120 protein-coding genes (1 of these 120 running past the window's edge) are annotated in these 114128 nt (G+C 40.5%); 65 read left to right on the top strand and 55 right to left on the bottom strand.

Features of this window, described 5'->3' with window-relative positions; translation table 11 throughout:
• The 9 genes from gyrA to Q0Q74_RS03690 form a co-directional block, all read right to left on the bottom strand.
• Window positions 1–1827, bottom strand: partial view of a DNA topoisomerase (ATP-hydrolyzing) subunit A gene (gene gyrA / locus Q0Q74_RS03730; protein WP_294428656.1) — the 5' portion only. It extends 687 nt beyond the left edge of the window; only the first 1827 of its 2514 coding nucleotides appear in the window; the start codon lies at window positions 1825–1827; its stop codon lies beyond the left edge, outside the window.
• Between the two features lie 12 nt (window positions 1828–1839).
• A complete protein-coding gene (locus tag Q0Q74_RS03725) occupies window positions 1840–2811 on the bottom strand; it encodes a COG2958 family protein (protein WP_294428654.1) in 972 nt (323 codons plus the stop codon).
• A 6-nt stretch (window positions 2812–2817) separates the two neighbouring features.
• A complete protein-coding gene (locus Q0Q74_RS03720; RefSeq protein ID WP_294428653.1) occupies window positions 2818–3036 on the bottom strand; it encodes a hypothetical protein in 219 nt (72 codons plus the stop codon).
• Window positions 3037–3510 (bottom strand): DUF3990 domain-containing protein, encoded by a 474-nt coding sequence (locus tag Q0Q74_RS03715; RefSeq protein ID WP_294428650.1) that lies wholly within the window; start codon window positions 3508–3510, stop codon window positions 3037–3039.
• A gap of 5 nt (window positions 3511–3515) precedes the next feature.
• Window positions 3516–3734: a DUF3791 domain-containing protein gene (locus tag Q0Q74_RS03710; RefSeq protein WP_294428649.1), complete on the bottom strand. Its 219-nt coding sequence runs from the start codon at window positions 3732–3734 to the stop codon at window positions 3516–3518.
• A gap of 14 nt (window positions 3735–3748) precedes the next feature.
• Entirely contained in the window at window positions 3749–5716 is a 1968-nt protein-coding gene (gene gyrB, locus Q0Q74_RS03705; RefSeq protein WP_294428647.1) for a DNA topoisomerase (ATP-hydrolyzing) subunit B, read from the bottom strand.
• A gap of 238 nt (window positions 5717–5954) precedes the next feature.
• Window positions 5955–6197 carry a DUF2442 domain-containing protein gene (locus Q0Q74_RS03700; protein ID WP_294428645.1) on the bottom strand — a complete coding sequence of 81 codons (243 nt, stop codon included), beginning with the start codon at window positions 6195–6197 and terminating at the stop codon, window positions 5955–5957.
• Between the two features lie 8 nt (window positions 6198–6205).
• Window positions 6206–6577, bottom strand: coding sequence for a hypothetical protein (locus Q0Q74_RS03695; RefSeq protein WP_294428644.1), 372 nt, complete (start codon window positions 6575–6577; stop codon window positions 6206–6208).
• A gap of 22 nt (window positions 6578–6599) precedes the next feature.
• Window positions 6600–6962 (bottom strand): hypothetical protein, encoded by a 363-nt coding sequence (locus Q0Q74_RS03690; RefSeq protein WP_294428642.1) that lies wholly within the window; start codon window positions 6960–6962, stop codon window positions 6600–6602.
• A gap of 139 nt (window positions 6963–7101) precedes the next feature.
• Here Q0Q74_RS03690 and Q0Q74_RS03685 point away from each other — a divergent pair, with 139 nt between their 5' ends.
• Window positions 7102–7422: a helix-turn-helix domain-containing protein gene (locus Q0Q74_RS03685; protein WP_294428640.1), complete on the top strand. Its 321-nt coding sequence runs from the start codon at window positions 7102–7104 to the stop codon at window positions 7420–7422.
• A gap of 169 nt (window positions 7423–7591) precedes the next feature.
• Here the strand turns inward: Q0Q74_RS03685 and Q0Q74_RS03680 are convergent, their stop codons facing one another.
• On the bottom strand, window positions 7592–7726 hold the full coding sequence (locus Q0Q74_RS03680; protein ID WP_294428639.1) for a hypothetical protein: 135 nt from the start codon (window positions 7724–7726) through the stop codon (window positions 7592–7594).
• 152 nt (window positions 7727–7878) lie between these two features.
• On the opposite strand from Q0Q74_RS03680, the gene dnaA reads away from it, so the two are divergent.
• From dnaA to Q0Q74_RS03585, 19 genes are all read left to right on the top strand, one after another.
• Window positions 7879–9354 carry a chromosomal replication initiator protein DnaA gene (gene dnaA / locus Q0Q74_RS03675; protein WP_294428638.1) on the top strand — a complete coding sequence of 492 codons (1476 nt, stop codon included), beginning with the start codon at window positions 7879–7881 and terminating at the stop codon, window positions 9352–9354.
• A gap of 246 nt (window positions 9355–9600) precedes the next feature.
• Window positions 9601–10713, top strand: coding sequence for a DNA polymerase III subunit beta (gene dnaN, locus Q0Q74_RS03670; RefSeq protein WP_294428635.1), 1113 nt, complete (start codon window positions 9601–9603; stop codon window positions 10711–10713).
• Between the two features lie 89 nt (window positions 10714–10802).
• Window positions 10803–11048 carry a DUF2281 domain-containing protein gene (locus Q0Q74_RS03665; RefSeq protein ID WP_294428633.1) on the top strand — a complete coding sequence of 82 codons (246 nt, stop codon included), beginning with the start codon at window positions 10803–10805 and terminating at the stop codon, window positions 11046–11048.
• Entirely contained in the window at window positions 11041–11460 is a 420-nt protein-coding gene (locus tag Q0Q74_RS03660; RefSeq protein WP_294428631.1) for a PIN domain-containing protein, read from the top strand. Before Q0Q74_RS03665 ends, Q0Q74_RS03660 begins: the two co-directional genes overlap by 8 nt.
• A 58-nt stretch (window positions 11461–11518) precedes the next feature.
• Window positions 11519–12613, top strand: a complete 1095-nt coding sequence (locus Q0Q74_RS03655; protein ID WP_294428629.1) for a DNA replication/repair protein RecF — start codon at window positions 11519–11521, stop codon at window positions 12611–12613.
• A gap of 57 nt (window positions 12614–12670) precedes the next feature.
• The gene (locus Q0Q74_RS03650) at window positions 12671–13315 is read left to right on the top strand and encodes a YoaK family protein (RefSeq protein ID WP_294428627.1); all 645 of its coding nucleotides are present in this window, start codon (window positions 12671–12673) and stop codon (window positions 13313–13315) included.
• A gap of 1 nt (window position 13316) precedes the next feature.
• Entirely contained in the window at window positions 13317–14240 is a 924-nt protein-coding gene (locus Q0Q74_RS03645) for a hypothetical protein (protein WP_294428626.1), read from the top strand.
• A gap of 3 nt (window positions 14241–14243) precedes the next feature.
• A complete protein-coding gene (locus Q0Q74_RS03640; RefSeq protein WP_294428625.1) occupies window positions 14244–14921 on the top strand; it encodes a dihydrofolate reductase family protein in 678 nt (225 codons plus the stop codon).
• Window positions 14918–15421, top strand: coding sequence for a GNAT family N-acetyltransferase (locus Q0Q74_RS03635; RefSeq protein ID WP_294428624.1), 504 nt, complete (start codon window positions 14918–14920; stop codon window positions 15419–15421). Before Q0Q74_RS03640 ends, Q0Q74_RS03635 begins: the two co-directional genes overlap by 4 nt.
• A gap of 68 nt (window positions 15422–15489) precedes the next feature.
• Window positions 15490–15990 (top strand): flavodoxin, encoded by a 501-nt coding sequence (locus Q0Q74_RS03630; RefSeq protein ID WP_294428623.1) that lies wholly within the window; start codon window positions 15490–15492, stop codon window positions 15988–15990.
• Window positions 15987–16631: a CatB-related O-acetyltransferase gene (locus Q0Q74_RS03625; RefSeq protein WP_294428621.1), complete on the top strand. Its 645-nt coding sequence runs from the start codon at window positions 15987–15989 to the stop codon at window positions 16629–16631. Before Q0Q74_RS03630 ends, Q0Q74_RS03625 begins: the two co-directional genes overlap by 4 nt.
• Window positions 16632–16670: 39 nt before the next feature.
• Window positions 16671–17141, top strand: a complete 471-nt coding sequence (locus tag Q0Q74_RS03620; protein ID WP_294428597.1) for a GNAT family N-acetyltransferase — start codon at window positions 16671–16673, stop codon at window positions 17139–17141.
• A gap of 245 nt (window positions 17142–17386) precedes the next feature.
• Window positions 17387–17524: a hypothetical protein gene (locus Q0Q74_RS03615; protein WP_294428595.1), complete on the top strand. Its 138-nt coding sequence runs from the start codon at window positions 17387–17389 to the stop codon at window positions 17522–17524.
• A 514-nt stretch (window positions 17525–18038) separates the two neighbouring features.
• Window positions 18039–18566: a hypothetical protein gene (locus tag Q0Q74_RS03610; protein ID WP_294428593.1), complete on the top strand. Its 528-nt coding sequence runs from the start codon at window positions 18039–18041 to the stop codon at window positions 18564–18566.
• An 11-nt stretch (window positions 18567–18577) separates the two neighbouring features.
• Window positions 18578–18727: a hypothetical protein gene (locus tag Q0Q74_RS03605; protein ID WP_294428592.1), complete on the top strand. Its 150-nt coding sequence runs from the start codon at window positions 18578–18580 to the stop codon at window positions 18725–18727.
• Between the two features lie 252 nt (window positions 18728–18979).
• Entirely contained in the window at window positions 18980–19876 is an 897-nt protein-coding gene (locus Q0Q74_RS03600; RefSeq protein ID WP_294428589.1) for a GNAT family N-acetyltransferase, read from the top strand.
• Window positions 19867–20148, top strand: coding sequence for a hypothetical protein (locus Q0Q74_RS03595; protein WP_294428586.1), 282 nt, complete (start codon window positions 19867–19869; stop codon window positions 20146–20148). Before Q0Q74_RS03600 ends, Q0Q74_RS03595 begins: the two co-directional genes overlap by 10 nt.
• 16 nt (window positions 20149–20164) lie before the next feature.
• Window positions 20165–20521 carry an arsenate reductase family protein gene (locus Q0Q74_RS03590; protein WP_294428585.1) on the top strand — a complete coding sequence of 119 codons (357 nt, stop codon included), beginning with the start codon at window positions 20165–20167 and terminating at the stop codon, window positions 20519–20521.
• A gap of 2 nt (window positions 20522–20523) precedes the next feature.
• The gene (locus tag Q0Q74_RS03585; RefSeq protein ID WP_294428583.1) at window positions 20524–20883 is read left to right on the top strand and encodes an ArsC family transcriptional regulator; all 360 of its coding nucleotides are present in this window, start codon (window positions 20524–20526) and stop codon (window positions 20881–20883) included.
• A 15-nt stretch (window positions 20884–20898) separates the two neighbouring features.
• Here Q0Q74_RS03585 and Q0Q74_RS03580 read toward each other — a convergent pair whose 3' ends face one another.
• On the bottom strand, window positions 20899–21423 hold the full coding sequence (locus Q0Q74_RS03580; protein ID WP_294428581.1) for a DNA-deoxyinosine glycosylase: 525 nt from the start codon (window positions 21421–21423) through the stop codon (window positions 20899–20901).
• A gap of 183 nt (window positions 21424–21606) precedes the next feature.
• Here Q0Q74_RS03580 and Q0Q74_RS03575 point away from each other — a divergent pair, with 183 nt between their 5' ends.
• From Q0Q74_RS03575 to Q0Q74_RS03565, 3 genes are all read left to right on the top strand, one after another.
• Window positions 21607–21846 carry a hypothetical protein gene (locus Q0Q74_RS03575; protein WP_294428579.1) on the top strand — a complete coding sequence of 80 codons (240 nt, stop codon included), beginning with the start codon at window positions 21607–21609 and terminating at the stop codon, window positions 21844–21846.
• Window positions 21843–22271 carry a PIN domain-containing protein gene (locus tag Q0Q74_RS03570; RefSeq protein ID WP_294428578.1) on the top strand — a complete coding sequence of 143 codons (429 nt, stop codon included), beginning with the start codon at window positions 21843–21845 and terminating at the stop codon, window positions 22269–22271. Before Q0Q74_RS03575 ends, Q0Q74_RS03570 begins: the two co-directional genes overlap by 4 nt.
• Before the next feature lie 451 nt (window positions 22272–22722).
• Window positions 22723–25323 carry a DEAD/DEAH box helicase family protein gene (locus tag Q0Q74_RS03565; protein ID WP_294428576.1) on the top strand — a complete coding sequence of 867 codons (2601 nt, stop codon included), beginning with the start codon at window positions 22723–22725 and terminating at the stop codon, window positions 25321–25323.
• Here the strand turns inward: Q0Q74_RS03565 and Q0Q74_RS03560 are convergent.
• The gene (locus Q0Q74_RS03560; protein ID WP_294428575.1) at window positions 25300–25614 is read right to left on the bottom strand and encodes a helix-turn-helix transcriptional regulator; all 315 of its coding nucleotides are present in this window, start codon (window positions 25612–25614) and stop codon (window positions 25300–25302) included. The genes Q0Q74_RS03565 and Q0Q74_RS03560 overlap by 24 nt on opposite strands.
• Window positions 25615–25716: 102 nt before the next feature.
• Here Q0Q74_RS03560 and Q0Q74_RS03555 point away from each other — a divergent pair, with 102 nt between their 5' ends.
• Complete coding sequence (locus tag Q0Q74_RS03555) at window positions 25717–25911, top strand: hypothetical protein (protein ID WP_294428573.1); 195 nt, start codon at window positions 25717–25719, stop codon at window positions 25909–25911.
• Window positions 25912–25926: 15 nt separating this feature from the next.
• A complete protein-coding gene (locus tag Q0Q74_RS03550; protein ID WP_294428571.1) occupies window positions 25927–27054 on the top strand; it encodes a radical SAM protein in 1128 nt (375 codons plus the stop codon).
• A gap of 121 nt (window positions 27055–27175) precedes the next feature.
• On the opposite strand, the gene Q0Q74_RS03545 is transcribed toward Q0Q74_RS03550, so the two are convergent.
• A complete protein-coding gene (locus Q0Q74_RS03545) occupies window positions 27176–27727 on the bottom strand; it encodes a DUF6155 family protein (RefSeq protein WP_294428569.1) in 552 nt (183 codons plus the stop codon).
• Window positions 27728–27799: 72 nt separating this feature from the next.
• On the opposite strand from Q0Q74_RS03545, the gene Q0Q74_RS03540 reads away from it, so the two are divergent.
• A complete protein-coding gene (locus Q0Q74_RS03540) occupies window positions 27800–28408 on the top strand; it encodes an RQC-minor-1 family DNA-binding protein (protein ID WP_294428567.1) in 609 nt (202 codons plus the stop codon).
• A gap of 267 nt (window positions 28409–28675) precedes the next feature.
• Here the strand turns inward: Q0Q74_RS03540 and Q0Q74_RS03535 are convergent, their stop codons facing one another.
• Window positions 28676–29083, bottom strand: coding sequence for a helix-turn-helix transcriptional regulator (locus Q0Q74_RS03535; protein WP_294428565.1), 408 nt, complete (start codon window positions 29081–29083; stop codon window positions 28676–28678).
• Window positions 29084–29218: 135 nt separating this feature from the next.
• Here Q0Q74_RS03535 and Q0Q74_RS03530 point away from each other — a divergent pair, with 135 nt between their 5' ends.
• From Q0Q74_RS03530 to Q0Q74_RS03520, 3 genes are all read left to right on the top strand, one after another.
• The gene (locus Q0Q74_RS03530; RefSeq protein ID WP_294428564.1) at window positions 29219–29917 is read left to right on the top strand and encodes an ORF6N domain-containing protein; all 699 of its coding nucleotides are present in this window, start codon (window positions 29219–29221) and stop codon (window positions 29915–29917) included.
• A 75-nt stretch (window positions 29918–29992) separates the two neighbouring features.
• Window positions 29993–30451 (top strand): hypothetical protein, encoded by a 459-nt coding sequence (locus Q0Q74_RS03525; protein WP_294428562.1) that lies wholly within the window; start codon window positions 29993–29995, stop codon window positions 30449–30451.
• Between the two features lie 40 nt (window positions 30452–30491).
• Window positions 30492–31418, top strand: a complete 927-nt coding sequence (locus tag Q0Q74_RS03520) for a ribonuclease III domain-containing protein (RefSeq protein ID WP_294428560.1) — start codon at window positions 30492–30494, stop codon at window positions 31416–31418.
• Between the two features lie 27 nt (window positions 31419–31445).
• Here Q0Q74_RS03520 and Q0Q74_RS03515 read toward each other — a convergent pair whose 3' ends face one another.
• Window positions 31446–31769 carry a helix-turn-helix domain-containing protein gene (locus tag Q0Q74_RS03515; RefSeq protein ID WP_294428558.1) on the bottom strand — a complete coding sequence of 108 codons (324 nt, stop codon included), beginning with the start codon at window positions 31767–31769 and terminating at the stop codon, window positions 31446–31448.
• 180 nt (window positions 31770–31949) lie between these two features.
• Here Q0Q74_RS03515 and Q0Q74_RS03510 point away from each other — a divergent pair, with 180 nt between their 5' ends.
• The 8 genes from Q0Q74_RS03510 to jag all read left to right on the top strand — a co-directional run bounded on the left by Q0Q74_RS03510 (window position 31950) and on the right by jag (window position 37496).
• Window positions 31950–32840, top strand: a complete 891-nt coding sequence (locus Q0Q74_RS03510; protein ID WP_294428556.1) for a hypothetical protein — start codon at window positions 31950–31952, stop codon at window positions 32838–32840.
• A gap of 213 nt (window positions 32841–33053) precedes the next feature.
• Entirely contained in the window at window positions 33054–33428 is a 375-nt protein-coding gene (locus Q0Q74_RS03505; protein WP_294428554.1) for a CoA-binding protein, read from the top strand.
• A gap of 5 nt (window positions 33429–33433) precedes the next feature.
• Window positions 33434–33994, top strand: a complete 561-nt coding sequence (locus Q0Q74_RS03500; RefSeq protein ID WP_294428552.1) for a DciA family protein — start codon at window positions 33434–33436, stop codon at window positions 33992–33994.
• A 185-nt stretch (window positions 33995–34179) separates the two neighbouring features.
• Window positions 34180–34335, top strand: coding sequence for a 50S ribosomal protein L34 (gene rpmH / locus Q0Q74_RS03495; protein ID WP_294428550.1), 156 nt, complete (start codon window positions 34180–34182; stop codon window positions 34333–34335).
• A 4-nt stretch (window positions 34336–34339) separates the two neighbouring features.
• Window positions 34340–34693 carry a ribonuclease P protein component gene (gene rnpA, locus Q0Q74_RS03490; RefSeq protein ID WP_294428548.1) on the top strand — a complete coding sequence of 118 codons (354 nt, stop codon included), beginning with the start codon at window positions 34340–34342 and terminating at the stop codon, window positions 34691–34693.
• A complete protein-coding gene (gene yidD / locus Q0Q74_RS03485) occupies window positions 34690–34911 on the top strand; it encodes a membrane protein insertion efficiency factor YidD (RefSeq protein ID WP_294428546.1) in 222 nt (73 codons plus the stop codon). The genes rnpA and yidD overlap by 4 nt, the downstream gene beginning before the upstream one ends.
• 16 nt (window positions 34912–34927) lie before the next feature.
• Entirely contained in the window at window positions 34928–36784 is a 1857-nt protein-coding gene (gene yidC, locus Q0Q74_RS03480) for a membrane protein insertase YidC (RefSeq protein ID WP_294428545.1), read from the top strand.
• 4 nt (window positions 36785–36788) lie between these two features.
• Entirely contained in the window at window positions 36789–37496 is a 708-nt protein-coding gene (gene jag, locus Q0Q74_RS03475) for an RNA-binding cell elongation regulator Jag/EloR (RefSeq protein ID WP_294428543.1), read from the top strand.
• A gap of 40 nt (window positions 37497–37536) precedes the next feature.
• Here jag and Q0Q74_RS03470 read toward each other — a convergent pair whose 3' ends face one another.
• Window positions 37537–37998 (bottom strand): bacteriohemerythrin, encoded by a 462-nt coding sequence (locus Q0Q74_RS03470; RefSeq protein ID WP_294428541.1) that lies wholly within the window; start codon window positions 37996–37998, stop codon window positions 37537–37539.
• Window positions 37999–38154: 156 nt separating this feature from the next.
• Here Q0Q74_RS03470 and Q0Q74_RS03465 point away from each other — a divergent pair, with 156 nt between their 5' ends.
• From Q0Q74_RS03465 to metK, 3 genes are all read left to right on the top strand, one after another.
• Window positions 38155–38466 carry a metalloregulator ArsR/SmtB family transcription factor gene (locus Q0Q74_RS03465; RefSeq protein WP_294428538.1) on the top strand — a complete coding sequence of 104 codons (312 nt, stop codon included), beginning with the start codon at window positions 38155–38157 and terminating at the stop codon, window positions 38464–38466.
• Between the two features lie 60 nt (window positions 38467–38526).
• A complete protein-coding gene (locus Q0Q74_RS03460; protein WP_294428534.1) occupies window positions 38527–39453 on the top strand; it encodes an aldose 1-epimerase family protein in 927 nt (308 codons plus the stop codon).
• Window positions 39454–39647: 194 nt separating this feature from the next.
• A complete protein-coding gene (metK, locus tag Q0Q74_RS03455) occupies window positions 39648–40829 on the top strand; it encodes a methionine adenosyltransferase (RefSeq protein ID WP_294428532.1) in 1182 nt (393 codons plus the stop codon).
• Window positions 40830–40885: 56 nt separating this feature from the next.
• Here the strand turns inward: metK and Q0Q74_RS03450 are convergent, their stop codons facing one another.
• The gene (locus tag Q0Q74_RS03450; protein ID WP_294428530.1) at window positions 40886–41338 is read right to left on the bottom strand and encodes a nucleoside deaminase; all 453 of its coding nucleotides are present in this window, start codon (window positions 41336–41338) and stop codon (window positions 40886–40888) included.
• 97 nt (window positions 41339–41435) lie between these two features.
• On the opposite strand from Q0Q74_RS03450, the gene nth reads away from it, so the two are divergent.
• From nth to Q0Q74_RS03435, 3 genes are all read left to right on the top strand, one after another.
• Entirely contained in the window at window positions 41436–42080 is a 645-nt protein-coding gene (gene nth / locus Q0Q74_RS03445; protein ID WP_294428526.1) for an endonuclease III, read from the top strand.
• Between the two features lie 26 nt (window positions 42081–42106).
• Window positions 42107–43018, top strand: coding sequence for a mechanosensitive ion channel family protein (locus Q0Q74_RS03440; RefSeq protein ID WP_294428524.1), 912 nt, complete (start codon window positions 42107–42109; stop codon window positions 43016–43018).
• An 80-nt stretch (window positions 43019–43098) separates the two neighbouring features.
• Window positions 43099–44472 (top strand): MATE family efflux transporter, encoded by a 1374-nt coding sequence (locus Q0Q74_RS03435; protein WP_294428522.1) that lies wholly within the window; start codon window positions 43099–43101, stop codon window positions 44470–44472.
• A gap of 10 nt (window positions 44473–44482) precedes the next feature.
• On the opposite strand, the gene Q0Q74_RS03430 is transcribed toward Q0Q74_RS03435, so the two are convergent.
• The 7 genes from Q0Q74_RS03430 to Q0Q74_RS03400 all read right to left on the bottom strand — a co-directional run bounded on the left by Q0Q74_RS03430 (window position 44483) and on the right by Q0Q74_RS03400 (window position 56124).
• Window positions 44483–45079: a TetR/AcrR family transcriptional regulator gene (locus Q0Q74_RS03430; RefSeq protein WP_294428520.1), complete on the bottom strand. Its 597-nt coding sequence runs from the start codon at window positions 45077–45079 to the stop codon at window positions 44483–44485.
• On the bottom strand, window positions 45079–46314 hold the full coding sequence (locus Q0Q74_RS03425; RefSeq protein ID WP_294428518.1) for a class I SAM-dependent RNA methyltransferase: 1236 nt from the start codon (window positions 46312–46314) through the stop codon (window positions 45079–45081). The genes Q0Q74_RS03430 and Q0Q74_RS03425 overlap by 1 nt, the downstream gene beginning before the upstream one ends.
• 115 nt (window positions 46315–46429) lie before the next feature.
• Complete coding sequence (locus Q0Q74_RS03420; RefSeq protein WP_294428517.1) at window positions 46430–48544, bottom strand: methyl-accepting chemotaxis protein; 2115 nt, start codon at window positions 48542–48544, stop codon at window positions 46430–46432.
• Window positions 48545–48698: 154 nt separating this feature from the next.
• Window positions 48699–49331, bottom strand: a complete 633-nt coding sequence (locus tag Q0Q74_RS03415; protein ID WP_294428515.1) for an adenylate kinase — start codon at window positions 49329–49331, stop codon at window positions 48699–48701.
• An 86-nt stretch (window positions 49332–49417) separates the two neighbouring features.
• The gene (locus tag Q0Q74_RS03410) at window positions 49418–51877 is read right to left on the bottom strand and encodes an AAA family ATPase (RefSeq protein WP_294428513.1); all 2460 of its coding nucleotides are present in this window, start codon (window positions 51875–51877) and stop codon (window positions 49418–49420) included.
• An 8-nt stretch (window positions 51878–51885) separates the two neighbouring features.
• Window positions 51886–53073: an urea ABC transporter substrate-binding protein gene (urtA, locus tag Q0Q74_RS03405; protein ID WP_294428512.1), complete on the bottom strand. Its 1188-nt coding sequence runs from the start codon at window positions 53071–53073 to the stop codon at window positions 51886–51888.
• Between the two features lie 9 nt (window positions 53074–53082).
• Entirely contained in the window at window positions 53083–56124 is a 3042-nt protein-coding gene (locus tag Q0Q74_RS03400; protein ID WP_294428509.1) for an adenylate/guanylate cyclase domain-containing protein, read from the bottom strand.
• 205 nt (window positions 56125–56329) lie between these two features.
• On the opposite strand from Q0Q74_RS03400, the gene Q0Q74_RS03395 reads away from it, so the two are divergent.
• The 3 genes from Q0Q74_RS03395 (at window position 56330) to Q0Q74_RS03385 (ending at window position 60824) form a co-directional block, all read left to right on the top strand.
• On the top strand, window positions 56330–58936 hold the full coding sequence (locus tag Q0Q74_RS03395; protein WP_294428507.1) for an Ig-like domain-containing protein: 2607 nt from the start codon (window positions 56330–56332) through the stop codon (window positions 58934–58936).
• A gap of 111 nt (window positions 58937–59047) precedes the next feature.
• Window positions 59048–60169: a C40 family peptidase gene (locus tag Q0Q74_RS03390; protein WP_294428505.1), complete on the top strand. Its 1122-nt coding sequence runs from the start codon at window positions 59048–59050 to the stop codon at window positions 60167–60169.
• Window positions 60170–60176: 7 nt separating this feature from the next.
• Window positions 60177–60824 (top strand): hypothetical protein, encoded by a 648-nt coding sequence (locus Q0Q74_RS03385; protein WP_294428503.1) that lies wholly within the window; start codon window positions 60177–60179, stop codon window positions 60822–60824.
• Between the two features lie 24 nt (window positions 60825–60848).
• Here Q0Q74_RS03385 and Q0Q74_RS03380 read toward each other — a convergent pair whose 3' ends face one another.
• Window positions 60849–63185, bottom strand: a complete 2337-nt coding sequence (locus Q0Q74_RS03380; protein WP_294428502.1) for an adenylate/guanylate cyclase domain-containing protein — start codon at window positions 63183–63185, stop codon at window positions 60849–60851.
• Window positions 63186–63314: 129 nt separating this feature from the next.
• Between Q0Q74_RS03380 and Q0Q74_RS03375 the strand changes: the two genes are divergently transcribed.
• Window positions 63315–64202 carry an RluA family pseudouridine synthase gene (locus Q0Q74_RS03375; protein ID WP_294428499.1) on the top strand — a complete coding sequence of 296 codons (888 nt, stop codon included), beginning with the start codon at window positions 63315–63317 and terminating at the stop codon, window positions 64200–64202.
• Between the two features lies 1 nt (window position 64203).
• On the opposite strand, the gene Q0Q74_RS03370 is transcribed toward Q0Q74_RS03375, so the two are convergent.
• From Q0Q74_RS03370 to Q0Q74_RS03350, 5 genes are read right to left on the bottom strand one after another with little or no spacing between them, the layout of a single operon-like run.
• Complete coding sequence (locus Q0Q74_RS03370) at window positions 64204–65685, bottom strand: NAD(P)H-hydrate dehydratase (RefSeq protein ID WP_294428497.1); 1482 nt, start codon at window positions 65683–65685, stop codon at window positions 64204–64206.
• Window position 65686: 1 nt separating this feature from the next.
• Entirely contained in the window at window positions 65687–66832 is a 1146-nt protein-coding gene (locus Q0Q74_RS03365) for an LPP20 family lipoprotein (protein WP_294428496.1), read from the bottom strand.
• Window positions 66820–68388 (bottom strand): hypothetical protein, encoded by a 1569-nt coding sequence (locus tag Q0Q74_RS03360; protein ID WP_294428494.1) that lies wholly within the window; start codon window positions 68386–68388, stop codon window positions 66820–66822. The genes Q0Q74_RS03365 and Q0Q74_RS03360 overlap by 13 nt, the downstream gene beginning before the upstream one ends.
• Window positions 68389–68394: 6 nt before the next feature.
• On the bottom strand, window positions 68395–68997 hold the full coding sequence (locus tag Q0Q74_RS03355; RefSeq protein ID WP_294428493.1) for a penicillin-binding protein activator LpoB: 603 nt from the start codon (window positions 68995–68997) through the stop codon (window positions 68395–68397).
• A 36-nt stretch (window positions 68998–69033) separates the two neighbouring features.
• Complete coding sequence (locus Q0Q74_RS03350; RefSeq protein WP_294428491.1) at window positions 69034–69657, bottom strand: hypothetical protein; 624 nt, start codon at window positions 69655–69657, stop codon at window positions 69034–69036.
• Between the two features lie 100 nt (window positions 69658–69757).
• Here Q0Q74_RS03350 and Q0Q74_RS03345 point away from each other — a divergent pair, with 100 nt between their 5' ends.
• A complete protein-coding gene (locus Q0Q74_RS03345) occupies window positions 69758–70936 on the top strand; it encodes an NADP-dependent malic enzyme (RefSeq protein WP_294428490.1) in 1179 nt (392 codons plus the stop codon).
• 12 nt (window positions 70937–70948) lie between these two features.
• Window positions 70949–71857 (top strand): arginase, encoded by a 909-nt coding sequence (rocF, locus tag Q0Q74_RS03340; RefSeq protein WP_294428489.1) that lies wholly within the window; start codon window positions 70949–70951, stop codon window positions 71855–71857.
• Window positions 71858–71960: 103 nt separating this feature from the next.
• Here rocF and Q0Q74_RS03335 read toward each other — a convergent pair whose 3' ends face one another.
• Genes Q0Q74_RS03335 through Q0Q74_RS03325 form a run of 3 tightly spaced genes read right to left on the bottom strand, consistent with a single transcriptional unit; the run spans window position 71961 to window position 76029 of the window.
• Complete coding sequence (locus Q0Q74_RS03335) at window positions 71961–74171, bottom strand: radical SAM protein (RefSeq protein ID WP_294428488.1); 2211 nt, start codon at window positions 74169–74171, stop codon at window positions 71961–71963.
• 14 nt (window positions 74172–74185) lie between these two features.
• Window positions 74186–75190, bottom strand: a complete 1005-nt coding sequence (locus tag Q0Q74_RS03330; RefSeq protein WP_294428487.1) for an ABC transporter ATP-binding protein — start codon at window positions 75188–75190, stop codon at window positions 74186–74188.
• On the bottom strand, window positions 75187–76029 hold the full coding sequence (locus tag Q0Q74_RS03325) for a patatin family protein (RefSeq protein WP_294428486.1): 843 nt from the start codon (window positions 76027–76029) through the stop codon (window positions 75187–75189). Before Q0Q74_RS03325 ends, Q0Q74_RS03330 begins: the two co-directional genes overlap by 4 nt.
• A gap of 106 nt (window positions 76030–76135) precedes the next feature.
• On the opposite strand from Q0Q74_RS03325, the gene Q0Q74_RS03320 reads away from it, so the two are divergent.
• Window positions 76136–76351, top strand: a complete 216-nt coding sequence (locus tag Q0Q74_RS03320; protein ID WP_294428484.1) for a hypothetical protein — start codon at window positions 76136–76138, stop codon at window positions 76349–76351.
• A 2-nt stretch (window positions 76352–76353) separates the two neighbouring features.
• A complete protein-coding gene (locus tag Q0Q74_RS03315; protein ID WP_294428482.1) occupies window positions 76354–76617 on the top strand; it encodes a Txe/YoeB family addiction module toxin in 264 nt (87 codons plus the stop codon).
• 37 nt (window positions 76618–76654) lie between these two features.
• On the opposite strand, the gene Q0Q74_RS03310 is transcribed toward Q0Q74_RS03315, so the two are convergent.
• Window positions 76655–78373: an iron ABC transporter permease gene (locus tag Q0Q74_RS03310; protein WP_294428481.1), complete on the bottom strand. Its 1719-nt coding sequence runs from the start codon at window positions 78371–78373 to the stop codon at window positions 76655–76657.
• A gap of 13 nt (window positions 78374–78386) precedes the next feature.
• Window positions 78387–79412 (bottom strand): ABC transporter substrate-binding protein, encoded by a 1026-nt coding sequence (locus tag Q0Q74_RS03305; RefSeq protein WP_294428480.1) that lies wholly within the window; start codon window positions 79410–79412, stop codon window positions 78387–78389.
• A 125-nt stretch (window positions 79413–79537) separates the two neighbouring features.
• Between Q0Q74_RS03305 and Q0Q74_RS03300 the strand changes: the two genes are divergently transcribed.
• The 7 genes from Q0Q74_RS03300 to Q0Q74_RS14185 all read left to right on the top strand — a co-directional run bounded on the left by Q0Q74_RS03300 (window position 79538) and on the right by Q0Q74_RS14185 (window position 91428).
• Window positions 79538–80977: an NAD-binding protein gene (locus Q0Q74_RS03300; RefSeq protein ID WP_294428478.1), complete on the top strand. Its 1440-nt coding sequence runs from the start codon at window positions 79538–79540 to the stop codon at window positions 80975–80977.
• Window positions 80978–81026: 49 nt separating this feature from the next.
• Window positions 81027–82475, top strand: a complete 1449-nt coding sequence (locus Q0Q74_RS03295; protein ID WP_294428477.1) for a TrkH family potassium uptake protein — start codon at window positions 81027–81029, stop codon at window positions 82473–82475.
• Window positions 82476–82584: 109 nt separating this feature from the next.
• A complete protein-coding gene (locus Q0Q74_RS03290; protein WP_294428697.1) occupies window positions 82585–84300 on the top strand; it encodes a GGDEF domain-containing protein in 1716 nt (571 codons plus the stop codon).
• Window positions 84301–84336: 36 nt separating this feature from the next.
• A complete protein-coding gene (gene purD / locus Q0Q74_RS03285) occupies window positions 84337–85674 on the top strand; it encodes a phosphoribosylamine--glycine ligase (RefSeq protein ID WP_294428476.1) in 1338 nt (445 codons plus the stop codon).
• A gap of 37 nt (window positions 85675–85711) precedes the next feature.
• The gene (locus Q0Q74_RS03280; protein WP_294428475.1) at window positions 85712–87247 is read left to right on the top strand and encodes a DUF1538 domain-containing protein; all 1536 of its coding nucleotides are present in this window, start codon (window positions 85712–85714) and stop codon (window positions 87245–87247) included.
• The gene (locus tag Q0Q74_RS03275) at window positions 87244–87915 is read left to right on the top strand and encodes a P-II family nitrogen regulator (protein WP_294428474.1); all 672 of its coding nucleotides are present in this window, start codon (window positions 87244–87246) and stop codon (window positions 87913–87915) included. The genes Q0Q74_RS03280 and Q0Q74_RS03275 overlap by 4 nt, the downstream gene beginning before the upstream one ends.
• A 114-nt stretch (window positions 87916–88029) precedes the next feature.
• The gene (locus Q0Q74_RS14185; RefSeq protein WP_367268323.1) at window positions 88030–91428 is read left to right on the top strand and encodes a DNA translocase FtsK; all 3399 of its coding nucleotides are present in this window, start codon (window positions 88030–88032) and stop codon (window positions 91426–91428) included.
• Between the two features lie 71 nt (window positions 91429–91499).
• Here Q0Q74_RS14185 and Q0Q74_RS03265 read toward each other — a convergent pair whose 3' ends face one another.
• The 4 genes from Q0Q74_RS03265 to Q0Q74_RS03250 all read right to left on the bottom strand — a co-directional run bounded on the left by Q0Q74_RS03265 (window position 91500) and on the right by Q0Q74_RS03250 (window position 94827).
• Entirely contained in the window at window positions 91500–91808 is a 309-nt protein-coding gene (locus Q0Q74_RS03265) for an isoamylase early set domain-containing protein (protein ID WP_294428472.1), read from the bottom strand.
• Between the two features lie 91 nt (window positions 91809–91899).
• Window positions 91900–92724: an outer membrane lipoprotein-sorting protein gene (locus Q0Q74_RS03260; RefSeq protein WP_294428470.1), complete on the bottom strand. Its 825-nt coding sequence runs from the start codon at window positions 92722–92724 to the stop codon at window positions 91900–91902.
• Window positions 92725–92798: 74 nt separating this feature from the next.
• A complete protein-coding gene (locus Q0Q74_RS03255; protein ID WP_294428468.1) occupies window positions 92799–93815 on the bottom strand; it encodes a tRNA-dihydrouridine synthase family protein in 1017 nt (338 codons plus the stop codon).
• Window positions 93816–94005: 190 nt separating this feature from the next.
• On the bottom strand, window positions 94006–94827 hold the full coding sequence (locus Q0Q74_RS03250) for an Mrp/NBP35 family ATP-binding protein (protein ID WP_294428467.1): 822 nt from the start codon (window positions 94825–94827) through the stop codon (window positions 94006–94008).
• Window positions 94828–94907: 80 nt separating this feature from the next.
• Between Q0Q74_RS03250 and Q0Q74_RS03245 the strand changes: the two genes are divergently transcribed.
• Complete coding sequence (locus Q0Q74_RS03245) at window positions 94908–95954, top strand: Gfo/Idh/MocA family oxidoreductase (protein ID WP_294428465.1); 1047 nt, start codon at window positions 94908–94910, stop codon at window positions 95952–95954.
• Here the strand turns inward: Q0Q74_RS03245 and Q0Q74_RS03240 are convergent.
• The 5 genes from Q0Q74_RS03240 to Q0Q74_RS03220 all read right to left on the bottom strand — a co-directional run bounded on the left by Q0Q74_RS03240 (window position 95951) and on the right by Q0Q74_RS03220 (window position 98557).
• Window positions 95951–96256 (bottom strand): hypothetical protein, encoded by a 306-nt coding sequence (locus Q0Q74_RS03240; protein WP_294428464.1) that lies wholly within the window; start codon window positions 96254–96256, stop codon window positions 95951–95953. The genes Q0Q74_RS03245 and Q0Q74_RS03240 overlap by 4 nt on opposite strands.
• A gap of 146 nt (window positions 96257–96402) precedes the next feature.
• Window positions 96403–96792 carry a C-GCAxxG-C-C family protein gene (locus tag Q0Q74_RS03235; protein ID WP_294428463.1) on the bottom strand — a complete coding sequence of 130 codons (390 nt, stop codon included), beginning with the start codon at window positions 96790–96792 and terminating at the stop codon, window positions 96403–96405.
• A gap of 284 nt (window positions 96793–97076) precedes the next feature.
• The gene (locus Q0Q74_RS03230) at window positions 97077–97667 is read right to left on the bottom strand and encodes a 4Fe-4S binding protein (protein ID WP_294428461.1); all 591 of its coding nucleotides are present in this window, start codon (window positions 97665–97667) and stop codon (window positions 97077–97079) included.
• Window positions 97664–97870 (bottom strand): 4Fe-4S binding protein, encoded by a 207-nt coding sequence (locus Q0Q74_RS03225; protein WP_294428458.1) that lies wholly within the window; start codon window positions 97868–97870, stop codon window positions 97664–97666. Before Q0Q74_RS03225 ends, Q0Q74_RS03230 begins: the two co-directional genes overlap by 4 nt.
• Before the next feature lie 54 nt (window positions 97871–97924).
• A complete protein-coding gene (locus Q0Q74_RS03220; protein WP_294428456.1) occupies window positions 97925–98557 on the bottom strand; it encodes a Crp/Fnr family transcriptional regulator in 633 nt (210 codons plus the stop codon).
• Window positions 98558–98601: 44 nt separating this feature from the next.
• Between Q0Q74_RS03220 and Q0Q74_RS03215 the strand changes: the two genes are divergently transcribed.
• Both Q0Q74_RS03215 and Q0Q74_RS03210 read left to right on the top strand, forming a co-directional pair.
• A complete protein-coding gene (locus Q0Q74_RS03215) occupies window positions 98602–99183 on the top strand; it encodes a flavodoxin family protein (protein WP_294428454.1) in 582 nt (193 codons plus the stop codon).
• A 43-nt stretch (window positions 99184–99226) separates the two neighbouring features.
• Window positions 99227–101695: an ATP-dependent helicase C-terminal domain-containing protein gene (locus Q0Q74_RS03210; RefSeq protein WP_294428453.1), complete on the top strand. Its 2469-nt coding sequence runs from the start codon at window positions 99227–99229 to the stop codon at window positions 101693–101695.
• Between the two features lie 41 nt (window positions 101696–101736).
• Here the strand turns inward: Q0Q74_RS03210 and Q0Q74_RS03205 are convergent, their stop codons facing one another.
• Window positions 101737–103707 (bottom strand): ABC-F family ATP-binding cassette domain-containing protein, encoded by a 1971-nt coding sequence (locus Q0Q74_RS03205; protein WP_294428451.1) that lies wholly within the window; start codon window positions 103705–103707, stop codon window positions 101737–101739.
• 146 nt (window positions 103708–103853) lie between these two features.
• Here Q0Q74_RS03205 and Q0Q74_RS03200 point away from each other — a divergent pair, with 146 nt between their 5' ends.
• On the top strand, window positions 103854–104756 hold the full coding sequence (locus Q0Q74_RS03200; protein ID WP_294428449.1) for a hypothetical protein: 903 nt from the start codon (window positions 103854–103856) through the stop codon (window positions 104754–104756).
• Between the two features lie 88 nt (window positions 104757–104844).
• Here Q0Q74_RS03200 and Q0Q74_RS03195 read toward each other — a convergent pair whose 3' ends face one another.
• From Q0Q74_RS03195 to Q0Q74_RS03165, 7 genes are all read right to left on the bottom strand, one after another.
• Window positions 104845–105909, bottom strand: a complete 1065-nt coding sequence (locus tag Q0Q74_RS03195; protein WP_294428448.1) for a metal ABC transporter substrate-binding protein — start codon at window positions 105907–105909, stop codon at window positions 104845–104847.
• 137 nt (window positions 105910–106046) lie between these two features.
• Window positions 106047–106352, bottom strand: coding sequence for a hypothetical protein (locus Q0Q74_RS03190; protein WP_294428446.1), 306 nt, complete (start codon window positions 106350–106352; stop codon window positions 106047–106049).
• A 98-nt stretch (window positions 106353–106450) separates the two neighbouring features.
• The gene (locus Q0Q74_RS03185) at window positions 106451–107470 is read right to left on the bottom strand and encodes an alpha-hydroxy-acid oxidizing protein (RefSeq protein ID WP_294428445.1); all 1020 of its coding nucleotides are present in this window, start codon (window positions 107468–107470) and stop codon (window positions 106451–106453) included.
• 103 nt (window positions 107471–107573) lie between these two features.
• Window positions 107574–107936 (bottom strand): cupin domain-containing protein, encoded by a 363-nt coding sequence (locus Q0Q74_RS03180; protein WP_294428443.1) that lies wholly within the window; start codon window positions 107934–107936, stop codon window positions 107574–107576.
• 342 nt (window positions 107937–108278) lie between these two features.
• Window positions 108279–108584: a hypothetical protein gene (locus Q0Q74_RS03175; RefSeq protein WP_294428441.1), complete on the bottom strand. Its 306-nt coding sequence runs from the start codon at window positions 108582–108584 to the stop codon at window positions 108279–108281.
• 10 nt (window positions 108585–108594) lie between these two features.
• Entirely contained in the window at window positions 108595–108942 is a 348-nt protein-coding gene (locus Q0Q74_RS03170) for a hypothetical protein (protein ID WP_294428439.1), read from the bottom strand.
• 23 nt (window positions 108943–108965) lie between these two features.
• The gene (locus Q0Q74_RS03165; RefSeq protein WP_294428438.1) at window positions 108966–109142 is read right to left on the bottom strand and encodes a hypothetical protein; all 177 of its coding nucleotides are present in this window, start codon (window positions 109140–109142) and stop codon (window positions 108966–108968) included.
• 130 nt (window positions 109143–109272) lie between these two features.
• On the opposite strand from Q0Q74_RS03165, the gene Q0Q74_RS03160 reads away from it, so the two are divergent.
• The gene (locus tag Q0Q74_RS03160; protein WP_294428436.1) at window positions 109273–109557 is read left to right on the top strand and encodes a helix-turn-helix domain-containing protein; all 285 of its coding nucleotides are present in this window, start codon (window positions 109273–109275) and stop codon (window positions 109555–109557) included.
• A 132-nt stretch (window positions 109558–109689) separates the two neighbouring features.
• On the opposite strand, the gene Q0Q74_RS03155 is transcribed toward Q0Q74_RS03160, so the two are convergent.
• The 3 genes from Q0Q74_RS03155 to Q0Q74_RS03145 are packed head-to-tail and all read right to left on the bottom strand — an operon-like array spanning window position 109690 to window position 112611.
• A complete protein-coding gene (locus tag Q0Q74_RS03155; RefSeq protein ID WP_294428434.1) occupies window positions 109690–111141 on the bottom strand; it encodes an NAD(P)(+) transhydrogenase (Re/Si-specific) subunit beta in 1452 nt (483 codons plus the stop codon).
• Window positions 111142–111154: 13 nt separating this feature from the next.
• On the bottom strand, window positions 111155–111448 hold the full coding sequence (locus Q0Q74_RS03150) for an NAD(P) transhydrogenase subunit alpha (RefSeq protein ID WP_002706748.1): 294 nt from the start codon (window positions 111446–111448) through the stop codon (window positions 111155–111157).
• A gap of 29 nt (window positions 111449–111477) precedes the next feature.
• Entirely contained in the window at window positions 111478–112611 is a 1134-nt protein-coding gene (locus tag Q0Q74_RS03145; RefSeq protein ID WP_294428425.1) for an NAD(P) transhydrogenase subunit alpha, read from the bottom strand.
• 231 nt (window positions 112612–112842) lie between these two features.
• Here Q0Q74_RS03145 and Q0Q74_RS03140 point away from each other — a divergent pair, with 231 nt between their 5' ends.
• Window positions 112843–113052: a helix-turn-helix transcriptional regulator gene (locus Q0Q74_RS03140; protein WP_294428423.1), complete on the top strand. Its 210-nt coding sequence runs from the start codon at window positions 112843–112845 to the stop codon at window positions 113050–113052.
• 144 nt (window positions 113053–113196) lie between these two features.
• The coding region (locus tag Q0Q74_RS03135) for a glucuronate isomerase (RefSeq protein ID WP_294428421.1) at window positions 113197–114128 on the top strand (932 nt) is incomplete at its 3' end.

Here is a 114128-nt window from a genome sequence, read left to right as displayed (position 1 = left end):
ACCACGACTGCTTCTGCCTGACTCAGGAATCTCGTGAACTTTAATCCAGTAAGCCTTTCCTTCATTTGTCATGAAAGTAATGTAAGATTTTGTCGTAGCAATGAAAATCTGATTAATGTAATCGTCTTCGATAAGGTTTGCACTGAGACTTCCTTTTCCGCCTTTTGCCTGAGCTTTATAAAGTGTAAGAGGAACTCGCTTAATGTAACCCATCTTAGAAATCATTACGACGACTTCTTCTTCTTTAATCATGTCCTCTGTGTTGATTTCTTCGACTTCATCAGCAACGATGTCAGTTCGTCTGTCATCGCCGTATTTATCAGCAAGCGCATTTGTCTCGTCTTTGATAAGAGCAAGAATCTTCTCATGGTGAGCAAGCAAATCTTCCAAGTGATCAATCAATGCCTGAAGTTCGCGGATTTCTTTCTGCAAATCTTCAATCTGCAAATGAGTAAGGCGTTTGAGCTGCATATCGACGATTGCCTGTGCCTGCTCATCATCAAAATTAAATCTTTCTTCCAAACGGAGCTTAGCCTGCTCTGTGGTGTCGCTTCCGCGGATAATCTTGATTACTTCGTCGATGTTGTTGATTGCAGTAATCAAAGCCTGCAAAATGTGCATTCGGTGCTTAGCAACTTTGAGATCATAAATCGTGCGGCGTGTGATAACTTCATCACGATGATTTACGAAATACTGAATGAGCTGCTTCAAGTTGAGAATCTGCGGCTTCAAGTAAACGTCCGGCAGAGTAAGCATTCCAGGCTCGTCATAGCGCACGCCCGAATCTTTATTGACTGGAACAAGAGCAAGATTGATTACACCGAAATTTGACTGAAGCTCTGTCTTTGAGAAAAGCTGATTCAAAACGATTTTTGTAATCGCGTTCTTTTTAAGCTCGACGACAAGACGCATACCAACGCGGTCTGAAGTCTCGTCGTTTGCATCAGCAATTCCCTCGATGATTTTGTCATCTTTGAGCTGGTTTATTTTCTTGATGATGTTGGTTGTGTTTACGCCGTACGGAACTTCGGTAAAGACGATTTTTTCGTGTCCGCGCTTATCAGTTTCAATAGTGAATTTTGAGCGGATTGTGATTTTACCACGGCCTGTTCTATAAGCCTTTTTGATTCCTTCACGACCATAAATGATGCCGCCAGTCGGAAAATCCGGACCTTTGATGTGCTTCATCAACTCATCAATTGAAATCTCAGGATTGTCGATGTAAGCCGCAATTGCAGAAGCAACTTCACGAAGGTTGTGGGTCGGCATGTTAGTCGCCATACCGACGGCAATACCTGTCGTACCGTTACAAAGAAGGAACGGAAAGTTTGCCGGAAGAACAGCCGGTTCTTTTGTGGTGTCGTCAAAGTTTGCCACCATGTCGACCGTGTTCTTTGAAATGTCAGAAACCATCTCTTCGGTGATTTTTGACATCTTTGCCTCAGTGTATCGGTAAGCCGCAGGAGGATCTCCCGCAATCGTACCAAAGTTACCCTGCGGAGTTACAGTTGTATATCGCTGAGAAAAATCCTGACCCAAGCGTACAAGGGCATCATAAACAGAAGCGTCTCCGTGCGGATGATAGTGACCCAAAACTTCACCGACAATGGTAGCGCATTTTTTAGTCTTCCCGCCCGAAGCCAGGTGCAAAGTGTCCATCGCATACATGATTCGCCGGTGAACAGGTTTGAGACCATCGCGGACATCAGGCAAAGCTCGCTGAACAATTACCGACATAGAATAGTCGATGTAAGCCTGCTTGACCTCATCCTCAATCGGAATCTTTATGACCGTTCCACCTTCCGGTGTTTTTTCTTCTTCTAACATTTATATTTCCTTTTATATAATTTTTTTCTCTTTTAGATAGTTATCATATTTCTCATCTGAAATAACTTTATCATAATTGCTTTTTACTTTTCCAAGCGCAATATCTTCCGTTAAATCAGAAATGAACCTTTTAAAATCAGGTGAATCTTCAGCAAGTCGATTGAGTGTATCCCAATCTATATTTTCATTATATCTTGCCTGACAAACTATTTCCGAATCATTTATATCTTGTGCATTTAATTTTATTATCCCTATTCCAAAAGCATTTGAAAGTCTTTGAAGTTCATTTCGAAAATCAGAATCATTATTTATCTTCAAGCAAACCAAATAACCTTCATTTGCCCAACTAGAATTTGAAACCGCTTGAAAAAAACATTGTCTTAAATTTGCATAATCCAAATGCTTTTTCATTTCAAAAGAAAAAAGCTTTATTGAATTCACATTCATAGATTTTTGAAGTTTTGTTGTTTCTGGTGAATAATCTCCAAAAGGAAAATAAACTCCAACCAAATCAGGATGCAACCATTCATTAGCACCTTTTACTTTTCGAACAGAATTTTCTTGATAGATAGTTTTTGCAAAACAGTGAAAATGAGAATTTTCTTTAACATATTTTACAAGAAGAGGATGTAAATCTCGCTCATTGAAGTTACTTTCTTTATAGTTTTTTTCTTCTGTGTATTCCTTCTTTTCTATTTTCTCAATTTCAGATTCAATTTCTTTTTTATTTAAACTTAAACTCCTAAGTAAAAATCTAGAAGGTCTTTTTGAAACCTGAATAAATCTGCTATTTTCTCCATTTTCTTTTACATCAACATATAATCGTGCGCCAACAGTTGCAGAAGGAGTTTTTCCTAAAGAACCAAGTTTTTTGTCAAATCCAAGTTCAATGGCTTTTTCCCAAATCTCATCAGGAGACAGAGGGGTTTTTACTATTGTAAAAACATCAATAATCAAATCAAAAAAAGTATATTGATTTTGCATATCTTACTACTCCCTCTCAAATTCATCCGCGATGAATTCCGCACTTTCCGCCCACATTTCTGACTGCGTATTTTTCAAAGCCCGGAAGGTTCTTGATTTATAGAAATCCTTCAACTGCTCGTCAAAAGGTTTTTTCAGTTTTTCTGACAAAATACGGACAACCTGTTCAATCTTCATGAGAATATCTAATGTTATATCTTGATTGTTCCAAATATAATGTGGCATTTAGATCTCTCTGTCCTCTTTCCATTTTAGACAAGACAAAGCTTTTTCGGTATGAAAAGAAATCTGGTCATTCACTTTAAAAAATGAAAGCTGCTGTATTGCCTGTTCTGTTGTATAAATTCCTGAAATATACAAGGCTATTGTACGCATTGTATTGTCATTTGCTACAGGACCTTTCACAATATCATAATCGTGAAAGGCTCCTCCCTTTGTACGATTTTTCTTTACGAATTCAAGCCAAGCGGAATTCATTTGATTGAATTCTAAAACTTTTAAATCTTTTGTTGGATTGAAATCAAAAATCTTTACAAATCTCCCGTCTCCGCCAAAACGAATAAACTGGTTTTTTGCCCATTTTTCGGCTTGCTCGTAAATTGTAGTTGTATAAAATCCTTTGCCGAAATCACGCTTGTCTTTTGAATGAGAAAAATCTATTTTTGAGAAAGCTGCATTAGTTCCATGATACAAAAACATTTTTCTTATTCTCCTTCATAGCGTTTCATTACATCCTCAACAAAATCAATGGTTTCTTCCAAAGGTTGAGTATGCAGGGCATCATATTGGTCTCGAATCAAGTTTTGAATATTGTGCCGTGAAAATTTATCAAATGCCTCAGATTCAGAAATATGGTGATTTTCTGCATAACCTTGAATTGCGGTCACAACGAGAAGATTTTTATCCATTTCTGTCTGACTCATTTTTCTCTCCAGACCTAAATATCCAGATTTGCGTAACTTGAATTGCTTTCAATGAATTCACGGCGCGGCTCTACTTCTTCACCCATACAAACGGTGAAGATTTTGTCAGCGGCTTCAGCATCAGGAATCGTAACGACGCGCATTTTTCTGTGAGCAGGATCCATTGTCGTTTCCCAAAGCTGTTTTCCGTCCATTTCACCAAGACCTTTGTAACGCTGAACATCAACCTTTTTGCGGGTCTCTTCATCATATTCTGCAAGGGCGGCATCGCGTTCAGCATCAGAATAACAATAAACAGGCTCTTTCTTTCCGTACTGGACTTTAAAGAGCGGAGGCATCGCAAGATAAACATAGCCATGCTCAATCAACTGTGGCATATATCGGAAGAAGAATGTGAGCAAAAGCGTGCGGATATGGCTTCCGTCGACATCGGCATCGGCCATGATGATGATTTTATGGTAGCGGAGCTTTTCGATATTGAAATCTTTTCCAAAACCAGTTCCGAGAGTCTTGATAACAGGGTCAAGTTTGTCGTTACCCATGACCTTTTCTGCGCTGACCTTTTCGACATTGAGCATTTTTCCCCACAAAGGAAGAATTGCCTGAGTCTTTGAATCACGGCCCTTCTTTGCAGAACCACCAGCCGAATCACCCTCGACTATGTAGACTTCGCAAATTTCTGGATTATCTTTGATTGAACAGTCAGAAAGTTTTTCTGGCTTCTGGAAACCGGCACCAACGGTCTTTTTGCGGGTGGCTTCCTTTGCCTTTCGGGCGGCGACTCGCGCGGCTGCCTCACCCACGGCCTTTTCAAGCACTTTTTCAAGCACGGTCGGATTCAACTCAAAGAAAATTGTAAGTTTTTCCTTTACGAGAGAATCAACGATTGTTCGGACTTCTGTGTTTCCAAGTTTATCTTTTGTCTGACCAACGAATTCAGGCTCAGGAACTTTCATTGAAAGAACGGCCGCCAATCCCGCGCGAACATCTTCACCAGTAAGCTTTTCTTTTTTGTCCTCGCCCGGTTCAAATTTGCCGTCACGGTCAGGCATCTTTTTTTTCATTTTTTCGTTGCCGTCAAGAGCCTTGTTCAAGACCCAGAGCAAAGCAGTTCTGAATCCGTCAAGATGAGTACCACCATCGCGGGTGTTGATGTCGTTTACATAAGTATGAATATCTTCTGAATAAGAATCGTTGTACTGGAAAGCAAGCTCAGTGATTACGTTGTCCTTTTCGCCAGTGATGTAAATAGGTTCCTCAGGATAATAGAACTTGCTTTTTTTGTTGGCGTTTATTTCCTTTACATAATGAACGATACCGCCCTCATATTTGAGAACATCTTCTTTTGGAGTCTCAAGTCGCTCGTCCCGGAAAGTAATCACAATTCCGCTGTTCAGGAAGGCAAGCTCTTTGAGTCGCTGCAAAAGAACGTCAAAATCATAAGTAGTAGTCTCAGTGAAAATGGTTTTGTCGGCCTTCCATCGGATTGTAGTTCCGTGAGCCTGAGTGTCGCCGATGACTTCAACTTTTGTAACAGGAATTCCGCGCTCGTACTTCTGACGATAGATGTGACCGTCACGGCAGACAGTAGCTTCAAGCCAGTCAGAAAGAGCATTTACGCAGGAAACACCTACACCATGCAAACCGCCTGAAACTTTATAAGCATTTTTATCGAATTTACCGCCCGCATGAAGACGGGTCAAAACAAGTTCCAGGGCAGAAATTTTCTCTGTAGGATGAATATCAACAGGAATTCCTCGTCCGTTATCTTCAACACGAACAATATCGTCCTTTTCAAGCGCAACCCCGATATTATCACAATAGCCTGCCATAGCTTCATCGATACAGTTGTCTACAGTCTCATAAACAAGATGATGCAAGCCTTTCGGACCAGTTGAACCAATATACATACCAGGTCGTTTGCGAACAGCCTCAAGACCCTTCAAAACCTGAATACTACCCGCCGAATAATTAGCAGCCATTTTTATTTCCTTGTAAATTAAAGATTTATGATTTTAGATAAAAGACATGAAAAGACTTTTAGAGAAGAATATTATAGTAGAATTTTTAAAAAGAAACAAGGATAAGGAAAAATTAGGAATCAGGGATGAGCAATTAGAAATTGGGGGCTACCTGCCTGTCGGCAGGTCGGGTGTTCCGCCCTTCGCTCACGCTCATAGCCTACGGCTACTTCGGGGCTCCATACCCTAGCCCAGTAGTTTAAACAATTGATTTGCTTGCAAAATACAATTCGTCTGGGGCTATGTCTTGCCCATCAGCCCATTCTATTGTATTTGAAACAATTTTTGCCGTGTTGAATTTTGATATGTCCTTAAGTTGCCCGAACCAATCGCCTTTTATCAAAGGTTTTGCATCGTAAATTCGTTTTTCTCCAGTTTTGAATGTAACGAGAAGTTGATAATCTTCGATAGGCTTAACAGTAACTGGAATCGGATAAAGCATTTATCACCTCAACGGAGTAATTTATAGCAATACTCATTTCCAGTTGTAGTAATTTTTGTAAATAAAACATTTTCCTTAACATAAAATTCCATAATCTCTTCATATCCTGATAAATCGGTAATATCTGTATAACCTTGAAATCCATCTACTGTTTCAAAATTCTCAAAACTAAGAACTACCTTATTTTTATTTACAAGGAATTTTCCAGAAAGAGATTTTATTTGTTTCGGATTCTTATATTTTATTTTAAATTCATCATAATCATTAAATACAAGAATTCTCTCTTCATTTTCCCATTGTCCAATTATTTTATAAGACCGAGAACATGAAATACTAACCAAGAATAATAAAATAAAAAGTAAGAAAAAATTTTTATTCATATTATTCAGTAAAGACTGTGTTTTATTTATCAAGAGTTAAATTATAATACTGAAAAGGTTTTGGTCCATAAACCCATAAAAGAGACGGCCACCATAAAAGTAATCCACAGACAAGATTTACACCCTTTATTTCTTTTTTCAAATCAGTATGTAAATCTCTATAACCTTCTTTTTTTAGAAGTATATCTGGATTTTCCCATACCGCATTACTTAACCTAACTTGTGTTGGAATTGTTCCATAGGTTCTGCCATCAATATAAAGAGTAGCACCATCTGCACTCTCATCGGAAGTGAAATAAACACTTGTTTCAGTAACACAACTACTTAAAAAAACAAGAATAATAAAACATGCAATTATATCTGCAAATATTTTTTTTGATTTCATAAAAAACTCCTAACTTTCTAAATTTAAGTTTTGTCATTTGAAAATCGATTTCAATTAACTCTACTTAATTTCTAATTCAATTATATATCATTACTTAATTTTTACAAGTAGAAATATATCTTTTGTCATAATTTAAATTATGAACTTTTGGAAAAGAGTTGATAGCGAACTTAAATTTTTAGGAAAAACACGAAAAGAACTTGCAGTTGCAGTTGGATTTGACGCAGCTAATATAAGTTTTGGAATAAAAAGAAATAGTATTCCATATGCCGATACTGCCCTCAAAGTCGCCCGTTTTCTTGGGATTTCTCTCGACTATCTTCTCGACATGAACGAGGAGCCGAATCAAAACGCATCGAACCAGCAGATTTCAGAAATTGAGAACAAATTGCGGCGTTTTTCGCAGAATGACTTAAACGCAATTCTTACGGTGGTAAATGCGATTAACGAAAAATATTAAAAACATATACGGAATTGACAAAATCAAAAAATCTGCTATATTTAAATTATCGTTTACGACAGAGATAGCCACTGCGGCGTTTCCTTTTGGATTCTGTGACAGAGGAGTGCTGCCCTCTAACGATGTTTATTGCTCCTGCTTGCTTGCAGGAGTTATTTTTTTATAACGCTTACTTTTTAATCTGAATTCTGGTTGTTTGTAAGTTGAAGCAAAGAGAACAATTTTTCCAAAGTTCATCAGCTTTTTGTTCCGCTTCTTTAAGCCATTCTATAATATTTTGTCGTGAATTTTCCTTTTCGGTCATTTCATACCTCTCACATATTTATTTGCAAAAAAAGTGCATTTTCGGCAATGTAAAGAGATAATTTTTTGTTAGATTTGAGAAGTATTAGTCTTTCGAATTTTTAAGATTCATTATAGTGGAAAATTTTCTCTATTCATTCTAAAATATCCGTTATGTCAGAACAGAATTACAAAGAAGTTTTTGAAGAAGCAATGAACCAGATCCGCGATGAGTACAAATCTGTGGGCAAAGAAAATGATTTTACACTTTTTTTCAAATTAGATTATATTGAAGACACTATTTCTGAAATAAAAGTCTCTGTTCCTTCAAAGTTTTTATGGGACAGAATGTATCAGAAAGGCAATATTGAAAAAGTCCAGTCCAAAATATGTGAACTCATGGGTCAGAAAATAAAGCTTTCTCCTGTTTTCACTTCAAAACCGGCTGAACCAGTTTCAATAAATTCTTCTATTATTCAAAGCAACTCTGCTATCTCTGCCAATCAAAAAGATTCTATTTCTAATGAAAATTATGATTCCCAGTCAAAGAATTTTGAATACACTGAAAATAATAGCTTTCAATCGAATCCAATTAATCGTCAGCATCCTGTAGAAAGTCATCCTCAGCTGCTTGAAGAATTTACTTTTGATAATTTCGTTCCGGGCGATAACAGTCAGTATGCTTTTTCTGTTTGTGAAGCTGCTGCAAAATCTCCTGGAAACAGAAACTACAATCCTATTCTTCTCTATGGTCCGTCTGGAGTTGGAAAATCACATCTAATGGTTGCAATCGGAAATTATATTTATTCTCAAAATCCAAAACTCAAAATTGCTTACATTACTACTGAATCTTTGATGAATGAATTTACTGCCTCTTTAAGAGAGAGAACAACCGACAAATTCACAAAAAAATACCGCAAGCTTGATGTTCTTCTTCTTGATGATATTCAGTTCCTTGAAAAATCAGAGAAACTTCAGGACGAACTTTTCTATACTTTTGACGAAATCTACAATAGAAAAGGTCAGATTGTATTCACAAGTGACCGTCCGCTTAAAGAAATCAACGGAATTGTAGAAAGGCTTAAAACTCGTTTCGGACGCGGACAAAATATTGATTTGAAAGTTCCGAATTATGAGACTCGTCTTGCCATTATCGATAAAAAACTCGAATTCCAGGGTAAAGATATTCCACAGGATGTAAAGGAACTCATTGCTCAAACTTTCCAGTCAAATGTTCGTGAACTTGAAGGTGCACTTTCCAAGATGATTGGCTATGCAGAGCTTATGCACAAGGATTTGACCATTGAAATTGCTAAGGAGCAGCTTTCGGATTCAATTAATTCTGCAGAAAACGGTATCGTTACAATAGAAATCATCCAGAAAGTTGTTTCTAACTATTATAATGTTTCTGTAGATGATTTAAAAAGTGATACCCGCAAAAAAACAGTAGCTGTTCCGCGTCATATTGCAATTTTCCTAGCAAGAAATTTAACTGAATATTCTTTAATGGAAATTGGTGATGAATTTGGCGGGCGTGATCATACTACCGTGATGAATTCTATCAGCAAAATAGAAAATCAGCTTAAAATTGATTCTATGATTGGTGATACTATCAAAGTCCTTAAAAAACAAATAAAGGAATATAAATAATATTGGAAATAATGTGCATAATATGATAAAATCTTGTCGATAAGTTGTGGAAAACTTGCAAAATTGTGGAATTGTGGAAAACTTGTGGATTTATTTCAGCAAGTTTTCAGATTACTAATTTCATTTATAACAAGAAAATAAATCACTTATCAACAAATTCACAGCCCTTATTATTACTATTACTAAATTCTTTAAAATTTAAAATTTAGTAAAGATGTTAAAAAAAGTTTACAGAAGGAGATATAGATGAAATTTACTTTCGATAGAAACGCAATGATTAATGAAATTTCCATTGCGCAAGAAATCATTTCCACAAAAAATGCTTTGTCAGTTCTTTCAAATGTGCTTTTAATTGCAGAAGGAAATTCTCTTACAATAAAAGCAACTGATATTAAAGTAAATTTCCAAACAAAAATTCCTGTTGATATTGAAGAAGAAGGTTCAACCACAGTTCTTTGTGATAAGTTCATGGGAATTTTGTCTGCCCTTCCAGAAGGAGAAATCGAATTCTTCTTGCAGGATAGAGACAATCTTATTTCTGCAGTAATTCGCCATACAACAAAAAAGATTAAATTTCAGCTTAACTGCACTTCTCAGGACAAGTTCCCTGAAATTGCCGTTGCAGAAAAAGTATCGTTCTTTGATGTTCCAGCAAAAGAACTAAAATCAATGATTACTCAAACAAGTTTTGCTGTCAGCGATGATGAAACCCGTTACTTTATGAATGGCGTTTATTTTGAGAAAAAAGAAGAAAAACTTGTTCTTGTTGCAACTGACGGTCGACGCCTTGCTTATGCAGAAAAATCAGTTCTTGCCGGCGTTCCTGATTTCCCTGCAGCAATTGTTCATCCAAAGATTCTTAATATCGTTGCAAAACATTCTGCTGATGAAGGAAATATTTCTGTCGCAATCGTTGACAAAATGATTTTCTTCAATTTTGCAAATTATGAATTCTCTGCTACTTTGATTGACGGTCAGTATCCAAATTATAACCGTGTAATTCCAGAAAATCAGGCACACTCATTTAAGGTTCTTAAAACTGAATTTGTGGATGCTTTAAAACGAATCTCAATCATGCTTGATAAAACTGGCAGAATTATTTTTAACTTGACTCCAGGTGTTCTTGTTGTTACTTCAAAATCTACAGATTTGGGTGACGCAAAAGAAGAAATTCCGTGTCAGTATGATGGCGAAGAAATTTCTATTTCGATGAATTATAAACACATTGATGCGCCTCTCAAAGTTATGAACAGCGAGTATATCACTTTTGAGTTCACAGAGGTGATGAGAGCCGTAACACTCAGACCGGAACCTGCTGCTGATTACTTCCATATTTTGATGCCGATGAGTGCGGAATAAGCAAGAAAGTCCCTGCCTGATGGTGGGGATTTTTTTTATGACAATTCAATTTTTTTATGCTACACTATAAGTAAAGTAGGAGGTGTTTTATGCCACAAGCTGTAGCAGAAGTTTATAATGCATTGAGTTTAACTGCACAACAAGAAGTGTATGATTTTATGATGTATCTCGTACAAAAACAGCAGAAAACTCTGGAAAATAAGAAAAAAGAGTCTCGTAAGCAAAAAAGACTAGAAGCACTTTCTCAAATTTCTGGTAGTATGAAAGATATTTGGACTGATGTTGATGTTCTTGAATATCAAAGAAAAATGAGAGAGGAAAGAAGTATTGGCTAAGAAAGTTTTTATCGACACAAATCCACTTATTTATCTTGTTGGTAATCAAGAACCATATCATAGCAAAGTTTTAAAATTTCTTTCTGTCTGTATTGATGAAGATGCAGAATTTTATACATCTACTATTACCGATGCGGAAGTTCTTATAAAACCTTTTTTAGAAAATAATATTGAACAGGTTGAAAAATATAAAACTTGTTTGAAACAGCTGGATTTTTTGAAGTGTTTTATAAGTGAACAGGTTGCAGAAAAGGCGGCTCATATTCGTGCAAAATATCCAGACATAAAACTTGCGGATGCTTTGCAGTTAGCTTCAAGCATTGATTGTAACTGTGATGTTTTTTTTACGAATGATAAACAATTAAAACAAGTTTCAGAAGCAAAAGTCCTATATTTAGGAGATTTAGACTAAAGATCTAATCTTTCCTCTTTTCGTTTTCAACTTTCCATTTTTATGCTACACTAGCCCTATGCCTGTCCTTTCTGTTTCTTATGTGAATTACCGAAATCTCGAAAACAAGACTATAGACCTTCTTTCAAAGGAGGTCTATTTTGTTGGTGAAAACGGTCAGGGAAAGAGTAATCTTCTTGAATCAATTTATTTCTCTGCTTACGGAAATTCTTTTAGAACACGCGCTGATGCTGAAATCGTAAAGGAAGGCGAAAAATCATTCAGCGTGAAGACCTTGTATCGCGAAGAAAACGGAAATACGGCGAATCTTTTTTTTACTTACGAGAATCAGAAAAAGCGCATTGAAAAAAACGGAAAGACTATAAAAGACCGCAAGGAACTGATTAATACTATGCCCTGCGTGCTTTTCTGTCATGATGATTTGGACTATGCGACCGGCGAGCCTGAAAAAAAACGCTTTTTTATAGACCAGTGCCTTTCTATGTACGATGTTCTTTACATAGATTTGAACCGCCGTTACAAAAAAATCCTTAAAAGCCGGAATATTTCGCTCAAAGAAAAAAAATATGAAATGCTCGACATTTTTGATCAGCAGCTTGCCCAAGATGGAATCGGGATTCAGAAAAAACGCAGCGATACGATTTTTAAGTTCAATCAGATTTTTGGGAAGCTTTACGAGCAGATTACAGGAATTGACGGTGTTTCGATAAAATATGTTCCGAGCTGGAGAACAGAAGAAAATCAGCGGATTACGATTGAATTTGCACTTTCTGTTTTGCAGCAGAAACGGGAAATGGACAAAGTAATTCAAACTACGATGAGCGGTCCTCACCGAGACAGGATTGTATTTGTTCGTGGCGGAAAGAATTTCGTGCCGAATGCCTCAACCGGCCAAAGACGCCTTCTTGCAATTTTGCTTAGAATAGCGCAGGCGATTTATTACACTCAAGTTACTGAAAAAAAACCTGTTCTTCTCATGGATGATGTTATGCTTGAGCTTGATCCTGATAAAAGACAGTCGGTTACCACTCTTCTTCCAGATTATGACCAGCTTTTCTGTACATTTTTGCCTGGCGAACCATATGAGCGTTACAAGAAGAGCACCACGAAGATTTATGCGATTAACGGCGGAAAGTGGGAACTAAAAAGCTAGAAGGAAGAATCTTCAAAACTAGTTAAATTCCAAATAATTTTATGTTACACTCTCCGCATGAATCTAAATCGTGAGGCTCAAATACATTATACGGTCGCGTTTATAGGTGGATTTTTGGGGATTTTTCCGATTGTGAACGCTGCTCATTTTTTTGGTTCAGCACAGACTGTGAATTTGATTGATATAATTATTGGTTTTCTTAAATGCGAAGGATATTCTGTTCTATTCCATGCGATTGGAGTTTTTTTGTATGCCTTTGCAATTTTTCTTGTGACTTTTATTCCCAAACATACGAAGGCGAATGTAAAAATTCTTGCAATGATTGTTGATATTACTGCAGCTGTTGTGATGTGGCTTTTTCCGATTCCAAAAAAACTTCCTCTTACGGTTTATCTTTATCCCACTTTTTTTGCAATGTCCTTTCAATGGTGTGCTTTTAAAGGAGCTTATGGTTTTACAAGTTCTACGATTTTTTCTTCAAATAATTTTAGGCAATTTATTTCTTCGCTTACGGAAATTTTTTTCAACGGGGATAAGTCTTTTTCGCTTAAAGCAAAATTCTTCGGAATCACGCTCCTTTCGTTCCATTTTGGAGTTACATTAAGCTGGATTCTTTGGCATTTTTTGGGTAATGCAGGATTTTTGTTCGTGATTATTCCGTGTGCGGGCGTTACCCTGGCATTAGTCAATTTTGGAGAATAAAATGAAATCAACTCTGTTTGGTCGATTATCTATGTTCCTTGTCGTTCTTGTCATGGTCTTTCTGGCGGAATTCACTGGTGAAAAGGAAATCATTTTTCCTGAGGTTGCGGCACTTTCAGTAGGGTGTTTTCTTACGCCATTTCTTGTTTGGAAAACTTCTTATTTTAGGATGATTCTGGTCATTTCACTTTGTGCATTGCTCGGTGTTCTTATCGTGATTTTTGTGCCGTTGTCGTTATGGTGGCAGTTCGTGATTGCATTCGTGATTGGGCAGATTGTTCTTTATTTTTCACGCACGAGTTTTGCACCGTTGATTTCTGCGATTGCCCTTCCAGTTTTGATTCAGACGCGGAGTTTTGTTTATGTAATTGCTGCAATCGGACTCACTGTTTTAGTTTGTTCTTTGAGTCTTTTGCTCGAAAAAATGCACTTGAAAGAAGAAAATCATTATGAGCCTGTGATTTCTAATATTCGTTATGTCCTTTCGGTCAATGCGTTCCGAGTCATTTCTGTGGCTTTGATTTCATTTTTCTGCATTCGATTTGATTGGCGGTTTTGTGTGGCTCCACCTCTTTTGGTTGCGTTCACCGAGCTTACGAACAAGAATAGCGGGGCTGCAAAAAGGCCTTTTTCGGTGGTGACTTTGGTTTCGCTTTGTGCGCTTTGTGGTGCTGTGTGCAGGATTTCGTTTTCATCGATTCCGTATTTTCCTCTTACGATGGTGGCTTTTGTGGCTTGTATATGCGTTCAGATTTTCGTTAAAATTTTTGCACTCCCCTTTCCGCCTGCCGCTGCTATGAGTGTTCTCGCTCTTTTGATTCCAGAAAGTGCGGTTATGTTTTACCCTGTGCAAGTTGCGGCTGGAATTTTTGTGCTTACGATTTTTGCTCTTGGTTGGCGAAAGATTATGAACTTTGAGGGATAAAAAATGAAAAGACCGGTTACAACTTTATTCATGCTGATGAGCGTTGATGGAAAAATCAGCACGGGTGCGACTGACAATCTTGATGTGGACAAGGATTTTCCGAAAATCGACGGTGTTAAAGAGGGCTTGAACCAATACTACGAAATTGAGCAAACGACGGATTTGTGGAGTTTCAATACAGGCAGAGTGCAGGAGAAAATGGGCGTAAATGAAAAGCCGTTGCCTTCAAAAACTCCTGTATCTTTTGTTCTTTTGGATAATACGCATTTGAACGAAAACGGTGTGAAGTATTTTTGTGCCAAATCAAAAGAATTCGTGCTTCTGACATCGAATAAAAATCACTGTGCATTTAATGTAAAAGAAGAGAATCTTCATATTTTTTACAAAGAAAATTTTTCTTTAGAAGAAGCGTTGGAGTATTTGTATTCGCTTGGCTGCGAGCGGCTTACTGTGCAGTCGGGCGGTACGGTCAATTCTTTGTTTTTGAGGAAAAAACTCTTTGATTTTGTAGATATTATCGTTGCTCCTGTTTTAATCGGCGGAAAAGACACGGTGACGCTGATTGACGGAAAATCTTTGACGAGTGAGACAGAACTTTCTGGTCTTGGCGTGCTGAAATTGATTGACTGCAAGGTGCTGAAAGATTCGTATTTAAGACTTAGATATGAGGTTGTAAAATGAACTTTAGACTTGCAACGGAAGCGGATTTGAGCGAGATTTGTTCTCTTGTGAAAGCGGCGATTTCAGAAATGGAGCGGAACGAGATTTTTCAGTGGGATGAGATTTATCCGACAGCTGATGATTTTTTGAACGACATAAAATCAAACTCGCTTTTTGCAGGTGAAGTTTGTGAAGGTGGGAAAAAGCGGATTGCCGTGATTTATGCAGTGAACAAAGAAAGTGATGATGAGTACAAAAAAGCTGTCTGGAGCGTTGATGGTGATTATCGCGTAATTCATCGTCTTTGCGTTCATCCTGATTTTCAAAATCGGGGAATTGCAAAAGAAACTCTGATTCATATAGAGAAAAATCTTGCTAAAATCGGGGTTCGGAGCATCCGACTTGATGTGTTCAGCAAAAATCCGTTCTCGTTAAAACTGTATGAGCATGCGGGTTATTTCAAAACAGGCGAAGCAAACTGGCGAAAGGGTCTGTTTTATCTGATGGAAAAAGGAATTTAAAAGGCGCTGATTGATTTTGGTGAAATATTTTCAAAATAGAGATTATAATAATTTTATGGGAGATAAAAATGGCAGACACAATAATCATTTATTATTCGCTTGAAGGAAATGTTGATTTTTTAGCAAAGGAACTTTCTAAGGAACTTTCTAAGGAACTTGGTGCGGATTTGTGCCGTTTGGAGACCGTGAAGGAATATCCCAAAAAAGGACTCGCGAAGTTTTTCCACGGCGGAAAGGATGTCGTTTATGGCATTAAGCCGGAGCTTAAAACAGCCCTTCCTGATTTGTCAAAATATTCCAGTGTGATTCTGGGCACTCCTGTTTGGGCGGCTAAACCTGTTCCACCGATGAATACATTTTTTGATTCGGCAGATTTTTCTGGAAAGAATGTGAGTATTTTTGCTTCAAGTGGTGGAGGAAACTCAAAAAAATGTCTTTCAATCATGCGTGAAACTGTAACCGAAAAAGGCGGAAATCTAGTTGCGGAAGAAGATTTTTGTAATCCATTGAAAAAGCAGGAAGAATCTTTAACAAAGTTAAAGGCATTCGCAGAAAGAATAAAAAAATGAAAAACGATAAGCAGCCAGATCCGATGACAATTCATCCGATTGCAAATTACGACAAAGAAATCTATGTGAAGCCGACGATTAAAAATCCGCAGATTATCGTGGGCGATTTTACTTACATTGCGGACAGCGATTTTGAAAGCCATGTTACGCATTTGTACGAGTGGAACGGCGACAAGCTCATAATCGGCAAATTCTGCCAGATTGCAGCGGGCGTGGAATTCGTGATGAATGGTGCAAATCACCAGATGAACGCAGTTACGACTTTCCCCTTTTTCACGCTTGAGGGCTGGAATGCGAATCCACCTATTCCGAACGACATGCCACTAAAAGGCGACACTGTAATCGGGAATGATGTATGGATTGGTCAGAATGCAGTGATTTTGCCAGGCGTGCATATTGGCGATGGTGCGATTATCGGAGCAAATGCTGTTGTTGGAAGCGATATTGAGCCGTATTCTGTTGTGGTCGGAAATCCTGCCCGGAAAATCCGCAAACGGTTTGATGATGAGCTGATAGAGTTGCTCGAACTCTTCAAATGGTGGGATAAATCGATTGAAGAAATTGATTCGATGATTCCGATTTTGACGAGCAGTGATTTGGAAATTGTGAAAGAAGAATTGAAAAAGCGGCTTGGCATGTAAAATCGCGACAGACTGGAACTGCTGGAAAAGGGGTGAAAAATGAATGTCTCAATCAGAATTGTGACAATCGAGGATTATGATAAAATTTATGAACTTTGGTGCAGTACGGAGCAAAGTAAGAGAGCGCTGAATCCTGTTGATGACAGCCGTGAGGGCATTGAGAAGTATTTAAAAAGAAATCCGACAACCTGTTTTCTGGCTGAGGTAAAAGACGAAAGCGGAGATGCGCCGGAGCTTGCGGGGGTAATTCTTACAGGACATGATGGCAGGCGTGCGCTGATTCATCATATGTGTGTTCATCCTTCTTACAGGCGGGAAGGAATAGCGACTCTTCTTGTAAAAAAGGCAGAAGAGGCTTTGCGCAAAGAAGGGATAAATAAAATAATTGGTTTTGTTTTTAAGGATAATGATGCTGCAAATTCTTTCTGGGAAAATCAGGGGTATACTTTAAGAACAAATTTAAATTACAGAAATAAAAGCTTGAATGATGAAGTTCCTCAGGGAGAGTGAGGTTGATAATTGAAACTGAACGACTTTTTCTTCGACAAACTTTACTTTAGCATATAATTTTTAAGAGTTTATTTTAGGCATTTTGAAATGTCTTCTGCTGCTACAGGCATACATGACTGCTCGCTGATATAGCTAACAAGAGATCGAAATGTAATTCCAGAACGGGTAGCAACTTCTTTATTTGACAATCCTGAAAAAGAAATTATTTCTTTTTGGTAATAATCTAGAGTGTTCAGGAGGTATTTATGAGTGATGAATTTGATTGCGAAGAAAATGAGGAATGGGATGATCCGAGTTTTGGTGCATGTTGTATGGATTATGAAGATGAGCCGGAAAAGTGCTGTCATTGTGCAGATGATGAGTGTCCAATGAACAGAAGTTAGAAAGAAGTAATCACATGACAGTACTTAAATGATTTTTGGAGAACCTGCTTGGAAACTTGATTTCTGAGCAGGTTGTGAATTTTTGTCGTGTAATAGGCAAAATTCAATAAGCAGGCTAATCCCGACCGAGTGCGAAGCAGGCAAGGAACTGTCAGAAACGAAAACATTTTACACAAACTTGTATTTTTTTTGAATTAGTGTAAAATCTTTTATATGGTTCAGATAAAAAGAGAAATATACCTCTCTCAGATACGAAAATATTACGAGCTTGATTTAATCAAAGTCCTAACAGGTGTAGGATTTTATTTATGACTACATCAAATGGGGTGGACTTCCGCAGCGTTTTGAGTTTTCAGAAGAAAAAGATATAAAATCTTATATCGAAAGTGTTTTCAAGGGCATCGTAGAAAAGGATATTTACAAGCGCGATTCTGAAATTGAAAAATATAAATTCAATACGATTTCTGGATATATCCTTTCAAATGCCGGGAAAGAGTTTTCCGCACAGAATATTGTGAACTTCTATAATAATACTAACGAAGCAAACAAAAAAAATTTTGAAAAAAAAACAATTTACAATTATCTTGAAAAACTCGAAAAGGCATATCTTATTTCCAGAGTAAAGCGATTTAATATTGTTGGAGAAGAAATCTTAAAGACGATAGAAAAACAGTATGCAATCGATTCGGGATTCAGGACAATCAATACGAATCTTGTAAATTATGAAGATACTTTTTTTTTGGAAAATATAATTTACAATGAGTTAATTTTGCGAGGTTATTCGGTTTATACGGGAAAAACATACAAAGGTGAAATTGATTTTGTTGCGATTGACGGAAATAAAAAATGCTTTATTCAGGTTTCTTATCTTATGCCGACTGAAGAAATAATCCGAAGAGAATTCGAAGCTTTCAAACCTATAAAAGATGCTTCACCAAAGTATGTTCTTTCGCTTGATAAGATGGATCTTTCACACGACGGGATAATTCATTTGAATATTGAAGATTTTCTTTTGCATAAAAAAGATTTGCTTTTGTCTTAGGGCAGGAAAATATGATATTAGAAACAGAACGACTTTTTCTTCGTGAGATGACGCTGGAAGATGTTGATACTAAAAGCGTTTACAAAGACGGTTATGGGAAAAGTGGTGGAAGACGAAGTGCTTTATATGAAGGATTTGTAGTTTTACGAGAAGGAAGCTAAATGAAAAATAATATTACCATAGAAGAAGAACGAATCAGAGCAGAAGATTATATTGATTTTCTTAAGCGGACGAATTTAGGTTCACAATATCCAAAAGAAAGATTTTATGAACGAAAATGCGATTCCTTTTTACGAAAGCCTTGGAATGAAAAATTCTGATGATGTGATGCAGTATAATCATATTGATTGGACGGAATGGACTGTTGAATAATATAATTGGGAATGCAAAATGCAGATAACTGGAGGAAAAAAATGAACGATTTTATTGCATATTGCGGACTTGATTGTGAAACTTGTGAGGCACGGCTTGCGACTGTGAATAATGATGATGGACTTCGTGGAAAAGTTGCAAGGAAATGGTCGGAACTGAACGGTGTTAAAATCACTCCAGAAATGATAAACTGCACTGGCTGCAGGATTGACGGAGTAAAAACGCCTTACTGTGAATCGCTTTGCCCGATACGACAATGTGCTTTGAGCAAGAAAATCGAAAACTGCGGAAAATGCGGGAAGATGGAATCTTGCGAGAAAATCGGGGCGATTATCAAGAATAATCCTTCCGTGCTGGAGAATTTTATGACCAATGTTTATGAATCAGTTCCGGGTTTTGAAAATGAAAAATATCTTCTGCGGTTTGTGAAAGAAGAGGACGCGGCGGATTTGCTCAAAGTTTACAGCGACAAAAATGCACTTCCTTTTTTTAACAGCGACAACTGTCATGGCGACAATTTTTATTATCCGACGATTGAAAGGATGAATCAGGCTGTGGATTTCTGGCTCAAATCATATAAGAGCAAATGGTTTGTGCGGTGGGCGGTGATTGATAAGGCGAGCGCGGAAGTTGTCGGCACGATAGAACTTTTTCACCGAGAGGCAGACGATTATTTTAATCATTGTGCGGTTTTGCGGCTTGATTTGCGGAGTGATTATGAAAATCACGATGTAATTGAAGAGATTGCAGGCCTTATTGAAAAGGACTCTTATGAGCTTTTTGGCACGGAGCGGCTTATTACGAAAGTCCCTGTCTATGCGGTCGAGCGTATGGCAGCTTTTGAGGCGCGCGGATTCGTGAAGTCTGAGGAATTTTTGATTGGCAGCATGGACGGGTATGCTTATAAGGATTATTGGGAGAAGAGAAAATGTCGGTAAATCCAACAGAATTGCTTAAAAATGCGTATGGTGGAACTTTTGAAGAAAATGTAAAAACGGTTTTAAATAAGCATTTTAATTCTGAAATTGCTGAAAATCTTTGGAATCAGACCTGTGAAAAATATTCGGAATTTCTTCAGAATCATAATATTCCAGAAGATGATGAAGACGCGGTTTTTACAGCCGCGATAAAACCTTGTTCGCAGGAGACGATTGCTGTAATTTCTCAATGCGATATATCGGGAAGTAAATCACTAGCAAACGACATGTGAAGAGATAGGAGGAACTATGACAAAAATCTACTGTTACGACCGATGCACGACCTGCAAAAAAGCGTTGGCCTGGTGCGATTCAAATGGCGTGAAATATGAGAAAATTGACATCAAAGGTGACCATCCTGACGAAGCAACTTTGCGTGAACTTCACAAAAAAAGCGGACTTCCGCTCAAAAAGTTCTTCAACACAAGCGGAATGTTGTATCGTGAGCAGAATCTTTCGCAAAAATTGCCCGGCATGAGCGAGGACGAACAGTTCAAACTTCTTGCAAGTGACGGAATGCTGGTAAAAAGGCCTTTGCTTGTGACAGATAATGCTGTTTGCACTGGCTTCAAAGAATCAGAATGGAAGGAAGTACTGGGAGTATAATCATGATTCAGATTTTTGGAACTAACAAATCTTTTGATACGAAGAGCGCGCAGAGATTTTTCAAGGAACGGCGGATTGCATTTCAGTTCGTTGATCTCAAAGAAAAAGAAATGAGCGAAGGTGAATTTGATTCGGTTGTGAGCGCAGTTGCACGGACGGAAGGCAGTCGTGCACAAGCGATTGAGGCAATGATTGACAAGAAATCAAAAGACTATGCCTCGATTGCATACCTTGACGACAGCGAAAAGGAAGAAAAACTCTTTGAGAATCAGGCAAAACTTTTGAAACAGCCAATTTGCCGAAACGGTAAGACTGATGCCACCGTGGGAATGGCGCAGAAAGTCTGGGAAAATTGGAAGTAAATTCCGAAGCTCTGCTTATTTTTCAAAATCTCTCACAATTTTATATTCCTCAATCAATTTTTCCATCGTGAATCGTGCGTTTGCCGGGCTTGTGCTCGGAAGGCATGTGCAAGTTAGTCCGAATTGTTTTTCATAAGATGTGCAGTGCTTTTTCCAAAGGGCAGCGGCCGTTTTCCCGGTAAAAAAGACACGGCAGATTTTTGAATTTGAAAAAATCTTCGTAAAATCGTTCGGAATCTCTTGTTTTATTGAAGAATCAGAGGCTCCTTCAATCTGACAGCGGGCGAGATTGTGCCGTAAAATAAAATCTTTTCGTTCGGCAATGGCGGATGTTGTATCGGGTGAGTTGTTCGGGAGTGAAAGTGTTGCCCCAAAAATAGCCGGGAGAACTTGCCAGAATCGGTTTTGCGGATGCATGTAATAAAATCCAATTTCTCTGCTTGCTGGTGAAGGCATCGTACCCAAAAGAAGCACAGTGCTTTCTGGCGACCAGACTGGCTCAAGCGGATGTTTGACGACTGTGTAGGAAGATGATTTCATTGGGGAGATTATAGCACGAAAATAAGGACGCAAGAAGAAAATTATGCGAAATAGTTTTTCGCTTGATGTGTGGGAAAAGTTCAGAAAATAAAACTCTATTATTATGTCAATAAGTTACTAACTTAATGCGAAATTCCCTAAATCGTGGTATGATATAATCAGATTTGAGAAAGGGGGTGCGATATGATAGCTGTAAACGGATATATCGATGATAACACGCTTGTTGCAATTGATGACAGTTTGCGTAATTTCAATGGAAGTGAAATTTTAATCCGACTTGTGGATAAACCCAAGAATAAAACTTCAGCAGGAAGTGAGCGACAGAAAGCCCTGCAAGCAATACAAGGTGTTTTAAAAACATGCCGTCCGACGAGTATTGCAGAAATCCGGGAAGAGCGTTTAAAGGAGCGGTACGGATTATGATTGTGTTTTTAGATACAAATCTCGTTCTTGATGTTATGCTTGCGAATCCTGATTTTTATGATGAATCGAATGCAGTCCTTTCTTATTGTGACAAGGGATATGATTTTTACATTTCAGCGGCTTCTTGCACAGATATTTTTTATATTGCAAAACGCACTTTACATGATATGGAAGCAACGAAAGCGGTAATGAGGAATCTTCTGACGACTGTTTCAATTGCTGGGGTTGATGAAGTTTGTATTCGCAATGCGCTAGAATCTGATTGGAGCGATTTTGAAGATTCTGTTCAGCATGAAGTTGCACAACAAATAAAAGCGGACATTATTATCACGAGAAATCAACAGGATTACAAACATTCTGTGGTACGGATTATGTCTCCTGCCGAGTTCTTAGCCCTCGTAGAGCAAAATAAAATAATAAATTGAAAAATGCGAATAAAACAATCTGCGTTTTGATAGACATTGATATCTTGTGCTATAATAAACCGTGCCCCTAAAAGAGTATCTTGCATCCCTTTCAAAAGAAGATTTGATTTCACTTCTCATGCAACTTGCTGATAACCAAAGAGAGGTGAAAGATTTCCTACTTCAAAAAATGTCAAAAATCCAACAACAAAAAAAAGTTCGTGAATCTGCCTTGCAAGAGCAATCTGTAGTGTTGGACAATCAAAGACTCGTTTCCCGAAAAAGTACACCCCAAGAAAAAATTAACCTGTATAAATCACTTTTTGTCGGTCGGCAAGATGTTTTTGCGTTTCGCTGGTATAATACAAAATCAGGGAGAAGTGGATATTCACCAGTCTGTGCAAATAAATGGGTTGTAGGAAAATGCGACTTAAAGAAATATTCCTGTGCGACTTGCCCTTATAAATCGCCAGTGAAATTGGATGATAGTTACATTTTTAATCATCTTGCAGGGCGTGACGAGTTTTGTCGTGATGTAATAGGAGTTTATCCTTTGATGGATGGAAATGTCTGTCGCTTTTTAGCGATGGATTTTGATGCGCATGCTCCGAAGGAGCAAACGTCAATAGTTTCCACTCATGCAAACGACGCGAAAACGGCGTATGCGCATACGAATGAAGGCAATTTTTGGAAAGACGACATTCTCGCCGTTCATAAAACTTGTACTGATTTTGGAGTATCAAGCTATATCGAAATTTCTCGTTCTGGGAATGGCGGGCATTTGTGGATTTTCTTTTCGGAAAATGTTTCTGCCAGTATTGCTCGAAATCTTGGAAGTGGAATTATTAAGGCATCCATGCAGAATAGGCACTCGATTTCTTTTGCGACTTTTGACCGAATGTTTCCGAATCAGGATGAAGTTCCGAAAGGCGGATACGGAAATCTGATTGCGCTTCCACTACAGGGGCGAGCTGTGAAACAAGGGTATTCTGTTTTTGTTGATGAGAATTTTATGCCCTATGATGACCAGTGGGAGTTTTTAACTAGAATCCAGAAAGTAGACGAAAGAACTGTCAGAAAAATTATTACAGAAATCGAAAATCAGATTCCAAACTTCGTAGAGAAAGATGGGAGCGAAAATGAAAAGATAAGCAAATCAATTTCAAAAGCGGATGTAAAAGACCTTCTCGCAAAAGAAGATTTCCCGCAAAAAATCAAAATCAAGCTTACAAACTATGTTGAAATTGAAAAATCAGGAATTTCCGAAAAGACTTTAGGTGTTTTTAGAAGAACTGCCGTTTTTCTAAATCCAGAATACTTCAAAAATCTGAGAATGCACCTTCCGTTGTACAACATACCACGGTTTATCGACTGCTCAAAAGAGAACGAAAAATCTCTGCTTCTTCCTCGTGGAAATCTGAATCAAGTACTTGAAAAAATTGAAAATGCAAATGCTGAATATGAAATCACGGACAATCGAGAAACAGGCACGAAAATAAATGCTACATTTTTCGAAAAACTTTATGATGAGCAGCGCGAAGCCCTGAATGCAATGTTCAAATCAGAAACAGGAATTCTTTCTGCGGGAACAGGCTTTGGAAAAACTGTTGTTGCTATGGCTTTGATTGCGGAGCGAAAAACGAATACGCTGATTCTTGTTCAGTCTCATGCCCTTCTTGAACAATGGAAAAAATCGGTGAAGAAATTTCTGAATATTGATACTGGAACAATTGCCGCCGGAAAAGATAAATCTACAGGAATAATCGATGTTGCCATTGTAAATTCACTGACAGAAAAAAAATCTGACGAAGTGAAACCTCGTACCCAAAAATACGGAATGTTGATTGTGGACGAGTGCCATCATGTTTCTGCATTCACGACGGAAAATCTTGTTGCGAGTTTTAGGGTGAAGTATGTTTACGGACTGACGGCGACACCAATTCGCCGAGACGGACATCAGAAAATCATTTTCTATCAGTGCGGGCAGATTTTGTATTCAACGACCGCAAAGCAGATGAATCAAAGTCAGAATTTTGCTCATTATCTAGTTCCGAGGTTTTCGAGTTTTCATTATGTGCAGATAAACAGTGACAGTGAAAATCCTAAGATAAACGAATATTATGAAAAACTTGTTTCAAATGAAGCAAGAAACAATCTGATTATCGAGGATGTGAAAAATGCGGTTTTGGAAAGCAGAACACCTCTGATTCTCTCAGACAGAATAGAGCATTTGAAAACGCTTAAGGAACGGCTAGTTGATTGTGCGAAAAATGTGATTCTGATAACAGGTCGCGGAACTCAAAAGCAAAAGAAAGAACAACTTGAAAAATTGAATTCGGTTCAGACTGATGAAAGTTTGATAATTCTTTCAACAGGAAAATACGCAGGAGAAGGTTTTGACTTTCCAAAAATCGATACGCTCATGCTCGTAATGCCATTTTCTTGGAAAGGAACTCTTGCCCAATATTGCGGTCGGCTTCACAGAAATTTTAAAGGAAAAGATGATGTTAGGATTTACGACTATGTTGATTTTAGGATATCTATTTTTGACAGAATGTATCAGAACCGCTTAAAAGGCTACAAGCAACTGGGTTATACGATAAAATCTGAAACTTGTAGCGAAAATATAAAAGAAAATGATGTTGTTTCAAAATTATTTTCTATGCAAGATTATCGTCCTATTTTTGAAAAAGACATTGTGGGGACGAAAAACAGAATCATTATAACTGCACCATATCTATCAATATCTGAAACTCAAACTTTTACACTACTTGCATCAAAACTTCTTACCAATGGAGTTGGAATTCAGATTTTTGTACGAAAGCCGGATGATGAATGGAAATTCAAAAAACTACAAACATGCTTAAATCTTCTCGAAAACGCAGGTATTACAGTTATACAGAAAGAAAATGTCTCCCAAAAAATTGCAATCATTGATGAAAAAGTTTTGTGGTATGGAAATATCAACTTTTTGGGCTATAGTGAGACGGAAGAATGTGCCATGCGAATTGTGAACCCGGCGATTGTCTCGGAAATTGAGGGGGAGATTTTACAAAGTAAAATTTTCCCTTAGTGAGCGAATCAGCTCTTTTTCTAAAGTTTGTAAAACATTATTCTTTATCATTTCTATTTTCTTTTCGTTGTCTGAATCTGGTTCTGTTTTCTGAAAGAGAACTTGCGGTTCAACGCCAAGAGCGATTGCGATTTTCTCAATCGTGGATAATTTCGGTACATTCTTATAGATTTCCATAAGACCAATATAGCTTGTTGCGGTGTTGCAGGCTTCAGCTAGTTGTTCCTGTGTAATGCCTTTTTCTTTGCGAATTCTCTTTATGTTATCAATAACAGTTTTTTCTAAGCTCATTTTTCCTTATATCAATTTAGATATAATCGTATATAATTTTTATTGACAGTTTTGATATATGAATATATGATTTTAGTTATAAACTTTTAGAAGGAGACATCAATGACTACAGTTTTGGATAATTTGATAATGGAAAAATTAACTACAATACAAGAAACATTAACAGATTTCACTATCAAATATGAGTTTTCAGATGAACACGATTCATGCTGGGGCTGTACAGGAAGTTGTGAAGGAGGTTGTGACGGAGGTTGTTCAGGAGATTGTTCTAGCGGTTGTTTTGATTCATCTCGATAAAATAGATTGTATTATATGAGTAGAAAATATAGATTCTCACCAACAATTTGTATTACCCATAATTGTAATTTGAATTGCATTTATTGCTATCAGAAGCATGATTGTACTGCTAGAATGACATTCGACACCGCAAAAAAAGTCATAGACTGGATTTTCCAGAATGTTCCAAGTAACATGAAAGAAGTTGAAATCGGTCTAATTGGTGGAGAACCTCTTTTAGAATTCAAACTCATTAAACAGATGTTTGAATACGCAAGACAGTTGAACCCATCTTATCCGTATTTATTTTATGCAACAACGAATGGAACTCTTTTGACAGAGGAAATGAAAGTTTGGTTCGCCCAAAACAAAAGACATTTCTGGCTTGGATTGAGTTTGGACGGCGATATGGACACGCACAACCACAACCGCTCGAATTCTTTTAATAAAATCGATATTGATTTTTTCAGAAACAACTGGAAAGAGCAAAGCATAAAAATGACTCTCTCCGATTATTCTCTGAAACATTTGGCACACAATATAAAATTTGTTCATTCGCTAGGATTTCTGATAGGTGGAGTCAACGAATTCGAAGGCGATTTCAATTGGGACAAGGACGAATACATAAAAGATCTTGCCGCTCAACTAAAAGAACTCTCTACTTTCTATGTCGAAAATGATACTCTGGAACTCGACCAAATGCTCAACCTCAACCTTCATTATTGCGAGAGAAAACCATTCGAGAGAAAGAAATGGTGCGGAATTGGCGATGGTGCGATATTTTTTGACGTGGACGGTCAGAAATATCCGTGTCCGTTCATAACTCCTATGACATTTTCACGAGAGCAAATTTCTAAGCTGCAGGAAATAGACTATAAAAATATTGACAACTTCATAGACGAAGATTGTTACAACAACTGCTATATCTACCCGATTTGCAGGACTTGTGCGGGAGCGTGCTATATGACCAACGGCACTTTCAAGAAGCGCGTCAAGTCAAAGTGTAGGACGCAGAAACTCATCGCACTCTTTGCGGCGGACATACAGGCGAAAAGAATCGTAAAGAACCCGGAAAGCCAAGACAAAAAGACATTGCGACCGACGATTGACGCAATAAAGAAAATCAGGGAAACATATCTCGATGATTTCAAGGAATTTCTATAACTACCTCTCTTATTCTCATGAAACTAAAAGATTTTTTCGAAAAAATATACGGATAAAGACATTGGAACAGTAAAAATGGAAAACAAAGTCCTCTTAAACTCCAATTATCGTTAAATTTGTCTTATCTCCGTATCCTGTCCAGCGTATCCGAAAGTTCATCGTATAATCCCCATCCAACATCGTAAGTCTGCTCCCAAAGGTTTTCCAAACTCTGGAAATATTTCTCGTACATATCGTCATAACTTCCAATGATTATAGCTGCATCATAGAAATAGCGTTCGAGGGCATTGTAAAAAGACTCGTCAATGTCACCGAAAGTGTTGGTGAATTCTATAAGATTTTTTGCACAGTGAAGATTGAGTTGGGCTATCAGTTTTTCATCATTGCAGACATTCTTGAAGTCTTTTACGATAGCTTTTATGCCCGAAATGGAAAAATTGTATGGGATTCCACTCTTTGTGTTCGGAAAGCAGAGTTTGTCGATTTTTGATTGTGCTTCGGCCAGAAGTTTTTCGCCATATTGTGGATTGAAGTTTATGTTCACGGCTTGCTTCACACTTGGGGAATATTTGTACAAATTTGCAAGAAAATAGATTATTTCTTCTTTTGATTTTTCAGTCAGCATTTTTTTGAGTTGTGCGATGGTCAGGTCTTTTGCAGTTGTCTTTCCCATGTATCAAATTGTATCTAAAATCCTTTGTCGATGCTATAATTTTTCCAGAAACTCATCAGCAGGAGTCTCAAAATGTCCCGAAACCAAAAGCGATTTCCCTACTCTCTCGACAGCGGGAAAATCCGAAAACTCTCAGATGAAGAATTGCGTATGATTCTCCGTGCAGCTGACGAAATTATTGCGACTGGCGGTCGGTCGATGCTCACCAAGATTCTGAAAGGTTCTAAGGACAAGAAAATCTTGGAATATCAGCTGGACAAAAGCCCTGCGTATGGTGCGTTTTCCGAACTTTCGGCGGAGGAAGTCTCGAACCGTGTGGACTGGGCGATTGAGCACGACTACCTCGCTATTGAATATTCGAAGAAACTTCCGCTTATTGTGTTCACTCCCGCTGGCTGGGAAATCGAAAAAGAAACTTACACTAACGAGCTTTTTGAGAACTTCCGTGAGATTATGTGCGAGATTTCGGACTTGGAGAGGCGAAAGGCTTTCATCGAGATTCTGAAAACCCGGAATCGTCAGGTCATTTTGCTTCTTCTGGATAAAATTGCGGAGAACGGCAGCGAAAGTTTTATTCCGCTTCTTGAAGAATGGAAAATCGTTGAGGTAAAGAAAGTTTCTGGCAAAATCGGTGGGGTGATAAACCGGATTCGGGGGAAGAACGAGCAAGAACAAGAGTAAATATTTGGGCGTTCAAATAACAAAGAAAACGATGGGCGTTACCCTACAGTCGCTTCGCTCTTTTCGGGTCGGCTGTTCCGCACTTCCGCTGTCGCTTCATTCCTACGCTCTCTTTGTTCGCTTCGGAACTACGGTGCTCCATAGCCTAACGCTGAGTTTTCTTCACACCTCTTGGAATATCAGTCACTGGCGTAATTTTTTAACAACAACTTTAATAACAATGTAAACATTTTGCGACAGGTCGGAATCTCCTTAATGTGTACAATCTTATTGTACTCCAAGTGAAAATCCGTAATATTTCTCAATAGCAATCTTCGTAGCAGGACTTGTCGTTTGTGTAATGAATTCCAAAGTTTCTTGCAGAATCCCAAACGGCATTCCCGGCTCACAGACAGCCATGCCATCTGTTTTCTCCATTTTGATTACAAGCAACTCATCAATTGAAACTTTATAAAGTTTTGCAAGAAAAACAAGGTTATCCAGACGGGGCAAATATTTGTTTTCTGAATTTTCCCAGCTGTAAATTGATTGCGGATTCTCCATCCCTAAAAGTTTTTGAACCTGTGCAACGGTAATATTGTGACTTTCACGCAAAGATTTGAGATTCTTTGAGGTCGCAGGGACATCAATTACGGGAATTGAGAAATTTGGACTGATTTTGTAAGTTGCCATCATTATTGAAGATAATAATCATTTTCAGAAACGGCAAGTGTTTTGTGGAAGACTTTCGCAGTGAAGCACAATTTTTGACCTTTGTCATTAAGTTAGTAACTTAATGTTTTTCGATTTCAGTCGATGTAAAATCAGACTATGAAAAATGAGGATATTACCCCAATTTTGGTTGAGAGCAAGATTTTTCTCATTCGTGGCAAGCAGGTTATGATTGACCGTGACTTGGCAGAACTGTACGGCGTGGAGACGAAACGAATTACTGAAGCCGTAAAGAGAAATATTGAGCGATTTCCAGAAGAATTTCGATTTCAGTTGACTTCAGAAGAATACGATTTTTTGAGGTCGCAATTTGCGACCTCAAAGCCGGATGAAGTTTTGAGGTCACAGTCTGTGACCTCAAAAATGGAAAATGATTCTTTAAAATCACAATCTGTGACCTTAAACAGCGAAAATGATTCTCTAAGGTCGCAAATTTCGACCTTAAACGATGAAAACGACAGTCTGCGTGGTAAACATTCAAAATATCTTCCCTATGTCTTTACCGTGCAAGGTGTAGCCATGCTTTCAGCTGTTCTGCGTAGTGAAACAGCGGTTCAAGTGAGTATCCGTATCATGAATGCTTTTGTTCAGCTAAGGCACTATGTCAGTTCGCAGATTGTCAAAACGGACGATAAGGCTGAACTTGCAGAAATTCGTCGCTTGCTTCTGCTTCACATCGACCATTGTGACAAAAAGTTCTTCGAGCAGGATAGAAAAATTAGTCAGATTATTCAAGTACTAAACAATCTGATTGAAGAGCCAAAGTCAGAACGCAAAATCGGATTTACAAACGATTGATGTAACTGGTCACAAATTGTGACCAGTTCAAAATATGACTCATCGCAGATTGCGATATGGTAAAAGGAGTTGCACATGAAAATTACGAAAGATGTAAAAATTAACTTCGACAAGGTGATCATCACACCGCTGGAACGCTGGATTGATACAGAATTAGAATTGGATAAAATCGCTATAGACTATTTGAATCAACTCGCGGAAAAGTCTAATCAAAGCGTGGATAATGTGGTGAATCATATTCTTTCGGATATGATGGCTGAGCATCTGGAGCTTTCAGAACTAAATGCGGAGTCTTTACGAAAGACGGCTAAAAAATCTTCTCAAATTCTGCTTGTGGAAAAGGATAATCCTGTTGCACGAATTAAAATGATTGAAGATAAGGAAGACGATCTTATTCTTATTACAAAAAAGATTCTTCCTAAAGAAGATACTGCAGAAGGCGAATCAAAACCGGTCACAAATTGTGAGAGATTGGCAACTGTGGCTGCAATAGCTTCAAAAAGAAAACGAAGACCGGGGGGAATTTTACAGTGATTTCCTTGTGCAATATACTTGGAGATTCTACAGTTACGATATGGACGAGACAACACTTTTTTTCATTCAGCAGAAAATAGGTTATCAGTTTGTTAATCCTGTACTTCTTAAGCAGGCTTTTATCTCCTCTTCTCTCTCAGCCGCCACACAGAATCGGGTACAGAATTATCAGATTTTGGAATTCATAGGTGATGCGGTTCTGGGGGTTGCTGTAGTTAAGAATCTCGCTTCTGAGTTTTGCTATGTTGATGCAAGCGGACAGTTTGTTTCTTCGGTAACGGAAGGAAATCTTTCTGAAGAAAAAACTCGGTTGGTCAAAAATGAGAAACTAGCACATTGCTCAAATGTCCTTGAATTCGATTCTTATCTAGAGCGTGCTCACGCTTATTTTTTACATGACAGAAAGAACAAGAAAGGTGATTTGATTGAGTCTGTTTTGGGAGCGGTTGCGATAGATTCAAAATGGAATATGGAAGTTTTGTCGCGTGTTGCTTCGGAACTGCTGAAATACGACAAAAGTGCGGAAAATGCTACGGAAAAATTGCATAATTATTGTGAAGGAAAAGGGTTGTGTTTGCCGACATACTCTTTTTGGAATAATGGAACTCGTTATGATTGTGCTGTTTCTGTTCAAACTGTTAACGAGTTGTTTGTTGGAAACGGCAATTCAGCGGAAGAAGCACAAAATATGGCGGCAGAATTGGCATACGGTTATCTGAGTACGCAGAATGTCACAAAAAAGCAGACTGTTGACCAAACGAAGGAAATAAGCATTTCGAAAAAATCTTTGACATCGGTTGAAATGCTTAACCTAAAGTATGTCAAAAAGGCAAAGCATGCGGCGGCTAAGGCCATGCTGAATTTTCTAGAAAATTCAAAACAGGAAGAAAAATCTATTCCATCGAGAAAACTCATTGGAATCGGATTGTTGAAGCGGGCGATGATTTTACGAAAAGAAGCGTTTTGAAATAAGGGCATCCTTCGTTTTAAGGATTTACACCAATTTGCATACCTCCCGTATATCTTTCTCAATTCGTGAAAGAAGTTCTGCTTCAATCGATTTTCCGAAGTTACTCTCAAACACAGCTTTTTTGTTCTCAGGGCAGGTGTTTTCTTCAAAAAGAGCGGAAGAAGGAATTCCGAGGGCGAGTGCTATTTTATCCACCATCTCAGGTTGAGGCCAGGATATTTTATTTTCTATTTGATTTATGTAGGCAATACTTTTTTCGACTGCGTAAGAAAGTTTTTCTTGGGAAATGCCTTTTTGTTTTCGGTAGTATTTGAGATTGTTCACGAATGTTTCTCTAATTGAATTCATGCATTAAGAATGACGATTTATTATTATAAAAATTACAGAACAATATTAAGAATTTTTGATATACAGTTGATAGTTTTAATAAAATAATGTAATAATACTGTATAAAATCAAGGTTTCATAAAAAAAATAACGAAATCTTAATTTATTTTACGGTATCAAACATAAATCTAGGAGGATTTTATGAAAAAAGTGATTGCTGTAGTTTTGGCAGCTTTTATGTCGTTTTCTGTTTTTGCAGGTCCCTTGGGGAATTTAGGAAAAAGTCTCCTTTCTTCTGACGAGGCGAAACCTGCTACAGGAACATTACCTGATAATGTTGAGCTTTTGCCAGTTGTTTGGAATCTTCTTTATGCAGAATCTGCTGAAGGTGATAAAACAGTTCGACAAATCAAGAATTTTGGAAAACTTGATGTCATCAACAACGAGTATGAGTTTACACAAGTTCTGATTTATAAATTTGGGCTTGGTCTTCAAGGTCAGGAAACAAAGCTTAAAATTACTGGAAGCGGAAACACTTTCACTGTCGAAACTTTGGATATGAGGACATATAATGTCGATAAAAACGGACAGAAAGTTACATCAAAAAACACTGTGAGAGATAGCGAGCAGAATCCGAAATCAAGCTGGAGTAAAAATTCTGCAAATGTTGCGAAAGAACTTGAAGAACGCGCTGCCGCACTGAAAAAAGACGGTTATGAGCAGTGGCTTGAAAAGGCAACCTATAATCTTACAGTATATGCTGCAGTTGGACGCTTCTCGGCTAATCGACTCAAAGCAAAAAAATGGTACGGCGAGCATCCTATTGAAGGAAAAAAGGTTGAGAAACTTTCGTTTTATGTTTCAAACATTGACGAGAGCAAAAAAGCAGGTTATGCATATAAGCTCGAAGGTATGTCTGTTCTGAACAAAGCTGAGGACATGCCGCTTATTACTGTTTACAGCAATAATGATGCCTATATCGATTTGAAAGATGATCAATTTATAGAAATTTCTGGCACAGTTGAGAAAGTGAATTTTTCTAGTGATTTTGAAAAAGATTATAAAGTAAAGTCTATAGTCATTACAGAATAATTCTTCTATATTTTCTCTCAAGCGCAAGGGATTGTAGGGGCGGCGTAGCCGTTGCTTAGAGAGCGCAGCGAACGACGCAATGCAGCGGTAGCGTAACCCCGAAAAGCCCGACCGCCGCTTGTCGGCGGGTGCGCCCATCTGTTTTTTCTCTTTTTTTTCTCCCTTTCCGCATTGCTCATTCCTAATTTCGTACTTTTATGCTACACTACCTGCATGGAATTACCAGAAATCATGCAGCAGCAGGTTTTTGCCGTTGCAGGCGATACACTCAATCCTGAGAAATATGCTTACAAAATCAAGCAGGGGCTTTTGGAGCACGGCTACACGGTTCATTCCGTTGGGAAGGAGCTTGCTAGTTTTAACGACATTCCTGGCGACATTGACATCATCGATCTTTGTATTAATCCGGTGAAAGGGCTGGCGCTCATAAAAGAATGTACAAAGCCTTTCAAGTGCATCGTAATTCAGCCGGGCGCGGAGAGCGAGGAATTGCTTTCTTATCTCAACGAGAAAAATCTTCCGTATATCGAGGGCTGTGTGCTTGTGGGGCTGAGTGTGTACGCGAAGAAAAAATCTGTAGGTGACTAAGATTTATGTATGGTGACAACTTGATTTCCGCTCAGGAAATGATAATGACGACGGTCACGAATATTGAGCGCACGGAAGTCGAAAAAAACAATAAGCTTCTCAAAACATGGCGTGCCACGCTGGAATCAATTCGTTCTAATGCAAAGAATGGTGAAAATCTTGGCACGAATCTTTTCTCACATTCTCGTGTTATCGATTTTAAAAACGGCATTCTTCTTGTTGAAGCGGATCATCCTGCATGGATTCAGACTTTGCGTATTTATCAAAAATATATTCTTATTGGATTAAAGCGTGGCGTGCCAGATGTAAAAATCTCTTCGCTGGCATTCAGACTTCGTGGTACGAAAGTAGAACTTCATAATCAGATTTCAGAAGAAAAGATTCGGGATGAGATTAAATCAAAAGTAGAAAGGGATGATGAAATTATTCAGAAATTTGATGCAAATAGAGAAAATTCTACTCTTCACAACGAGACAAACTTGTCGGAAAAAAGAGAAATGCCAGAAAATTTGCGTAAGATTCTAGATAGACTTAAAAAAGACATGATGGAAGAAGAAAAGAAATAGTTATTTGTATTTTTAAGCAAAATTTTCTTGGTGACTATCGTATTATCTGTTGACCAATAATGAATAAATTTGCTAAACTTAATTTCCACTACCAAAAATTTTGCTGGATAAAGGAAGTCCTTGCAAAATTGCTCAAATTTTATCAAAACTTAGGGAATATTCCCACAAAATAAGGAGAATGTTCTATGAAACGAACATACCAGCCAAGTAAAGTAAAACGAAACAGAAAATTTGGATTCCGCGCTCGCATGGCAACTCGTGGTGGTCGCCTGGTTCTCGCTCGCCGAAGAGCAAAGGGCCGCAAGAAGCTCTCAGTTTGTGACGAGCACAAGAAATACTAAACAAATGAAATCAGCAAGTTTTACACGCGAAGAGCACATAAAACGCCCTGCTGATTTTAAAAATCTGTTCAAAAACGGGAAAAGGGCTAGCGTATTTGGTGCAAAGTTATTTTATTTGCCTAATGAGCTTGGATTCAATCGAATCGGTTTTCCCCTTCCCCGTGGTTTTGGCAATGCAGTTCAGCGCAATCGTGCCAAACGATTCAGTCGCGAAACCTATCGTAATTTTAAAGCACACCTGAACACCGGATATGATATACTCTTTTTAGTATACCCTTCTTCCGAGAAAGACTCGTTCAGCACGCGGTGTGTTCAATTTCGTACATTGTGTGAAAAAGCCGGTTTGCTCAAAAAATGAAGAAGTTAATTGTATTCATTTTGTGTTTGCCGATTCGGTTTTATCGTAAATTCATTTCTCCATTCAAGCCAGCTTGTTGCCGGTTCTACCCTACTTGCTCAGCTTATGCTTTGGAAGCTTTAAATAAGCATGGTGCTGTCAGAGGTATGTATCTTTCGACAAAGCGAATCTTGAAATGTAATCCTTTACACAGTGGCGGTTACGATCCCGTTCCGTGACATAAAGGAAAAAAAAATGGAAAAAAATACTGTTTGGGCCATTGGCCTTTCAACTGTGGTTCTGGTCGGTTTTTTTGCGGCACAGACTTTTTTGTTCCCACCCAAACCGAATCAGTCTGCTGAAAATCAAAACGAACAAGCTTCAAATGTTCAGGAAAAACAGTCAGAGAATTCAGAACCTTCAAATCTTTCTAACGATTCGCAGATTTCTGAGAATCAAAAAATCCTTCCTTCTTCAGAGTTTTCATCAGAAATTGAAAATATCAATCTTACAGAAGAAAAATTCACAATTACTACCAATAATGTTGCAGTAACTTTCACGAACCGTGGTGGCGATATTATCAGCTACGAGTTAATCGAAAAGGATGAGCGTGGAAATCTCAAAAACCGTGATGCAGATACAAATCGTGGTGTAGAACTTATTGAAAATGTTACTGCCAAAAACCGTGCTTTCTCTCTTTCTCTCGGTGGTGCACAGCGTGAAATTATCAATGATCTTTTCAACTCAAAGCAGTGGAAAGAATCAAATGGTGATGAAAAAATCGGTTTTTTCAAGAAATATTCTTATAAAAATGCAGATGGAACTGATTCAGAATTTACTCTTGTAAAAACATATACTTTCAAACCGAATGACTACACTTTCAAGCTTGATATCACAATTGATGGCGGAGAGAACTTTAAGGGTCTTGATTTGAGTGGTGCTGCTTACACACTTCGTACCGCTCCTCAAATTGGTCCGAAATATAATCCAAAAACTGATCGATATGAATATCGTCAGATTGTTTCTTTCAATGGTGAAAAAGTCAAAAAGACTAACATCGGTCAAAAACAGACAAAAAATTATGAGCGAGACTGGATGTGGTCGGCTCTTGCAGGAAAATACTTTGAGTTCATCGTTTATCCAGAAAACAAAACCTCGATGTCAAGTACAGTTGTTTACACTTCTGAAGTTGAATCTGGTGAAGGAACAAATGCTCAAATAAAAGTAACGCGAAAGTCTATTGATAAAAATCAGACTAACGATAGTTATTATATTTACGCTGGTCCGCGAAATGAATCAGAACTTAAAAAGTATGTTGCTGAAGATAAAAATGAATGGAAACTAAGCGGGGTTCACTTTAATGAGAGTTTGCAAACTTCAGGATTTTTGTACTGGCTTGAAGTCGTTCTGAAATTCCTTTTGGAAACTGTCAATAAAGTTGTTCATAACTGGGGTGTTTCAATTATCATTGTTACAATCATCTTGAAGATGGCGCTTTTCCCAATTACAAAGAAGAGTTTGGAAGGTACCCAAAAAATGCAGAAATTCCAGCCTAAAATGCAGGAACTTCAGGCAAAGTATAAGGGTGATCCTCAGAAACTTCAGGTTGAAACAGCAAAAATGTATAAGGAAATCGGCTATAATCCTATGAGCGGATGTTTGCCAATGATTTTCCAGTTCGTAATTTTGTTTGCGATGTACAATCTTTTCAACAACTACTTTGAATTCCGTGGTGCTTCATTTATTAAGGGCTGGATTGATGATCTTTCAGTTGGTGATCATATCGGTAAAACTTTTGAAACAGGTTTGCCATTCCTTGGCTGGAACCAAATCCGCATTTTACCGGTGATTTATGTTATTTCACAGCTTTTGTTCGGAAAAATTACTGGAAACGGTGGAACTACATCTGCAAGCCAGAACGCAGGTCAGATGAAAATGCTGATGTACGGAATGCCGATTATGTTCTTCTTTATGTTCTACAATGCCCCAGCCGGTTTGCTTTTGTATTGGACCGTCAGCAACATCTTCCAGCTTGGACAGCAGATTGTAATTAACAAAATGATGAAAGGAAAAGAACTAACAATTGTTAGTAAGAATACAAAAAGGAGATAAATATATGACTTACGAATTTGAGGGAAAAACTGAAAAAGATGCCATTGAAAAGGCAACTATTGAACTTGGTCTTGAAAGTGACCAGTTTGATGTTGAAATTATCGAAACACAGAAAAAGACATTGTTCAAATCAGGATATGTCAAAATTCGAGTTCATACAGATGAAGCTGCTCCTGGCGTGAAATATGATGATGATGATAATGATTCACCATCTGAAACAGCAAAACGCGTTATGGGCAACCCGATTCCACAGGATGAGTTCGAGCAAAAACTTACAACTTTCGTTTCGGAAATTATCACTAAGATGGGTTATGAAGCAGGTGTAGAAATTCTTTTCCGTGAAGAGAAAAAGATTGGTCTTAAGTTAACTTCGGAAAGTTCTTCAATTCTTATTGGTCGCAAAGGAAAGAATCTTGATGCGCTCCAGCTTCTTGTAAATGTTTATGCTGGTCATCTTGGTCGTGAAGATGTTCGTGTTATTCTTGATACAGAAAACTATCGTGTTCGCCGTGAGGAAAATCTTGTTCATCTTGCTTACACAACAGCAGATAAGGTTCGTACAAAGAGAACTTCTATTCTTCTTGAACCGATGAATCCATTTGAGAGAAGATTGATTCACACAACGCTCAATGACTTCTCTGACATCGAGACAAAGAGCGAAGGTGAAGGTCTGTATAAACAGGTTCGCGTAATTTACAAAGGAAACTACTAAGTTTTAAGATTGCCGGGTATGAAGCCCGGCTTTTTTGTTTCTATTTACTTTGATTCTTCTTTAAGAATTCAACTAGAGCTGGCAAATAGAGGCGGTCTTCGTGAGCGATATGGGTATGAATCCAATCATATAAAAAATGTGCGAATTTTATGGCTTCAGCGGCTGGCAATTTATCAATGAATCCATAATTAATTTCACATTTTTGGGTGAAAGCATCATGACTTGCCTTGTGCTGTTTGTAGCCTTCGAATTTTGCGGCAAGCATAAGCCTTTCTTCTTCTTTGAAATGAGTTGAAGCATAAGAAAGACATTTTTCGAGAGTTTGTTTTACTAACGATTGATAGTTTTCAAAATCATTGTTTTTTAAGAGACTTTGATAAAAATCATTACAAAGCTTTACAAGATGTTCGTGCTGTGCATCAATAACAGGAATACCAATTTTGTATTTTGGATCCCATTTTATAAAGAATTCATCGTCATCTTTTCTTCCGATTACTTTCATATCTTTTTCGCTCCATTTATTATTATATCACAGATTTTACATAACAACGCAAAATTTTTTGATAAAAGCTTTGTGTAAATTTGAACAGAGCCGTCTCTTTATGTGGATTATGTTCCGTCCTTGACATGTCTATTTTTCAGGCATATCATAAAACACATGAACAATTATTCAAGCGAATCAAATCTGCCCGACGAGGATTTACTTTTTGACCTTGCAGAGCTCTTTAAAATTTTTGGTGATTCAACTCGAATAAAGATTCTTTTTGCGCTTTTGGGGCAGGAACATTCAGTTGGAGAACTTTCGGAAGTCCTTAAGATGACACAAAGTGCAATCAGTCATCAGCTGCGGATTCTAAAAGCAAACGGCCTTGTAAAATTCAGGCGTGAAGGAAAATCAATGATATACTCTCTTAGTGACGACCATGTTGCAAAAATTCTCAACATGGGATTGGAGCATATTCAGGAATAAGAGAAAATATCTGCGGAATATTTATTTGCGGAAATTATTTCTATTGTGTAAACTTATTTCATGACAATCACTATTAAAAATAAAAACTATGAAGTAGTCCTTAATACACATGGGGGCGAAATTAATTCGTTTAGAAGCGTTAATGATGGGACAAAATATGTGTTTGAAGGTCCGGAAAGTGTATGGAAATTTCATGCACCAGTTTTATTTCCACATGTAAGTCGTATTAAAGATGGATTCTACACTTTTAATGGAAAGGAATATCATCTTGTGAACAATGGAATGAGTCGTGATTTAGAACATAAACTCATTGAGCAGACTGAAACTTCTGCGACTTTTGAGCTTACTGAAAGTTCTGAAACTGCTGATAAATTTCCATGGAAATTCAGCCTTAAGACTCATTATGAGCTGAAAGATGATGGTCTGATTTTTACAACGACAGTTACAAATACCGATACAACGACAATGCTCTTTTCTTTGGGAAGTCATACTGCATTTTGTTGTCCGAGAAATACGGATCCTGAAGGTACGACAAACGCAGATTATCAGTATGAATTTGAAAAACGGGAGCCGCTTGTTACGGTTCTTCAGAATGATGCTGCCCAGCTTGCTGTTGATGATGAAGGAACTGCACCTTGCACAAAACTCTACGGCGAAAAGGAAGCTGGTATTATTCCGATTGGAGCAGAAGGCTTTGGAAACGGACATTTCTTTACAGCATTCAGTTCGAATTGGGTTGGATTGCGTAATAAAAAAGATGGCTCGCTTGTAAAAGTAAATTGTTCTGGATATCCGTATTTGATGGTTTGGCAGGGCGGAAATGGTTCTGAAGGGATAAATGGCAATGGATTTAACTGTATTGAACCATGGTATGGAACTGCTGATGCCGAAAACACAAATCATGAATGGGAAGAAAAAGCTGCACTGATTTCTCTTGAACCTGGGCAGTCTTTTACGGCAGATCAAAGTATAACTATTGAGAAATAGTGTCACAAAAGGATTTTTGGTAAGATTTTTCTCATGGACTATGTGTAAAATTCTGCCTTAAATCCTTGTCATTTCAAGAGATTTGCATTATATTCAATTATGAAATTATATCCGCAACCAGTTGATTTATCCAACTTGCAGACTGGTGGGCTTGCCCGTATGGGCGGCTAAATCTTGCTAAATAGGAGACTTATATGTCTATCTTATCTAACAATCACTATCTTTTTACATCTGAATCAGTAAGCGAAGGTCATCCTGACAAACTTTGTGACCAGATTTCTGACGCTATTCTTGACGCATGCCTTGAAGCTGATCCATCTTCTCATGTTGCTTGCGAAACTTATGCTACGACCGGTATGGTTTTGGTTGGTGGTGAAATCACAACACATGCAGATGTTGATTTTCAGAAAGTCGTGCGCGATGTAGTTCGTGGCATTGGTTACACAGACGAAGATTTCGGTATTTCCGCAGATTCAATGGCTGTTTTGAACACAATTCACAATCAGTCGCCGGACATAAATCAAGGTGTTGTCGGAAGCGGCCTTAAAGAGTACGAAGGACAGCAGGGAGCTGGTGATCAGGGAATCATGTTCGGTTTCGCAACAAATGAAACTCCTGAATTCATGCCTGCGACGCTGATTTATGCTCATAAAATTCTCAAAAGAGCTGCTGAACTTCGAAAGAACGGAACAATTCCATGGCTTCGCCCGGACTCAAAATCTCAGGTTACAATTGAGTATGATGAGAATCATAAACCTGTTCGCATTGATGCAGTTGTTGTTAGTCATCAGCATAATCCTGATGTTGATTATGATACAATCAAGAAGACAATCATTGAGCAAATTGTAAAGCCGGTTCTTGAGCCGACAGGTCTCTTGGACAGCGAAACAAAATATTATATTAACCCGACAGGACGCTTTGTAGTCGGAGGCCCGCATGGAGATGCTGGTTTGACAGGACGAAAAATCATCGTTGATACTTATGGTGGCATGGGACGACATGGAGGCGGTGCTTTTTCTGGAAAAGATCCTTCAAAAGTTGACCGTTCTGCAGCTTACATGGCTCGATATATTGCAAAAAATATTGTTGCTGCTGGGCTTGCAGACAGAGCAGAAATTCAGCTTTCGTATGCAATTGGAGTTCCTCATCCTGTTTCGATTATGGTTGAGACATTTGGCACAGGAAAGGTAGAAGAAGTGAAAATTGTTGAAGCTGTAAAAAAAGTTTTTGATTGTACACCAGCTGGTATAGAAAAAACTTTGGATTTGCGAAGACCTATTTACAGAGCAACCAGCAATTATGGACATTTCGGACGCGAAGGGTTCAGCTGGGAAAAGACTGATAAAGTTGAAGAATTGAAAGCTGCTGTAAAATAAAGTAAAAGGCGGGTAAAATTTACCCGCCTTTTACTTTAAAGATTGATTACCGTTTGTTAGTATCGTTCACGATTTAGTTTTTCATAATCAGAAAAGAGTTTAAGGCACTCTGCTCTGTTTTCTTCCTTTAGACTGAAGTTTTTATTTTTTCCTTCAAAGCTTTTATAAAATTCATCGTCTCTAAAACCAATTTTATCAGTATCCATAACGGTGCAGCCGAACCTTACATCTTTTATGTTTGCCCATAAAATTGCGCCAAGACACATAGGGCATGGTTCAGCAGTTGTGTAGAGAATTGAATCTTTTAAGTCATGAGTGCCTATTTGTTTGCAAGCATCGCGAATGGCTTCCATTTCACCGTGGCATGTTGGATCTTTGTTAAGTAAAACTTTATTGTGACCTCGTCCGATGATTTGTCCGTCTTTCACGATTATGGTTCCAAAAGGACCTCCGTGATTGTTGTTGATTCCATCGTAAGCTTCTTTTATAGCTTCAAGCATGTAGTTCATGGAAAATATTATACTTTATGAAGGCGGAATTTTGAATCTTTTTTTAGTTTTATTTCTTAAAAATATGCATGTCTGAAAGAAATGTGATAAAATGGGAATGAAAATGAAGAAACTGCTTTCTAAATCACAAATCATTGAAGTTTTTTCTCGTTTTAAGGCGCAGAACCCAGAGCCAAAATCTGAGCTGAATTGGATTTCTCCATTTACTCTTTTGGTGGCTGTTGTTCTTTCAGCACAAGCAACGGACAAAAGCGTAAATCTTGCTACAAAGGAACTTTTTAAGATTGCTGATACACCACAAAAAATGCTTGCTCTTGGTGAAGACGGTGTAATTCCTTATATAAAATCTATTGGATTGTATAAATCAAAAGCCAGGCATTTAATTTCTCTTTGTGAAAAGCTTATTTCTGATTTTGGAGGGGAAGTTCCTCGTTCTAGAGAAGATTTGATGAGTCTGAGTGGTGTTGGAAGAAAAACGGCGAATGTTGTCTTAAATGTGGTCTGGGGTGAGCATACTATGCCTGTGGATACGCATTTACTCAGAATCGCTCCGAAAATCGGACTTGCAGAGGGTGATACTCCGGAAAAAGTTGAAAAATCACTTTTAGAGAGAGTTCCGGATGAATTCATGGAACATGCACATCATTGGTTGATTCTGCATGGTCGTTATGTTTGCACAGCCCGAAGTCCAAAGTGCGGAATTTGCATAATTCACGACATTTGCTTGAATAGTGAATTATGATATTATAATTAAATAGGAGTTTTATAATGGAAGAAACAAAGGCTGCAGAAATTGCAAAAACTGTTGGAACCGGTACAATTGAGGAAATCAAACATTTTATTCATGTTGATGAAGTTTCGTCATATTTAACTATCGGTAATTTGGCTCGTGTCGCAACAAGTGTAATCGCGATTTTAATCTTTTGGCTTGTTTACCGCTTAATCAGGCATATTATAAAGAAAGGTGCTTCAAGGAAATTAGAGCCACATACAGTTAAAACGGTTACAAAAGCAGTTGCTTACTGTTTCTATGTTCTTATTGTAATGTATGTTTTAGGACTGTTTGGTATAAAACTAACGGCAATTTGGGGGGCTGCTGGAATTGCTGGTGTTGCAATAGGTTTTGCAGCTCAAACAACTGTCAGCAATTTGATTTCAGGGATTTTTATCGTTACAGAAAAAACTATGAAAATTGGTGATTTTATCGAGGTAGATGGTGTTTCAGGTACAGTCGATAAAGTTAGCTTGCTTTCAATTATGGTTCATACCCCAGACAATCAGTTGATTCGAATTCCAAGTTCTGCAATTATCAACACAAAGCTGAAGAATTATTCTACTTATGACTACCGTCGTTATGTTTTTGATGTTAGCGTGGATTATTCTACTGATTTAGACAAAGCTCTTGATGTTCTCAAAAGCGTTCCGGCTCGTTGTTCCCTCGTAGTAAATGACAATCCGAATTATGCTCCAAAAGTTCTTCTTACTGATTGCCGTGATTCAGGAATTGGAATGAATCTCATTGTTTGGTGTGAACGACAGAATTTCTTTGACATGAAAACTGAAGTTTGCAAGAATGTGGTTAAAGCATTTAATGAGAATAGCATAAACATTCCTTACAATCGTTTGGATGTTTCTATGCTTACTGATAAAACAATCCCTTCACTTTCATTTAAAGCATAAGGGGGAAAGCCTTCCCTCTGCGGGGCACTTTGTTGCCCCGTCACCCCCATCTGCGGGAGAGCCCGCAACGCCCCATTTTTATGCCAGAAAAATTATTCACCAAAAAAGATTTACGCCGTCTCATTCTTCCTCTAGTTATGGAGCAGTTTCTTGCGATGACTATTGGTGCTTGTGACACTGTTATGGTTTCTTCTGTAGGGGAAGCTGGAGTTTCTGGAGTATCTCTTATTGATCAACTTACTCAGCTTTTTATACAACTTTTTGCGGCTTTCGCAACTGGAGGCGCTGTAGTTTCAAGTCAGTATCTCGGACACAAATCAGATGAAAAAGCCCGTTCTGCCGCCCGTCAGCTTCTTAATATTTCCACTTTTGTCGCTGTTATAATTATCGCTTTTTGTCTTCCGCTGCGCCGTATTATTTTAAGCATGATTTACGGTGGTGCCGGAGAGGCAGTTATGCAAAATGCACTTGTATATTTTGTATGGGTTTTGCTTTCATTTCCATTTCTTGCAATTTACAATTCTTGTGCGGCTCTTTATCGCTCAATGGGAAACAGTAAGGTTTCGCTAAAGGTGAGCCTTGTGATGAATTTCACCAATATTGCTGGTAATGCTCTTTTGATTTATGGTGCAAAAATCGGTGTTGCTGGAGCTGGAATTGCAACTTTGGCGAGTCGCGTAATAGCGGCTTTTGTGATGATTTATCTTCTTGCAAGACCTTCGGCTAAAAATAGTGGTCAAATTTATTTTGAAAAACTTTGGAAAATCGAAATTAGCTGTGAGATGATTCGTAAAATCTTGAAAGTTGCAATTCCAAGTGGAATCGAAAATTCAGTTTTCCATATTGGAAAGATTCTTGTCTATTCATTCATGTCAGGCTTTGGACTAGCTGCAATTGCAGCTAATGCAATCACAAATACAATAGCAAGTTTCTCAAACATTCCAGCCCAGGCAATCGGTTTGGCAAGTGTTACCGTAATAGGACAATGTATTGGTGCGGGAGAAAAGCAGCAGGCAAAGTCTTATGGAAGAAAAATGATGAAAGAGGCATATCTAGGAATGTTTACAGTTGCAATGGCAATTTTCCTTCTTGCCCCGATTTTAGTACGGGCTTTTAATCTTTCGGATGAGGCAAGAATCCTTGCAACAAGAGTTATTCGGACATGTATGATAGCGAATATCTTCTTCTGGCCGATGTCATTCACAATGCCAAATATTCTTCGTGCTTCTGGAGATGCAAAGTTTACGATGATAGTCAGCAATATCAGTATGTGGCTTTTCCGGGTACTTTTCAGCTTCCTTATTTCAAAATATCTCCTCTATAAGTTCCCGGAAAATACAGCGATTGCATTGTATGGAATCTGGTTTGGAATGTACATTGACTGGATTTTCAGAGGATTGTGTTTTGGAATTAGATTCCATAGAAATCGTTGGCTTGATAAGAAAGTAATTTAACTATCTATCGTTAGTTTTTAACAATTCCTCTAATTACCAAATCAATGCTTGCTTTTACATCTGAGACATCTTTTTTATTAAGAACGGCGATTTCAAAAATTGAAGATTCAACGAGTGAGTAAAGCATATTATTTATGCTTTTCACAGGAATTTTCTGAAATTCTCCGCGTTTCTGTCCTTCAATTATAATCATGCTGAGAAGATGTTTGATTCGGATTACACGCCGATTTACGCGTTCTTCTGCACTTGCCCCTGTTTTTTGCAAATTAATAAGATAAATCAAAAGAACATTGAAAAGCGGTCGGTTTTGTTCGCAAGTGTCGATTACCCAATACATGATTCTTCTCAGGCATTCTTCTGCAGATAAAGTTTTATCGGCGAGAATTTCCATGAGTTTTTCTTCAAGTTCACCTGTCATCTGTTTGATGCTCCAGGTGAAAATTTCCTTCTTGTTTTTGAAGTATATGTAAAGTGTTGTTCTTGTGATTCCGCAGGCATCAGCGATTTTCTGAAAAGTCACATCATCGTAACCTTCACGAGTGAACAGTTCGAGAGATTTTTCGAGAATTTCATGCTTGCGTTTATCATGTTCGACGACGATTGCCATTACTTCCAGCCTCGATTTGAATTAAATTTGTTTCGAGACGGTTTACGATGGTTTTCAGAATGATTTTTTGCTTTTTCTGTGCCATTGTAGATATAGAAGGTGGTATCAAGATTGCCGGCCTTGAGGTCTTTGAGGGTACTTGCGTAGTGGCCGATGCATTCCTGGAATCGTTTGTTTGATGTGATTACGCCAATTTCCCATTTTGGGAAGTCAGTAAAGAGAGATGACATTTCTTTATAGAGTTCTTTTGCCTGCTCTTCTTCACCAAGTCGTTCGCCGTAAGGAGGATTGCAGATAATCAAGCCATTTTCATAAGGAGCATGTAAATCTTTAAAATCAGAAACATCAAAATCAGGGCGTTCAATTCGTGCATCAGAACCGAGCATCTGGAGGGCACGACCTGCCATGACACAGGCATGTTCTGCATTCAGTCTTGCTCTTTGAATTGCAGATGGATCAATATCTGTGCCTGTAATTCGACATTCGACATCTGTTCGGATTTTTTCAGCTTCGGCACATTTGATTTCATGCGCACGGTTTGCATTGAAAATTGGAAGATTCTCGATAGCAAAACGGCGGCCGAATCCAGGTGCAACATTGTGTGCATAAAGGCACGCTTCGATTGGCAGTGTTCCTGAACCGCAGAAAGGGTCATGGAGAGGAGTTTTTCGTCTCCAGAGCATAAGCTGAAGCATAACGGAAGCTGTTGTTTCACGAAGGGGAGCAACGCCGCCGTCTGTACGGTAACCTCGTTTATGAAGAGGCAGACCGCTCAAATCCAGACAAACTTGAGCTTCATCTTCAGTGATAAAAACACGAATATCAGTCTCTTCACCGCTTTCTGGAAGAGTGGACATATGCCATACATCACCGAGTTTTTTATAAATTGCTTTCTGAACAATGCCCTGAATAGCATGTTCTGAATTTAAAGTTGATTTGTAAGTTCGAACTTTGTCAACGGTGACTTTTGAGTCTTTTTTGAGGAAATCCTGCCAGGCAACCGAATAAACGCCGTCAAAAAGCTGATCAAAATCTTCTGCGTGATAGCGTGCAAGTTCAAGATATACACGGTCAGCAGTACGGAGACAGAGATTTGCACGGAAAAGTGCGTCATTATCACCAATAAAAAATACACGGCCAGGGGCATTTCCATTCAGTTTATAGCCCAATAATTTAATTTCATTTCCAAGAGTTTTTTCTGCACCCACGGCACATAAAGCAACGAGATTATTCATTCTGACAGTCTACACTAAAATGACATTTTTGTCAAAAGTGTCAGAATAAATCATTGGATAATTGTAAAAAAAACCGCACTTCACATTGGAAATGCGGCTTAATTACAATTATGATTTAGACTTTGAACAGGTCGATTTGAGAACCAATCTTTCCGATTGCATCTTGAACCTGACCAGAAATATCTGCGAGTGCAGAACCAGTTTCGTTGATTTTCCTTGCACCCTGTGACATTTCATCCATGCTGCCCTTCATTTCAAGAGTGGCCGACTGCAAATGCTGAACTTCTTCAAGAATCATTTTGTTGCCGTTTGCCATTTCGATTGATGCGGCCCGGACTTCCTGAGTGCTGTCATTCATTGTTTTGAGCGCGTCAGTGATTTGCTGTGAACCTTGATTCTGTTCGTCCATTGCTGCCCGAATCTGCATAACGAGCTGGTCTGTCTCCTGGATTTTCTGAGAAACAACACCGAATGAGCGGCTTGATTCGTTTGAAGCCGAAACAACTTCACCAATCTGAGATTTGATTTTTGTAAGCTGCTCGCCAATTGTTTTTGACTGTGCAGATGAAGTTTCTGAAAGTTTACGGATTTCATCTGCAACAACCGCAAATCCCTTACCTGCTTCACCGGCATGAGCCGCTTCGATTGCTGCGTTCATAGCGAGAAGGTTTGTTTGCTCTGCAATACTAGAAATTGCCGTGTTAGCGTCCTGAAGCATTTCGCTCTGTGTTTCAATCTGCTGAATTCGTTCGTTGACATCGTTCTGCATTTTGAATCCAGTGTTTGCATTTTCTTCAAGTTCTTTGAAAGAAGATGCCATTTTTTCGACGGAATTATTTACGGAAGAAATATTTCCAATCATCTCTTCGACAGCTGCACTTGCCTGGCTTACACCTGAAGACTGATTTTCAATCATGCGGTTAAGTGATTCGATATTTGAAGAAATTTCGTCAACTGCACCAGCTGTCTGCTGTACGCTTGAAGTCTGAGTGTTGATTTGATGCGAAATGCTGTCGATGTTTGCGATAATCTGAGTGATTGCACTTGCTGTATCCTGTGTGCTTGCACTCATGCTTTCGCCAGAAACGCTGAGCTCGTCTTTTGAGCGTTTTGTTTCACCGATAATCTGCTGCAACTTGTCGCAGAATTTATTGAAATTAATGACAAGCATACCGACTTCATCAATTACGCGGAGAGTGACTCGTTTGGTCAAATCAGCTTCACCAGTAGCCATTTCTTCAAGCTGTCGTGAAACATTTGAAATTCGCCACATGAGCCATCGAACAAAGAGATAGCTGAGGAACATAAGAATTGCCGCAATTGCAATCGCGATAGGAATTACGATTTTGATTGTTGTAACTCGGATTGCTTCAATTTCTTCAAGAGATTTAGCGATGAAAAGCATACCTGTGATATGGCCGTCATCATTTGTGAGTGGAGCGTAAACTGAGAAATAATTCTTTCCTTTTATTTTATTTTCTCCACGATAAGTTTCACCGTTTTCCAAAACCATATTAACGATTTCAGTATTAGCAAGTGTTGTACCTTCTACACCAGGCAAAGTTGATTTTACGCGTAAATCTCCAGAGAAGATTGTACATTCTGCTGAATAAGAGTTTTGAATTAATTTTGTGAAAGAATCTGTGGTTAAATCATAGGCAAAAATTACAGCGCCGAGAGTTTCATCACTGTCTTCATATTCTTTTAGTGGATAAGCGAAAACGGCGGCATAAGCACAATTTCCGATGCTTTCAAAAGAGTGGGAAGCAACGCCTGTAAGGGATGTTTGTACTGCATAAGAGCTTGATAAATCAGCTTTTGGTGAGAAGCCCTGCTCACCGTTTCCTGCGATGATTTTTCCATTGTTATCTACAAAAGCAACCATATCGTGTTCCAAAAGGTCACTGTAGCGGTCAACTATATCAGAAAGAATATCGGTATCATTGTCTACCATTGAACCGATTACATCACCGCGGATAGAAGTGATTGCACCATAGCCGCTTAATGTAACAAGCCAATCGTCCATTATGCTCTTGGCGCCTTCTGCAGAATGGATGAGTTGTTCTTCTGTTGCAGAAACCTGTTTTCTATCAAAAACTGTCAAACTGACTGCAGCAATGATAACGCTACTTAAAACGATAACACCGCCAATAAGGGCAATAAGTTTTGTCGCAATTTGGATGTCTTTTTTACCTCTTACCCACTTATTGTTTTCAATCTTTTTTGCCATGAGATTACCTCGCTATATTTTTTAAGCTATTATAAATATTATCGATGAGAATTTTTGAAATGTAAAGTGAAAAATAATATATAGAAGAAAAGGGGGAGATAAGGTCACGGCCGAGTATAGCTTTTGTCGATACCCGACCGTGTGCTAAACCCATTTATGCTTTCGGGAATTTTGATTTGAATTCTGCAAGAACTTTGTCTGGGCTGCCTTTTGCATCGATATCAACGAGATTTCCTTTTCCTTTGTAGAAATCGATGAGCGGAGCTGTTGACTCGCGGTAAACTTCAAGACGATGTTTGATTGATTCAGGTTTGTCGTCATCGCGGGTGTAAAGCTCGCCACCGCATTTGTCGCATTTGCCTTCAGTTTTTGGCTTGTTGTTTACGACATGGTACATCTGACCGCAGTCTTTGCAGCAGATTCGTCCGCCGAGGCGTTCAACTACGGCATTGTCCTCAATATCAAAATTAACTGCTGCATCGATTTTTGCGAATGTTGCCAATGCTTCTGCCTGTGGGATTGTGCGTGGGAAACCATCGAGAATGTAACCGTTTTTGGTATCATCTTTTGAAAGACGGTCTTTTACAAGGCCGATTGTGATTTCATCACTTACAAGTCCACCGGCATCAATAATTGCCTTTGCCTTTTTGCCAAGTTCTGTGCCGTTTTTGATGTTCTCTCGGAAAATGTCTCCAGTTGAGATGTGCGGAATTGCATAAGCAGCTGCAACTTCTTTAGCAAGTGTACCTTTACCGGCTCCCGGTGGTCCCAAGAAAATAAAATTCATGTGAGTAAAATCTCCTTTAAAAATATTTTGCACATTATATCACAGAAAATCTGATAATGAAACATAGAAAATTGCGTTTTCCACTTTCAACTTTCCGTTTCCCGTTTGCCACTTTCCACTTTCAAGAATTCTATTTCCGTATTCCAGTTGAAAAGCGTTTTTTGGGCGGCGGTGACGAGAAGGTTTTTGATTTTTTCGATGTCTTCATTGCCGACCGCAGCAGAAAGTGCTATTCCGTAGGCAGAATTCTTTGAATCGAACCATTTGTTGATTTCGCTTTCTGTGATTCTGCGTTTTTCGGTTACGATTTTTGATGCTGATTTTACTTCAAAACCATACTTCTTGAAACAATCGGAAATTGACTGCGCGTTCCAGTTGAAGAGAGGATTTTCTGCATCTCCGAAGAATTCGTTTTCAGCAAGCTCCATTTTCTTCAATATATATTCGAATTTTTGGGGCAAATCATCGGTTTTTCCTGAGAGAACTTGATTTCGCACAAGTTCACTGATTCTCTGCCCATGAGACGGAATTCGTTGTGAAATTATTACGGAAATGTCGTTTGAAAGAAGAGTGCTGCAATCATTCAGCGCATACGCCAAAACATCCGCCGAATCCTGACTTGTGAACGGGTCCCGGAAGAAAATCCGGTCGAAGATTATGTCTTTTTTGGAAAAATCTTCTAGTATTGCCTTGAAATTCTCGCTTGAAAGATAGTTTTCGCTGGTTTGCGGGCGCACTGTTAGAATCGGTCGGTCAAGGTCATCCAAAGTGCGGCCGTATTGCTCCATGATTTCACGACCTTTTTCGCTTCGGCAGATTCCGCATGTAATTCCTTCAGGCGTTTTTCTGCTGACATCCCACAAAAGAAGTCCGTCATCCGCGTTCCAGACAAGAGAGCGCGTATGTCGTGTGAGCTGGGCAAGATTCGTCATAGCATCCCGGATTGAAAGCAGCACTTCCGCACGGTTAGAATCTATGCGGCTTCTCCATGATTTGTCGGCACGGTCGAGAGCGTTTTCTTTTCGTTCATCTTTTGGCGTAAAAGTGAGATTTTCGGATTTGATCGTATTGTTCTGATTGAAATTTTTGTTAATCCACCATTCGCCAATCGGATTTTGGTAATCCTCAGAAAAATGCGGAAGCGGATGCATTCCGCAGCTAGCACCTGTGTCCGGCTTTTCCGGCTCAATGTGCTCTAATATAGAAGAAATTTGCATTTCTCTTCGGCTCAGTACATCGTCACGGATTTTTGCTTCGTAGCCCTGTGTCGTCGGTGTGTAGAAAACGCGTCCTACAAGTTCTGTCGGAAGATATTGCTGAGCGACCCAGTGGTCACGGTAAGCGTGGGGGTAAAGGTAGCCGTCTCCGTGTCCGAATCCTTCTGCATCCCGGCTTGAATCGCGCAGGTGGTTGGGAACTTCGACATCTTCCTTTTCGACTGAGGCGAGCGCATCAAAGAAAGCCATGCTTGAATTTGATTTTGGGGCAGTCGCAAGATAAAGGGCGGCGTGTGCCAGATGATAACGGCCTTCGGGCAAGCCTACGCGGTCAAAAGCATCAGCACAACTTGTAACGACTCCGAGCGCGTAAGGGTCAGCCAAACCTGTGTCCTCGCAGGCAGAAATCAACATGCGTCGGAAAATAAAATGCGGATCTTCCCCGGCTCGAATCATGCGGGCAAGCCAGTACATTGCCGCATCCGGGTCGCGCCCGCGCAAAGATTTTATGAAAGCTGAAATTATATCGTAGTGATAGTCGCCGTCGCGGTCATAAAGCACGACCTTTTTCTGAATCGACTCTTCGGCAGTTTCTTTTGAAATGTAAATCGTGCTTCCCCAGGCAGGCTCCGGGATTCTTGCTTCGGGGTTCCATTTTTCGGGAGTGGTTTCGACGGCAAGTTCCAGCGCATTGAGCAAACTTCGGGCATCTCCGTTGGCTGTATCAACAAGATGTTCCAAAGCACCTTTTTCAAATTCAACCTTCCAGTGACCGTACCCGCGTTCCACATCAGAAAGTGCCATGTGAGCCGCTTTTGTCAAATCTTCTTTTGTGAGAGCCTTGAGCTGGAAAACTCGGCTTCGGCTTACAAGTGCTTTGTTTACTTCAAAAAATGGATTTTCTGTGGTGGCTCCAATCAGAATAATCGTGCCGTTTTCAACCCATGGCAAAAGCGCGTCCTGCTGGGCCTTGTTCCATCGGTGAACTTCATCGACAAAAAGAATTGTTCTTCGGTTATAGAGCTTGTAAAAATCATCGGCAGTCTTGATGGCTGCACGAATATCCGCAACACCTGTGAGAACGGCATTAAGCGTAATGAAATTTGATTTTGTGTGATTTGCGATGACTCTGGCAAGGGTTGTTTTTCCAGTTCCAGGCGGGCCGTAAAAAATAACAGAAGAAAGCTGATCTGCTGCAATTGCCCGCCGTAAAAGCCGCCCCTTTCCAACGATATGATCCTGTCCGATATACTCATCAAGATTTCGGGGACGCATTCGTGCTGCAAGAGGTTCATGCTTTGGTTTACTAGAATCGAAAAGGTCTGCCATTAATTAAATTACAATCCTCTGGCCCATGGATAGGTACTCAAATATGGATCAGGTTTGATTGCAGATGGGGTTGCCCAAACTTCATCAATCAAGCCTTTATCGTTGATTTTGCCGATTCGGACTTGCTTATAAAGATGCTGGTTTCCGCCGTCTATAGTGACGACACCTTCTGGAGCGGTAAAGCTGAGTCCTTTTGATGCGACACGAACTGCTTCGACATCGAAACTTCCTGCTTTTTCACAGGCCGCTGCCCACATGTAGACCGCGATGTATGCCGCTTCAATCGGGTCACCGGTCATGCGATCTTCTCCATATTTTTCTTTGTAGTCAGTGACAAATTTCTCGTTGCGCGGGGTTTGTGTTGTTTCGTAATAGTTCCATGAAACCAAGTGACCAGTGAGATTTTTTATATCCATTTTGGCGACTTCTTCTTCAGCAATTGAAAAACTCATGACAGGGATTACATCTGATGTGATGCCAGCGTTTCCAAGAGATGCAAAGAAAGCGACATTTGAGTCACCGTTAAGTGAATTCAGAATTACATCTGGTTTTGTAGCCTGAATTTTCGCAATAACTGCAGAAAAATCAGTTCCGCCCATCGGGATATACTCTTCGCCGACACACTCACCGTCAAGCTGCGCGAGCTGTGCCTTGATGATTCTATTTGCAGTTTTTGGGAAGACATAATCACTTCCGACAAGGAACATTCGTTTGCCAATGGTTTCGGCACAATAATCGACAGCAGGAACAATCTGCTGATTTGGCGATGCGCCCATGTACATGATGTTTGGACTTGCTTCCATGCCTTCGTATTGAACCGGATACCATAAAAGCCCGTAAAGCTCTTCAAAAACAGGTTTAACAGCTTTTCTTGATTGTGAAGTCCAGCAGCCGAAAACCGTTACAACTTTTTCATTCTGAAGCAATTTTCGTGCTTCATCGGCAAAAATCTGCGGATCGCTTGCACCGTCTGCCTGAACAGCAACAATCTGCTTTCCAAGGACACCGCCGTTTGCGTTCAGCTCTGATATAGCGAGTAGTTCAGCATCGCGGACAGAAGTTTCACTGATAGACATTGTGCCCGAAAGCGAGTGAAGGAGTCCAACTTTAACAGTTTCGGCCTTTTTATTATTGCAAGATGAAAATAAAAATAGAGCTGCAAATCCTGCCGTTAAAAACATCTTTGTCTTTTTCATAGTCTGCTCCTATTTAGTGTTGTTCACTACCTCATAAGTTATCATTTTTCCCTTTCCCTTGATGTCACATTCAATAGGGTCGGTAAATTTTATTTCTGTTCCTTGAAGCTGGTCAAAGACTGTCTGACTCACTCGAATCTGACCCGGTGAGCAGGCACTTTCCATTCGGCTTGCCACATTGACAGTGTTTCCCCATACATCATACACGAATTTTGTTTTTCCGATAACACCTGCCGTGACAGAGCCGGAATTTAATCCGATTCGCATTGAGAACTGAATTTGCGCAGTTTTATTGTATTCACCTAAATCTTCGTACATTCCTTTTGCGAATTTTACCATTATGAGAGCGTGATTTTTGTTTGGAGTCGGAACTCCGCAGGCTGCCATGTACGCGTCACCAATTGTCTTGATTTTTTCGACACCCATTTTTTTTGCCCGTTCATCGAATCTTGTGAAAAGGTCATTGAGTGCGTGGACAATTTCGTTCGCCGTGTGGTTGCTCGAAACTTTTGTGAAACTTACAATGTCAGAAAAAAGCAGTGTGACATTAGGGAATGCTTCAGCGACAGAATGAATGTCGTCTTTAAGTTCATCCGCAATTTTATCAGGAAGAATCGCACGCAAAAGCTGATCGGATTTGTCTTTTTCGGCGGCAAGTTCTCTTGTTCGTGCCTGAACCATGCCCTCAAGCCGAATATTTTCAAGTTTGATAGCCCGCTGTTTGAAGTAAAAAATTGCTCCAACAATATCAATCAAAATAATCAGTGAAATGACCCAGAAAACCGGCATCTGATAGAAGTAAGGCTTTTGCACAAACAGCATTGCTTCGGCTTCTTCGGAAGGAATTCCTTCACCATTGATTGCCATCACGATAAAAGTGTGTTTTCCTGGCGAAATATTTGTATAAGAGACTGTGCGTTCAGTGCTCGGTAAGCTGAGTGATTCTTCAAAATTAGTAAGCTGATGCTGGAATTGAATTCTTTCGGGGGCATCAAAGCTCAGACCGGTGAATTTTATTACAACACGCTTGGTTCCAGGCTTTAATATGAATTCCTGTGCGCTATGAAGATGTTCAATATTATCGATTGTTACGCTTTCAATGTGTACGAGCGGAGTAACCGAATTTTCGCGATTTTTGATTGGATCATAAACTGCGAATCCGTCAACCATTGCGAACCAGAGACGGCCGTGTGAATCGCAGATGCTTGTTGAAGTGGAAGTTGGGCCGTTTGAATCAAGACCGCCGTTTTTTGTGTAATATTTTGCGCTCGTGATTCGTTCGCCTGTTTGTGCTGATTCAAGAAGTTCTGCCCGTTTTACAGATACGATGCCGTAATTACTTGTGAGCCATAAATCATTTGAAGTGTCCGAAATGATTTGAAATACTGAATCTGTGCCTATTCCATTATCAGAATTGATGTTTTCGTATGAATTTGGAAGCGTATGTGAAGAATCGAATGCTTTTATGTGACTGATTCCGGAACTTGTGCAAATCCAGTATGAGCCGTCCTTATCCTGCTTGATTTTAAAAACTATGTTTCCGATGAGGCCTTCTTCAGAATTGATGTTGGCGATTATTGCCTCGTTTTTCATTAAATAGATACCGCCGCCGTCAGTTCCAATCCATATTATGCCATTAGAATCTTTGTAGAGACACATGACATATTCGTTCTCAAGACCATCAAACTGTTTAAAAGAAGTGATTGTACCGTCTGCGTGAATTATGCTCAGACCAGTGGTTGTGCCGACATAGAATTCATTTGGTGCTGTTTCGAGCGAAACCCTGACTTTATTTCCTGCAAGACCATCATCTGTTGTCCATCTCTTGATTGCACCAGTCCGCGGATTATAGAGGAGCTGTGCCGGTTTTGTGTAGCAGGAGACTAAAATCTGCTCGCTAATGGTTGTTGCAATGTGCCTGATTCGTATGTCTTTGGTTTCTTCGGTCAAGTTGTTTGTAATTTCTTTTTCACCGACATAACAGCGCACACCTCTGTCAGTGCCAATCCAGACTCGGCCAACATTGTCTTCTACTATTGAATTTACTGTTGTATTCAGCTTTGTTACATTGAATTTGCTGTGCGTGAGCTTTCCGATGCCGTTTCGGTCACTGGCGAACCAGATGTGCCCTTCCCTATCGCGGATTATCCGGTTTATCTTTGCGTTTGCTAAATCTTTCTGATGAGCTTCTGCAAAAACTCCTTTATGGAAAGAAACGACACCGCGTTCAGTACCAAAAAGAATTGTGCCGTCATTTGCTACATACATTGAGCAGGTTGGAATTGAATCAAGAATTGTGTTTGATTTAATTCGCTGAAGATTTCCGTTTGAGATTGAAACCAATCCGCTGTCACCCATTGCAATCCAGAAAGTGCCGCTTAAATCCTGAATGATTGATGTGGCAAAATAGTTTCCGAATTCTTTATCAATCTGCGGAATCGTGTGAAAAAGTCCGTCCGAGAAGACAAATAGACCGTTGTCGTTTGAAGTGATTAACCAGATTCTTCCAGCAGTGTCGCAGTAGAAAGTGACAGCGATGATTCCCTTTGAAACAGTGCCCGCCTGAAACTGTGGTGTGATTAAATGACCGCGTGGAGTGAGATAAACGACACCCGCAGCCGTGCCAATCCAGATGTTGCCCTCCCTGTCTTCACACAAAGCACGGACAGAATTGTTGGGCAGACCGTTCTGCTTAGAAAAAGATTTTGAAGTGCCGTCTGGCATGATTTTATGAACGCCTTCATCATTTGAACCGACCCAAAGATTTCCGTTTGAATCTTCGAGAATAGTGCGCACAGAAGAAAACTTTAAATTGTTGTTTCGTGCCCGCCGGATTGTGGTGAAGTTAACACCGTCAAATCGTACGAGACCTTCGTAAGTACCTATGTAAAGATAGCCGTCTTTTGTCTGAGCAATATCTGTTGTGGTGGTGCCTGTTAAGCCGTCAAAAGAATTCCAAGACTGATAGACATAATTATCGAGAAAATCGGTCTGCGCGAATGCAAAATGCGAAAAAAGAATCAAAAAAAGCAGTAAACCCTTTTTTTTCATTCCCTTATTATAAATGCAAAAAACACAATTCACAATGAAAATTTTAATGTCTGTTTTATACAAATTACACTGAATTTTGCAAATTTTCGTAAGTTTTCGTTCTTCTAAAATTGCATGAAACCATTAATACTAATTGCCAACTCAAATTAGGTTTTAAATTTTCAAAACGAGAAAATTCATTATAGAAAAACAATGGAGGATTTCTATGAAAAAAGTTTTTGGAATAGGATATAAGGCTCTTGCTGTTTTGGCATCTGCTTTCTTGTTGTTTAATACTGTCGCTTGTTCAAGTGACGATGATGAGGATGTTGTTGATGACACAATTGTCATTGAACTTAATGATGGTGATGATATCAATGCCGCATGGTCTAAAATTGGCGATTCTGGAAAATATGAAATCAGGCTTGCAAAAGGAACTTATTCAGTAGCAGAAGGCACACAGCTTTCTTATAAAGGTGCTGCTAACATCAAGATTTCTGGCGAGACGACTACAGAATATGGTGCTGATGTAATCATTACGGGAAAAGGTGCTGACCAGTCAGATTCAAAAAAGCGTTGTTTGATGGAAATTCAGGGAACTGGTAACCTTGTTCTTGAAAATGTTGCATTCAAGAGTACATATAAGTATGTAGCAGGTGCTTCAAATACTCAGTGTGAAGTTCTTGGTTTTGATTCAACAGGTACTGTAGCAGCAAATAACTGTTCATTCCTTTCTCATCAGGATACAGTTCGTACAGTTAGTAAGTCTTGGTTCTATCACTGCTATATAGAAGGTGATGTTGACTTCATGTGGTGTGAAGCTGCAAGTCTTGTTGCTTTGTATGAAAATTGTAAAATCAAAGTTGTTGGTGATGAACGACAAGAAGGCTATGTTGCAGCACCTCGATGCAATCTTACAAATAAAGTTTGGAAAGGTCTTGTAGTTTATGATTCAACACTTGAAGTTGCAGATGGCGTTGATGCATATCTTTTTCGCAATCCATGGAGTGTAAACTCAACGATTTACAATAATGCAGCTTTCGTAAATGTAACTATTAACGGCACATTGAATGAAAAACTTGCAAAATCTTCTGCAAACGGTCTTGCTGACCAGCAGTATGTTGGCTGGAAGGTTGATTCTACAATCGGTAATGCTTATGCTTCAAAAGATTCAACAATCGGTGTTCTTTCTGACACGACAAAAGCAAATGAATACTCTGGTCGAAAGGCAATTTTGAACCGCTACTATGATGTTGCAAATTCTAAATTCGTAAAAGATGTTGAAGCAAACTGGGATATTGCTTCTGTAATTTCTGCTAACAAGTGGTCTGTTGCAAATGATTCTTCAAAAGAGCTTCTTGATGGTGAAAAAGAAGTAAAAATTACAACATATACTTTCAATACAGAGTCTGTTGAAGGTGTTACATGTGATGGTTTTGCACTTGAAACTGGAAAAACTCATTATAAAGGTGCCGCTGGTAATACAATTACAATTCCTATAACCGGTAAATGTACTGTTGCTGTGTACGGATATTATTCTGGAAACGGAATAATCAAAGCTGGAAATCAGGGAGATGCAGTTTATAGCTTCAATAATGGTACTACTAATACCGCAATTGAAAAAGATTATATCGTCTATGATTCAACTGCAAGTTCTGTAGTGATTACTGCAACAACACAGAGCTACATCACAAAAGTTGTAATTACTTATGATGATTCAATCACACAGGTTCCTGTTACTAAGCTTGAAGTTAAAGGCGATACCGAGGCATATACTGTGGGTGTTGCATTGAATCTTACAGCTGTTGCAACTCCTTCAAATGCAACAAACAGAGATGTAAAATGGTCTTCAAGCAATGAAACGGTTGCTACAGTCGATGAGAACAGTGGAAAAGTTACTTTCCTTACTGCTGGGGATGTAACTTTCACGGCTACAGCTCGTGATGGAAGCAATGTAACTGGTACAATTTCTTGTTCACCGACAGCAGCAACATGGACTGTTGCTGAATGGTATACAAAGGATCAAACTCTTGCAGAAGAAACTGGTGCCCTTGAAATCGGTACATTCGCTTTCGGTTCAGGCACAGTTTATAAATCTCTAAAAGAAAAAGTTTCAATTAAGAGTATTTCAGGAGATTCAATTGAAACATCAAATGGATTGAAATTGAATGGCTCTGGATTAATGTCTTTTAGTACAACAAAAGCTGCAACTCTTACATTGATTATTGATACCAATACAAGCAATGCTGCTGATCCTGGAGTAAAAGGGGATAAAAGTTCTGATTATGTAGAAGCTGCATCAACAAGCACAAATGACAAACTCAAAACATATATTTATCGTCTTGAGGAAGCCGACACATGGACTGTAAATCGTGGTGCTGCAACAAAAGAAATTAATCCAATTGTTTACGCAAAAGTTGAATATGACGCAGTATGGGATTTCAAAACTGCTTCTCCGGCATCGATTGCAGAAACAAACATTCAGGGAAAAACAGATACTGTTGCAAGCAATATCGATGATGTAGTTCTTACTGTTGATGCTACTTGTAACAATGGAAAACTTGCTTACAATGCTAGTGGCTATGCACAGTTCAATAATGGCACAATCATTAAAGTTCCTGTAAAGAATGTCGGATGTGTAATTACTACTGTATCTTATTCAGGTCAGTCGAAATATGTTTTTGGCGAACCTTCAGATACAAATGTTGCTGACACAAGTACAGATACTGACACATACACTGTAACTGCTGAAGATGTGGCTGCTGGATATGTAAAAATTACTGCTACTGGTGGAGCATACATTTACACCATTTCTTTGACTAACCCACTGTAATCTTTATCTCAGTGCTTACCTCCCGCTGAGTTCCCCCCGTTCATCCGCAAAATCATGGTTGAGCGGGGGATTTTTCTTTTTTCCGTATATTTTTCTTCCGATAATAAAAGCATGAGCACAAGAAAAGCCATATTTTACACTTTTGCATTTTTTTTATTCGTTTTGATTGTTCCCCAGTTGTGTGCACAGAATGAAGTTTCCATGTCGCCAAGTGAAGCCGCAATTGCACGGCAAAAACTTGTTGAATATTCAAAGAAGTTCATCGGTAAGCCTTATGTTTCCGGGGGAATCGGACCGAATTCTTTTGACTGTTCGGGTTTGATTTTTACTGTTTCGAGGGAAGCAATCGGACATCAGTTGCCGCGTACAACGAAAGCTATTTACAATTATTGTAAGGAAATAGACGCAAATACGCGGGAAGCAGGCGATTTAGTCTTTTTTAAAACAACGACCAGCGGTGATATTTCTCATGTCGGACTTTATATCGGGAATTCTCAGTTTATTCATGCGGTGAGCGATGGCCCGAATACAGGTGTCATAATTTCTTCTTTAAAAGAATCATACTGGAAATCTCATTATTTCTGTACGCGCCGTTATCTTCCGGCTTCAAAGTCTGATTTGCTTGCAGATTCAGACCCAAAAAGCTATCCTGAACGCGTAATTGCAAAAAATAATACCAATTCTACAACGAATTCAGGAACGAAATATGTCCGTTCTTCAAATGATTCATTCCTGAAATCCCTTGTTGTTGATACATCTGTTTCTTTGGACTGGAGCTTTTTTACGCCTGAGTATTTCCGTCTTAACAGCCGTGGATTTGATTTTATGGTTCATGCAAGATATGCGGGGCAGACAATTCAGCCTGGATTTGGAACATATTTCCGCTATGATTACGGCACGAAAAATTTTCAGATTCCGATGGTGCTTTCTTTGACTTTGAATGAATTTTTCAGGGTTTTTGCAGGTCCGGTAGTCTCTTTTGGCTCCCCTACTCTTCCTGGAAAATCTACCTACAAAATTAAGAATTCATTCTTTCCTGGAATCATCGGTGCTTGTTTCAGTACGCCGGATTTGAAGGTCGGAAAAACATCTTTGTCTTTGGTTCAGGATATTCATTACACGGTCTTCAATGACACTGATGGAAGTGCGCTCACTTTTTCAAAATCAATACCTGCCGGTTTAACCTTTGCCTCTGGAATTCGTGTAACTCTTCCGCTCAAAAATGTTTTATAATATGAAAATGATAAGAAAATCACTCCCAATTGCCTTGTTTTCGCTTTCATTGCTGTTTACCTCGTGCTTGCCTCAAATTTCTGTAAAGGCAGGCAATGGCGATGAAGCAACAATTTTTTTTTCTACAGGTTTTTCTGATTTAACTGCAAAAACACTTCAAACTTTGACAGGTGCAGACCCTAACGCACCTCTTTTTAACAAGGATGATGTAATTGCTGTTTTAAATTCGGCTGGCGCAAAAAATACAAGTGCTTCTCTGCCCAAGCCCACGGAAATCGCGGCAACAGGTTTGCTCCCTTCGCTTTCGGAGCATCAGATTTCTATGGCCGGCTTGGTCACAAAGACAGAAAAATCGCTTACGGTTACGATTGGTCCGAAGCAAATTACAACCTTTTATGATTTTTTGAGCGAGGATGCAAAATCTTACCTTGATTTGATGATGATTCCTGCTCTTCTTGGTGAAAAAATGACTGCTGCAGAATACAGGGAATTGCTTGCATCAATGTACGGTCCGACTTTTGCTGATGAAATTGTCGAAGGGAAACTTACCATAAACCTTTCAAGCCCAGACGGAAAACGGAAACTAAAAGAAACGGTCACGCTTGGCGAACTTCTTACCGCTGAAAAAGAATACAGCTGGAAGATTGATTTTTAACCGAAGAAAGCAATCTTCCTGATTCTATTTGACACTCATTTTAAACACTCCGTCCCAGTTTTTCTGTGGCGGATTGCTTTTAAAATGGTTTATTCTGTCCAGGAACACAATTGACGGCAAATCATTATATTTTCCTGCACATTCACCGAAGAATTTTTCACTTTCTGTCCATTTTTGCTCTCTGTAGGCTTGAAGCCCGTTTTCAAACAGTTCCTTAATTTCAAGCAATTTTTGATCTGCCTTGTTTTTGGAAGCGCGAGACTTTTGCTGAAGAATTTCATAAATTCTGACAGGTTCAGTTTTTCCTTTTACCGTGATGAAATCCAGCTCCCGGCAGATGAACTGGTTTCGCAATTTTTGGTAAACCGCATCCGAGATGATAGATTTTGAGCCGTAAGCTTTGTTTGCACTTTCAAGCCGTGCTGCCAGATTTACGACATCGCCGATTGAAGTAAAGTCTCTGCGAGTGCTTGCTCCAACAGGTCCGAAGGTTACTTTTCCTGTGTTGATTCCAATTCCGATTGTGACATAAGCTGTGCCGTTTTCCATGGCTCTTTTTTGTTCTTCCCGCATTGCAGAACGAATTTCCATCGCTGCTTTGCAGGCATTGATTTCTTTTCTTGGACCAGAGAAAAAAGCCATCATTTCATCGCCGACAAATTTGTCTACATCACCGCCGTTATCAAGGATAATCTTTGTTTCGATTTCGAGATAACGGTTAAGGATTTCAACTACCTGTTTTGGCTCCAAACCTTCGCATAGTGAAGTAAAACCACGGATGTCTGTGAAAAGGAAACACAAATCGCGTGAAATAGAACCCCTTTCGTCTCCGCTGCCAACTTTTTCAGCATGTTGAAGCGTAGAAAATGAGATGTATGGCATGATTCCACGGATTAGGTCGACCATTTCACGGATTTCGAGCGATAAATCCTTGATTTCATCATTTGTTTTGATTGTGTCAGAAAATACGAGTGCGTTGGAAGCGTTTTTTGCCGAGCCGCCCATGATTTTTTCTATTGAACGGGAAGTTTTCCGAACATTCTTTCGCAGGAAAAGCAAAGGATTGAATATGAAATCGGCAAGCAAAATTGAAAAAATTATCGAAAGATAGAGGAATGCCGAAATAATTGTGAATACGAAAATTTTGGTGCGGAAATATTGCCGCATGAGAACCTGCTGCTTATAAGTGACGATTGAGAAGCCCACCAGTTTTCGCCCCTCTTTTCTAGCGAATGAGACAGGATAAATGTACTTACAGGTTTTGTTTGCCTTATTGAAGACATAGCTCGTTCTATATGCGCCGGTTTTGTATCTTTTCAGATAATCAACAACCTGTTCTGTTGAAAGAGATTTTTCAGATTCGTCTATTTTTTTTGGACTTGTTGTTGTGTAAGCAAGAATAGTGAATTCGGGCAGCTCAGTGGTATTTTCCCAGTTTTCAAGATAAACGCTCGCTTCTTTGTCTCTTGTTATGATTATGTCAATTCGTTCAAAAGGTGTTTCAGCGTATTTGTTTGTTTCGCTTTGTTCGGCAAAAAAGGCCGCGATTTTTTCGTTTTCTCCGTCAGCAGAATCATAAACTGCGGCAGTCTGTTCCGCCTGAGTTCTTCCGACATCACTTACCGCTTCAGTGAACATTTTTTTATAGCTTCCGAGAATCAGGAACATGAAGGCAAGCAAGATTACGATAATCGTGCCAATGATTACAAATGTGAATTTCGTTTTGATTGAAAGCCGTCGTACTCGGTTCTTAAAGTGCTTATGAAAAGCGGAAAAGCCTTTTTTTGTAAAAAGAATTGAGATTTTGGAAACAGGATTTTTCTCAGCATCCTTTTCCCGCATTTTGAGAAATTCTTCGTATTCAGAATTTGAGTGGCGGTGAGAGTAAATTCCGTAAATGACGAAAGAAAGTTGTGTGAGAAAAGCAATTGCAAAAGTAACATATATATAGAAAGGAAGATTCAAAAACCACTCTAAACAGTTGGCATTTGCAGCAACGCAGATTGCACCACAAAATAAGAAGATAGAAAGGCTTGCCAGGGTGAGCGGAAAACAAAATTTTTTGAGATTTATGCGGGTTTTCTTTTTGAGGATAAGCGAGATGATTATAAAAATCGCCGTGAATGGAAGCAGATAAATAAGCCAAAGAAAATATTTGATGAAAGGAAAGTCGAGCGTTAAATTTGGATCAAAAGGCAGCCAGAATGTAAAAATAAGAATGATTTCAAAAGAACTTTCGTAAAGATTAAGAGGCGCAATACTGACAGGTGCTAAAAAAAACGCCGTTAGAAGAAAAACCGGCAACAAACGGAGGATTAGCTCCGAAAAAGATTTTTTGTTCATGTTAAAAAAAGTTCCCACGCGCACGAGAATAGCATATTTCGGAAGATTTCTCAATTAAATGAATGTGCTCAATTTGTTGACAGCAAATGATGGCACACGCGTAAAGGAGTTTTGACAATCGGCCGTATATTCAATATCATTTTCTGCATGAAAAAACAGGAATCTCATTCACGGCATGAAAAAATTCAAATTCTCTATGAAGACGAAAATATTTGTGTAATCAATAAGCCAGTCGGAATTCTCAGCGTACCAAGTTATGGAAACGAAAAATCTGTACTTGGTGTCCTTGAAGAAATCATGCGTAAAAAGGGTTCTTATTCTTCAAAACACCGTCCCTTTGCAGTTCACAGGCTTGACCGCGAAACCAGCGGAGTCATGATGTTTGCAATGAACGAAAATGCTCAAAAGATAATCATGGATTCCTGGCACAGCATGGTGACAGAGAGACTTTATCGTGCGGTGGCAGAAAATCCCAAAAATCCAAAGAAGAGACTTCCAGTTTCAGGTTTGATTGATGATGATTTGGCTTTCAATGCGAATAATGTAGGTTATGTTCCAGAAAAAAAATCTGGCAAATCTGATTTAAACGACGGCAAAAAATCACAGAAAACTGTTCCTGCCCGCACGCATTTTACTACTATTCTTTGCGGACCGACACATACGCTTTTTGAACTTTCATTGGATACAGGAAAGAAAAACCAGATTCGTGCACATCTTGCTTCAAAAGGATATCCTCTCGCCGGAGACAAAAATTTCCGTGCTAAAACCGATAATTTTCATCGTCTTTGTCTGCATGCACGCACGCTCGAATTTACGGACCCATTCACAAATCAAAAGAGATGCTTTGAGGTTCCGGAGCCAGCTGAATGGAAATCTTATGTTGAAAAAGGTGATTTGCACCCTGCCCTTCCAGCCTGGATTTCAGTACGACAGTCTGACATAAACAAAGCCAAAACTGTCGTACCGGCAAAAAGGCGGCTTAGTGCAAAAGAAAAAGCCCATATGGATTTTATTGCTCAGGGCAAACGGCGTTAGTTTATAATTCTGCTACGGCAAGCATCAAATCATAAGGTGTCATGGCAAAATCGCACTTAATTTTGTGTGAAGCGAGTGCATGTGCCAGTGATGCCGTGATTGCAGAATCGACGGTTTTTCTGTGCTGAGCAAGCAGCGCTGCAACCATTCCGCTCAAAACATCCCCGCTGCCACCTTTTGCAAGGCAAGGCATTCCAAACGGATTTATGAACATCTTGTATTTGAATCCATCGAAATGTGCGATTACAGAATTTGCACCTTTGAGGATGACTGTCTTTTTGGGGAATTTACGGCAGAACTTTTCAAGCAAATCTAAGCGGTTTACGATGCATTCTTCGATTGTAAAATCACCCAAATCACAGTTTTTGAGGATTGCCTGAAATTCTTTTGGATGCGGAGTGAGGACAACGCCTTTTTCTTTCTTTTCGAGGAAAGTCTTTAATCCGCTTGCATAGCAGGCATCGGCATCAATTACGCATTTGATATTTGAGTGCTCAAGGATATAGTCGAAGTAATGCTGTGCTGCTTCATCATTTAGACCTAACCCCATACCGAATGCAATTGCCGTTGTTTTTTCGGGAATTTCGGATGAAACCATGAGTTCCGGGAAAATATCAAGGCCCTTTTTAGATGTATGCCTGTGAACGAGAGTAACAAGGCCTGCACCAAAACGGAGCGCAGCACTTCCTGCGATTGCAGCGGCTCCCTGTTTTTCACCAGAGGCAATAGCTACATGCCCGAATGAGCCTTTGTTTACATTGCAGAATGGACGATGCGGAAGGAACAGGTCACTTTCTTCGAGCAGCATTCCTTTGACGAGATTTGAATTGTTTGAGTTTTCATACAGGCGGCGGTTTACGCCAAGTTCAGCGCACTGAATTTCGCCAACGAAATCTTTTGCTGCGTCACTGTAGAGACAAGTTTTTAATGCACCCATTGTGACTGTTAAATCAGCGATGAAAGCACCGTCAGCGACAGTACCATCTTCACGCAGACCTGTAGGAACATCACAAGCGATTCTGAAACATTTGCATGCATTCATGTCTCCAAGTGTTCCCTGAGTTTTTTCATCAAGGTCGTCATGGAAACCGCTTCCGAAAACGCAGTCTACGATAATATCAGTGAATCTTAAATCATAAAAAGACAAATCTTCGCGCTTGACGAATCGGACGCCACATTTTTCGGCTCGTTCTGCCTGGAGTTTACAAAGAGGACTTTTGGGTTCGCGGAATTGAACTATGCTGACATCGTAGTCAAAACGAAGCTTTCTGGAGAGCGTGTAACCGTCTGCACCATTATTGCCTCCACCGCAAAGTATGAGAATTTTTTGCGGTTGTCTACGGTCGCCGCTAAGAGGATATGGATGACGCACGGCATTTTCAAGAGCCATTGCGGCATTTTCCATCATGATTTCTTCAGTAATGCCATAAGCAACACGGCAAGACGCGTCCAGTTTTTGAGTTTCCAAGTACAATTTCTGCATACTATTCTATTGTAAACCCAAAATCAAAATCTTGCAAAAAATTTTTTTGAAAGTTTGCCGAAAAATCGCTTTTAATCCGGGCGATGATTTTTTGTTTTGCACGAATCTGGGCATTCTGGTAGGTTGGTGAGCCTTCCCTGCCAGTTATGCTCAAAGGAATCAATGTTTCGCCGGAAAATGTATCGTTTAAGCTTGCTTCGAGCGCATATTCGCAGAATTGAGTTTGGGCATTTGAGCTTGCACTTTGATTGAAATGTATTTTGCAGTCGATTACATATCTTTCGTTTGAGCCGTTTGTCGTGTTAAATCCGAAGGATGACATTACTTCCTGAAAAGCTTTTGTCACTCTTCCGTCTGAATCTTCGCTCTCATTGCTTAATTTTACGCAGATAGGGATTTTTTCTGCCATTTCGGTTTTCATTTTATGAATCTGCACGGGTGTTGATATTGAATCAAATTTTTTTGCAGCGGAAGGATTTAGAACGACGAGTCTTTTGAGGTATCCTTCATTTATTTGTGCGACTTCTTCTGCAAAATCAAGGCGTGAAAAATTTAAGAGCGTGTTTGGTTCTTTTTCGCTGGAAATCTGCTTTATAATAGAAGAAATTTCATTTTGATTTTTTTCAATCATGCCGGAATAGATTTGAGTGCCTTTTTCACGGCTCATTACGGCGAGCGCGTAGAATTTGCCTTCTGATTTTGATTCAAAGAATTCCGGAATTTCAACGGCAATCACATCATTCTGGTTGACTTCTCGGAGCAAGTCTTGTTCAAGGGCAGCTGCTTCTGAATGTGCGACCAGGCCGGCACTCTGAGCCATTTCCATACGATGCGAAGCGTTTGTTGCGGAAGAAATATTCTGGCCGAACATGGAGACCAGTTCATTGATAGCATCGATTTGTGCGGAACGCTTTTGAGCTGCGGTACCAATTCCTATGAGGTAAGCTGACTTTGGATAAGAAGCGGAGCTTCCGGTAATCACCCAGTCTGGAGCTGATTTTGCGGATTTTTCAGAATTGGCGGTTGATGCGCATGAAATCATTGAAAGCGAAGAGCATAAAATCAGCATGGAACGGACAAATTTTTTGCAAAGCAACGAGTGAATGGCATTAATCTTGTTTTTTGGGTAAAAAGTTACTTTTGACATGACGACTCCACTAATACAGTTTTATCTTTTTTGACTTCGATATTATTGAATTCTTCTTCTGCTATGATTGTACCACTTTTTGAAAGATATTGTACTTTAAATGAATAAATTCCTGGATCCAGTTCGATTCCACCGGCATAAGATTGTGCGGGAAGCGCGTATACCTGCCGAATATCAGCCGTTTCTGTTTTATCAATCTGGTCGATTGCTTTGGCAGCAGTCAGATAGGTTGTCGCATAGGCCGCAATAGTCAGAATATTCTCATCATTTTTTACGGCATCTTCTGCAAAAAGGAGTGTGGCTGTTCCCCCTGCGATAGCGGCAAATTTCTTTACAATGCTTCGTTTTACGCTTCGGGAATATGCTTTTCTGGCTTTTGAGTTAACATCCTGTCGGACGGCATAATTAAAATCTTCAAGAAGGGTAAGATTTTTGCTTTTTGATGAGCCTGCATTGCCGTTTGTAAAAACAATGCGAACGGAATCGATTGAATTTTGTGGCATCTGAATGATTTCGTTTTTGCCTGGGTAAATCATGAATGAAGGACCGTAGCCAATGACTGGAGCGACAAAAGGCTTTAGAACCGTTTGTGGTGCAGGAAATTCAGGATAGACGAATTCCAAATCAAAAGGCGGAACATAAACAAAATGTTTTCTTGTCGGGAATTGAATTCCAGGGAATGGTCCGATTACAAGTCTTCTTTCCCCTCTTCGGCCGATAAGCCCTGAAAAAGCGAGGATATCAAGACGGCCTTTTCCGTCTGAAATTTGGTATTCTGAGGCGGTATCGAAATTCGGATTCAGATTTTGCAAAACCCGCGAATCTGATTCAATATTCCAGCTGTTATTTACGCTGTCATCCATCATTCCAAAAACAATGCTCAGATAGCGTGCCGTTGCAGAATCCCGGAAAATGTCGGAATCATCAGGCTTTTTGGGAGTGTTCTGGATGACTTTAGAAGTGTCGAGATTAAGTTTTTGATATGTATCTGCTATTTCGATAGGACTGTCATCATTTTTAATCCATTCGCCGTATTCTATAAGATATTTTCGCTGCTTTTCATTGAGTCTTCGAACTTCGACGGCGGCTTCTTCAATGTTTCCGATGTTATAATAGTTGAGTGCGTTGAATATGTTGATGTAAATGTACTCGTAAGGAGTGCCCTGATATTCTTCAGCATTTTCGTTTACGACAGCTGCGGCAAATCCTCTTGTGATGCTTTTTGTGACCGCATCGTCCATCAGTCGGTCTGTTTCGTTTAAGATTGAAAGTGAAGAATTATAGTCTTTTTGATAATGCCGTATCATCGCGAGGTCAAAATTGTCGCGGATTTTATCAGAGTTTCCTTTTTTTGAATTTTTTCGTTCGAGGGTAGAAATACATTGATTGTAATCACCTGCGTCCAGATGTGAGAGATAATCGTTCGTGGACATCTTTGTTGACGCACATGATATAAAAAAAGAGGATGTTACGAATACGAAAAAGGCCATTCGGAACACAGACAGATTGTTTGTTTTGCCCGATTCTGAATGGCGTTTTGTGGCAGAAAGGCCCATAGATGATTAGAGTTTTCGTGAAGCCTTTCTGATGTACTTGCTGAGGTATTTTTCGCCCTGCCACAAGATTTTGTTTGATTCAATGTCGATTAACTGTGCATCAACCTGATAGGTTCGGACTGCTTCTGTTCCTGATTCATCAACATGAGAATAAACTGTGCCCTGCAGCATGAAATCAGCGGCAAGTTCATTTCCGATTGATTTTGCGGTTTCGTAGGCATTTTCGGCCTGATCAACCTTTTCTGCACGAAGTTCAAGCCGCTGCTCGCTGTCAGCAACAAAGTCCATTACATCACTGTTGATTATTGCTGTCTGGAAGCGTTTGGCGACCATCGCCGTATCGATATGTTCACTGCTTTTGTTGGAGATTTTTCCTACGATTGCGACTGGGGCTCGGTTTTTTGTTGTTTTGAATGCCTGAACCCGTGGTGAAGCGATGCAGCTTGAAATCAGCTCTTCGCACACCATTTTGATGTCATTTTCGTTCCAATAACCGGAAATGTCTTTTACATCCGCCCCTGATTCGTAGCGTTCAATTCTTGAAGTGGAACCGCATGAAATCAAAGATACAAGGGCGAATGTGGAAATGATTAAAGCGAATTTTTTCATTATGCCTCCTGAATTATTTCGGAGGCATACACAAAATTATTTTTTTGTTGGCTGGATATGAGCAGCACCGAGTACTGAGCCAACGAGAGCGGCAATCAAACCAATAACTACGAGATAGCTTCCGATTGAAGCATATCCGAAGAAAGGAGTAACTGCTTCTTCGTAATAACCAGCGTAAGCTCCGAATTCATCACTGAGAGCCGGTGCAGTTCCGATTGCAGAAGCAATGCCGAATGCAAGGGCAATCAATGTAACAATTATATCACCAATGATACTTTTTGTAATGAAAAATAATGCGATTCCTGCAATTGTACAGAGCCAAACTGTTACAAGGAAAGTTGCATTATAGGCAGTTGGTGCACGGTTTAAGTAAGAAGCAGCACCAAAAATGTTTTTGAGGTAAGTTTTGGTCTCAACTTCATCATCGAAGTCCAAGTCGTCAGAATCATCGCTTTCGTTGTCGCTCAGAAAATCAATTTCTTCGTGTTCATAGTTGTCATAGCTTGTAGTTGCAGTAACAGCCTGCTCTTTATCGGCAGGGATTTCATCCTTAACATAAACTGTTGGAATCATGAATCCGATGAAAGCAAGAGCCATACCGGCAAGGAAAATTTTGCGGTCAATAGAGCGCTCTTTCTTCAATTTGTCTAAATATTGCATTGTATTAACATGCCCCCTTTTGCAAGAAATCAATATGATTGATAATTATATCCGATTTTAACCATTTATCAATCAAAGTTTTTGTACTATAATGACCACTATGAGTACAATATACGACAAAGCACTTGAAAAACATGTAGAATGGAAAGGCAAAATTTCAACTGAATTGAAGATGCCTTTGGAAAATCGGGATGACCTCTCCGTGGCATATACTCCTGGCGTTGCGGAACCGTGCCGTCAGATTCATAAAAACCCAGATGACGCATATAAATACACCTGGAAGGGAAACACTATCGCTGTTGTTTCGGATGGAACAGCTGTTCTTGGCTTGGGCGACATTGGTCCTGCCGGCGGATTGCCTGTAATGGAAGGAAAATGTGTTCTTTTCAAGAAATTTGGTGGAGTTGATGCGGTTCCTCTCTGTATCGATACAAAAGACCCTCAGGAAATCATCAAATTCTGCAAGCAGATTGCACCAACTTTCGGCGGAATCAACCTTGAGGACATTTCTGCTCCTCGCTGTGTTGAAATCGAGCGTGCTTTGATTCGTGATTTGGACATTCCTGTTTTCCACGATGACCAGCATGGAACTGCAATTGTCGTTACTGCAGCTATCATGAATGCGCTCAAACTCACTGGCAAAAAAGCTGAAGATTGTAAACTCGTAGTTTCAGGTGTTGGGGCTGCAGGTTCATCAATTATGCGGATGTTGTACAAATTAGGCATTAAAAAAATCTACGCTTTCGGAAGTAAGGGAATCATCCTCAAAGAAGATTACGATAAATACGACTTCCTCAAAAAAGAAATCACAGAATTTACAAATCCTGAAAACAAGCGCTTGACTCTTGCAGAAGCTATGGTCGGTGCAGATATTTTCGTCGGTGTTTCTGTTCCTGGTGTTGTCACCGAAGAAATGGTCAAATCAATGGCTCCAAAATCAATCGTTCTTCCAATGGCAAATCCTGAGCCAGAAATCACTTACGAAAAGGCAAAGGCTGCCGGTGCTTACATCGTTGGTACAGGTCGAAGCGACTATCCAAATCAAATCAATAATGTTCTTGCTTTCCCAGGGCTTTTCCGCGGTGCGCTTGACTGCCGTGCACGAAAAATCACCGAAGAAATGAAGATTGCCGCAGCACGCGGACTTGCATCATTGATTAGTGATGAAGAACTTTCTCCAGACCTTGTTATTCCAAGTGCATTTGATGAGCGTGTTGCTCCAACTGTAGCAAAAGCTGTTGCCGAAGAAGCCAGAAAAGCTGGTCTGGCAAGAATATAGGATTTTTAGAAAATGAATATCCGGATTCTTGAAATGCCTCTTGATTTTGGTGCAAGCCGTCACGGTTCAGATATGGGCCCGTCGGCAATTCGTCTTGCAGGAATCAAAGAGCGGCTTGAAAGTCTTGGTCATAAGACCGTGCGTTATTTTTCGCCAATGCAAATTAATCCTCAGGAGTACGAGTCTGTCGGCAATCCAAAGGCAAAGTACCTTGGGCCAATTGTACGGGCAAACACTCAGCTTGCTGAAGAAGTAGAAAAGGCTGCGCTGGAAGGTGATTTCCCGCTTATTTTGGGAGGTGACCACTCGATTGCTTTAGGTTCGGTTGCGGGCCTCTCTGCCGCATATCAAAAAAAAGGACTTCGTTTTGGTGTTCTTTATGTTGATGCTCACGGCGATTTTAATACCGATGAAACTTCTCCAAGCGGAAACATTCACGGTGAATGTATGTCGGCAAACTGCGGCTATGGTCTTCCTGATTTGACGAATTTGTACTTTGAAGGACGAAAAGTTGACCCGCGCAATGTCTGCTATGTTGGTCTTAGAAGCATTGATGAAGGCGAGCGGAAGTTGATGAAAGAGGCTGGTGTTACGGTTTACACAATGACTGATATCGACCGCCATGGATTCAACGAGGTTGTCCGTCATGTGCTTCGTTTCTTCAAGCGAAAAGTTGATGCGGTTCATGTCAGCTTTGATATGGACTGTCTTGATCCGATGTATGCACCTGGAACAGGCTATCATCTTCCTGCGGGCATGTCGAACCGAGAAGCACTCCTTTTAATGGAAGAAATGTATGATTTAGGCTTGGTTCGTTCTGCTGAAATTGTTGAAGTCAATCCTGTCCTTGATGTACGGAATCAGACGGCAGCATTCGCGGTTGAACTTGTAGCAAGGCTTCTTGGCGAGAAGATTTTTTAGGGCGTAATCAACTGTCTGGCGCCCTTTCGCCCTTCGCTAGCGCTCATTGCACCGTTCGCTTTGCTCACTAAGCAACTTCGGGGCTACACGGCTGGCGCCACTTTTACGGTAAAATACACAATCCTTTGCCTCGGAACACAGATTCCGGGGCATTTTTTTTCGCCGTGTAAAATTCGCCCATATAAAACCAGCCGATTTTGCCGTTTGCGAGCGGGATTTTTTCTCCGCCGAGCCAGAAAATTTTTGAGTTGTTTGAGCTTGTCGAAACCACTGGTTTTTTAAATTCTTCGTCTCGTTTTGCTTCGTATTTTTCAATCTGTTTGGCGATAAAATCTCTGCTGACGCTTGGTTTTGCAACAGGAAAATCGAACCATTTCTGAACATTCTTTTCCAGGTCACATCCGTGCATCCATTGATTCAAAGAGAAGTCCAGGGCATTACCGTATTTTTCGGATTTTTTTTCACCTTCAAAGTGAAGTCCGTTTTTGGCAAAAAGAGGTGCGTTCTGTTTTTCCTGCGGATCAATTGGTTTAAGGTCAGTTATTTTGCCTTCTTTCCATTCCTTGTAAACCCTTGAATGTCGTGTGAGCACGAATTTGTGCCAGAAGCAGGAATCCAAGAGTCCGTTGGCGTAAAACTGACGCAGGGTTTCCATTGAATTGATTAAATCCTGTTCTTTTTCCCACCAATAGCCGTAAATCATGTAGGCATGAACGAGAATACCGGCTTCCTTGAAAGCACAGCATGCGGCCACAATTGATTCCAAGTCCGTGCCCTTGTGGATTGCAGAAAGGCCGTTCCCCGTTGCTGATTCAAGACCCGCAGAAACACCTATTAAACCGCCGTAAGCCAAAAAATCTGCAACATCGCGGGTAAATGATTTTTCAAAGCGTACATTTCCCCACCAGGTAATCGGCGAGCCGTGAGCAATATTCTCGCGGGCAAACTGAATCATCATGGCGGGCGGCATTGCTTCGTCTACAAAGTGGATTCCGTAGATGCCTTTTGCCTTGCACTGAGAAAGCAGGCCTTCATATAGAGCGTGGATGTTAGTCGGACAGTAGCCTTTAACATAATCCAGCGTAACATCGCAGAAAGCGCATTTGTGCCAGTAACATCCGTGTGCCATGTAAGCCTTTATCCATGCACCGTCAGACCAGAGCCTGTGCATCGGGTTCGTGTCATCAATAAGACGCGGATAAAGCGAAAAATCAATGTCTGAAAAATCAGGGATTAAAGAGGAAGTAACATCTTTTTCATCAAGAAGAGCTTCCTGGTATTCAGGAGAGTTTTCGTCAGAAAGCGGCGGAATAACCTCATTTCGAGTGAATTGCCGCAACTTGAAAATAGGAAGTGCGTGCTTGTGCTCCGCATCTTGCAGACTCAATAGTTTATTATAGCTTGCATATCCCCTGTCGTAGCTGATTGCATCGCAGTAATTGGCCAGCAAGAGTTCTTGTGTGTCGCGTAGTTCCGTGTTCACGAATCCGCCGCCAAAACAGACATAAACCGAATCGCCGAAGTGTTTCTTGAAAAATCGCCCTGTTGCAAGAGCCGCCGCAAAAGTTCCCGCAAAAGGAATTGAAATAAGTACGAGAGTTTTTGCTGGGGATTTTAACTGCTCACTGCTTACTGCTACTTGCTCACTAATAATTTCTAATTTCTCATTCCTGATTGTTAATTGTTGTAGCAGTGGTTCGTAAAATTCTTTTATAATCGGGGAATCCGCACCCTTTGCAACTTCGGCAAAACTTGATTCACTCACAGTAAGGCTTTCGGCATAGCGGACGAGCGAAAAATTCTTGTCGAAGGCGATTGAAATAAAATCTGCCAAATCTGCGAGGGCATAACTTGCAAGCGAACGGGCATCATCTGTCGTCAAATCGTGATTTAAATTCTCAAGGTAAGATTCCATTCGTGAGCCACGCGGAACATGGGCACCGAAAACGAATCTGTGTGCATTTTCGTAACCAGAAGAAAGGTCGTGATTTTTTCCGGGGCGCAAAATCGCGGTAATGAAATCTATCCATTGAATCCACAAATCTTTTTGACTGATATAACGCCGCAAATTGAAGGCAGTCGCAGTGTCTCCGGTTTTTTCAGCTTTATCAGCAAGATTTAGGGCATTTTCTGAGCAAAGTGAAAAAAGCTTGGTCAGTCCTTGCCGTGAAAAAATTTTATAGAAAAGGGAAATGTTTAAATCGAGCCATGTCGTTTTATGGCCAAGAGATTTGAAAAATGCAGAGAGATATGCGCCGCTTGGGTAAGCCGTGTTGAGCTGGGCGATTGGCGGTTGCAGAATCAGAACATTCATTCTTATTGCCTCCCTTAAAACTCCCAGAATCTGTTTACTTCGAGTGAAATTCGGCTTCCGACACGCAGGTTTTCAGAACTGATTGTGTCGAAATCAGCGGTGACGATTTCCTTGCTTTCAGTCGAATTCGTTTGAATTATGAATCGTGTTTTGCTGCCCAAAAACTGTTCAGAAAGAATTGTGCCGTTTATGAAGATTTTATCGGCAGGAATCAGGCTTTGATCTGATTTTACTGCATCCTGGGCAATTTTAAACCATTCAGGTCGAATCATCAGTTTTTGTTCGCCTTTAGTTATGAAATTTGCCTTGCCGACAAAATCTGCGACAAATTGATTTTTAGGCTCAAAGTAGATTTCTCGCGGACTGCCTTCCTGAAGAAGTTTTCCTTCGTTTAGGACTGCAATTTTTGTTGAAAGAGAGAGGGCTTCTTCTTGATCGTGCGTGACATAAATCGTGGTGATTTTAAGCTTTTGCTGGATTTCTTTAAGCTCTTCACGGACTTTTGTGCGGAGCTTTGTGTCTAGTGAAGAAAGCGGCTCATCCATCAGAAGGAGTTTTGGCTTCAAGACAAGGGCGCGTGCAAGAGCAACCCGCTGCTGCTGTCCGCCGGAAAGTTCGTTTGGAAAGCGTTCAAGCAGGGATTCTATTCCCAGTGAATATGCGGTCTCTGAAACGAAATCCTGAATCTCGCTCTTTGAATACGATTTTTGAATTTTTAGGCCGTAAGCGATGTTCTGTTCGACCGAAAGGTGTGGAAAAAGGGCATAATCCTGAAAGACCATTCCGACTTTTCGCTCGTTTACTTCGATTCCTGCCTGATTGATGCCGTCAATGAGGATTTCGCCGGACTGCGGCTGCAAAAATCCCGAAATCAAGCGAAGAAGCGTGGTTTTTCCGCAGCCACTAGGCCCTAAAAGCGTGGTGAAACTGCCTTCTTCAACTTTAAGAGAGATTTTATCTACTGCGACAGTGTTTCCAAATGAGAAAGAAAGGTCTTTTAGTTCAAGTTTTGCGTTCATTTGAAAAACTCCATGAGCTTTGTAAGATTTTCCTGTGCAGCAAGCCGACCCAAATCATAAACCCGTTGAAGTTCATTTGGATTCTTTTCAGTGCGACTGATTCCGAGCGGTTCTGGCGGGCATAAGACAAAGCATTTTGCATTCCGCTCCTGCTCGAAAACATAGGCTTTTTCCTGATTGTAAACTTCGTGACGGTGAAGCATTGCTTCATAGAGCTTAGGATACTTTCGGAGCGAGAATTTCATGTATTTTAAGGAAGGACTTGCCTCTTTTACGAATTCACGCGGCTGGGTGAGAATGACAAGATTCTTTTCGTAGCCCATGTCTTCAAAAGCCTTGAGAGGAATTGAATCAGTCATGCCGCCGTCTAAAAGTTCATAGCCGTCAACTTTGACAACACGAGACACAAGAGGCATGCTTGCACTGGCGCGCATCCAGGTCAAATCAGTTTTATCACAGGTTGGAAGTTCTTTATAAACAGGTTTGCCTGTCTTGCAATCCGAGGCAACAGCATAAAATTTGAGAGGATTTGAACGGTAAGTTTCGTAGTCAAAAAGGTCGAGCCGGTTTGGAAGAATATCGTAACAAAATTCGGCCCCATACAAATCACCAGTCAGGATAAGAGAGCGGAAAGAGCAGTAACGCCAGTTGTGCGAGAATTTTTTGTTGTATCGGATAGCACGGCCAATCTGCTTTGACTTGAAGTTGCATCCAAAAGTAGCCCCTGCTGAAACACCGATAGCACCGTCAAAAGAGATTCCATTTTCCAACAAAACATCGCAAACGCCCGCCGTGAACATTCCACGCATTGCGCCGCCTTCCATTACAAGACCATTCATGCGGAAAAGTATATCAGAAAAGTAGGTTTGTTTATAGCAGAAAAGTTTACAGATTAAATCATTCGTGTTATATTGAGGGAAGATTCCTGAGAATCAAGGAGAAATTATGACAGCGACAGTAACAATTCAGAATGCAAACAAAACTCTCATCGATGCAATCAAAAGTTTAGTCAAACTTTCTCCGTCTGCTCATCTTTCAATCAAAAAAACGGCGAAAGATGACTTTTACAACGAAGAAAATATTCGCCACCTCGAAGAATTGAAACGCCTTGATGATGAAGGTAAGTTGAAATTCACAAAACATGACTTGATTGAGGTGTAAGCATGAATAAAGTTTGGACAGATGAAGCTTGGGAACAATATTTGTATTGGCAGACTCAAGACAAGCGAACTCTAAAGAAACTGAATAAACTTCTTGAAGATATTGACCGCAATGGTAACAACGGAATCGGGCATCCTGAACCGCTTAAAGACAATCTTTCAGGTTTGTGGAGTCGTGAAATTGATGAAAAAAATCGACTGATTTATAAAATTGACGGTGATTGCGTGCGGATTTATCAGTGCAAAAACCATTATAGTGATAAATAACAAGACCTATATTTAACCTTTCGAGATTCCTATCTTATTACCCTTTTCTATCCTTCAACTTCAACACGCCCTTCCCGAATGCGAGCACGCCGAATGTGAGTGCTGTGAGGATTGTTGCAAGGGCTGCGGCTTTTCCCCATTCTCCCTGCTCGGCGAGGTTTAAGATTCTGATTGATGCGAGCGGTGTTTTGAATGAAACAAGGAAAATTACTGAGCTGATTGTTCCTACTCCACGGACAAAATCATATATAAAAGAAGAAAAAATTCCGCCTGTGCTCAATGGGGCCAGCACGGTTGTAAGTACCTGCATTTTTGTGGCGCCGAGCGAACGAGAACCGTCATCGAGTGAGGTTTTGAGCTGAGAAAAGACTGTTGAGATGATTCTGTATGAGAACGGCATGAAAGCGATGGTCATTGCGATGATAATCAAAGCTGCAGAGGCGTGAATGTGAAGCTTGTTTGCTGAAAGTGAGAGCGCGAGACCAAAAAGTGAGCCGGGAATGGCTGCTGGGAGCTGGCAAACTACATCAAGATATTTTTTAGCTGGCAGACTTGTTCTTGTGACGAAGAATGTTGAGAGAAGCGCAATAATTGTGCTGAAAATTGCGGCAATAAAGGCGAAGAAAATTGAATTTCGCAACTCATTTGCGAATCGGCTGATTGATTTGAAGTGCAATGTTGTGAAGGCTGTGTTGATTCCCCAGATTTTTTGAAATGCACCTGCGACAATCGAAGCGAACTGCGATAAAATTAAAAGCGAGATTACGGCACAGAAAATGAAGAGCAAAATTCGTGTGATGGGTGAAGACTTTTTTTCGGGAAGAGGAGCGCCTTTTGAACCGACTGTTGCAAGTTTTGCTCCTTCCTTTTTCATCATGCGGTTTTGAAGAAGAAAAAGCACAACTGAAGGCAAAAGCAGAATCAAGCCGAGGACGGCACTTTTTCCGGCACTGACCCAGCCTGTCAGCTGCGTGTATACTTCGACTGCCAGAACGCGGAATCTGCCCGCGACAATCATCGGATTGCCGAAATCACTGAGAACGGATACCGCGATAAAGAGTGCCGCCGAAATAATTCCGTTGAGGGAAAGCGGAAGCGTTATTGTGAGTGCAATTCTGGCTTTTGAAGCACCCATCGCACGGGCGGCTTGCTCCAGCGAAGGATTGATTCTCTGTAAAACCTGTGCGCACATGAGATAGGCAATCGGAAAGAAGCAAAGAACCTGTGCAATTAAAAGCCCCCAGAATCCATAAAGGCTTACATCGAGACCCAAAACTGTGTGTGTAAAAAATCCCTGCCGGCCGAAGAGCAGAATGAACGAAAGGCCGCCAACAAACGGCGGTGTCATCAAATGAAGAATTGGAACAAAAGAAAAGATTTTTTTAAAAGGAATGTCTGCCTTTACGACAGCATAGGCAAAAAGATAGCCGACAATAACGGAAAGCGTTGTTGAACAGACACATTCAAGCAGCGTATTGAGCATTGCATCACGCCACACGGAAGAAGTAAAGACTTCGGCAATGTCTTTTGCTTTTGGTGTGAGCAGAACGCATGCCAGCGGAAAAACAACAAATGCCGTGAGCAGTAAATTTACGGCAAGATAGAGCAAATTTGTTTTGGAAAACCACGCGTTAGGGGGTGTAGCCGCGGCGTTAGCCGTTCGCGAAGCGAATGGAGTGCGGTTAGCACGGAACGGCGAAACACCCGACCTGCCGCAAGGCTGGGAACGCCCAGGTTCTAACTCCTCACTCCTCACTTCGAACTCCTTACTATTTAACAGTTTTTACCCATTTATCAAGAACATCGTTTTTTTCTGCGGAAGCTTTCTGTACATCATAGTCGATTAAGTCAATGTCCGCAATCGGAATGCTGCCTTTGACAGCCTTTGCTTCGGGATTTACAGGAGTTGTGAAAGTATACTGGCTCATAAGTTCCTGTGCTTCAACTGAAAGCATAAAATCGATGAATTTTTTGGCAGCCGAGAGATTTTTTGTGTTTTTAAGGATTGAGACGCAATCGACATCACCAACTGACTGAGGAGGTGCGATTGGTTTTACATTGAAGCCCTGTGCATTGTATTTTGCGAGTGCATGAAGATATGAAACTCCGAGGGCATATTCTCCTGTGCCGAGCAATTTTGCTGGTGCGCTTCCTGAGTCCGGGAACTGACCGACATTTTTTGTGAGCGAGACGAGGTAATCCCAGCCCTTTTCACTTCCAAGTCGCTGAAGTTGATTCTGAACAAAAAGATAGCCCGTACTTGAAGCTGCTGGATTTGTCATGACGATTTCGCCTTTGAATGCAGGATCGAGCAAATCTTCCCATGTTTTTGGAAGAGCCTTGCCTGGGAATTTTTCGGCAAAGCGTTTTTCATTCACGCCGATTCCAAGCGTGAGGACGCAGAATCCTGTCCATGTGTTGTCTGGAGCGACGGCATAGGACGGAAGATTTTTTGCGAGTGGAGAAGCATAGCTTTCCAATGCGCCTTCATTGTCTGCCTGAATGTGATAGCTTGATGCACCGCCAAGCAAAATGTCTGCGAGCGGATCGTTTTTTTCGGTGATAACACGGTTTACAAGTTCACCTGTTGTGGCCCTAAGATAACTGACAGGGATTCCTGTTTTTTCGGTAAAAAGTTTTGTGAGCGCTTCGGTTTCTTCATCGTGAATGATTGAGTAAACACGAAGTTCCAGGGGTTGAGACTTAGACTTTGTGCAGGCAGAAAGCGAAAGTGCAAGAACACCTGCCAAAGAGATGTAAGAAAATGCTTTTAGAATGGAAGAAACTTTTTTCATTTGCTGAATCTCCTGTATTTTTGATATTACCTAGTAATCTAGTGTGAAATATGTTTTTGTGCAAGTATTTTGGAGCGTGGTTTCGGGATGTGGAGAATTTTTTTGTAAGTTGATAGAATGAAAGAATGAAAATCGTAATTGTGGGAGCCGGGTTCACTGGAACTCAGCTTGCAAAACGCCTTATCAATGGAAAAAATGATGTCGTTCTTATCGACAATGATGAGGATGTAGTGCGTCATGCTTCAAATCGTTTGGACTGTAATGTAATCCAGGCTGACGGAAATAATCTTGATACGCTTGAAGAGGCTGGAATCGAAGACGCTGATGCTCTTGTGTGCGTAACCTCGAACGATGAAGTGAATATGATTACCTGCTCTCTCGTTGATTCCGTTTATCCTAAAATCCTTAAAATCGCGCGTGTACGAAATTACGCTTATTATGTTAATACAAGCACTGCAAGTCAAAAACATGCAAGCAAACTTTCGAGCGAAAACCGTCATCTTTACGGAATTGATTACATGATTCATCCTGATGTTGAGGCGGCCGAAGCGATTGTTGCGGCTGTTGAGCATGGTGCAATCACGGACTCTCTTCAGTTTGATAATTCGCCCTATGAGTTGATTAGGGTTACGGTCGAAAAAGGCAGTCGTCTTGACGGAATTGCCCTGCAGAATATGCGTAAACTGACCGAAAAACATTTTTTGGTTGCCTATGTTGAATGTGACGGCGAGACTTCGCTTCCGAGTGGCGGCACAATTTTACATGGCGGTGATTGCATTGGAATTCTGATGCAGAGGGAAAATTTGCCTGAGATGCTTGCTTTGTGCGGTTCAAAGGTCAAGGATGTAAAAAAAGTCGCTCTTGTGGGTGCAAGCCGAATCGGAATGATTGTTGCGGAAAGGCTGATAAAACGAGAAAGTCGGAGCCGTTTCAAGAAGATTCTTGGCTTTAAGTCGCGAATAAGTCAGGATTTTGTGATTGTTGATTCGAATGAGGCAAATGCAAAGGCTGCGAGCGAAAAGTTTCCGACGACAAGGGTTTTCTGTTCAGATGTCACAGAAGAAGGCTTTGTTGAAGAAGAGGGAATTGATAAATTTGACCTTGTGATTTGTGCCACTCCGAATTATGAGCTTAACATGGTCATGGCAGCTTATATCGAATCTTTGGGAGTTGAAAACAGTATTGCTCTGGTTTCAAATTCTGCTTTTGGTGAAGTTGCCCGTAAAATCGGAATCGAAGTTGCTGTTCCAATCCGTGATTCTGTAATCGACAGTATTATGAGTCATCTTCGTGGTGACAGTGTTACAGGAATTCATTCGGTGAACGGTGGTTCGCTTGAAATTGCAGAAATAATTGTTCCTGAAGAAAGTGAAGTAAAAGGAAAGGCTCTTAAAGACATTGCTGAAAACGGTAAATTCCTCGTTCTTCAGGTTCAAAAAACTGGTGAAGAGAAATTTTCTATTCCGGGCGGAAATTCTGTGCTCGAATCAGGTGATAAAATCATTCTGATTATCAATGCCGCCGAAAATGACCATGTAATGCGTAAATTCGGCACAGAACTGTAAAAAATTGAAAGATAAAAATCTATAGAAATCTAAAGATGGAAAGTTGATAATGACACAAATATTCGTATTCGCCCGTTTGATTTTTATTGTTCTCTCGATTGTGGGGGTAAGCCTTGTTATTCCGATTGCGACGGCCCTTGCTTGCGGTGAATTTGGCGTGATTTCGAGCTTTGCGCTTCCGCTGGCTGTTTCGCTTGTTGTTGGTGCGATTTTTTACTTTGCGGGCAAAAAAACAGCAGTCAAGTTTTCAATCAGGAGCGTATTTGCTTTCGTTGCGCTTGCATGGATTTCAATCAGTGTATTTGGAAGCGTTCCGCTTTTGCTTTCTGGTTCAATTTCTGTCTTTCATGATGCGCTTTTTGAAAGCGTTTCCGCATTTTCTACTACCGGTGCGACAATTTTAAGTGATGTTGAATCACTTCCCCGTTCAATAAATTTGTGGCGATGTCAGATGCACTGGCTCGGCGGAATGGGAATCATCGCTCTTACCGTAGCACTTCTGCCGCTTCTTGGAGTGGGCGGTTTTCAGCTTATCAAGGCGGAAAGCACTGGTCCTGACAAGGGCAAAATTACACCTAAAATCGCAAGCACCGCAAAAACTCTCTGGCTTTTGTATTTTGGTTTCACGGTGGCTCATTTTATTGCGCTCAAAATATGCGGTCTCGATGTAATTGATTCGCTTTCCTACGCATTTTCTACGCTTGGCACTGGCGGTTTTGCTACACGGAACGCGAGCATTGGTGCATATAATTCACTTGCGGTCGAAATAGTCTGCACGGTGTTCATGTTCCTCGCTGGCGTGAATTTCAGCCTTTACTTCTATATCATCACAGGAAAATTTGACGAAGTAAAAAAGAATTCCGAACTCAAAGCGTACATTTCACTCTTTTTGATTTGCGTGATAGTAATTGCATTGGTTTTGGTTCCGCATTACGGTTCTTTTGCAAAGGCTCTCCGTTATTCAAGTTTTCAGGTAGCTTCTGTAATGACTACAACTGGTTACGGTACCGCAGATTTTACGAATTGGCCGCACGCCGCACAGTTTTTCATCTTTCTTCTTTTTTTTACTGGTGGTTCTTCTGGTTCAACTTCGGGTGGATTCAAGATTATCCGATGGGTTGTTCTAAAAAAACAGGCACAGAACGAAATGCTTCGGATGTTGCATCCCCACGGAATTTTCAGCATCAGCATTAACAAAAAAGCTGGTCGGAAAGATTTGGTCTTCAATGTTGCGGCCTTTACATTTGTCTATTTTGCCCTTGTTTTTATTACGATGATGGTCAGCACTTTCTGCGGGCTGGACATTTTTACGAGTCTTACGGCAGGCCTTTCAATGGTCGGAAATGTCGGACCTGCCTTTGGTGCATTGAATCCTTCGGCAAACTGCGGGTTCCTCTGTCCTTTCTTAAAGTACTGGTATTGTTTTGCAATGATTGCCGGTCGTCTTGAGCTTTACAACCTGATTATATTCCTCCTTCCTGATTATTGGAAAAAATGATGCAAGTTTTAAAAAATGCTTGAAAAACGGTTCATTTTTTCTATTAAAATATGCTATAATCAGATGATTTTGCATTCAAAATGGAGGTGGGGAAAACATTTTGAAATCAATGAATCATCGAAGGCTTAGTGATATAAGTTTCGTCATTGACAAAGAATTAAATGTCAAAGATGGAAACCGCTCTTTTCTCAAGCTTGTACAAAAAACTGATTTCAATGTAAATATCTCAAACATTCTTGAAGATTCTGATGCAAAAAATCTTCGCTACTTCCTTGAAAATTTCGGTGATGAAACCCCACGACGAAGTTTTCTTGCAAATATAAAATCCTTAGAAAATTACATTTCGACTATTTTTACAATCACAAAAGAAGATGAATATTTCCGGGTCATAATCGAAGAGCTTTCGTATTCGCGGGAACTTTTAGACAAGGCACTGCTTGAAAGGCGCGAGTATTCTGCTCTCATGCAGAATTTTGATGCCTACTATTTCACTTTCGACGGCAAACAATTCATCCTTAAAAACACAAAAGATTTAACAACGATTTTTGAAGGCTCAAAAGATGTGTTCAAGGATTATTTTTCAAAGACATTCCAGTTAAATCTTCATAACGAGGATACGGCAGACCAGCTTCACTCAATGTTTGATAATATCGAAGCGTTTGTATCAAACAAGTATTATTCGTTGCTTCAAGTCGATAAAAAAATCCTTACAGTTCATACAATCAAAACCAGTACCCGAAGAAAATCAAGCATCGTTGCTTCAATCAATTTCACCAAAAACAATGTGCCGCTCATGAACGCCTATTCCGAAAGTCGGGACGGTCTCACTGGGCTTTACAACAAAAAGGCAATCACGGAACTGGCAATCAAAAAAATCAATGAAGATAAAATGCCGTGTTCGCTCATCATTTTGGATGCTGACAAGTTCAAGGAATGTAATGATTCTTTTGGGCATATTTTTGGCGACAAGGTTCTTGTTACAATTTCAAGCTGCATAAACGATGCAATCAAAGGTCGTGGAATTGCAGGCCGAATTGGTGGAGACGAATTCCTTGTTCTCCTGGATGTAACTGAAGAAGACGACATAAGGACCATCGCAAGGAACATACGGACCGAAATCCAATGGAACATCACGAATGTTGAGCCAGAGAGTGTTGTCACCTGTTCTATGGGAATTGCCCGTTTCCCGCTAAATGCTAAATCTTATGAAGAACTTTTTGAGATTGCGGATAAATCTCTTTACATTGCGAAATATCGTGGCCGAAACTGCTACATTCTTTATAAGCCCGAAGCACACAGCAAAATCCTAATCGAAAATAAGCAGGCTGATGGCCGTGATGCTTCTGGTCAGTATTTTAATGAGTGCGTTGAGGCCGAACTCGAAATTTGCCATCAGATGGGTGAAATCGACACGACTAAAGGCCAGACTGTTACAAGGGTGCTTGAATTAATCCGAAAGTATCTTCAAATTTCAAAAATCACGGTTTACAACAAAGATTTGAAGTTGCTTTATGTCGTCGGTGAAGACGATGATGATGTCCGAAGTGCTTTTATGGCTCAGGATAAGCATTACTTCAAACTGCTGAATAAATATGATTTCCTGCATCTTGATAACACAAATGTATTAAGTTCGATTGATGAGGAACGGTATGAGCTTTATCATGCAGCCGATATTTCTTCTACGATTGAATACTTGGTTAAAGATGAAGCTGGAGCGAATCAGCTTTTTGTCTGCTACGACTTATACAGGCCGGCACGCACTTTCAAAAAAGACAAAATCATATTCGCGCTTCTTATGGCAAAAAAACTTGCCCAAATTCTGTAAATCCTTTGCAAAGCAAATAAAAATATGAGGTAAAAAATGAAAGTTCTGGTAATTGGAAGTGGCGGAAGAGAACATACAATCGCCTGGAGACTTGCCCAGTCAAAGCTGGTTGATGAAGTGATTTGTGTTCCTGGAAACGGCGGTACTGCTCATGAAGCAAAATGCCGGAATGTTGACCCACAGGCAAATCCTGCCACAGAAAACATTTCTTTCAATGAGGCTGCTTGCTCTATTGCCAAGTCAGAGAATGTCAAATTCGCTGTAGTCGGTCCAGAAGACCCTCTCGCAGATGGAATTGCTGATGCACTTTGGAATGCGGGAATTCCTACGGTTGGTCCAAAGGCAAAAGGTGCGGCACTTGAAGCGTCAAAGGATTTATCAAAAGTCTTTATGCAGAAATATGGTGTTGCCTGTGCTGATTCACAGACATTCACTGATAAAGATTCGGCAATTGCTTATATCCGTGAAAAGGGTGCGCCAATCGTCGTAAAGGCTGACGGTCTTGCGGCTGGTAAAGGCGTTGTCGTTGCAAAAACTCTCGAAGAAGCCGAAAAAGCCGTTGAGGATTTGATGAACGGCCTGGGCGATGCGGCAAAAAAACTCGTAATCGAAGAATACTTGCAGGGGGTTGAAATTTCTGTTCTTGCTGCAGTTAGCGTAACAGAAGAATCTGCTGCGAACGGAAAGGCATGCATCAAAGCGTTCCTGCCTGCTCGTGACCATAAGCGTCTTCTTGACGGAGCACAAGGTCCAAATACTGGCGGAATGGGTGCTGTCTGCCCGCTTGAAGATGTCACTGCTGAAACAATGGCTGCTTTTGAAAAAAATATTCTTCAGCCGACGCTCAAAGGTCTTATTGCAGAAAAAATGGACTACAGGGGATTTATTTTCTTTGGCCTCATGATTACAAAATCTGGTCCAAAAGCTCTTGAATATAATGTTCGTCTGGGTGATCCTGAAACACAGGCTGTTCTTCCAATGATGGATTTTGATTTTGCAGATCTTTGTCAGGCAATTACTGACGGTTCGCTTGATTCTTTTGAAATGAAATGGAAGAGCGGTTTTCAGGTTGCACCTGTTGCTGTAAGTGGCGGTTATCCAGTCAAATATGCAAAGGGCAGGGAAATTGCTTTTGACAATTCTGTGATTGAAGGCGCAGGAGCAAAAATCTTTATTGCTGGTGCAATTGATGACAGAAGAACAAAAGAGAAGACTCTTGTTACGAATGGCGGTCGGGTTCTTGCTTGCTCTGCTCATGGCGAAACCTTTGATGAAGCCTGGAAAAAGGCTTACGAAGCAATGAAAGGTGTAAAATTTGACGGAATGTTCTACCGCAAAGACATCGGATTGCCTGGAGCTGCAGAAAGCAACTAATCGCGTTTTCGAACAGTTTAGTTTTTTTTCAAATTAAATGGATATATTTCAGAAATTCAAAGAAACCGTTTCCTCTGTGCTACCGATTATGCTCATGGTTATTTTGCTTGGGCTTACGGTTGCTCCCATGCCGTTTTTCGTGCTAACACGATTCGTGCTCGGCGGAATTCTCGTAATTGTCGGCCTTACAATCTTTCTTCTGGGCGTTGACATCGGAATCCTGCCGATTGGCGAACGGAGTGGAGCTGCCCTTACTGCAAAGAGGAGCCTTCCTCTCTTGCTTGCTGCGGCTTTTTTGATTGGTTTCATTGTTACTGTCGCGGAACCGGATGTTCAGGTGCTTGCCGACCAGGTAAAAGGAATTGCGCCACAAGTAAGCAAATGGGGCTTGATTCTGATGATTGGCGTGGGTGTCGGGCTTTTTGTTGCACTCGGCATCCTGCGTACTGTTCTTTCGATTCCGCTCAATATTCTTCTTACGATTTCATACATTGCTGTATTCGCGCTGGCTTTTCTGGCTCCAGCTACATTTCAGGGAGTTGCGTTTGATTCGGGTGGTGCCACCACTGGACCTATGACCGTTCCGTTCATCATGGCATTGGGTGTCGGTGTGGCGGCTGTTCGTTCAAAATCTGCAAAAAACGGCAAGCTTTCTTCTTCGAGCGATGATTCTTTCGGTCTTACGGGAATTGCTTCTGTCGGACCAGTGCTTGCGGTAATCATTTACGGAATTGTGCTGAACGGCGGCAATGCTTCTGATTCAGAAAGTCTTTCTGCTGAGTCGGCACATTCTCTCGGCCAGGGAATTTTCGTGTTCCTGAATCTTCTGCCCTCAATTTTAAAAGAAGTTTCGGCAGCTCTTGCTCCGCTTGTTGCAATGGCGGCAGTTTTTCAGCTTTTTCTCTTAAAAATGCCTCCGATGCAAGTCGTACGAATGATTCGGGGATTTGTCCTGAGCTTTGTCGGTTTGATTCTGTTTCTGACTGGAGCACAGGGCGGTTTTATGCCGGCTGGAGAGGCTTTGGGCGAAGTTTTGGGTGTGGCAAGCAGAACGGGCGCTTTTTGGACAGTTCTTCTTGTTGCGGTGGGCTTTGTTTTCGGGGCTATTGTTGTTTGTGCAGAACCGGCTGTCTGGGTTTTGACGGATCAGGTTGAGTCAATCTCCGGCGGTACAATCAAGCGAAAAGTGATGCTTGTGGCTTTGAGTTCTGGTGTTGCGCTCTCAATCGGAATTTCCATGTTAAGGGTGCTTTTTGCTTTCTCCCTCTGGTATATTCTGATTCCGGGTTACGCTCTTGCCCTTCTCCTCTCGTTCATTAGTCCAAAACTTTTTACTGGAATTGCTTTTGATTCCGGCGGCGTTGCTTCAGGTCCAATGACAAGCACTTTTGTCCTTTCTTTCACTCTTGGAGCATCTTCTGCAAGTGGTGGAAATCCTGCGGTGGACGCATTTGGTGTGATTGCTCTTGTAGCGATGACTCCGCTGATAGCGATTCAAATTCTTGGCATTATCTTCAGAATTAAAACAAATCGTTCTGAAAAGGCAAAAATCGGGTCGGAGGCAGAAAAATGAGTATGTTCAAATTGATTGTAAGCATCGTCCCTCACGACAAAGGCGAAAAGCTTACAAAGGCCGCTGTTGATTCTGGTTGTGGTGGCGGTTCTGTTCTTATGGGGCGGGCTTTGGCAAAATCAAATTTCGGTGCCATTCTTGGCATGGGCGAAACGACGAAAGATTTGATTTACATGGTCATCGAATCCGAGAAAAAATCTTCAATTATAAATGCAATCGTCGAATCTGCAAAAAATGAAAAATCAGGATTTGGAGAGCTTTTTGCGCTTGATGTTGACAATCTGATGAAAGCAGGTTCTGTTTTCGGTTCAAATTCCGCCGTAGAATCAAAAGGAGAAAATATGAGTGAATCAAATACAAAAGACCGCGACATGATTACTGTCATTGTGAACAAAGGCTACGCTGACGATGTGATGTTTGCGGCCCGAAAAGCTGGTGCGAGCGGTGGTACAGTCCTGAATGCACGAGGCACTGCCCGCGAGGACGATGAAAAATTCTTTGGCGTGCATATTGTTCCAGAAAAAGACATGTTGATTATCATTGTGGAGCATGAAAAAAAAGAAGCCGTTCTTGGTGCGATTGGCGAACTTAAATGCCTCAAAGAACCTGGCATGGGAATTGTGTACAGTTCTCCTGTGAGCGATTTTACATTGCTTGGTAAAAAGTAAAAAAAAATTCAATTCAATGTTCCCCAAATTCCGCTCTTAACCTTTTTTTCAAAAAACCGATAATCATAAAGTAGGAGTTCGGAAAGTATTCTGCCTCCTGCACATGGAGAACTGATGAAAAAGAATTTTAAATATTCGGCAGCTGCAGGAATCGTGCTTTTTGTTCTTGCGGCTTTGTTTTCTATTTCTTTGCTTTTAGTTGCCATAGATTTTGGCGGCCTCAATCCTGCTAAAAATTCGATTTTCTACTCACTTGGAAAAATGTTTACCGGTGTTTACGGATTGAGTTCAATTTGTATTCCGATTTTCCTTATTGCCGCTGGAATTCAATGTTTTATGTCGAAATGGCGGCTTAGAAACGGAGTTCTGCTTCTTGGTTCGATAATTCCATTTTTTACGCTTGATGCGATTGAACACATTTGCCGCATGATTATTTCCTCTGATTCTGACAGCGTGATGATTGTCAAACTCGCGTCAACTCTTTTAATCGGCTCATTGATTCTTGCCGCTGAATACCTTTTGCTGTCTATCTTGGGTGATGTGCTCGAAAATTCTTTCTCTGAGGGAAAGGAATTCAATGAGCTTCCCGAAACTGCTGTTGAAGACGAGGAAGAGCGAATCTTTGATGATGGCAGTGACGAAGATGATGAAGATTATTCTGACGAAGAAGAAACACTTGATCTTTCAAATGACAAAATTTTCCTTCAGCAGAAAGAACTTCTAAAAGATTTGATTAATGACGGAAAACCTGCGGAATCTAATTCGGAAGAAGCGACGGTTAGCGAAGATCCGACAATTATTGAGCATGAAGATTTTGATGAAAATGCCGTTCTGCCAGAAACTGTGAATGAAGAAGATTTGCTTGGGGATGACGATTTTGCGGAGCCTAAAGTGCCGGAAGAACCATCACCTTTTGAGCATATTTTTGATGAGCAGGAAAAGTCTCAGGAAGCCGAACTGAAAAACTCTGATGATGAAGATACTTTGGTTGAAGATTCGACACTTATTGAAGAAGAGCCGGTCGTTTCGAAAGAAGCCTTTGAACCAGAATCAGAAAAGATTGAAGAAGGCACAGATGAACTTGTTGAACCTGAAGCAATTCCTCAAGGTGAAGAGGTTCCAGGCGAAAGCGAAGAATTTACGGAACCGGAAGTTGCTTCTGAGCCAGAAGATTTTGATGAGCCAGAGGTAGTTCCTGAATCTGAAGAAGCTCATGAAGAGACTGAAGATTCTTCTGCTCCAAGCGTTCCTGAAATTATGGAGACAGAATTTTTCGAATCTGAAATTTCTGAACCAGAGGAAGAAGTTGCTGGAAATGCCGAACCGGAACTTTCTGAGGAAGAAACAGAATTTAATCCTATTGAAGAAGAAGAACTTCCAGTCAATGCAGAAGATTTCCAGAGCGAATACGATGAAATGAGTGACGCTCAGCCTGTAAGTTTTGAAGATTTTGATGAATTTTCTGACGAGCCGGATTTTGAGCCGATTCCAAACGAAGAACCTCAGTTTGAAAATGCAGAAATTGAATCGAAAATAGAAGAAAATCCTGCAGAATACATTAACATCGAAGACATTGCCGAAAAAAATCCTGATGAAACTGCGGAATCAGATGGAAGCGGAAATCCTCTCGGTGTAGAAGATATTTTTTCTCAAATGGAAGCGGATGCCGCCGCAAATCCAGTGATTAAGAATCAGGCTGCACCGGTTGCCAAAGATTCACTGTATCAGCCGGAGCCTATTCTTGAAGATGATGCAGAGACTACTTTTGAAGATTACGAATTTGATCCGACAGCAAAGCCTGTAGTTGATGCCGATGGAAATCCTTATGAAGATGAGGATGATGAAGAAACTGTCGCTGAAGAATTTGATGAAACTTCTGAGTTTGAGGAAGACGAAACTCTTGATGAAAATGATTTAGAGAGTTCGGATGAAAACGATGAAGAAATTCTCGGTCAGATAGACGAAATAAATGACATTGATTTTGATGATGAAATCGAAGCACCGGATGTAATTTCGGAAGCAGAAGTTGAAGAGACTCAGAAAGCACAGGAAGAAGAGAAAAAAGCTGTAGAGACTGAAAAACCTAACTACCGTAAGTTGGCAAATTATAAAATCCCTACAGATTTGCTCGAAAAATTTGAAAATGAAGAGTATTGGCGCATTGATGATGAGACAAAAATGGCCGGAGAAAACCTCAAGCGCACTTTGAATGAATTCGGTATTGAAGCCGAAGTTACTGGTATTCGAAAGGGCCCTGTCGTTACGATGTTTGAGCTTCTGCCAGCTCCTGGCGTAAAATTGAGCAAAATCGTAAACCTGCAGGATAATATTGCCCTTGCACTTGCGGCTAAATCAGTTCGTATTGTTGCTCCGATTCCAGGTCGTCATGCGGTCGGTATTGAAATTCCGAACAAAGAGCGTGCTGTTGTATCGTTCCGTGAGATTATTGAGCAGGACTTGCCGGAATTCAAAAAGATGTCGATTCCGGTCATTTTGGGAAAAGACATTTCTGGTCAGTCACAGATTATCGATATTGCAAAAACCCCTCACCTTTTGATTGCTGGTGCGACTGGTGCAGGAAAATCTGTCTGCGTAAACTCTATCATTCTTTCGATTTTGTACAATCGCTCTCCGAACGATGTCAAATTGATAATGGTCGACCCGAAAGTTGTTGAGCTGAAACTCTATAATGACATTCCTCATCTTCTTACTCCGGTTGTTACAGAACCGAAACGGGCTTTGCAGGTTTTGCAGTATTGTATCTGTGAAATGGAAAGACGCTATGCCCTTCTTGATGGAATGGGAGTCCGTGATATCGTTAATTACAACACGAGAATTCGTGAAAGAAATATTGCGACAGAAAAATTACCGTATATCGTTGTAATTATAGATGAGTTTGCGGATTTGATGGCAACAAGTGGAAAAGAGCTTGAAACAAATGTTGCCCGTCTTACCGCAATGAGTCGTGCTGTTGGTATTCATCTTGTTCTTGCAACACAGCGTCCGTCAGTAAATGTCATTACGGGTCTGATTAAGGCAAATATTCCGAGCCGAATTGCATTCATGGTTGCAAGCCGTACAGACTCGAATATCATTATTGATAGTGTTGGAGCAGAAAAATTGCTTGGAAAAGGCGATATGCTGTATACTTCGGCAGTCAATCCGATACCGACACGAATTCAGGGAACTCTCGTCAGTGATAATGAAGTTGAAAATGTTGTAAACTATGTTAAAACATTTGGCGGCCCTGACTATATCGATGATGAGATTTTCGTAGATGATGATGAAGATGTTGATGATGAGCCGGGCTTGTTCAGTGATGGCGAAGATCCGCTTTATGATCAGGCATTACAAATTGTTGTTCAGGCTGGCAAAGCAAGTGCAAGTTATATTCAGCGCCGTCTGAAAATCGGTTATAACCGCGCGGCTCGTCTGGTTGAAGATATGGAAGCTCGTGGAATTGTAGGTCCTTCAAATGGAAGCAAACCCCGCGAAGTAATTCACATTCCATGATAAACACATCCCATGATAAAACAAAAAAAGGCACTCGATTGTGAGTGCCTTTTTTTAATATAAAATAGAAACTAGCAAAGAACTACAGAATTGTCTGTTGAACTGAATGGTGCTGGAATATATTTGTCAGCAGCCCAGTCATTTTCCCAACGGGTTCCGTCAAGAAGGTATCGGAACTGATATTCTTTTCCTGACTCGAGTGCAAGTTTGACAGAGAAAGAACCGTCTTTGCCCTTTTTGAGAGGAGTTTCTGTGCTGCTCCAGCTATTGAAATCTCCGGCGATAGTTACTGTTTTAGCTCCCTGTGCTGCCTCAGGAGATACAGTAAAAGTTACATTGCAAGTTTTCTTGTCTTTAGAGTAAGATTTTTTCAAAGCCATGATAAAGCCCCTTTTTTTTGAATAGATGTTTATAATATATCAAAAAAAAATTTTATTTGCAAGTTGTTAAATTTGTCTTAATCGTACAAATTTACTGCTTAATTCCCTTGACTTTTGGAGCTTTTCCTGTTGTGAGCCAGTGCTGTGTAAAGTAAGCGGAAGAAATCTGCTCGTCAAAAACAAAATCTTTTACTGTAGCAATTGTTTTGCGGCCGGTAACAAGATTTGTGATGATATTTGAGCGGCGGAGCGGGTATTCAATGCCGGTAACGCCTTTGACCATTTCGAGTTTGGTGCACTCGTAGGTCTTAATCATTTTGTCTTTAGAGTCGAAATATTCGATTCGGACAGGAACATAACTTTTTTTGTCGAACCATGAAACTCTGTAATGATATTCAACTTCGCTTCGTTTGTACGGGGTTGACTTCATTTTCCAGCAGTTGTATGTCGTACCGTTTACAGTGATTTTGGCATTGGCATCGAGGATGACATTATCATCTTCGTCTTCGTTTCGGACAGTCATGTCGTTGTAAGTTAATTCTGTGCCGCCGAAAGATTTTGTTCGCTCGGTCATTGGAATTCGGCGAGCCTGACGCAATTTTGGAAGGAAAACCCAGCGGTCATCAGCTTTTTTGACTTTTTCGAGCTGGAGAACTCGCATACCTTTTACACTGGCAGGAGCCCTAAAATCAAAAGCAACATTCTTGAGGCCATTGTCGCCGCCACCATATTGCAAAATTTCAATTGTTTCTGATTTGCCGTTTGGCTCAATATTTTCCAGGCTTAGGCTGGAATAGTTGTAATCAGGAACACGGTCCAAATCACAGAAAATTGTAGCAATCTCTTTTGCTGTTTGTGCGGAAAGGCCAAAAGTTGCAAGAAAAAGTGAAAAAGCGAAAAGAATCTTTACTTTCATGAGATACTCCCTATTATTTATTTGATTATAACATAGTATTTTAACATAAATAGAAAATATTTCAATATAAAAATTTAGAAAATGATAGCGGTACTATCGTTTTTGCATTTCTCGAAGTATTCGTGAATTCTGACCCTTGCGTCATCGTTGTCTTTTGCGTTGAGCATAGATGTCTGGAAATAATGTCCGAAGCTAAAATTCAGGCAGTAGTATGCAAAAAATCTCTGGAGTCGGGTTTTCCAGAATTCTTTAGGCTGGTATTTTTCTACATCATCAATGAACTGAAGAGCCAGTTCCTTGCAATTGATGGTTTTGTTTTGTTCTGTTTGTGATGAGGGAGAATTTTCTGAATCAGAAAGCTTTGAAAGTTGAGCGAAAATCCATGGTTTCTGTACGGCAGCTGTTGCAATCATGATTCCCTGCGCGTGAGGAGCCGTATTTTTTGCAGCTTCAAAACTTGCCCTGTCTTTTACATCTCCATTGAGAATCACGGGAATTTCAGGAAATCGAAGTGCGAGATTTTCAACGGCATGCCAGTTTGAAGGCCTTGAGTGTTTTTGCTTTTGCGTGCGTGCATGCAGCGTAATCATTTGAACGCCTTCGCTGATTAACATGCCGCAAAAATCATGAAGTTTTTCTTCGGTGTAGGATTCATCGCCCAGACGGAGTTTTACAGAAAGTCTTTTTGCCTTGGAGCCGTCTTTTGCGGCATTCTCAATTACGGATTTGACTTTACGAACCATGTCTGCGGTTTCTTCGACAGGCTTTGTCATCCAGGCGATTCCTGCTCCAGTTTTTGCGATTTGGGGGGCAGAACAGCCCATGTTCAGGTCGATTCCGATGCCGTTTTTCTGTGCGAGAAAAGCTGCTGCCTCTGCCATTTTTGAGCCGTTTTTGTCTGTAAGCTGCCAGACAAGCTTTTCTGGTTCAGGACCGTCAAGCAGATAGTATTTTTCCCAGGCACCAAAACTAAGAAGCGAGGAAGCATTAATCATTTCATTGAAATACTCGTCACAGCCACCGAAACGGCCGACAAGATTTCTAAAAGCCTGGTGCGTAATCGCATCCATTGGAGCAAGAAGTAATTTCATAGATTATCCAAATTGGGGATTTTAAGGGGCTTGGGTTCAGGCACAGCCTTCACCAAGACTCGCCTAAAAACTCGTCTCACGAGTTTTTTCGCTTTCGCGAACGGCTCCCTACCTTAGGAGAAGGGGTAGCGGAAAAGCTCTGCTTTGGAGCGAGGGGGAGACTTCCCCCCACATAATCGCTCTTTGCTAATTACAAATTTTTAATTAACGCCTCTGCTGCGTCCAGGAATTCTGCATCTAGCCTTTCAACATCACCTTCATCGATGGCTGTTGAAATATCCGCACTCATTGGGATTCGGGCAAGAACAGGAATACCGTAATCTTTTGCGATTCCGTTTATGTTGCTTTCACCAAATACCTGAATTTCTTCGTTGCAGTTGGGGCATTTGACATAGCTCATGTTTTCTACAAGACCGATGATTGGAACTTTCATCATTTCGGCCATTCGGACTGCCTTTTCGACAATTACGCGGACGAGTTGCTGAGGAGATGAAACAACGATGATTCCATCGACTGGAAGCGACTGGAAAACCGTGAGTGGAACATCGCCTGTTCCAGGAGGCATGTCAACGAACATAAAATCAACATCGCTCCAGACGACATCCGTCCAAAATTGCCTTACTGCGCCAGCAATTACAGGACCGCGCCACAAAACAGGATCAGTTTCTTTTTCGAGAAGAAAATTCATGCTCATCAGCTGGATTCCTGATTTTGTTTTGATTGGATAAATTGCACCTGATTTGTCACCTTCGGCTCTGTCACCTGTTACACCAAAACTTGTTGGAATTGACGGGCCAGTGATGTCAGCATCCAGAACTGCCGATTTGAATCCGGCTTTTCGCATTTTTGAAGCAAGCAAAGCTGTGACGAGCGATTTTCCAACCCCGCCCTTTCCTGAAACAACACCTATAACTTTTTTAACACAACTGCCTTCACGGAGAGTGGCTCGCAAATCTTTTGATTTACAGTTTGAACCACAGCTTGAACAATCATGAGTACATTCTTCAGACATTTAAGTACCTCTAAATAGTGATGCAATAAAGATAATAAAATTTTTGCCATAAGTCAAAGTAATTCGCCGATAAATATTATATGGAAGAAAAACGATATTATGCCGCGATTGTTGGAACTGGAAGAATCGGTTTTACGCTTGGTTTTGATAAAAAACGGGAGCAGCCGGCTAGTCATACTATGGCACTTTTGAATAACAAACGAATCAGCCTGATTGCCGCTGCTGACACTGATGAAGAAAATCTTGAATCATGGCGAAAATATGTGAAAAAACATCACCGCAAAAATGAATTTACGCTTGTTTTTCCTACCAGCGAAGAACTTTATGAAAATGTGACATGCCTTGATATAATTACGGTGGCTGTAAACGAAGACCATCATCTTGAGGAATGCCTTAAAGCGATTGAATATAAACCTCGGTTAGTGATTCTTGAAAAGCCTGTTGCACTCAATTCGGATGAAGCTGAAATAATTCGTGCTAAGGCAGTAGAATGTGGTGTTCCCGTTATGGTGAATCATGAGCGCAGGTTTGCAAAAGACTATCTATCGGTAGTTAATTTGATAAAAGAAATAGGCGAGATTCAGTCTGTAAGCGGAGAATTGGATTCAGGACTTCGGATTTATGGTGAAGAATTTGAAAAAGATGGCGCCTATTCTTTGCTTCATGATGGAACGCATCTTGTGGACATAGTTCAGTTTTTGCTTGATGCCAGACTGGAGAAGCCGATTGTTACGGGTGTTCATAAGGACGAAAAAGGGATTGTCAGGAATTTTTCTGCTCATTATCAGGGGGTTGCCAGCTCTTTTGGCGTAATTCCAGAAGTCACGGTAAAAATGAGCGGAAGAAGTAAATTTTTTGAATTCAGAATTGAGATTTTGGGAACTCTCGGTAAAATCGTTATTGGAAACGGAATTGCCGAATTCTACAAGCGTGAGGAGTCAAAACTTTATACAGGATTTTACTCACTCACGAAGCAGAAAATCAAGTTCCCGAAAAAGACAGGTTATTTCAGCGGTATGATTCAAAACGCAGTTGATTTTCTGGACGGAAAGAGCGAACTTGTCTCGCCGCTAGAAGATGCAACTGCTGATTTGAAAGTGCTTGAAGAAATCAAAGCAGGATTTTAGTAGCTTGCAAAAGCTGCTCTTGCCGCGTTTTCCTGTGGTGCTGAACGAGAACTGGTAACTTTATAAGAAATAAGTGACCAGCCCTGATTCTGACCTGGAAGCGCGTAGTAGAAAGTGACGGTGCCCGGTTCGAGACAAGAAATCTCAAAATCTTGTCCGTTGGTAACATCACCAAGATCAGTTCCGTTGAAGGTTGCCCAAAGAATTCCTGATGGAATAGAGAAATTGAACTTACAGGTTTCGCCAACAACAATCTGGTCAGAAAATTCCATTTTGTTGATTTTGAATCCATTTTTGACCATGTCACATCTAGGAGAATTTTTTGACCGTTAACCTGAACTTCTGTCCAGCCGTGGTTTCCGAATTCTGGATTGGTGCTGTATACATAGTCATTCCATTTTGCAAGGCCGTAGTATGGGTTTAAGAGAAAATTAAGAATTTGAAAGTCTTATTCTCCGAGGATTTCGCCAAGTGAACGCACTGCATTTCTTACGCAGTCGTCACATTCGCAGAGTACTTTACCTGTAGAAGCACCTTTTAAGTCCTTGCAGGTGACGGCACCGCATTTCTGACGAAATTTTGAAAGAAGTTCACGGCTCTGCTTTACTGTGCCGTTTCCTTCAGTTCGCAAGCCCAGAATCATGTTTGCGCCAACGAGTGCTCCGCAAGTTGCTTCCATACAGCCCATTCCTGCCGCAAATCCTGAAGCCAGTTGATGCAAGTTCTCTTCGCTGACATTTACGGTATCAGCGAACACTTTTGCGACCGCCTGACAGCAGTTGCACTGACCAGAAAGCTTAAACTGAGCGGCTGTTTCTGCCTTTTCTTCAATTGTCATGTTTATACCTCAAGTCCGTATTATAATACAAGAATCCTGAAAGTAATGTGATTTTGTCACACAACCTTAGGATATGTTGAGCGCAGATAGATTTTTTGCGGCACGGTATAGCCATTCAAATTTGTAGTTCAAACTTGAGTTCTCAATATTTGCACTAGTAGAATCTCCAAACGGAGCTGTTCCTTGCACAGTTGCAAACAATTTTCGCTCACCACCATCTACCAGAAATTGAATCTTCACGACCGCCACGACATCATCGAATACGCCAAAGCAATCGGAGTTCGTTATTTCTGCTTGAGTTTGCAAATACTCTGTGTCATACATCCCATCGGGCAGAAAGTGCACCAGCTTCGCGGCTTATACAAAACCATCACAATCAAACCGATGAGCGTTGAAGTCAGCATGAGACTGTAAAATCCATAACTGAATTGAACCATCCAATTAAGGCTTTCGGGCAGCAATCCTGGCGTATATGCCCATTTCCAGGGCACGCGGAAAGTCCAGAAGAGTTTGACCACCTGACGCAGATTTTTTGCTCCGCTTGCTACAAGCCATGTCTGGAAAACCATGTTGCCGAACATCGTCAAAAAGAAGACTAGGAATCCATATCGGAACCATTTTGAGCTGATTGCACGCGGAGTCGTTTTATTCCGTGAAAGTTTGAGTGATGAGCCGAGTAAATTGAAAAGCTGACCGCGCCCGCACATATTGTTGCAGAACCACTTGTTTCCACCAACAATTGCAAAAATCAGCGGAAGTATAAAATCAATCATTCCAAGCCATGCAAAAAGAATGTTAAAAAATCCTAGTGAAAAATAAAGAATTGACCAAATCCAAAGATACTGATACCAAGGTTTTCGTTTCAAATAGCTCATGCTTCTACCTCCCGCAAAACTGGCGCAATGCAACCGACCGGACAGGTTTTTCCGCACAAGCCGCAGCCAACGCAAATCTCTGAATCAACGCGGGCAAAACAACCGTGAAAGACAGAAATTGCCCCGCGCGGACACACATTCGCACAAGCTCCGCAAGCGACACATCTTTTTTCGTCAACAGAAGCATATTTTTTTGATTTCATAGCTACCTCTTAGCGTAAAGATAACCGGGAAATCAAAAATCGTATGTGACAAAGTTACTTAAGAATTTCAATCTTTCCGCGACCGAGCCGGACGAGTCCTTCTTCTTCCAGATATTTGAGCGTTTTGGAGACGACTTCTCGCACGCTGCCGATTTCTTTGGCAATATCTTCATGCTTAATCGACAGAACCGTGCTTTTCTGACGCAAGGATTCATCGTGCAGGAAAGCGGTTATCCTCTGGTCAATTTTCATAAAAAGAAGCTGCTGGAGTGTCCATAGCACTTCGGAAAATTTTTCGGTCGCATTTTTATAGATGTAAAGCTCAACGAGAGGATTTTCTTTTTCAACTTTGTGGAGTGCCTGTGACGGAATCAGGCAGACTTTTGTTTCGCCAATTGCTTCAATCAGAACATCAAAAACAATCGAATCCATCAGGCAGGAAGCCGAAAGAATGCATACATCGCCGCTTTCTACCCGGTAAAGCGTGACTTCACGGCCTTCGTCGGAAACGCAATAGACACGCAGTGCTCCACAGATAACTGCCATGATTCCACGGCATTCTCCGTCCGTGCGGTGAATCAGTTTGTTCTGGGGAAAAATCTCCGTTCGTGCGGAATTTGCGAGAAAGTTCTTTTGTTCAGTCGTAAGATTTTCCCAGAAAGAAAAAAGTGATGCTTGATTTTCCATAAATCTGATTATAACATAGGAAACCAACAAAAGAGGAGAAAAGCATGAAAGTAATTCTTTTTAATGGAAGCCGAAACGAAAAAGGCAGCACTTACACGGCATTGAATCTTGTCGCTGATTCACTCAAAGAAAATGGCATCGACACAGAGATTTTTTGGGTCGGTGGAAAAGCCCTCACTGGCGAGATTGACGCTCTTGTTGATGAAGCGGTTGAAAAGTTGCAAAGCGCAGACGGAATCGTACTCGGTTCGCCTGTCTATTATGCTTCTCCGAGTGGTGAAATGGTTGCATTCCTAGACAGGCTCTATTGGAAAGGAGAAAAATATCTTCGCTTTAAGCCAGCCGCAGCGGTTACTGTTGCCCGCCGTGCAGGCACAACAGCTTGTCTCGATGTTCTGAACAAATACATCACTTATGCTCAGCAGCCTGTCATTACTTCACGTTACTGGAACATGGTTCACGGTTCAAATGGCGATGATGTTATGAAAGACGAAGAAGGAATCCAGATTATGCACACAATCGGCCGAAACATGGCATGGATTTTAAAGAGCATTGAAGCCGGAAAGAGTGCTGGTGTCGCACAACCAGAATCTGAAAAGAAAGTCTGGACGAATTTCATTCGATAAATCTGATTTAAAAAACTAACGATAGTTTTATTATTTCTTTTATATGCCTGATTTTTCTCGTGCTCACGATTTGCTTTCTTCTCTTCCGGTTGTTCCGTTTCTTAATGAGATTTGTGATACGCTGAAGTCTTCTGAATCTCGGTTTTTGGTGCTTACGGCCGAGACTGCAGCAGGAAAATCGACCGCTGTTCCAATTGCTCTTCTTGAACATTTTGAAGGCAAGATTCTCATGCTTGAACCACGCCGACTTGCAGCCAGAGCGATTGCCGACAGGCTTTCTGATTTGCTTGGAGAAGAGACTGGAAAATCTGTGGGCTACAGGCTTCATCTCGATTCAAAAACCTCTTCAGCGACGCGCCTTGAAGTAATCACTGAGGCCATTTTGACTCGTCGTTTGCAGGCCGATCCACTTCTTGAAGATGTGAGCGTGATTGTTTTGGATGAATTTCATGAACGCTCTATTCATTCTGATTTGGCACTTGCTTTTTTAAAAGAAACAATGCTGCTTCGTGACGATTTGTTTGTAATCGTTATGAGCGCGACTATAAATTCTCGTTCGCTGTCTGAATATTTGGGAAATAAAGAAAAACCGGCACCTGTGATGCAAATTCCGGGGCGGCAGTTTCCAGTTGAGATTGAATATAAGCCGAATGTAAGCGTAGCTGAAGCAATTTTTGATGAAGTGAACAAAAATGCAATGCGCGGATATGGAGAAACTTTGCTGGCTTTCCTGCCAGGCATTTATGAAATCCGAAAGACCAAATCGGAACTTGAACTTCTGCTGTCAAATCAAAATCTAAATACTGAAATTCTGATTCTTCATTCGTCGGTTCCAGTTTCTGAACAGCGGAAGGTTCTTTCACCGCTTGCAAAAGATTCTTGCCAGCGTGTGATTCTTTCTTCTGCGATTGCCGAAACTTCGCTGACTGTTCCTGGTGTCAGGGTTGTAATTGATTCTGGACTTTGCCGCATGAACAAAATGAATGTCGCACTTGGAATGGAACATCTTGTTACGGAAAAAGAAAGTCGTTTTAGTGCAGAGCAGCGTGCGGGTCGTGCAGGTCGTCTTGCTGCAGGAAAATGTATCCGTCTTTGGGATAAAAATGACCCGCTAATTGAACAGAATGTGCCGGAAATTCTTCGTGCTGATTTGACTCAGCTTGTCCTCGAATGTGCGCAATGGGGCTCTTGTGAAATTGAAAAACTGTCCTGGCTTACGGTGCCGAATGCTTCTGCATGGAAAGCGGCCTGTATGCTTCTTGAAATGCTTGACTGTCTTGAAGTAAAACGAAATTCGGCAGGCACTGATTTTTATAAAATTACGACGAAAGGAAAGGCTATTTTGAAGCTTGGCCTTCACCCGCGTTTGGCTTGTGTAGCATTGGCGGGCGGTGCTGAATCTGCTCTTCCATTTAGTGAATATGCGGAAGCAAGTGTTGAACGACAGCAGATTTTTCTTAATGACTTAAAAAAGAGGCTTTCACAAGAACGACAGGATTTTGCTCAATCAGAGAAGATGACGGTTCCTGTTTTGTCGGGATTTCCGGATCGTCTTGCAATGCTTTCATTACAAACGCCGTTGAATGCAGAGCGTGCCGAATATCACTTTCCTTCTGGCCGGACAGCCTGGCTAACGCGGGAAAATCTTGTTTCACAGACAAAATTTCGTAATACAGCAATTTCATCTGGTTTTCCGAAATGGATTGTTGCTCCAGAAGTTGATGCTGGTGAGCGGACAGGAAAAATCTATTCGTTTGAGTGTGTATCTGATGAACAGGCAGAAAATTTCTTAAAGAATCATGCGAAGACAGAGATTAGAATTGAGTTTGTCGGGCAATCGAATGGAAATGATTTTAAGAATCTTTCGATTCAGAAAAAAGAAATTACGGTTTACGGAGAGCTTGTCCTGAAAGAAAAGAAAATGCCTGCGGATTCTGGTGATTTTGCGTTGGCACTTTGTGACCTGGTGAGAAAAAGAGGTTTAACTTCTCTGCCTCTTGATGGCCGAATAGAAGAGTTTTTGCTTAGAGCAGAGTTTTATATTAAATATGCTGAAAAAAAGGCCGATGAACTTGGTGAAAAATATGCTTCTCTCTCTCAAAATGCTGAAAAATGGTTACGACCGTTCGTTAAGTCACAAAAAATCAACGCGCAGGATATTTTTGATGCACTTTACTGGTATTTAGATGGAGCGGATATTGATTCAAAAGTTCCGTTGCAGATTACTTTGCCCAACGGAAGAAAGCGTAAAATCAAGTATGAAAAGAAAGCTGATGGAGAAATTCAGCCGACACTTGAAATTATAATTCAGCAGATTTTTGGCTGTTTTGAAACACCAAAGATTTTGGGTAAGCCCGTTCTGTTAAAGTTGCTTTCCCCGGCCAGTCGCCCGCTTCAAATTACGGATGATTTGGAGCATTTTTGGAGCGGTGCCTGGACTGAAATCTGCAAAGAGATGAAAGGACGCTACCCAAAGCACAATTGGGATTATCGGGTAAGTGAGCGCGACTAGGAAATGTTGATTAACACTTGCCGTAAATTGGCTTTTATGAACTAGCCCAACTCTGCCAGTTCTTCCCAGCGCGCGTAATCAGCATTGAGTTTTTCTTCGACAGATTTATATTCTTCACCGGCTTTCTGAACAATGGCGTAATCCGAAGAAATCATAAGCTGTTCAAGTTCAGATTTTTTTTCTTCCAGCTCCATGATTTCTGCTTCGAGTGATTCAAATTCCCGCTGTTCCTTAAAAGTCTTTTTGCGAGCTTTCGGGGGCGTTGCGGGCTGATTTGAGAGAGTCTCGTTGAAGGCTGTGCCTGAAACGGCTTTCCCCTTTAGATTATTTGAACTGTTATTAGCAAGTTTTCCTGAATTTTTATCTTTCTGGGTTCCATTTTCCGCTTTTAACTTTCCGCTTTCCGTTTCTTCAAGGTATTCGATATATTCAGAGCACTTGCCAACAAAGCCGGAAACAGAGCCATCTTCTTCCATGATGAACATTGTGTCGGCAATTTTATCCATGAAGTAACGGTCATGGCTAACGATGAGTAGGCACCCTTTGTAATCGAGCAGGAAATCTTCAAGGATATTCATCGTAAAAATGTCAAAGTCGTTGGTCGGCTCGTCGAGAATCAGGAAGTTCGGGTTGGAAATTAAAAGGCGCACGAGGAAAACACGCTTGCGCTCACCGCCACTCAAAGTTGAAAGCATTGAATGTTGAATTTTGCCCTCAAAACCGAACTGTTTAAGGAAAAGACTTGCGCTCAAAGTACGGCCGTCATTCATCTCAACGACATCCGCGGCTTCTTTGATGTATTCGAGCACGGTCAGACTCAAATCCTTGAAGACTGGATTCTGCTGGTAGTAGCCAAAAAATGTGTTTTCGCCTTTGACAATCTCGCCCGAATCAGGCGGAATAAGCCCGGTGATGATATTCAATAGCGTCGATTTTCCAGAGCCGTTCCCGCCGAAAATTCCGATTTTTTCACCCTTGCTGAAGGTGTAAGAAAAATCACGGAGAACCGGCGAGGTTTCGTTAGTCTTTATAAAATTTTTTGAAATCCCATGCAATTCAAGAATTTTTCCGCCAAGACGACGGCCTGCAACTTCAAACTGAAAGCCCTTGTCCTTTGCAAATTTTTCGCGGTTAATCAGCTGCATGTCGCGCTGGATTCGTGCCTTTGCCTTTGTTCCGCGCGCACAAGGACCTCGCCGCAGCCAGTCACGCTCAAAACGAAGCACGCTTTCAATTCGCCGTTCGGTGTTTTCTTCGATTTCGGCTTCAATTTCTTTCTTTTCGAGATAGGTCGAATAATTGCCCTGATAAAGCTTGATTGTCGTGCGAAACAGTTCATAGATATTTGTGCAGACTGCATCGAGAAAGTAGCGGTCGTGTGTGACCATGAGAACCGTACGCTGTGTGTCATGAAGATAATTTTGCAGCCAGTAAATCGTCTGTATGTCGAGGTGGTTGGTCGGCTCGTCAAGGAGAAGGAGCTTTGTATCTTCTACAAGAACCTGTGCAAGCGCAACTTTTTTGACCATTCCTCCTGAAAGAGTTCCCATTTTGCGGGAAAGGTCATTGATTCCAAGTGTGCCGAGGATTGAGCGAATCTGACTTTCGTAGTTCCATAGATTGCCCTGGTCCATTTCAAGCGTAAGTTCATCGAAGCGTTTTTGCTGAGCGTTGCTGAGACCTGCACTCATTTTATCGCAGAGGTCTTCGTATTCGTTGATTATTTCAAGTTTCGGGCTTTTTGATTTGAATATATGCTCGCGGATTGTGTTTTCTGTATCAAAATCGGGATTTTGCGGAAGATAACTAACTCCCGATAGTTTATTTATAATAACTTGTCCTTCATCGGCATTCAAAACACCTGCAATAACATTGAGAAGCGTAGATTTTCCGGTTCCATTGCGGCCGATAATCGCAGCTTTTTCGCCTTCATTGAGACCAAAAGTGACATTCTTAAAAAGTGGAGCTTCACGCCCCATTTTGGAAAGTCCTGAAATAGACAAAATATTCATAATTAGACCTGTTCGAACACCTTTATTTGTTGCGAATTATAGCATAAAACCAAGATTTTTGTTTAGCGAGATTGAAGAGCCTGACCGGATTCATTAAAAATCGCTTGGATTCAAATTTTATTCTCTAAATGCCGAAAATAAATAGTATGAAATTTAAAGTATCTGTTTTTATTTTGATTGTATTTGCGTTCATAAATATTGCTTGCTTAAAGAATAAGACTGAAGAAGAATTTGTAGAGCCAGTTGAAGTTGAAGAGCCTGTGATTCAGGAAACCTTTATCGAAGGAAAAATATTGCGAAAGAATGCCGAACTTTGCCTTGTTGGGCGTGATTCTGCCATGCATCCGGTGATTAAACTTGCTGCCGGAACGGATATTCCTGTTCTTGAACTTGACGGCGTAATTGACACAAAAATGATTCCGGATGTTGAATCAAAACCTTCTGCTGCAGAAACAGATTCAGATAAAACAGAAGCCCTTGATGAACTCGCTTTTAAAGGAACCGTATATTATCATGTCGTCTATGACAATATTGATTTCTGGCTTGATAAGTCTGTTCTTGCTTTTAATTGTGAGAATGCCGTTGTTGTCGAACGAACATATATGTATTCCGATGCTGATTTGACTCAAAAACTTGACAGTCCGCAAAATCCATTGAAATTTGCCGCTATTGTTTCTAAAGCAAAAGATGAAGCTGATGCAGTAAATTCTAAATCTGTTAAAATCTTCTATTATGATACGGGGATAAAATCTGTTCAGGAGGCGTTTGTTTCTGCTGATTCAGTAAGCACTAGAAAAGACGACCAGGTTGTGTGTCAGATTGTTGAATCTCTTAAAACAACGACAAGGGCCGTTCCCCGAAATGAGCTTTTTGCTAAAGCCGCAAAGTATAAACCGTGTAAAAAAGTTCTGGCCGCACTGAACGAGCAAAAAGTTGAAAAAAAGACGTACAATTATCAGGAAGTTCTGAAATCAATGCAAAGAATGTCTTTCGGTGTAAATGTTGATGAACTGATGACAGTTGACCAGTCGAAAGATCCGTTTAAATAAAAATTAACTGTCCAAAAATACGCTGTTTTCTTATGAAAAAAGTCATTGCAACCACAGACGGGGCAATGACTTTTTTTATCTGATTCGATTATTTCAAAGCCGCTTTCAAAACTTCAAGATTCTTTTCCATTGCACCAAGATATGTCGTGCCTTTTTTAATCTGTTTTGCAGTTGTTGACTGCAGCGAATCAAAGGTAAGAACCTTAGCTTTTTTGTTCTTGCTGTTTGAAATGATTGTCTTTGCAATTTTGCCGTTTCCGCTTTCAATCTGGCAAACAGCCTGTAAGTCAAGCTCATTCACTTTTTCAGAAAGGAAAACGATTGTTTTGAAGCTTGCCTCGCTTTCTGCTGAACATCCGGCAAAGGCAGCGTAGTATTTCAAATTGTAATCATCAACAAGATATCGGAACGGAAAGCGGTCGCCAAAAAGCACCGTCTTGATTCGGGCACTTTCAACAGCCTCAACATATTTTGCATCCAAGGTATCAAGTTTTGCTGTGTAAGAAGCAAGATTTTTCTTATATACAGTGGCATTTGCAGAATCTTTTTCGCAGAGAGCATCGGCAATTGCACCACACAAAGTTTTTGCGAATCTCAAAGAAAGCCAGACATGCTCATCTTTTTCATCTTCTTCGTGATGGTGATGCGCGTGCTCGTCATGTTCATCATGGTGATGTTCATGCGCATCATGATGATCATGCTCGTCATCATCGTCATGGTCGTCGTGTCCGTGCTCATCGTGATGATGGTGCCCATGCTGCATTCCCTCAACAATTTCCTCGTTCTTTACGCGATCCCCCAAAACCTCGACAAGATTAATCACTTTCATGTTCGGATTCTTGGCATTCTTGATTACATCATCAACCCATTCATCGCTCTCGCCGCCGACATAAATGAAAATGTCCGCCTCAGAAATCTTCGCGATGTCCTTTACGCTTGGCGAATAGCTGTGCAGGTCAACGCCGTTATTCAAAAGAAGAGTAAGCTCCACATTGTCAACCTTCTCATCTATGATTTCTTTTGCCCAGTCATATTCCGGGAAAATCGTAGTAACAACTTTGAGTTTTTCAGATTTTGATTCACTTTTTTTGCCTGCAAATGCGAAACTTGAAAGAGCAAGCAATACCGTCATTAATGTAAGTATTTTTTTCATTTTATTTTCCTTTTTTTAGCGCAATTTTACTTCCTACGCCCTTCCGCAGCTCAGTAGCCCTCGGTCGAAAACTTTCGCTTTCGACTGGCTTCGCCACTGCTACACGGCGGGCGCAGCATCTTCTGTAAAAAAGGAATTCAGTTGTTGAGTTTGATTTTTTCTGTTACTGGAGTTGCAAAAACAATGAAAGATAGAACCAGTACAAAAGAGAACGGAATTAAAGATAAGTTCTGAACTTGAACGGAGAGAGAAACACCTAGATTGAGGTTCTGGAAATTTGCCTTGGCGATTTGCAAAATGGCGCAAACCTGGCAATCTTCTTCCTCATGATTGTGCTCGATGTGCTGAGAAACAAAAAAGACAGAAAGACAAAGTGACGCCGCAAGCATTACCGCAAGCAAAAACGAAACCTTTCCTTTCTGTCCCTTGTAAATATGTCTCATTAAATCTCCGCTCAGAAACTGATGCACGCATCAATTTGAGAACGAGTGTCAAATTACACTAAACTAACAAAAATGTCAATATGAGAATGAGTCGCAAATTAATAGCGTGTAATCTTTTCCTTCGTGATGTCGGAGATTTTAAGCGTGCCGGTCATTGCCATTGTGTCTTCAAGCTCGCCTTTGATTTTTTCGACATATGCTTTTACGCCTTCTTCGCCGCCACCGAAAACGGCAGTAACGAATGGGCGGGTAATGATTACCGCATCTGCACCGAGCGCGATAGCCTTAAACACATCAGTTCCGCTACGGATTCCGCCGTCAACGATAATCTTCATCTTACCTTTTACGGCCTCTGCAATTTCTGGCAAGACTTCGGCTGTTGCCGGGCAACCGTCCAAAACTCGTCCGCCATGATTTGAAACTACGATTGCGCTTGCTCCGGCTTCCATTGCTTTGAGCGCACCACGAACAGTCATTACGCCCTTAATGATGAATGGAAGATTTGCCATCTCAACAATCTGCTTAAGCTCGGCCACAGATTTGCTTCCAGCCGGTGGATTTCTGTTCTTTAAGAATGGAAGACCAGCCGCATCAATGTCCATTGCCATCGCAAAAGGATTGCCTGTACGGACAAGTTCCATCTTTTCTTTGATAGTATCTAAATCCCATGGTTTAATGGTAGGAATTCCAATTCCGTTGTTCGCGGCGATTGATTTTGCAGCCCCTTCCATAACCTTGATATTAACGCCATCACCAGTAAAGCCCACAATACCATTTGCGGCACACGCCGTAAGCAAAGTATGATTGTAGGACAAATCATCAAACTTATCACCGTAATGGAAATTAACGCTTCCAACAGGACCTGCAAAAACTGGAAGTGCAAAATGCTTTCCAAAGAATTCGATAGAAGTATCTACGGTTCCGTGCTCATAAATTGTGTCCATATTCACACAAATATTCTGCCAGGCATTAAAATTACGGATGGCAACCGTTCCACTCCCCTTTGCTCCAGGACCCGGAATTGAATTTTTACAAGCCACACCATTACAAACAGGACAAGCCTTGCACTTATCCCCAATAAATTTTCGAGCTTCTTCAAGTACATCAGTGTAAGTCATTTTTTTACCTCTGAGTAATACTAACACGAGAAATGCAGCCCGTACAAGGAAAAAAGATTCTGTATGGAGAGAATAAGCGTTTCAAATCACAAAAATTCTGGGACTATTTATTCTTATATGCATAGGAAAAGTTTATAGGAGGCGAAGTTACCGAAATATATTCAAAAAGTTCGCCGCTGTCGTTTTTTAGCCCATGAATATCGCCGTCTGCGAAGCGGACAGTATCGCCTTCAGAAAAATCCTCTTCTTTGCCGTCTGCGAGCAGCAGTTTCCCCTTGCCTTTCAAAGCAATCCATATTTGTTCCGAAGAATCGTGACAGTGACGACCTTGTTCTGCCCCGCTTTCAACCCGCACCCGTGTAATCGTAATCCGCTCGCTTTTGCTGTTTTCAGGATTCAAGAGCTGAGCTGACTCCACGCCAGGATTGCGCAATGTTTTCACGCAAGCTTTTCTAATCAATTCCATAAAAGTTCTCTTTAGGAATATTGTAGTGCATTTCAGGGATTTTTGCAGAGTATTAAAAAATGCCAGGCCCACAGATTGGGCGTTCCCCTACGGTCGCATACGCTACCTTCGGGTCAGGCTGCTCCAGGTTCCGCTAATCGCTTCATTGTTCCATTCGCTACGCTCATTCCAGAACTGCTCCGCCGCCTTGTGCATCCTTAACGCATGGGGGAAACTATTCTGTGTACTTTTCTTCAAGCAACTTTCCCATAAATAAAAACGAGACCGTAAAAAAATTACGGCCTCTGTATAACATTCGCGATTAAAGGCGCATTGAATATAAGATTTACTTTCTCACAAGTTTTAATTTGTTTTGATAAGAGGAACTTCACAATTATTGATATACAATACAGGCACTTGCTGCATTAAATCAGAAAAACTTGTCTTTAGTCGAACAAGAACTATATAGTCATTGCCATTGTCTACAAATGTTCCCTGCAAATCAACATACCGAACATTTATTTCTGAATTTTTAGCAATACCAAGAATTTTATGATCACAATAATTATCATCTATCGTCAACTCAAATTCAGATTTGAGCGTATAGGATTTTATTTCATATGTAATTGTGTGGTTTCCATATTTTGCTTTAAATACTGTAGACGACATATTATTTCCCCTATTCTTTTTCGATTGAAAAAGTTCTGTTATCTTCATAATTAAAATTCATGAAGATTTCTTTTTCTCCAGAATTCACAAAGCGATAACCATTTTCTTTCATGTATTTTATTACAGCCTGTTTCGCTTTCCCATAGATGAACATTTGTCCACCAAGATGATTCTTGCTTGTTGGGACTTCTTCTGCTTCAAACTCCTTACTGTTACCGTCACAATCAGCTAAACTAATTTGCGAAGGTCCAAACGATATCTCAGCTGTGGCTCCTGATATCGAATCGAAAGAACAAGATGCCTTCCTCATCCATTCGTCATATTCTTCCTGTGTAAGTTTTGACTTAAAAAATCCCATTTTGTTTCACTCCTTTTTTTCTGTTAAATCTGTCCTTCTTTACGCCAATAATCTGCCAGCTCAGGATTCTTGGCAGTACCAATTCCCTTTTCATAATATTCCGATAGTTTTAGCATAGCAGACACATTTCCGTTTTCTGCAGCTTTTTTAATTGCTTCAAACTGCTCTTTTTCAGAAAGTTCTAATTCCGACAAATCCATATAACTCTCCTTGATAAGTTTCATTATTGGAAACAATGTTTTTCAGTTATAAGAATCAATGAAAAACCATTAGACAATATAATGAAATTTCGTGTTGTTTGTCAATGTTATTCCGTTCATATTGTATCAGATGGATGAACAGGAATATCAAAAACAGGTCAATTTCGTACTCGCAAGACTAAAAGAAGAACGACAAAAAGCAAACATGTCACAAATTGAACTTTCTTTTGCTGCAGGGCTTTCCCAAAATCAAGTAAACTGTATTGAATCAGGTCGAAATATTCCAAATCTATATACGCTTATCAAAATTTGTAATGCTTTAAAAATCAGACCTGAAATTCTTTTTTCGACACCAAATGAAGAACGAGAAAAGGCTAGAAATGAAATTATTTCTCTTGTAAAAAGATATATATAAAATTGTAAATTTTCGTAAAATCGAAAAAAAAAGCCAGTCCCCCATGCAGAAGACTGGCGTAAAACACAAGCAACACACAGCCACACTTCCGTATAAAAACATCCGCGTGTATCTGTGTGCATCTGCGTCTAATTACTGATCATTAAATTCACTTACAAGCGCCGAGACCGTAGCCTTAGCGTCTCCGTAAATCATTACAGTATTATCGTTTGTAAAGAGCGGGTTCTCAACACCAGAGAAGCCTGTACCCTTACCACGCTTGAGTACGAATACTGTGCGAGCCTCGTGAGCGTTTACGATTGGCATACCGTAGAGCGGGCTTGACTCGTCGTTGATAGCATCCGGGTTAACAACGTCGTTTGCACCGATAACGATTGCAACGTCAACATTGCTCATCTGTGGGTTCATCTCGTCAGCTGTTTTGAGCTGCTCATAAGGAACATTTGCCTCAGCAAGCAATACGTTCATGTGTCCTGGCATACGACCTGCAACCGGGTGGATTGCGAAGTTTACTTCTGCACCGTTCTCTTCAAGCTTGTCGCAAAGCTCTTTTACGGCGTGCTGAGCCTGAGCTACAGCCATACCGTAACCTGGAACGAATACAACGTTCTTTGCAGCCTCGAGAATCATGTAAGCGTCTTCCACAGATATAGCCTTCGGCTCCTTTGCAGGACCATTTGCGCCCTTCTTCTTTGAACCACCGAAGCTCTTGAAGAGGAGGGAACCGAATGTGCGGTTCATAGCCTTACACATAATCAATGTAAGGATAAGACCAGAAGCACCTACGAGACATCCAGAAACTACAAGTACAGTGTTGTTGATTGCGAAACCAGCAAAAGCAGCAGCCAAACCAGACAAAGCATTCAAGAATGAAATGATAACCGGCATATCACCACCACCGATTGGGATAACCATTGTGAAGCCCAAAAGGAGGAAGATTGCCGTAGAAGCGATTACGCCGCATTTTTCGATTTCTTGGAATCCAAATGGATTGTCAGAAGTGAAGAATGAGTAAGCGATGATTGAAATAAGTCCGAGTACGCACAAAACGCCGTTTACAGCGTTCTTAGCAGGAATTACCCAGCCCTTGAAAGTCATTTTTCCGCTCAATTTGCCCCATGCAACCAAAGAACCTGTGAATGCAACAGCACCGATTGCGATTGTAAGGCCGAGTGAAACAGCTGTGAAATAGTCACCTTTTTCTGCTGCGATGTACTGTGTCAAAGCAACGAGAAGTGAAGAAAGACCACCGAAACCGTTGAACAAAGCAACGAGCTCAGGCATACCAGTCATCTGAACTTTCTTAGACCAGATAGCACCGATGATTGTACCAATCAAAACAGCTACGATAATCCAGCAATAGCCGTTTGCCAAAAGTGGGTTTCCGCCCCAGGCAGCAGCGTCAGAAGCAAATGCGCTCATAACATCTTTCTGAACAAGAACTGTTACACAAGCAATCAACATACCGACTGCTGAATATGCGTTACCCTTGCGGGCTGTATCTGTCTTTCCGAGCAATTTGATACCACGGATGAAGAAGATACAAGAAACCATGTAAAGAATTTTAATAGCTATATCAGACATTTCTCAGCACCTCTTATTTCTTAGAGTCCTTTTTCTTGAACATACCAAGCATTCGGTCTGTTACCATGTAACCACCGATTACGTTGATAGTAGCAAAAACAATAGCGAGGAAGCCGAGAACAGCTCCGACCTTTCCACCGATTTTAACGGCTGCTGCTGTGATAGAAATAGCACCAACAACAGTGATACCAGAAATAGCGTTAGTTCCTGACATCAACGGTGTATGAAGCTGTGAAGGAACTTTTGCAATCAACTCCAATCCAAGGAAAGCAGCGATTACAAATACGAAAATAAGCATAATATCCATAAAAATTAACTCCTTATGAAATCGACTTTTTAGTTATTCTTGAAGCGTTCATGAATAATCTGTCCGCCCTGTGTGAGCAAGCAGCCCTTCATGATGTCATCTTCCATGTTGACATTGAATTCTTTTGCTTCTTTGTTGTAGAAGCCGGCATGTGTGAGGAAGGCCGTGATGTTTCCAGAGAACATCTTTGAAGCATCATACGGAACCTGTCGCTCGAGCAAGTCGCCTGACATGATTGTAACGCCGTTCTCTGTAACAACGTTTTCAAAGAGCTTTGAACCCTCAACGTTTCCGCCTGTTGAACAAGCCATATCGACTACGATTGAGCCTGGCATCATGCGGTCAAGAACGTTCTTTTCGATGAGACGTGGAGCCTTGCGACCGAATACTTTTGCAGTTGTAATGACGATGTTTGCTTTTTCACAAACTTTAGCCTGTGCTTCCTTCTGTTTTGCAATCTGCTCAGGAGTAAGCTCTTTTGCGTATCCCTGTGCAGTCTGACCCATTTCACCGAGGTCAATCTTAACGAATGAAGCACCAAGTGATTTAACCTGCTCTTCAACGACCGGACGAGTATCGAAAGCGTCAACACGTGCGCCCAAACGTTTTGCAGTAGCGATTGCCTGAAGACCGGCAACACCGACACCAATAATGAAAACGCGAGCCGGGTTGATTGTACCTGCCGGAGTAACCATCATAGGAAGGATTTTAGGAAGTTTAGCAGCTGCATTTACGACAGCAACGTAACCTGCCAAAGAAGTCTGTGATGACTGAACATCCATCTTCTGAGCGAGTGTGCTTCGAGGAATCATCTCCAAAGATACAGCCTGAATTCCTTTAGAAGCGAAATTATTCAAAAGATCTTTTTCGTTGAACGGATCCATATAGCTCAAATGCAATGTGCCTTCTTTGATTCCGTCAATTGACTCTGGCTTCATAATGCGGACAATGATTTCTGAATCGTTGTAAGCATCTTCTTCTTTTGCAACGATAGAAGCGCCTGCTGTTTTGTAAGCCTCATCGCTGAACCCGCTCTTCAAACCTGCTCCAGAAACGACTTTGAATTCAAAGCCCATAGAAACAAGTTTTTTGATGTCATCAGGAATGAGGGCAACGCGTGTCTCGCGCTCGTCCTTTTCCTTGCAGACCAAAACTTTCTTCATTTTTGAAAGCCTCCTATTTTGTGAAATAGCTAAACATAAGCTAAAAAAATCGCTTCCATTATATAGAAAAAAGAAAAGTTTTACATCAATTTTATCGGTTTTTTGTAAAATTTGTGCGTATGGAGACAGCTAATTGTTTAAATCCGCATTTTGCCTTAAAAATTCTCCTTAGGTATATTTATAACTTTGATACAAGTTTCAGAAAATCGGCAGGCATTTGATAATTTTTGCATGGACGAGAAGGAAGAATTACAAAAAGAATACATTTCGCAGCTTTTTGGGCGGAATGTTAAAAAATATCGCAAACTGGCGGGGCTTACGCAGGAACAGCTTTCGGAGCGTTTGGGCGTGTCTCAGAAACATCTTTCGATTATAGAGACCGGTACGCAGTTTGCTTCTGCTTCGCTCATTGGCCGGATTTCCGAGGAACTTCAGGGGTAACCACCCAAATTTCTTTTTTATACAAAAATTGCACACAATATAACATCGATTTTTAAATCCAGAATGATAAAATAGAAGAAAATTAGACTTGTTCGGAAACTGCACTTCTCCGAACACTTCTATTGTAGTACTGGAGAACAAACGATGAAAAAATTCATGGACAAAGATTTCCTTCTTGAGACAAAAACTGCTCAGAAGTTGTTCGAGGCCTGCAAGAACGAGCCTCTTTGGGACTATCACTGCCACCTTATTCCAGCACAGATTGCTGAGAACAAAAAATTCAAAAATCTTACAGAAATCTGGCTTGGCGGCGACCACTACAAATGGCGACAGATGCGCACTTACGGCGTAACCGAAGACTACATCACTGGCGACAAACCTGATTACGAAAAATTCCTCAAATGGGCAGAGACAATCGAGCACCTTATCGGAAACCCTCTCTACCACTGGACACACCTTGAGCTTCAGCGATATTTCGGAATCGACGAGCCACTCACTGTCAAAACCGCTCCAGCAATCTGGGAAAAAGCAAATAAAATGCTCCAGAGCGATGAACTTTCAGTAAAAGGAATTTTCGAAAAATTCCATGTTTACGCAGTCGGCACAACAGACGACCCGATTGATTCTCTCGAATATCACAAGGCAATCGCCGCAGGCACAGCCCCAATCGGCAAAATCGCAACAAAAGTCCGCCCATCTTACCGCCCGGACAAAGCAATCAACATCAATCTTCCAACATACAAAGACTACATCGCAAAATTGAGCGAAGTCAGCGGAATCGCAATCAAAACTTCTGATGATGTAATCAAAGCCCTCATCAAACGCCTTGATTTCTTCATTGAAAACGGATGCCGCGCTTCTGACCACGCACTTGAATACCCGCCATGCAAAATCGACACTGACGCAAACATCGATGCAGTAGTCGCACGCGCTTTGAACGGCGAGACAATCTCAGAATGTGAGGCAGAAGCTTACAAAACAAAAGTTCTCGTTGCACTCGGACGCGCTTACGAAGAGCGTGGAATCGTTCAGCAGTGGCACATGAACGCAATCCGCGACAACAACAAGGCAATGTT

Source organism: uncultured Treponema sp., assembly GCF_946187725.1.
Classification (GTDB): domain Bacteria; phylum Spirochaetota; class Spirochaetia; order Treponematales; family Treponemataceae; genus Treponema_D.
The sequence above is the reverse complement of the archived record's forward strand: the minus strand, read 5'-3'. Positions and strand labels throughout refer to the sequence as shown.

Bases quoted from the DNA above. Each gene is read 5' to 3' on its own strand.
- Q0Q74_RS03305 (WP_294428480.1), bottom strand. From the start codon at position 79,412: ATGAAAAAAGTTTCTTCCATTCTAAAAGCATTTTCTTACATCTCTTTG.
- Q0Q74_RS03245 (WP_294428465.1), top strand. From the start codon at position 94,908: ATGGAAGAAAAACGATATTATGCCGCGATTGTTGGAACTGGAAGAATC.
- Q0Q74_RS03590 (WP_294428585.1), top strand. From the start codon at position 20,165: ATGACAAAAATCTACTGTTACGACCGATGCACGACCTGCAAAAAAGCG.
- Q0Q74_RS03665 (WP_294428633.1), top strand. From the start codon at position 10,803: ATGCCACAAGCTGTAGCAGAAGTTTATAATGCATTGAGTTTAACTGCA.
- Q0Q74_RS03210 (WP_294428453.1), top strand. From the start codon at position 99,227: ATGCCTGATTTTTCTCGTGCTCACGATTTGCTTTCTTCTCTTCCGGTT.
- Q0Q74_RS03175 (WP_294428441.1), bottom strand. From the start codon at position 108,584: ATGTCGTCTACAGTATTTAAAGCAAAATATGGAAACCACACAATTACA.
- Q0Q74_RS03510 (WP_294428556.1), top strand. From the start codon at position 31,950: ATGAAAAAAGTGATTGCTGTAGTTTTGGCAGCTTTTATGTCGTTTTCT.
- gyrB (WP_294428647.1), bottom strand. From the start codon at position 5,716: ATGGCTGCTAATTATTCGGCGGGTAGTATTCAGGTTTTGAAGGGTCTT.
- Q0Q74_RS03265 (WP_294428472.1), bottom strand. From the start codon at position 91,808: ATGGCTTTGAAAAAATCTTACTCTAAAGACAAGAAAACTTGCAATGTA.
- Q0Q74_RS03195 (WP_294428448.1), bottom strand. From the start codon at position 105,909: ATGAAAAAAATACTTACATTAATGACGGTATTGCTTGCTCTTTCAAGT.
- Q0Q74_RS03190 (WP_294428446.1), bottom strand. From the start codon at position 106,352: ATGAGACATATTTACAAGGGACAGAAAGGAAAGGTTTCGTTTTTGCTT.
- Q0Q74_RS03690 (WP_294428642.1), bottom strand. From the start codon at position 6,962: ATGAAATCAAAAAAAATATTTGCAGATATAATTGCATGTTTTATTATT.
- Q0Q74_RS03635 (WP_294428624.1), top strand. From the start codon at position 14,918: ATGAACTTTAGACTTGCAACGGAAGCGGATTTGAGCGAGATTTGTTCT.
- Q0Q74_RS03255 (WP_294428468.1), bottom strand. From the start codon at position 93,815: ATGAAATTACTTCTTGCTCCAATGGATGCGATTACGCACCAGGCTTTT.
- purD (WP_294428476.1), top strand. From the start codon at position 84,337: ATGAAAGTTCTGGTAATTGGAAGTGGCGGAAGAGAACATACAATCGCC.
- Q0Q74_RS03280 (WP_294428475.1), top strand. From the start codon at position 85,712: ATGGATATATTTCAGAAATTCAAAGAAACCGTTTCCTCTGTGCTACCG.
- Q0Q74_RS03345 (WP_294428490.1), top strand. From the start codon at position 69,758: ATGAGTACAATATACGACAAAGCACTTGAAAAACATGTAGAATGGAAA.
- Q0Q74_RS03370 (WP_294428497.1), bottom strand. From the start codon at position 65,685: ATGCAGAAATTGTACTTGGAAACTCAAAAACTGGACGCGTCTTGCCGT.
- Q0Q74_RS03335 (WP_294428488.1), bottom strand. From the start codon at position 74,171: ATGAATGTTCTGATTCTGCAACCGCCAATCGCCCAGCTCAACACGGCT.
- Q0Q74_RS03145 (WP_294428425.1), bottom strand. From the start codon at position 112,611: ATGAAGAAAGTTTTGGTCTGCAAGGAAAAGGACGAGCGCGAGACACGC.
- Q0Q74_RS03595 (WP_294428586.1), top strand. From the start codon at position 19,867: ATGTCGGTAAATCCAACAGAATTGCTTAAAAATGCGTATGGTGGAACT.
- Q0Q74_RS03465 (WP_294428538.1), top strand. From the start codon at position 38,155: ATGAACAATTATTCAAGCGAATCAAATCTGCCCGACGAGGATTTACTT.
- Q0Q74_RS03555 (WP_294428573.1), top strand. From the start codon at position 25,717: ATGACTACAGTTTTGGATAATTTGATAATGGAAAAATTAACTACAATA.
- Q0Q74_RS03355 (WP_294428493.1), bottom strand. From the start codon at position 68,997: ATGAAAAAATTCGCTTTAATCATTTCCACATTCGCCCTTGTATCTTTG.
- Q0Q74_RS03535 (WP_294428565.1), bottom strand. From the start codon at position 29,083: ATGATGGCAACTTACAAAATCAGTCCAAATTTCTCAATTCCCGTAATT.
- Q0Q74_RS03700 (WP_294428645.1), bottom strand. From the start codon at position 6,197: ATGCTTTATCCGATTCCAGTTACTGTTAAGCCTATCGAAGATTATCAA.
- Q0Q74_RS03500 (WP_294428552.1), top strand. From the start codon at position 33,434: ATGTATGGTGACAACTTGATTTCCGCTCAGGAAATGATAATGACGACG.
- yidC (WP_294428545.1), top strand. From the start codon at position 34,928: ATGGAAAAAAATACTGTTTGGGCCATTGGCCTTTCAACTGTGGTTCTG.
- Q0Q74_RS03435 (WP_294428522.1), top strand. From the start codon at position 43,099: ATGCCAGAAAAATTATTCACCAAAAAAGATTTACGCCGTCTCATTCTT.
- Q0Q74_RS03185 (WP_294428445.1), bottom strand. From the start codon at position 107,470: ATGACTTACACTGATGTACTTGAAGAAGCTCGAAAATTTATTGGGGAT.
- Q0Q74_RS03365 (WP_294428496.1), bottom strand. From the start codon at position 66,832: ATGTCAAAAGTAACTTTTTACCCAAAAAACAAGATTAATGCCATTCAC.
- Q0Q74_RS03725 (WP_294428654.1), bottom strand. From the start codon at position 2,811: ATGCAAAATCAATATACTTTTTTTGATTTGATTATTGATGTTTTTACA.
- Q0Q74_RS03650 (WP_294428627.1), top strand. From the start codon at position 12,671: ATGAATCTAAATCGTGAGGCTCAAATACATTATACGGTCGCGTTTATA.
- Q0Q74_RS03515 (WP_294428558.1), bottom strand. From the start codon at position 31,769: ATGAATTCAATTAGAGAAACATTCGTGAACAATCTCAAATACTACCGA.
- Q0Q74_RS03360 (WP_294428494.1), bottom strand. From the start codon at position 68,388: ATGGGCCTTTCTGCCACAAAACGCCATTCAGAATCGGGCAAAACAAAC.
- nth (WP_294428526.1), top strand. From the start codon at position 41,436: ATGAAAATGAAGAAACTGCTTTCTAAATCACAAATCATTGAAGTTTTT.
- Q0Q74_RS03695 (WP_294428644.1), bottom strand. From the start codon at position 6,577: ATGAATAAAAATTTTTTCTTACTTTTTATTTTATTATTCTTGGTTAGT.
- Q0Q74_RS03165 (WP_294428438.1), bottom strand. From the start codon at position 109,142: ATGGATTTGTCGGAATTAGAACTTTCTGAAAAAGAGCAGTTTGAAGCA.
- Q0Q74_RS03385 (WP_294428503.1), top strand. From the start codon at position 60,177: ATGATAAGAAAATCACTCCCAATTGCCTTGTTTTCGCTTTCATTGCTG.
- Q0Q74_RS03260 (WP_294428470.1), bottom strand. From the start codon at position 92,724: ATGAAAGTAAAGATTCTTTTCGCTTTTTCACTTTTTCTTGCAACTTTT.
- Q0Q74_RS03240 (WP_294428464.1), bottom strand. From the start codon at position 96,256: ATGGTCAAAAATGGATTCAAAATCAACAAAATGGAATTTTCTGACCAG.
- Q0Q74_RS03150 (WP_002706748.1), bottom strand. From the start codon at position 111,448: ATGGATATTATGCTTATTTTCGTATTTGTAATCGCTGCTTTCCTTGGA.
- Q0Q74_RS03575 (WP_294428579.1), top strand. From the start codon at position 21,607: ATGATAGCTGTAAACGGATATATCGATGATAACACGCTTGTTGCAATT.
- Q0Q74_RS03300 (WP_294428478.1), top strand. From the start codon at position 79,538: ATGAAAATCGTAATTGTGGGAGCCGGGTTCACTGGAACTCAGCTTGCA.
- Q0Q74_RS03250 (WP_294428467.1), bottom strand. From the start codon at position 94,827: ATGTCTGAAGAATGTACTCATGATTGTTCAAGCTGTGGTTCAAACTGT.
- metK (WP_294428532.1), top strand. From the start codon at position 39,648: ATGTCTATCTTATCTAACAATCACTATCTTTTTACATCTGAATCAGTA.
- Q0Q74_RS03710 (WP_294428649.1), bottom strand. From the start codon at position 3,734: ATGAGTCAGACAGAAATGGATAAAAATCTTCTCGTTGTGACCGCAATT.
- Q0Q74_RS03315 (WP_294428482.1), top strand. From the start codon at position 76,354: ATGAATAAAGTTTGGACAGATGAAGCTTGGGAACAATATTTGTATTGG.
- Q0Q74_RS03400 (WP_294428509.1), bottom strand. From the start codon at position 56,124: ATGAAAAAAAAGGGTTTACTGCTTTTTTTGATTCTTTTTTCGCATTTT.
- Q0Q74_RS03225 (WP_294428458.1), bottom strand. From the start codon at position 97,870: ATGAAATCAAAAAAATATGCTTCTGTTGACGAAAAAAGATGTGTCGCT.
- Q0Q74_RS03160 (WP_294428436.1), top strand. From the start codon at position 109,273: ATGGATGAACAGGAATATCAAAAACAGGTCAATTTCGTACTCGCAAGA.
- Q0Q74_RS03540 (WP_294428567.1), top strand. From the start codon at position 27,800: ATGTCCCGAAACCAAAAGCGATTTCCCTACTCTCTCGACAGCGGGAAA.
- dnaA (WP_294428638.1), top strand. From the start codon at position 7,879: ATGTCAGAACAGAATTACAAAGAAGTTTTTGAAGAAGCAATGAACCAG.
- Q0Q74_RS03460 (WP_294428534.1), top strand. From the start codon at position 38,527: ATGACAATCACTATTAAAAATAAAAACTATGAAGTAGTCCTTAATACA.
- Q0Q74_RS03470 (WP_294428541.1), bottom strand. From the start codon at position 37,998: ATGAAAGTAATCGGAAGAAAAGATGACGATGAATTCTTTATAAAATGG.
- Q0Q74_RS03395 (WP_294428507.1), top strand. From the start codon at position 56,330: ATGAAAAAAGTTTTTGGAATAGGATATAAGGCTCTTGCTGTTTTGGCA.
- Q0Q74_RS03605 (WP_294428592.1), top strand. From the start codon at position 18,578: ATGATATTAGAAACAGAACGACTTTTTCTTCGTGAGATGACGCTGGAA.
- Q0Q74_RS03275 (WP_294428474.1), top strand. From the start codon at position 87,244: ATGAGTATGTTCAAATTGATTGTAAGCATCGTCCCTCACGACAAAGGC.
- Q0Q74_RS03390 (WP_294428505.1), top strand. From the start codon at position 59,048: ATGAGCACAAGAAAAGCCATATTTTACACTTTTGCATTTTTTTTATTC.
- dnaN (WP_294428635.1), top strand. From the start codon at position 9,601: ATGAAATTTACTTTCGATAGAAACGCAATGATTAATGAAATTTCCATT.
- Q0Q74_RS03320 (WP_294428484.1), top strand. From the start codon at position 76,136: ATGACAGCGACAGTAACAATTCAGAATGCAAACAAAACTCTCATCGAT.
- Q0Q74_RS03585 (WP_294428583.1), top strand. From the start codon at position 20,524: ATGATTCAGATTTTTGGAACTAACAAATCTTTTGATACGAAGAGCGCG.
- Q0Q74_RS03545 (WP_294428569.1), bottom strand. From the start codon at position 27,727: ATGGGAAAGACAACTGCAAAAGACCTGACCATCGCACAACTCAAAAAA.
- Q0Q74_RS03520 (WP_294428560.1), top strand. From the start codon at position 30,492: ATGGACGAGACAACACTTTTTTTCATTCAGCAGAAAATAGGTTATCAG.
- Q0Q74_RS03715 (WP_294428650.1), bottom strand. From the start codon at position 3,510: ATGTTTTTGTATCATGGAACTAATGCAGCTTTCTCAAAAATAGATTTT.
- Q0Q74_RS03215 (WP_294428454.1), top strand. From the start codon at position 98,602: ATGAAAGTAATTCTTTTTAATGGAAGCCGAAACGAAAAAGGCAGCACT.
- Q0Q74_RS03170 (WP_294428439.1), bottom strand. From the start codon at position 108,942: ATGGGATTTTTTAAGTCAAAACTTACACAGGAAGAATATGACGAATGG.
- Q0Q74_RS03375 (WP_294428499.1), top strand. From the start codon at position 63,315: ATGAAAAAACAGGAATCTCATTCACGGCATGAAAAAATTCAAATTCTC.
- Q0Q74_RS03640 (WP_294428625.1), top strand. From the start codon at position 14,244: ATGAAAAGACCGGTTACAACTTTATTCATGCTGATGAGCGTTGATGGA.
- Q0Q74_RS03415 (WP_294428515.1), bottom strand. From the start codon at position 49,331: ATGAATTTTATTTTCTTGGGACCACCGGGAGCCGGTAAAGGTACACTT.
- Q0Q74_RS03530 (WP_294428564.1), top strand. From the start codon at position 29,219: ATGAAAAATGAGGATATTACCCCAATTTTGGTTGAGAGCAAGATTTTT.
- Q0Q74_RS03600 (WP_294428589.1), top strand. From the start codon at position 18,980: ATGAACGATTTTATTGCATATTGCGGACTTGATTGTGAAACTTGTGAG.
- Q0Q74_RS03680 (WP_294428639.1), bottom strand. From the start codon at position 7,726: ATGACCGAAAAGGAAAATTCACGACAAAATATTATAGAATGGCTTAAA.
- Q0Q74_RS03625 (WP_294428621.1), top strand. From the start codon at position 15,987: ATGAAAAACGATAAGCAGCCAGATCCGATGACAATTCATCCGATTGCA.
- Q0Q74_RS03425 (WP_294428518.1), bottom strand. From the start codon at position 46,314: ATGAATAATCTCGTTGCTTTATGTGCCGTGGGTGCAGAAAAAACTCTT.
- Q0Q74_RS03420 (WP_294428517.1), bottom strand. From the start codon at position 48,544: ATGGCAAAAAAGATTGAAAACAATAAGTGGGTAAGAGGTAAAAAAGAC.
- Q0Q74_RS03620 (WP_294428597.1), top strand. From the start codon at position 16,671: ATGAATGTCTCAATCAGAATTGTGACAATCGAGGATTATGATAAAATT.
- Q0Q74_RS03350 (WP_294428491.1), bottom strand. From the start codon at position 69,657: ATGCAATATTTAGACAAATTGAAGAAAGAGCGCTCTATTGACCGCAAA.
- Q0Q74_RS03720 (WP_294428653.1), bottom strand. From the start codon at position 3,036: ATGCCACATTATATTTGGAACAATCAAGATATAACATTAGATATTCTC.
- Q0Q74_RS14185 (WP_367268323.1), top strand. From the start codon at position 88,030: ATGAAAAAGAATTTTAAATATTCGGCAGCTGCAGGAATCGTGCTTTTT.
- Q0Q74_RS03200 (WP_294428449.1), top strand. From the start codon at position 103,854: ATGAAATTTAAAGTATCTGTTTTTATTTTGATTGTATTTGCGTTCATA.
- urtA (WP_294428512.1), bottom strand. From the start codon at position 53,073: ATGAAAAAGACAAAGATGTTTTTAACGGCAGGATTTGCAGCTCTATTT.
- Q0Q74_RS03570 (WP_294428578.1), top strand. From the start codon at position 21,843: ATGATTGTGTTTTTAGATACAAATCTCGTTCTTGATGTTATGCTTGCG.
- Q0Q74_RS03655 (WP_294428629.1), top strand. From the start codon at position 11,519: ATGCCTGTCCTTTCTGTTTCTTATGTGAATTACCGAAATCTCGAAAAC.
- Q0Q74_RS03220 (WP_294428456.1), bottom strand. From the start codon at position 98,557: ATGGAAAATCAAGCATCACTTTTTTCTTTCTGGGAAAATCTTACGACT.
- jag (WP_294428543.1), top strand. From the start codon at position 36,789: ATGACTTACGAATTTGAGGGAAAAACTGAAAAAGATGCCATTGAAAAG.
- rnpA (WP_294428548.1), top strand. From the start codon at position 34,340: ATGAAATCAGCAAGTTTTACACGCGAAGAGCACATAAAACGCCCTGCT.
- Q0Q74_RS03430 (WP_294428520.1), bottom strand. From the start codon at position 45,079: ATGGCAATCGTCGTCGAACATGATAAACGCAAGCATGAAATTCTCGAA.
- Q0Q74_RS03580 (WP_294428581.1), bottom strand. From the start codon at position 21,423: ATGAAATCATCTTCCTACACAGTCGTCAAACATCCGCTTGAGCCAGTC.
- Q0Q74_RS03505 (WP_294428554.1), top strand. From the start codon at position 33,054: ATGGAATTACCAGAAATCATGCAGCAGCAGGTTTTTGCCGTTGCAGGC.
- rocF (WP_294428489.1), top strand. From the start codon at position 70,949: ATGAATATCCGGATTCTTGAAATGCCTCTTGATTTTGGTGCAAGCCGT.
- Q0Q74_RS03440 (WP_294428524.1), top strand. From the start codon at position 42,107: ATGGAAGAAACAAAGGCTGCAGAAATTGCAAAAACTGTTGGAACCGGT.
- Q0Q74_RS03180 (WP_294428443.1), bottom strand. From the start codon at position 107,936: ATGGAATTGATTAGAAAAGCTTGCGTGAAAACATTGCGCAATCCTGGC.
- Q0Q74_RS03205 (WP_294428451.1), bottom strand. From the start codon at position 103,707: ATGAATATTTTGTCTATTTCAGGACTTTCCAAAATGGGGCGTGAAGCT.
- Q0Q74_RS03325 (WP_294428486.1), bottom strand. From the start codon at position 76,029: ATGAATGGTCTTGTAATGGAAGGCGGCGCAATGCGTGGAATGTTCACG.
- Q0Q74_RS03450 (WP_294428530.1), bottom strand. From the start codon at position 41,338: ATGAACTACATGCTTGAAGCTATAAAAGAAGCTTACGATGGAATCAAC.
- Q0Q74_RS03230 (WP_294428461.1), bottom strand. From the start codon at position 97,667: ATGAGCTATTTGAAACGAAAACCTTGGTATCAGTATCTTTGGATTTGG.
- Q0Q74_RS03615 (WP_294428595.1), top strand. From the start codon at position 17,387: ATGAGTGATGAATTTGATTGCGAAGAAAATGAGGAATGGGATGATCCG.
- Q0Q74_RS03685 (WP_294428640.1), top strand. From the start codon at position 7,102: ATGAACTTTTGGAAAAGAGTTGATAGCGAACTTAAATTTTTAGGAAAA.
- Q0Q74_RS03560 (WP_294428575.1), bottom strand. From the start codon at position 25,614: ATGAGCTTAGAAAAAACTGTTATTGATAACATAAAGAGAATTCGCAAA.
- Q0Q74_RS03410 (WP_294428513.1), bottom strand. From the start codon at position 51,877: ATGGCAGACCTTTTCGATTCTAGTAAACCAAAGCATGAACCTCTTGCA.
- Q0Q74_RS03140 (WP_294428423.1), top strand. From the start codon at position 112,843: ATGGACGAGAAGGAAGAATTACAAAAAGAATACATTTCGCAGCTTTTT.
- Q0Q74_RS03295 (WP_294428477.1), top strand. From the start codon at position 81,027: ATGACACAAATATTCGTATTCGCCCGTTTGATTTTTATTGTTCTCTCG.
- Q0Q74_RS03235 (WP_294428463.1), bottom strand. From the start codon at position 96,792: ATGACAATTGAAGAAAAGGCAGAAACAGCCGCTCAGTTTAAGCTTTCT.
- Q0Q74_RS03330 (WP_294428487.1), bottom strand. From the start codon at position 75,190: ATGAACGCAAAACTTGAACTAAAAGACCTTTCTTTCTCATTTGGAAAC.
- Q0Q74_RS03630 (WP_294428623.1), top strand. From the start codon at position 15,490: ATGGCAGACACAATAATCATTTATTATTCGCTTGAAGGAAATGTTGAT.
- Q0Q74_RS03155 (WP_294428434.1), bottom strand. From the start codon at position 111,141: ATGTCTGATATAGCTATTAAAATTCTTTACATGGTTTCTTGTATCTTC.
- Q0Q74_RS03550 (WP_294428571.1), top strand. From the start codon at position 25,927: ATGAGTAGAAAATATAGATTCTCACCAACAATTTGTATTACCCATAAT.
- rpmH (WP_294428550.1), top strand. From the start codon at position 34,180: ATGAAACGAACATACCAGCCAAGTAAAGTAAAACGAAACAGAAAATTT.
- Q0Q74_RS03290 (WP_294428697.1), top strand. From the start codon at position 82,585: ATGAATCATCGAAGGCTTAGTGATATAAGTTTCGTCATTGACAAAGAA.
- yidD (WP_294428546.1), top strand. From the start codon at position 34,690: ATGAAGAAGTTAATTGTATTCATTTTGTGTTTGCCGATTCGGTTTTAT.
- Q0Q74_RS03645 (WP_294428626.1), top strand. From the start codon at position 13,317: ATGAAATCAACTCTGTTTGGTCGATTATCTATGTTCCTTGTCGTTCTT.
- Q0Q74_RS03525 (WP_294428562.1), top strand. From the start codon at position 29,993: ATGAAAATTACGAAAGATGTAAAAATTAACTTCGACAAGGTGATCATC.